Annotated in this window: 119 protein-coding genes and 2 tRNA genes (1 of these 121 only partly in view); 55 read left to right on the top strand and 66 right to left on the bottom strand. The window is 64.8% G+C overall.

Annotated features, from left to right (window positions below; genetic code table 11):
* The 3 genes from EWH12_RS06385 to rpoN form a co-directional block, all read left to right on the top strand.
* Positions 1-942: the 3' portion of a tetratricopeptide repeat-containing sulfotransferase family protein gene (locus tag EWH12_RS06385; RefSeq protein ID WP_242495966.1), read on the top strand. 864 nt of this gene lie to the left of the window's left edge; 942 of the gene's 1,806 nt are visible here — the last part of the coding sequence; its start codon lies beyond the left edge, outside the window; it ends in the stop codon at positions 940-942.
* 140 nt (positions 943-1,082) lie between these two features.
* Positions 1,083-1,865, top strand: a complete 783-nt coding sequence (gene lptB / locus EWH12_RS06380; RefSeq protein WP_066605921.1) for an LPS export ABC transporter ATP-binding protein — start codon at positions 1,083-1,085, stop codon at positions 1,863-1,865.
* A gap of 177 nt (positions 1,866-2,042) precedes the next feature.
* Positions 2,043-3,566 (top strand): RNA polymerase factor sigma-54, encoded by a 1,524-nt coding sequence (gene rpoN, locus EWH12_RS06375; protein WP_129926048.1) that lies wholly within the window; start codon positions 2,043-2,045, stop codon positions 3,564-3,566.
* 127 nt (positions 3,567-3,693) lie between these two features.
* Here the strand turns inward: rpoN and EWH12_RS06370 are convergent, their stop codons facing one another.
* The 6 genes from EWH12_RS06370 to EWH12_RS06345 form a co-directional block, all read right to left on the bottom strand.
* Positions 3,694-5,067: an ATP-binding protein gene (locus EWH12_RS06370; protein ID WP_129926047.1), complete on the bottom strand. Its 1,374-nt coding sequence runs from the start codon at positions 5,065-5,067 to the stop codon at positions 3,694-3,696.
* 10 nt (positions 5,068-5,077) lie between these two features.
* Entirely contained in the window at positions 5,078-5,797 is a 720-nt protein-coding gene (locus EWH12_RS06365) for a response regulator (RefSeq protein WP_066605937.1), read from the bottom strand.
* Positions 5,798-5,944: 147 nt separating this feature from the next.
* Positions 5,945-6,604, bottom strand: a complete 660-nt coding sequence (locus EWH12_RS06360; RefSeq protein ID WP_129926046.1) for a CREC-EF hand family protein — start codon at positions 6,602-6,604, stop codon at positions 5,945-5,947.
* A 199-nt stretch (positions 6,605-6,803) separates the two neighbouring features.
* A complete protein-coding gene (locus EWH12_RS06355; RefSeq protein ID WP_129926045.1) occupies positions 6,804-8,021 on the bottom strand; it encodes an argininosuccinate synthase in 1,218 nt (405 codons plus the stop codon).
* A gap of 147 nt (positions 8,022-8,168) precedes the next feature.
* Positions 8,169-9,116, bottom strand: coding sequence for a hypothetical protein (locus tag EWH12_RS06350; RefSeq protein ID WP_242495965.1), 948 nt, complete (start codon positions 9,114-9,116; stop codon positions 8,169-8,171).
* A 242-nt stretch (positions 9,117-9,358) separates the two neighbouring features.
* Positions 9,359-9,544 (bottom strand): DUF4169 family protein, encoded by a 186-nt coding sequence (locus EWH12_RS06345; protein WP_129926044.1) that lies wholly within the window; start codon positions 9,542-9,544, stop codon positions 9,359-9,361.
* Positions 9,545-9,678: 134 nt separating this feature from the next.
* Between EWH12_RS06345 and EWH12_RS06340 the strand changes: the two genes are divergently transcribed.
* The gene (locus EWH12_RS06340; RefSeq protein ID WP_066605948.1) at positions 9,679-10,674 is read left to right on the top strand and encodes a LacI family DNA-binding transcriptional regulator; all 996 of its coding nucleotides are present in this window, start codon (positions 9,679-9,681) and stop codon (positions 10,672-10,674) included.
* Between the two features lie 7 nt (positions 10,675-10,681).
* On the opposite strand, the gene EWH12_RS06335 is transcribed toward EWH12_RS06340, so the two are convergent.
* A tRNA-Gly gene (locus EWH12_RS06335) sits at positions 10,682-10,755 on the bottom strand.
* 110 nt (positions 10,756-10,865) lie between these two features.
* Between EWH12_RS06335 and EWH12_RS06330 the strand changes: the two genes are divergently transcribed.
* The 4 genes from EWH12_RS06330 to EWH12_RS06315 all read left to right on the top strand — a co-directional run bounded on the left by EWH12_RS06330 (position 10,866) and on the right by EWH12_RS06315 (position 16,337).
* Positions 10,866-11,822: a LysR family transcriptional regulator gene (locus EWH12_RS06330; RefSeq protein WP_066607402.1), complete on the top strand. Its 957-nt coding sequence runs from the start codon at positions 10,866-10,868 to the stop codon at positions 11,820-11,822.
* A gap of 109 nt (positions 11,823-11,931) precedes the next feature.
* The gene (locus EWH12_RS06325; protein WP_129926043.1) at positions 11,932-14,061 is read left to right on the top strand and encodes a TonB-dependent receptor; all 2,130 of its coding nucleotides are present in this window, start codon (positions 11,932-11,934) and stop codon (positions 14,059-14,061) included.
* A 146-nt stretch (positions 14,062-14,207) separates the two neighbouring features.
* Positions 14,208-15,323, top strand: a complete 1,116-nt coding sequence (locus tag EWH12_RS06320) for a DUF47 family protein (RefSeq protein ID WP_066606105.1) — start codon at positions 14,208-14,210, stop codon at positions 15,321-15,323.
* A 15-nt stretch (positions 15,324-15,338) separates the two neighbouring features.
* Positions 15,339-16,337, top strand: a complete 999-nt coding sequence (locus EWH12_RS06315; RefSeq protein ID WP_129926042.1) for an inorganic phosphate transporter — start codon at positions 15,339-15,341, stop codon at positions 16,335-16,337.
* Between the two features lie 76 nt (positions 16,338-16,413).
* On the opposite strand, the gene EWH12_RS22175 is transcribed toward EWH12_RS06315, so the two are convergent.
* A complete protein-coding gene (locus tag EWH12_RS22175) occupies positions 16,414-16,590 on the bottom strand; it encodes a hypothetical protein (protein ID WP_165363573.1) in 177 nt (58 codons plus the stop codon).
* Positions 16,591-16,728: 138 nt separating this feature from the next.
* Here EWH12_RS22175 and EWH12_RS06310 point away from each other — a divergent pair, with 138 nt between their 5' ends.
* Positions 16,729-18,138, top strand: coding sequence for a helix-turn-helix domain-containing protein (locus EWH12_RS06310; RefSeq protein WP_129926041.1), 1,410 nt, complete (start codon positions 16,729-16,731; stop codon positions 18,136-18,138).
* On the opposite strand, the gene EWH12_RS06305 is transcribed toward EWH12_RS06310, so the two are convergent.
* Positions 18,125-19,039 (bottom strand): LysR family transcriptional regulator, encoded by a 915-nt coding sequence (locus EWH12_RS06305; RefSeq protein WP_129926040.1) that lies wholly within the window; start codon positions 19,037-19,039, stop codon positions 18,125-18,127. The two genes, EWH12_RS06310 and EWH12_RS06305, sit on opposite strands and share 14 nt — an antisense overlap.
* A 223-nt stretch (positions 19,040-19,262) precedes the next feature.
* Here EWH12_RS06305 and EWH12_RS06300 point away from each other — a divergent pair, with 223 nt between their 5' ends.
* Both EWH12_RS06300 and EWH12_RS06295 read left to right on the top strand, forming a co-directional pair.
* Positions 19,263-19,499 (top strand): hypothetical protein, encoded by a 237-nt coding sequence (locus EWH12_RS06300; RefSeq protein WP_129926039.1) that lies wholly within the window; start codon positions 19,263-19,265, stop codon positions 19,497-19,499.
* 9 nt (positions 19,500-19,508) lie between these two features.
* The gene (locus EWH12_RS06295) at positions 19,509-20,393 is read left to right on the top strand and encodes a bestrophin family protein (RefSeq protein WP_129926038.1); all 885 of its coding nucleotides are present in this window, start codon (positions 19,509-19,511) and stop codon (positions 20,391-20,393) included.
* 9 nt (positions 20,394-20,402) lie between these two features.
* Here the strand turns inward: EWH12_RS06295 and EWH12_RS06290 are convergent, their stop codons facing one another.
* The 3 genes from EWH12_RS06290 to EWH12_RS06280 all read right to left on the bottom strand — a co-directional run bounded on the left by EWH12_RS06290 (position 20,403) and on the right by EWH12_RS06280 (position 23,130).
* A complete protein-coding gene (locus EWH12_RS06290) occupies positions 20,403-20,831 on the bottom strand; it encodes a protein tyrosine phosphatase family protein (protein ID WP_129926037.1) in 429 nt (142 codons plus the stop codon).
* A 61-nt stretch (positions 20,832-20,892) separates the two neighbouring features.
* Positions 20,893-22,665: a DNA helicase RecQ gene (recQ, locus tag EWH12_RS06285; RefSeq protein ID WP_129926036.1), complete on the bottom strand. Its 1,773-nt coding sequence runs from the start codon at positions 22,663-22,665 to the stop codon at positions 20,893-20,895.
* Positions 22,666-22,809: 144 nt separating this feature from the next.
* Complete coding sequence (locus tag EWH12_RS06280) at positions 22,810-23,130, bottom strand: hypothetical protein (RefSeq protein ID WP_066606133.1); 321 nt, start codon at positions 23,128-23,130, stop codon at positions 22,810-22,812.
* 37 nt (positions 23,131-23,167) lie between these two features.
* Here EWH12_RS06280 and EWH12_RS06275 point away from each other — a divergent pair, with 37 nt between their 5' ends.
* Positions 23,168-24,292 carry a serine hydrolase domain-containing protein gene (locus EWH12_RS06275; RefSeq protein ID WP_129926035.1) on the top strand — a complete coding sequence of 375 codons (1,125 nt, stop codon included), beginning with the start codon at positions 23,168-23,170 and terminating at the stop codon, positions 24,290-24,292.
* A gap of 69 nt (positions 24,293-24,361) precedes the next feature.
* Here the strand turns inward: EWH12_RS06275 and EWH12_RS06270 are convergent, their stop codons facing one another.
* The 7 genes from EWH12_RS06270 to EWH12_RS06240 all read right to left on the bottom strand — a co-directional run bounded on the left by EWH12_RS06270 (position 24,362) and on the right by EWH12_RS06240 (position 31,550).
* Positions 24,362-25,147, bottom strand: a complete 786-nt coding sequence (locus EWH12_RS06270) for a PhzF family phenazine biosynthesis protein (protein WP_066607408.1) — start codon at positions 25,145-25,147, stop codon at positions 24,362-24,364.
* 61 nt (positions 25,148-25,208) lie between these two features.
* Positions 25,209-26,993, bottom strand: coding sequence for an SLC13 family permease (locus EWH12_RS06265; RefSeq protein WP_066606136.1), 1,785 nt, complete (start codon positions 26,991-26,993; stop codon positions 25,209-25,211).
* Positions 26,994-27,312: 319 nt separating this feature from the next.
* Entirely contained in the window at positions 27,313-28,404 is a 1,092-nt protein-coding gene (gene aroC / locus EWH12_RS06260; protein WP_066606138.1) for a chorismate synthase, read from the bottom strand.
* The gene (locus EWH12_RS06255; protein ID WP_066606140.1) at positions 28,401-28,781 is read right to left on the bottom strand and encodes an endonuclease domain-containing protein; all 381 of its coding nucleotides are present in this window, start codon (positions 28,779-28,781) and stop codon (positions 28,401-28,403) included. Before EWH12_RS06255 ends, aroC begins: the two co-directional genes overlap by 4 nt.
* Before the next feature lie 70 nt (positions 28,782-28,851).
* Entirely contained in the window at positions 28,852-29,658 is an 807-nt protein-coding gene (gene fabI / locus EWH12_RS06250) for an enoyl-ACP reductase FabI (protein WP_066606147.1), read from the bottom strand.
* A complete protein-coding gene (locus tag EWH12_RS06245; RefSeq protein WP_066606150.1) occupies positions 29,655-30,620 on the bottom strand; it encodes a YihY/virulence factor BrkB family protein in 966 nt (321 codons plus the stop codon). Before EWH12_RS06245 ends, fabI begins: the two co-directional genes overlap by 4 nt.
* A 15-nt stretch (positions 30,621-30,635) precedes the next feature.
* The gene (locus EWH12_RS06240; protein WP_066607414.1) at positions 30,636-31,550 is read right to left on the bottom strand and encodes a DnaJ C-terminal domain-containing protein; all 915 of its coding nucleotides are present in this window, start codon (positions 31,548-31,550) and stop codon (positions 30,636-30,638) included.
* Positions 31,551-31,688: 138 nt separating this feature from the next.
* Here EWH12_RS06240 and pdxH point away from each other — a divergent pair, with 138 nt between their 5' ends.
* Together pdxH and EWH12_RS06230 are read left to right on the top strand one after the other, a co-directional pair.
* Entirely contained in the window at positions 31,689-32,264 is a 576-nt protein-coding gene (gene pdxH, locus EWH12_RS06235; protein WP_066606153.1) for a pyridoxamine 5'-phosphate oxidase, read from the top strand.
* Between the two features lie 156 nt (positions 32,265-32,420).
* Positions 32,421-33,752, top strand: a complete 1,332-nt coding sequence (locus EWH12_RS06230) for a dicarboxylate/amino acid:cation symporter (RefSeq protein WP_066606159.1) — start codon at positions 32,421-32,423, stop codon at positions 33,750-33,752.
* Positions 33,753-33,797: 45 nt separating this feature from the next.
* Here EWH12_RS06230 and EWH12_RS06225 read toward each other — a convergent pair whose 3' ends face one another.
* Complete coding sequence (locus tag EWH12_RS06225; protein WP_066606162.1) at positions 33,798-34,682, bottom strand: bestrophin family protein; 885 nt, start codon at positions 34,680-34,682, stop codon at positions 33,798-33,800.
* Between the two features lie 201 nt (positions 34,683-34,883).
* Here EWH12_RS06225 and EWH12_RS06220 point away from each other — a divergent pair, with 201 nt between their 5' ends.
* Together EWH12_RS06220 and EWH12_RS06215 are read left to right on the top strand one after the other, a co-directional pair.
* Complete coding sequence (locus tag EWH12_RS06220; protein ID WP_129926080.1) at positions 34,884-36,137, top strand: dicarboxylate/amino acid:cation symporter; 1,254 nt, start codon at positions 34,884-34,886, stop codon at positions 36,135-36,137.
* Positions 36,134-36,739 carry a Pr6Pr family membrane protein gene (locus EWH12_RS06215; RefSeq protein ID WP_129926034.1) on the top strand — a complete coding sequence of 202 codons (606 nt, stop codon included), beginning with the start codon at positions 36,134-36,136 and terminating at the stop codon, positions 36,737-36,739. Before EWH12_RS06220 ends, EWH12_RS06215 begins: the two co-directional genes overlap by 4 nt.
* On the opposite strand, the gene EWH12_RS06210 is transcribed toward EWH12_RS06215, so the two are convergent.
* The 6 genes from EWH12_RS06210 to EWH12_RS06185 all read right to left on the bottom strand — a co-directional run bounded on the left by EWH12_RS06210 (position 36,723) and on the right by EWH12_RS06185 (position 43,101).
* On the bottom strand, positions 36,723-37,292 hold the full coding sequence (locus EWH12_RS06210; protein WP_066606170.1) for an NADPH-dependent FMN reductase: 570 nt from the start codon (positions 37,290-37,292) through the stop codon (positions 36,723-36,725). The two genes, EWH12_RS06215 and EWH12_RS06210, sit on opposite strands and share 17 nt — an antisense overlap.
* 152 nt (positions 37,293-37,444) lie before the next feature.
* Positions 37,445-37,627: a hypothetical protein gene (locus EWH12_RS06205; RefSeq protein WP_066606172.1), complete on the bottom strand. Its 183-nt coding sequence runs from the start codon at positions 37,625-37,627 to the stop codon at positions 37,445-37,447.
* Positions 37,628-37,632: 5 nt separating this feature from the next.
* On the bottom strand, positions 37,633-38,922 hold the full coding sequence (locus tag EWH12_RS06200) for an adenylosuccinate synthase (protein ID WP_066606179.1): 1,290 nt from the start codon (positions 38,920-38,922) through the stop codon (positions 37,633-37,635).
* Between the two features lie 135 nt (positions 38,923-39,057).
* Positions 39,058-40,191 (bottom strand): ATP phosphoribosyltransferase regulatory subunit, encoded by a 1,134-nt coding sequence (locus tag EWH12_RS06195; protein WP_207212365.1) that lies wholly within the window; start codon positions 40,189-40,191, stop codon positions 39,058-39,060.
* A gap of 39 nt (positions 40,192-40,230) precedes the next feature.
* Positions 40,231-41,811 (bottom strand): phosphoglycerate dehydrogenase, encoded by a 1,581-nt coding sequence (gene serA / locus EWH12_RS06190; protein ID WP_066606185.1) that lies wholly within the window; start codon positions 41,809-41,811, stop codon positions 40,231-40,233.
* 126 nt (positions 41,812-41,937) lie between these two features.
* Complete coding sequence (locus EWH12_RS06185) at positions 41,938-43,101, bottom strand: phosphoserine transaminase (protein ID WP_066606188.1); 1,164 nt, start codon at positions 43,099-43,101, stop codon at positions 41,938-41,940.
* 158 nt (positions 43,102-43,259) lie between these two features.
* Between EWH12_RS06185 and EWH12_RS06180 the strand changes: the two genes are divergently transcribed.
* The 8 genes from EWH12_RS06180 to EWH12_RS06145 all read left to right on the top strand — a co-directional run bounded on the left by EWH12_RS06180 (position 43,260) and on the right by EWH12_RS06145 (position 50,826).
* Positions 43,260-43,946 (top strand): extensin family protein, encoded by a 687-nt coding sequence (locus EWH12_RS06180; RefSeq protein WP_129926033.1) that lies wholly within the window; start codon positions 43,260-43,262, stop codon positions 43,944-43,946.
* Between the two features lie 84 nt (positions 43,947-44,030).
* On the top strand, positions 44,031-44,909 hold the full coding sequence (locus EWH12_RS06175) for an LOG family protein (RefSeq protein ID WP_129926032.1): 879 nt from the start codon (positions 44,031-44,033) through the stop codon (positions 44,907-44,909).
* Between the two features lie 197 nt (positions 44,910-45,106).
* Entirely contained in the window at positions 45,107-45,778 is a 672-nt protein-coding gene (locus EWH12_RS06170; RefSeq protein WP_066606201.1) for a pyrimidine 5'-nucleotidase, read from the top strand.
* A complete protein-coding gene (dapD, locus tag EWH12_RS06165) occupies positions 45,775-46,614 on the top strand; it encodes a 2,3,4,5-tetrahydropyridine-2,6-dicarboxylate N-succinyltransferase (protein ID WP_066606204.1) in 840 nt (279 codons plus the stop codon). Before EWH12_RS06170 ends, dapD begins: the two co-directional genes overlap by 4 nt.
* A gap of 149 nt (positions 46,615-46,763) precedes the next feature.
* Positions 46,764-48,008, top strand: a complete 1,245-nt coding sequence (locus EWH12_RS06160; protein WP_129926031.1) for a glycosyl transferase — start codon at positions 46,764-46,766, stop codon at positions 48,006-48,008.
* Positions 48,001-49,146 (top strand): glycosyltransferase family 4 protein, encoded by a 1,146-nt coding sequence (locus EWH12_RS06155; protein WP_129926030.1) that lies wholly within the window; start codon positions 48,001-48,003, stop codon positions 49,144-49,146. The genes EWH12_RS06160 and EWH12_RS06155 overlap by 8 nt, the downstream gene beginning before the upstream one ends.
* On the top strand, positions 49,146-50,138 hold the full coding sequence (locus EWH12_RS06150; protein ID WP_129926029.1) for a sulfotransferase: 993 nt from the start codon (positions 49,146-49,148) through the stop codon (positions 50,136-50,138). The genes EWH12_RS06155 and EWH12_RS06150 overlap by 1 nt, the downstream gene beginning before the upstream one ends.
* Entirely contained in the window at positions 50,101-50,826 is a 726-nt protein-coding gene (locus EWH12_RS06145) for a winged helix-turn-helix domain-containing protein (protein WP_242495964.1), read from the top strand. Before EWH12_RS06150 ends, EWH12_RS06145 begins: the two co-directional genes overlap by 38 nt.
* Before the next feature lie 3 nt (positions 50,827-50,829).
* Here EWH12_RS06145 and EWH12_RS06140 read toward each other — a convergent pair whose 3' ends face one another.
* The 13 genes from EWH12_RS06140 to EWH12_RS06080 all read right to left on the bottom strand — a co-directional run bounded on the left by EWH12_RS06140 (position 50,830) and on the right by EWH12_RS06080 (position 64,716).
* Positions 50,830-51,819 (bottom strand): DUF2891 domain-containing protein, encoded by a 990-nt coding sequence (locus EWH12_RS06140; protein WP_066606208.1) that lies wholly within the window; start codon positions 51,817-51,819, stop codon positions 50,830-50,832.
* Positions 51,816-52,751: a DUF979 domain-containing protein gene (locus EWH12_RS06135; protein WP_129926028.1), complete on the bottom strand. Its 936-nt coding sequence runs from the start codon at positions 52,749-52,751 to the stop codon at positions 51,816-51,818. Before EWH12_RS06135 ends, EWH12_RS06140 begins: the two co-directional genes overlap by 4 nt.
* Positions 52,748-53,425, bottom strand: a complete 678-nt coding sequence (locus EWH12_RS06130) for a DUF969 domain-containing protein (RefSeq protein ID WP_129926027.1) — start codon at positions 53,423-53,425, stop codon at positions 52,748-52,750. The genes EWH12_RS06135 and EWH12_RS06130 overlap by 4 nt, the downstream gene beginning before the upstream one ends.
* An 18-nt stretch (positions 53,426-53,443) precedes the next feature.
* Complete coding sequence (locus EWH12_RS06125) at positions 53,444-54,022, bottom strand: PAS domain-containing protein (protein ID WP_207212364.1); 579 nt, start codon at positions 54,020-54,022, stop codon at positions 53,444-53,446.
* Positions 54,023-54,128: 106 nt separating this feature from the next.
* Positions 54,129-54,722, bottom strand: a complete 594-nt coding sequence (locus EWH12_RS06120; protein ID WP_066606217.1) for a nitroreductase family protein — start codon at positions 54,720-54,722, stop codon at positions 54,129-54,131.
* A 79-nt stretch (positions 54,723-54,801) separates the two neighbouring features.
* Positions 54,802-54,987, bottom strand: coding sequence for a hypothetical protein (locus tag EWH12_RS06115; protein WP_129926026.1), 186 nt, complete (start codon positions 54,985-54,987; stop codon positions 54,802-54,804).
* A 273-nt stretch (positions 54,988-55,260) separates the two neighbouring features.
* Positions 55,261-55,488, bottom strand: a complete 228-nt coding sequence (locus tag EWH12_RS06110) for a hypothetical protein (protein WP_207212363.1) — start codon at positions 55,486-55,488, stop codon at positions 55,261-55,263.
* A gap of 310 nt (positions 55,489-55,798) precedes the next feature.
* Positions 55,799-56,431 (bottom strand): hypothetical protein, encoded by a 633-nt coding sequence (locus tag EWH12_RS06105; protein ID WP_129926024.1) that lies wholly within the window; start codon positions 56,429-56,431, stop codon positions 55,799-55,801.
* Entirely contained in the window at positions 56,428-59,565 is a 3,138-nt protein-coding gene (locus EWH12_RS06100) for a type I restriction endonuclease subunit R (protein WP_129926023.1), read from the bottom strand. The genes EWH12_RS06105 and EWH12_RS06100 overlap by 4 nt, the downstream gene beginning before the upstream one ends.
* The gene (locus EWH12_RS06095) at positions 59,562-61,388 is read right to left on the bottom strand and encodes a DUF262 domain-containing protein (RefSeq protein WP_129926022.1); all 1,827 of its coding nucleotides are present in this window, start codon (positions 61,386-61,388) and stop codon (positions 59,562-59,564) included. Before EWH12_RS06095 ends, EWH12_RS06100 begins: the two co-directional genes overlap by 4 nt.
* Entirely contained in the window at positions 61,385-62,701 is a 1,317-nt protein-coding gene (locus tag EWH12_RS06090; protein ID WP_129926021.1) for a restriction endonuclease subunit S domain-containing protein, read from the bottom strand. The genes EWH12_RS06095 and EWH12_RS06090 overlap by 4 nt, the downstream gene beginning before the upstream one ends.
* Positions 62,694-64,556, bottom strand: a complete 1,863-nt coding sequence (locus EWH12_RS06085) for a class I SAM-dependent DNA methyltransferase (protein ID WP_129926020.1) — start codon at positions 64,554-64,556, stop codon at positions 62,694-62,696. Before EWH12_RS06085 ends, EWH12_RS06090 begins: the two co-directional genes overlap by 8 nt.
* Positions 64,549-64,716, bottom strand: coding sequence for a type II toxin-antitoxin system Phd/YefM family antitoxin (locus tag EWH12_RS06080; protein ID WP_081659755.1), 168 nt, complete (start codon positions 64,714-64,716; stop codon positions 64,549-64,551). The genes EWH12_RS06085 and EWH12_RS06080 overlap by 8 nt, the downstream gene beginning before the upstream one ends.
* Before the next feature lie 66 nt (positions 64,717-64,782).
* Here EWH12_RS06080 and EWH12_RS06075 point away from each other — a divergent pair, with 66 nt between their 5' ends.
* Complete coding sequence (locus EWH12_RS06075; protein ID WP_129926019.1) at positions 64,783-65,727, top strand: DUF4357 domain-containing protein; 945 nt, start codon at positions 64,783-64,785, stop codon at positions 65,725-65,727.
* Here EWH12_RS06075 and EWH12_RS06070 read toward each other — a convergent pair.
* From EWH12_RS06070 to EWH12_RS06025, 10 genes are all read right to left on the bottom strand, one after another.
* Positions 65,724-65,918 carry a hypothetical protein gene (locus tag EWH12_RS06070; protein ID WP_129926018.1) on the bottom strand — a complete coding sequence of 65 codons (195 nt, stop codon included), beginning with the start codon at positions 65,916-65,918 and terminating at the stop codon, positions 65,724-65,726. The genes EWH12_RS06075 and EWH12_RS06070 overlap by 4 nt on opposite strands.
* Before the next feature lie 65 nt (positions 65,919-65,983).
* Positions 65,984-66,520, bottom strand: a complete 537-nt coding sequence (locus tag EWH12_RS06065) for a TIGR02594 family protein (RefSeq protein WP_129926017.1) — start codon at positions 66,518-66,520, stop codon at positions 65,984-65,986.
* Positions 66,521-66,537: 17 nt separating this feature from the next.
* Positions 66,538-66,762 carry a DUF5320 domain-containing protein gene (locus EWH12_RS06060; protein ID WP_129926016.1) on the bottom strand — a complete coding sequence of 75 codons (225 nt, stop codon included), beginning with the start codon at positions 66,760-66,762 and terminating at the stop codon, positions 66,538-66,540.
* Positions 66,762-66,962, bottom strand: coding sequence for a hypothetical protein (locus tag EWH12_RS06055; RefSeq protein WP_129926015.1), 201 nt, complete (start codon positions 66,960-66,962; stop codon positions 66,762-66,764). Before EWH12_RS06055 ends, EWH12_RS06060 begins: the two co-directional genes overlap by 1 nt.
* Before the next feature lie 385 nt (positions 66,963-67,347).
* Entirely contained in the window at positions 67,348-67,674 is a 327-nt protein-coding gene (locus tag EWH12_RS06050; protein ID WP_129926014.1) for a phage head closure protein, read from the bottom strand.
* Positions 67,671-68,216 carry a head-tail connector protein gene (locus tag EWH12_RS06045; protein ID WP_129926013.1) on the bottom strand — a complete coding sequence of 182 codons (546 nt, stop codon included), beginning with the start codon at positions 68,214-68,216 and terminating at the stop codon, positions 67,671-67,673. Before EWH12_RS06045 ends, EWH12_RS06050 begins: the two co-directional genes overlap by 4 nt.
* The gene (locus tag EWH12_RS06040; protein WP_129926012.1) at positions 68,213-68,413 is read right to left on the bottom strand and encodes a hypothetical protein; all 201 of its coding nucleotides are present in this window, start codon (positions 68,411-68,413) and stop codon (positions 68,213-68,215) included. Before EWH12_RS06040 ends, EWH12_RS06045 begins: the two co-directional genes overlap by 4 nt.
* 73 nt (positions 68,414-68,486) lie before the next feature.
* Positions 68,487-69,737 carry a phage major capsid protein gene (locus tag EWH12_RS06035; protein ID WP_129926011.1) on the bottom strand — a complete coding sequence of 417 codons (1,251 nt, stop codon included), beginning with the start codon at positions 69,735-69,737 and terminating at the stop codon, positions 68,487-68,489.
* Between the two features lie 66 nt (positions 69,738-69,803).
* Complete coding sequence (locus EWH12_RS06030) at positions 69,804-70,400, bottom strand: HK97 family phage prohead protease (RefSeq protein WP_129926010.1); 597 nt, start codon at positions 70,398-70,400, stop codon at positions 69,804-69,806.
* The gene (locus EWH12_RS06025) at positions 70,397-71,074 is read right to left on the bottom strand and encodes a phage portal protein (RefSeq protein ID WP_277986012.1); all 678 of its coding nucleotides are present in this window, start codon (positions 71,072-71,074) and stop codon (positions 70,397-70,399) included. Before EWH12_RS06025 ends, EWH12_RS06030 begins: the two co-directional genes overlap by 4 nt.
* 23 nt (positions 71,075-71,097) lie before the next feature.
* Here EWH12_RS06025 and EWH12_RS06020 point away from each other — a divergent pair, with 23 nt between their 5' ends.
* From EWH12_RS06020 to EWH12_RS06005, 4 genes are all read left to right on the top strand, one after another.
* The gene (locus EWH12_RS06020; protein WP_129926008.1) at positions 71,098-72,138 is read left to right on the top strand and encodes a hypothetical protein; all 1,041 of its coding nucleotides are present in this window, start codon (positions 71,098-71,100) and stop codon (positions 72,136-72,138) included.
* A complete protein-coding gene (locus EWH12_RS06015) occupies positions 72,139-73,047 on the top strand; it encodes an OmpA family protein (RefSeq protein ID WP_129926007.1) in 909 nt (302 codons plus the stop codon).
* 4 nt (positions 73,048-73,051) lie between these two features.
* A complete protein-coding gene (locus EWH12_RS06010; RefSeq protein ID WP_129926006.1) occupies positions 73,052-73,591 on the top strand; it encodes a hypothetical protein in 540 nt (179 codons plus the stop codon).
* A gap of 122 nt (positions 73,592-73,713) precedes the next feature.
* A complete protein-coding gene (locus tag EWH12_RS06005) occupies positions 73,714-74,217 on the top strand; it encodes a thermonuclease family protein (RefSeq protein WP_242495963.1) in 504 nt (167 codons plus the stop codon).
* 57 nt (positions 74,218-74,274) lie between these two features.
* On the opposite strand, the gene EWH12_RS06000 is transcribed toward EWH12_RS06005, so the two are convergent.
* Both EWH12_RS06000 and EWH12_RS05995 read right to left on the bottom strand, forming a co-directional pair.
* A complete protein-coding gene (locus EWH12_RS06000; RefSeq protein ID WP_129926005.1) occupies positions 74,275-74,898 on the bottom strand; it encodes a plasmid pRiA4b ORF-3 family protein in 624 nt (207 codons plus the stop codon).
* 316 nt (positions 74,899-75,214) lie between these two features.
* Positions 75,215-75,304 (bottom strand) — tRNA-Ser (locus EWH12_RS05995).
* Between the two features lie 123 nt (positions 75,305-75,427).
* Here EWH12_RS05995 and hspQ point away from each other — a divergent pair.
* The 5 genes from hspQ (at position 75,428) to EWH12_RS05970 (ending at position 80,301) form a co-directional block, all read left to right on the top strand.
* Positions 75,428-75,799 carry a heat shock protein HspQ gene (gene hspQ, locus EWH12_RS05990; protein ID WP_066606248.1) on the top strand — a complete coding sequence of 124 codons (372 nt, stop codon included), beginning with the start codon at positions 75,428-75,430 and terminating at the stop codon, positions 75,797-75,799.
* Positions 75,756-76,535, top strand: a complete 780-nt coding sequence (locus EWH12_RS05985) for a GDSL-type esterase/lipase family protein (protein WP_129926004.1) — start codon at positions 75,756-75,758, stop codon at positions 76,533-76,535. The genes hspQ and EWH12_RS05985 overlap by 44 nt, the downstream gene beginning before the upstream one ends.
* 120 nt (positions 76,536-76,655) lie before the next feature.
* Entirely contained in the window at positions 76,656-78,596 is a 1,941-nt protein-coding gene (locus tag EWH12_RS05980) for an OPT family oligopeptide transporter (RefSeq protein ID WP_129926075.1), read from the top strand.
* Between the two features lie 102 nt (positions 78,597-78,698).
* Positions 78,699-78,857, top strand: coding sequence for a DUF3606 domain-containing protein (locus EWH12_RS05975; RefSeq protein ID WP_129926074.1), 159 nt, complete (start codon positions 78,699-78,701; stop codon positions 78,855-78,857).
* A gap of 352 nt (positions 78,858-79,209) precedes the next feature.
* Positions 79,210-80,301 (top strand): phytase, encoded by a 1,092-nt coding sequence (locus EWH12_RS05970; RefSeq protein WP_242495962.1) that lies wholly within the window; start codon positions 79,210-79,212, stop codon positions 80,299-80,301.
* 49 nt (positions 80,302-80,350) lie between these two features.
* Here EWH12_RS05970 and EWH12_RS05965 read toward each other — a convergent pair whose 3' ends face one another.
* Together EWH12_RS05965 and queF are read right to left on the bottom strand one after the other, a co-directional pair.
* Complete coding sequence (locus EWH12_RS05965; RefSeq protein WP_129926003.1) at positions 80,351-83,005, bottom strand: M1 family metallopeptidase; 2,655 nt, start codon at positions 83,003-83,005, stop codon at positions 80,351-80,353.
* Between the two features lie 178 nt (positions 83,006-83,183).
* Positions 83,184-83,645, bottom strand: coding sequence for a preQ(1) synthase (gene queF / locus EWH12_RS05960; protein WP_066606263.1), 462 nt, complete (start codon positions 83,643-83,645; stop codon positions 83,184-83,186).
* An 88-nt stretch (positions 83,646-83,733) separates the two neighbouring features.
* Here queF and EWH12_RS05955 point away from each other — a divergent pair, with 88 nt between their 5' ends.
* From EWH12_RS05955 to EWH12_RS05920, 8 genes are all read left to right on the top strand, one after another.
* Entirely contained in the window at positions 83,734-85,029 is a 1,296-nt protein-coding gene (locus EWH12_RS05955) for a hypothetical protein (RefSeq protein WP_242495961.1), read from the top strand.
* Between the two features lie 72 nt (positions 85,030-85,101).
* On the top strand, positions 85,102-85,947 hold the full coding sequence (locus EWH12_RS05950; protein ID WP_129926002.1) for a sulfurtransferase: 846 nt from the start codon (positions 85,102-85,104) through the stop codon (positions 85,945-85,947).
* Positions 85,944-87,173, top strand: a complete 1,230-nt coding sequence (gene metC, locus EWH12_RS05945; RefSeq protein ID WP_129926001.1) for a cystathionine beta-lyase — start codon at positions 85,944-85,946, stop codon at positions 87,171-87,173. Before EWH12_RS05950 ends, metC begins: the two co-directional genes overlap by 4 nt.
* Before the next feature lie 15 nt (positions 87,174-87,188).
* On the top strand, positions 87,189-88,448 hold the full coding sequence (locus EWH12_RS05940; protein ID WP_066607422.1) for a mechanosensitive ion channel family protein: 1,260 nt from the start codon (positions 87,189-87,191) through the stop codon (positions 88,446-88,448).
* Positions 88,449-88,530: 82 nt separating this feature from the next.
* Positions 88,531-89,052: a sterol desaturase family protein gene (locus EWH12_RS05935; protein WP_129926000.1), complete on the top strand. Its 522-nt coding sequence runs from the start codon at positions 88,531-88,533 to the stop codon at positions 89,050-89,052.
* A 54-nt stretch (positions 89,053-89,106) separates the two neighbouring features.
* A complete protein-coding gene (locus EWH12_RS05930) occupies positions 89,107-89,460 on the top strand; it encodes a GIY-YIG nuclease family protein (protein ID WP_066606270.1) in 354 nt (117 codons plus the stop codon).
* A gap of 520 nt (positions 89,461-89,980) precedes the next feature.
* On the top strand, positions 89,981-90,847 hold the full coding sequence (gene lgt / locus EWH12_RS05925; RefSeq protein WP_066606319.1) for a prolipoprotein diacylglyceryl transferase: 867 nt from the start codon (positions 89,981-89,983) through the stop codon (positions 90,845-90,847).
* A complete protein-coding gene (locus tag EWH12_RS05920) occupies positions 90,837-91,913 on the top strand; it encodes a class I SAM-dependent methyltransferase (protein ID WP_066606321.1) in 1,077 nt (358 codons plus the stop codon). Before lgt ends, EWH12_RS05920 begins: the two co-directional genes overlap by 11 nt.
* On the opposite strand, the gene gmk is transcribed toward EWH12_RS05920, so the two are convergent.
* Positions 91,910-92,575, bottom strand: coding sequence for a guanylate kinase (gene gmk / locus EWH12_RS05915; protein ID WP_066606324.1), 666 nt, complete (start codon positions 92,573-92,575; stop codon positions 91,910-91,912). The two genes, EWH12_RS05920 and gmk, sit on opposite strands and share 4 nt — an antisense overlap.
* A gap of 54 nt (positions 92,576-92,629) precedes the next feature.
* Between gmk and EWH12_RS05910 the strand changes: the two genes are divergently transcribed.
* Positions 92,630-93,199, top strand: a complete 570-nt coding sequence (locus tag EWH12_RS05910) for a DUF2585 domain-containing protein (protein WP_129925999.1) — start codon at positions 92,630-92,632, stop codon at positions 93,197-93,199.
* Here EWH12_RS05910 and EWH12_RS05905 read toward each other — a convergent pair.
* The 3 genes from EWH12_RS05905 to EWH12_RS05895 form a co-directional block, all read right to left on the bottom strand.
* Entirely contained in the window at positions 93,196-93,540 is a 345-nt protein-coding gene (locus EWH12_RS05905) for a hypothetical protein (protein WP_066606329.1), read from the bottom strand. The genes EWH12_RS05910 and EWH12_RS05905 overlap by 4 nt on opposite strands.
* A gap of 49 nt (positions 93,541-93,589) precedes the next feature.
* Positions 93,590-94,975 (bottom strand): class II fumarate hydratase, encoded by a 1,386-nt coding sequence (gene fumC / locus EWH12_RS05900; protein WP_129925998.1) that lies wholly within the window; start codon positions 94,973-94,975, stop codon positions 93,590-93,592.
* 105 nt (positions 94,976-95,080) lie between these two features.
* Positions 95,081-95,557 (bottom strand): SspB family protein, encoded by a 477-nt coding sequence (locus tag EWH12_RS05895; protein ID WP_066606334.1) that lies wholly within the window; start codon positions 95,555-95,557, stop codon positions 95,081-95,083.
* 109 nt (positions 95,558-95,666) lie between these two features.
* On the opposite strand from EWH12_RS05895, the gene hisB reads away from it, so the two are divergent.
* The 8 genes from hisB (at position 95,667) to EWH12_RS05855 (ending at position 100,245) form a co-directional block, all read left to right on the top strand.
* Positions 95,667-96,254, top strand: a complete 588-nt coding sequence (gene hisB / locus EWH12_RS05890; protein WP_066606338.1) for an imidazoleglycerol-phosphate dehydratase HisB — start codon at positions 95,667-95,669, stop codon at positions 96,252-96,254.
* Between the two features lie 23 nt (positions 96,255-96,277).
* Positions 96,278-96,568 (top strand): YciI family protein, encoded by a 291-nt coding sequence (locus EWH12_RS05885; protein ID WP_066606340.1) that lies wholly within the window; start codon positions 96,278-96,280, stop codon positions 96,566-96,568.
* Complete coding sequence (hisH, locus tag EWH12_RS05880; RefSeq protein ID WP_066606343.1) at positions 96,565-97,176, top strand: imidazole glycerol phosphate synthase subunit HisH; 612 nt, start codon at positions 96,565-96,567, stop codon at positions 97,174-97,176. Before EWH12_RS05885 ends, hisH begins: the two co-directional genes overlap by 4 nt.
* Positions 97,177-97,272: 96 nt before the next feature.
* Entirely contained in the window at positions 97,273-98,010 is a 738-nt protein-coding gene (gene hisA / locus EWH12_RS05875; RefSeq protein ID WP_066606346.1) for a 1-(5-phosphoribosyl)-5-[(5-phosphoribosylamino)methylideneamino]imidazole-4-carboxamide isomerase, read from the top strand.
* Positions 98,011-98,047: 37 nt separating this feature from the next.
* Complete coding sequence (hisF, locus tag EWH12_RS05870) at positions 98,048-98,812, top strand: imidazole glycerol phosphate synthase subunit HisF (protein ID WP_129925997.1); 765 nt, start codon at positions 98,048-98,050, stop codon at positions 98,810-98,812.
* 160 nt (positions 98,813-98,972) lie between these two features.
* Positions 98,973-99,236 carry a PEP-CTERM sorting domain-containing protein gene (locus EWH12_RS05865; RefSeq protein ID WP_129925996.1) on the top strand — a complete coding sequence of 88 codons (264 nt, stop codon included), beginning with the start codon at positions 98,973-98,975 and terminating at the stop codon, positions 99,234-99,236.
* 39 nt (positions 99,237-99,275) lie between these two features.
* Positions 99,276-99,596 (top strand): phosphoribosyl-ATP diphosphatase, encoded by a 321-nt coding sequence (locus tag EWH12_RS05860; RefSeq protein WP_066607425.1) that lies wholly within the window; start codon positions 99,276-99,278, stop codon positions 99,594-99,596.
* Positions 99,597-99,669: 73 nt separating this feature from the next.
* Positions 99,670-100,245 carry a hypothetical protein gene (locus EWH12_RS05855; protein ID WP_207212362.1) on the top strand — a complete coding sequence of 192 codons (576 nt, stop codon included), beginning with the start codon at positions 99,670-99,672 and terminating at the stop codon, positions 100,243-100,245.
* Here EWH12_RS05855 and EWH12_RS05850 read toward each other — a convergent pair.
* Positions 100,242-101,138 carry a histone deacetylase family protein gene (locus EWH12_RS05850; protein ID WP_129925995.1) on the bottom strand — a complete coding sequence of 299 codons (897 nt, stop codon included), beginning with the start codon at positions 101,136-101,138 and terminating at the stop codon, positions 100,242-100,244. The genes EWH12_RS05855 and EWH12_RS05850 overlap by 4 nt on opposite strands.
* A 56-nt stretch (positions 101,139-101,194) precedes the next feature.
* On the opposite strand from EWH12_RS05850, the gene EWH12_RS05845 reads away from it, so the two are divergent.
* From EWH12_RS05845 to EWH12_RS05835, 3 genes are read left to right on the top strand one after another with little or no spacing between them, the layout of a single operon-like run.
* Complete coding sequence (locus EWH12_RS05845) at positions 101,195-102,643, top strand: L,D-transpeptidase family protein (protein ID WP_129925994.1); 1,449 nt, start codon at positions 101,195-101,197, stop codon at positions 102,641-102,643.
* 4 nt (positions 102,644-102,647) lie between these two features.
* Positions 102,648-102,962 carry a hypothetical protein gene (locus tag EWH12_RS05840; protein WP_066606358.1) on the top strand — a complete coding sequence of 105 codons (315 nt, stop codon included), beginning with the start codon at positions 102,648-102,650 and terminating at the stop codon, positions 102,960-102,962.
* Positions 102,963-103,014: 52 nt separating this feature from the next.
* Positions 103,015-103,701, top strand: coding sequence for a murein L,D-transpeptidase catalytic domain family protein (locus EWH12_RS05835; protein WP_066606359.1), 687 nt, complete (start codon positions 103,015-103,017; stop codon positions 103,699-103,701).
* 77 nt (positions 103,702-103,778) lie between these two features.
* Here EWH12_RS05835 and EWH12_RS05830 read toward each other — a convergent pair whose 3' ends face one another.
* The 8 genes from EWH12_RS05830 to EWH12_RS05795 form a co-directional block, all read right to left on the bottom strand.
* Positions 103,779-104,612, bottom strand: coding sequence for a hypothetical protein (locus EWH12_RS05830; RefSeq protein ID WP_129925993.1), 834 nt, complete (start codon positions 104,610-104,612; stop codon positions 103,779-103,781).
* Positions 104,613-104,712: 100 nt separating this feature from the next.
* A complete protein-coding gene (locus EWH12_RS05825) occupies positions 104,713-105,408 on the bottom strand; it encodes an ATP12 family chaperone protein (RefSeq protein WP_129925992.1) in 696 nt (231 codons plus the stop codon).
* Positions 105,405-105,668 (bottom strand): hypothetical protein, encoded by a 264-nt coding sequence (locus EWH12_RS05820; protein WP_066606363.1) that lies wholly within the window; start codon positions 105,666-105,668, stop codon positions 105,405-105,407. Before EWH12_RS05820 ends, EWH12_RS05825 begins: the two co-directional genes overlap by 4 nt.
* Complete coding sequence (locus EWH12_RS05815; RefSeq protein WP_066606370.1) at positions 105,665-106,324, bottom strand: HAD-IA family hydrolase; 660 nt, start codon at positions 106,322-106,324, stop codon at positions 105,665-105,667. The genes EWH12_RS05820 and EWH12_RS05815 overlap by 4 nt, the downstream gene beginning before the upstream one ends.
* Complete coding sequence (locus EWH12_RS05810) at positions 106,321-106,938, bottom strand: FMN-binding negative transcriptional regulator (protein ID WP_129925991.1); 618 nt, start codon at positions 106,936-106,938, stop codon at positions 106,321-106,323. The genes EWH12_RS05815 and EWH12_RS05810 overlap by 4 nt, the downstream gene beginning before the upstream one ends.
* A complete protein-coding gene (locus tag EWH12_RS05805) occupies positions 106,935-108,392 on the bottom strand; it encodes an RluA family pseudouridine synthase (RefSeq protein WP_066606374.1) in 1,458 nt (485 codons plus the stop codon). The genes EWH12_RS05810 and EWH12_RS05805 overlap by 4 nt, the downstream gene beginning before the upstream one ends.
* Entirely contained in the window at positions 108,389-108,775 is a 387-nt protein-coding gene (gene crcB, locus EWH12_RS05800; protein ID WP_066606377.1) for a fluoride efflux transporter CrcB, read from the bottom strand. The genes EWH12_RS05805 and crcB overlap by 4 nt, the downstream gene beginning before the upstream one ends.
* A 44-nt stretch (positions 108,776-108,819) precedes the next feature.
* Complete coding sequence (locus EWH12_RS05795; RefSeq protein WP_207212366.1) at positions 108,820-109,776, bottom strand: DMT family transporter; 957 nt, start codon at positions 109,774-109,776, stop codon at positions 108,820-108,822.
* A gap of 106 nt (positions 109,777-109,882) precedes the next feature.
* Between EWH12_RS05795 and EWH12_RS05790 the strand changes: the two genes are divergently transcribed.
* A complete protein-coding gene (locus tag EWH12_RS05790; RefSeq protein WP_066606381.1) occupies positions 109,883-110,356 on the top strand; it encodes an Lrp/AsnC family transcriptional regulator in 474 nt (157 codons plus the stop codon).
* Positions 110,357-110,547: the final 191 nt, after the last annotated feature.

Below are 110,547 nucleotides of genomic sequence, written 5' to 3'. Positions count from 1 at the left end.
TCGCTGGGCAAGGCGCTGGAGGATGCAGGCGAGGACGAAGCCGCCTTTGGCCATTATGACCAGGGCAATCGCCTGCGCCGCACGATGATCCGCCACGACGCGACCGAATTTTCCGCCGAGGTCGCCGCCGCGCGCGCCTGCTTCACCAGCGTCTTCCTCGCCGACCGGGGCGCAGGCGGCTGCGCGACGTCCGACCCGATCTTCATCGTCGGCCTGCCGCGCGCGGGATCGACGCTGGTCGAACAGATCCTGTCCAGCCACAGCAGGATCGAAGGCACGATGGAGCTGCCGGAGATGATGATGATCGCCAGCCGCCTCCAGTCGCGCGTGGACGATGGCGAATTTCCCGATTTCGCCGCGATGATCGCCTCCCTCACTCCCGCCGACCGGCTCCGACTAGGCGAGGAATATATCGACCGCACCCGCGTCCATCGCCAGACCGACCGGCCGCACTTCATCGACAAGATGCCCAATAATTGGCAGCATGTCGGCCTGATCCGGCTAATCCTGCCCAACGCCCGTATCATCGACGCACGCCGACATCCCATGGCCTGCGGCTTTTCAGGCTGGAAACAGCATTTCGCCCGAGGCCAGGCGTTTAGCTACGACCTGACCGACATTGGCCTCTATTATCGCGACTATGTCGCCCTGATGGCCGCGTTCGATGCCGCCGCGCCCGGCCGAGTCCACCGCGTCCTCTACGAACAGATGGTCGCCGACACCCCCGGCGAGGTCGCGCGCCTGCTCGCCCACCTGAACCTGCCGTTCGAAGACGCCTGCCTCGCCTTCTGGATCAACAAGCGCGCGGTGCGGACCGCCAGCAGCGAACAGGTGCGCCAGCCGATCTTCACCGACGGGATCGACCATTGGAAACGCTTCACCCCCTGGCTGGGGCCGTTGGAACAGGCATTGGGACCGGCCCTGCTCGACTGGGATCGCTGACCCCGCCCGCCGTCCGGCCGGCGCGCATCAGCGCATTTTCCCCTTGCCCCGGCGGCAATCCCATGCACAAAGCTTGCCAACCGCCTTATGCGTTCCGAAATTCAAGGGGTGCTTAGTCAAACGGCTGCAAGGATAGACGCATGGACGACGTGATGACCCCGGAACGGACGGCGCAACGCCCGCAAATCCCGCAGGAAGTGAGCGACGGCCTGTCAGTCATTTCGATCGCCAAAAGCTATGACAAGCGCGTCGTCCTGTCCGACGTATCGCTGACCGTGGGCAAGGGGGAGGTCGTCGGCCTGCTCGGCCCCAACGGCGCGGGCAAGACGACCTGCTTCTATTCGGTCATGGGCCTGGTCCGTCCCGATCATGGCCGCATCGTGCTGGACGGGCAGGACATCACCAACCTGCCCATGTATCGCCGCGCCATCCTGGGGCTGGGCTATCTGCCGCAGGAAACGTCGATCTTCCGGGGCATGACCGTCGCGCAGAATATCAGTGCGGTGCTGGAGCAGGCCGAGCCGGACAAGGCCGCCCGCGCCGCCCGGCTGGAGCAGTTGCTCAGCGAGTTCGGCCTTGTGCGCCTCCGCGATTCGGCCGCGATGGCGCTGTCGGGCGGCGAACGCCGCCGCTGCGAAATCGCCCGCGCGCTGGCGGCCAACCCGTCGATCGTGCTGCTGGACGAGCCGTTCGCGGGCATCGATCCGCTCTCCATCGCCGACATTCGCGATCTGGTGAAGGATTTGAAGACCCGCGGCATCGGCGTCCTCATCACCGACCATAATGTGCGCGAGACGCTGGAAATCGTCGATCGCGCCTGCATCATCTATGACGGCCAGGTGTTGTTCGCGGGCAATCCCACCGAACTGGTCGCCAATGCCGACGTCCGCCGCCTCTATCTGGGCGAGAATTTCCAGCTTTGATATGATGCGGGGGCGCGCTCTTCTCACGCCGCACCGGCTCGCACCCCCACCCTGTCGCCCGACGTCATTAGCCTATGGGCGGCCGGGTGGGGGTTCAAACGAGTCATGCGCCTCGTTTGAAGGCCGGCGCGGCTCCATAACGCGCTCTTTCGCGCGTTATGGCGAAAGAGCGCGATAATGGCGATCGGGCCACGCCTCGACATTCGTCAGAGCCAATCGCTCGTCATGACGCCCCAGCTTCAGCAGGCGATCAAGCTGCTGGCGCTGTCCAATCTGGAAATCGAAGCGTTCGTCGCGGGCGAGCTGGAAAAAAACCCGCTGCTCGAACAATCGAGCGGCGACGACGCTCCGCCCGCGCCCGACGGCATCGACCGGACGATCGACGCCCCCACCCTGTCCGCCGAAACCGGCGCGAGCGACGATTTGATCGCGCAGGGGCTGGGCGGCGCGGACAGCCCGCTCGACGTCGATCATGGCGCGGACAGCTTCATCGACGACGGCCCCGGCGACCGGATGGCCGACGCCCATGGCGCGGGCGGCGGCGGCATGGACGCGCTGTCGGGCAGCTATGCCGAGGATGCGCCCGACTTCGACAGTTTCGCCGCGCCCGACATCGGCTTGCAGGAACATCTGATGGGGCAGGCCCGCGCCGCGTGCACGAACATGGACCTGTTCATCGCCACCCAGTTGATCGGCCAGATCAGCGAGGCGGGCTATCTGGAGGCGAATCTGCTTGCAACAGCCCATGGTCTTGGCGTGCCCCTCTTCGATGTCGAACGGGTGCTGGGCGTCATTCAAACATTCGATCCCACCGGCGTCGGCGCGCGCTCGTTGGCCGAATGTCTCGCGCTCCAGGCGAAGGAAGCCGACCGCCACGATCCCTGCATGGCGCGGCTGCTCGCCAATCTCGACCTGCTGGCGAAGGGGGCATTGCCCCAGTTGCGCCGCATCTGCGGCGTGGACGAAGAGGATATGGCCGACATGATCGCCGAACTGCGCGGTTACGATCCCAAACCCGGCCTGCGCTTCGCCAATGACCGCGCCGCCCCGGTCACCCCCGATCTGTTCGTGCGACCGACCAGGGGCGGCTGGGCGATCGAGATCAACAGCGCCACCCTGCCCCGCCTGCTCATCAACCGCAGCTATTATGTCGAATTGGCCGCCGGGCCGCAGGACAAGAGCGCCAAGGCCTGGCTGGCCGACTGCCTCGCCAGCGCCAACTGGCTGGTCAAGGCGCTGGACCAGCGGCAAAAGACGATCATCAAGGTCGCGAGCGAGATCGTGCGCAGCCAGGAGGCCTTTTTCCAGCAGGGCGTCGCGCATCTCAAGCCGTTGACCCTGCGCGCGGTGGCCGACACGATCGGGATGCACGAAAGCACCGTCAGCCGCGTGACCTCCAACAAATATCTCGCCTGCCCGCGCGGGCTGTATGAACTCAAATATTTCTTCACCAGCGGCGTGTCGTCATCGGGCGGCGATGGCGGCTCCGTCTCGGCCGAAGCGGTCAAGAGCCACATCAAGGCGCTGATCGGCGCCGAAGACCCACAGGCGATCCTGTCCGACGACACGCTGGTCGACCTGCTCCGCGCCAAGGGCATGGACATAGCGCGACGCACTGTCGCCAAATATCGCGAGGCGCTGGGCATCGGCTCATCGGTGCAAAGGCGGCGGCAGAAGGCATTGAAGGGGAAAGCGGCCTGAGGGGGCAGGCGCCGTTGGCTGCCGGCAGAGCAACGATAGTGAGAATGGCCGGCTTTGGGTGGGTAGCAACCATTCCCCTCCCGCCAGCGGGAGGGGAACATGTCCGATCATGGTCGTTAGGCGACCTTTAACCCGGCAACACCAAACTCGCTTCCAGTCCACCTTCCGGCCGGTTCGCCAGACGCAATTCGCCCTGATGTTCGGCCATGATCGCGCGGACCAGCGCCAGGCCCAAGCCAGACCCGCCTGTTTCGCGGTTGCGGGAGCCTTCCAGCCGGGTGAAGGGTTCCAGCATCTCTTCCATCCGGTCCTCTCCGATGCCCGGCCCTTCGTCGGCGACTGCGATGCGGATGGCGCCGTTTTCATGCAGCACCGACACATGGGCGCGGTCGCCATAGACGATAGCGTTTTCGATGAGGTTGCGCAGCGCGCGACGAATCTGCTGGGGGTGGACGAAGGCGACGGCGCGATCGCAGTCGGCCAAATCGACCGGCGATCCCAGTTCGATGAAATCCTCCACTACCGCATCGGCCAGCGCGGCGAGATCGACCTTCTGCGCGGCCTGGGTGCTGCGGCCCGCGCGGGCGAGGGAGAGTATATCCTCCAGCATCCGGTTCATTTCTTCGATCGTTTCGGACATGCGCGCGCGCTCTGCGTCGTCCTCGACCGATTCGGTGCGGACGCGCAGCGAGGCGAGCGGTGTGCGCAGGTCATGGCCGATCGCGCCCAGCATTCGGTCCTTTTCGTCTAGCATAGCGATGATCCGCGCGCGCATGGCGTTGAACGCCATGGTAAGGTCGCGGACATCGCCCGGCCCGCGTTCGTCCACCGCGTCGGCCGCGCCGGTGCGGGCGAATTGCTGAGCGGAGCCGGTGAGTTGCTTCAGGGGCCGGGCGAGGCGGCTGCCGACCCAGAGCAGCGGCAGCAGGACGATGACATAGAGGATAAGCGTCTGACCAACCAGCCAGCCGCCAAAACGCTTTGGCCGGTCGGCACCGGAGCGCGCCTGCGCCACCACCCATTTGCCCGGTTCATATTCCGCCGCCAGGGTCAGCAGGCCGATGCTGTGATCGTGCGGCCCATCTCCATTGGCGCGCATACGGATACGTTCCCAGCGCCGGACCGGCATGACTTCGCTCGACTGCACGGCGCGGACGCTCAGGATGCGCAGGCCGACATCTTCGAACATCGCCGTCGCACGCCGTTCGACATCCGGGCGTGCTTGCCCGGTCAGTTCGGGCGCGCCGGTGACGAAGCGCGCGCGCATACGGCCGCGTTGCCGATCCCCTTCCCGTTCCCGCTCCACGCGGCGGTCGGCCCGATTGTCGAGCGCATCGATGACGCGATAGACGGCGGGCGCGGTCTGGCCGGTCAGTTCGAGCCGCTGCCGTTCGCGCAGCAGCAGGCCGAAATTGATCGCCTGCGCCACGAACAATGCGATCGCGACGAGCGCGATGATCTGGCCGACCAGGCTTTGCGGCCACAGGCGAAGCTTTTTCATGCGGGCCGCTTCACAGTTTGCGGACTTCAGCGGACAGGGTGTAGCCGCCGCCCCACACGGTCTTGATGAGCGTGGGGTTTTTGGGGTCCGGTTCGATCTTCTTGCGCAGGCGGCTGATCTGGTTGTCGATCGCCCGGTCGAAGGCATTGGCTTCGCGGCCCTGAGTGATGTCGAGCAACTGGTCGCGGCTCAGCACAGAATTGGGGCGCGTGGCGAAAGCGAGCATCAGATTATATTCGGCGGTCGAGAGCGGCAGCGATACGCCTTCGCTATCGACCAGCGTGCGTTCCTGCGTTTTGAGCAGCCAGCCGGCGAAGCTGTAATTGGCCCCGTCGGGCGCGGTGACGCGCTGGCCGCCGGTTGCGACGCGGCGAAAGATCACCTTGATCCGGGCGACCAGTTCGCGCGGTGAAAAGGGTTTGAGCACATAATCATCCGCGCCCATTTCCAGCCCGACGATGCGGTCCGTTTCCTCGGTCCGGGCTGTCAGCAGAATGACAGGAATTTCGCTCGTCTCACGGATATGGCGACACAGCGACAGGCCGTCCTCGCCCGGCATCATGATGTCGAGGATCACCATGTCGATCGCATTGGCGTTCAAGCGCAGCCGCGCTTCGGACGCGCTTTCGACGGCGGTGACGCGAAAGCCGTTGCGGCCCAGATATTGAGCCAGCGGTTCGCGGATCGAACGCTCGTCATCGACGAGCAGGAGATGGGGTCGGTCGCTCATGCTGCCTGTGTGTCATGGCTGGAGAAAGGTTGGAAGGGCGAAGGCAAAGGGGGGCAAGCCTTCGCCCTTCCAGGACGGTGGCGCCTGAGCGGAGTCAGGGGAGGAACCCCGCGTCCTGCGCCACCCGATGGGTCGATCAGCGTATGATCAGTTTTGGGGCGCAGCCGGCGGACCCTTGCGGTCCTTCCATTCCGCCCGCATCATTTGGCGCGCCGCCTTCATTTCGTCGGCGGTGACGAAACCGTCCTTGTTCGCGTCCGCCTTGTCGAACATGGCGATCGGGCGGGCCATGAATTCGGCCTTGGTCATCGCGCCGTCCTTGTTCGCGTCGCCGAAGCCGCCGCCCGGACCGCCATGGCCCATCATACCGCCACGACGATGGCCACCGCGGCCGCCCCAGCCCCGTCCGTCACGCCCACCCGGCTTGCCGGCCTCGGCGCGGCGTTCCTGACGTTTGTCGGCACGGGCTTCATGCGCGGCGGTGAATTCCGCCTTGCTGATTTGGCCGTTCTTGTCGGCGTCGAGCGCGGCGAAGCGGGCGTCCTGCCGCTGCTGACGCATCGCGTCGCGATCCTTCTGGGTGATTTGGCCGTCCTTATCGACGTCCATCTTGGCGAAGCGGGCTTCCAGGCCGGCGGTCAATTCCGCCTTGCTGATCTTGCCGTCCTTGTTGGTGTCGGCCATGGCCATCATGCCGCCACGGTGGCCGCCTTGAGCGCCCGGCTGGGCATAAGCGAGGTGGGTCGCCGCGAGGCCGCCGACGAACAACGAACCGACCGCGACGGTGGTGAAGAATTTGCGAAGCATGTCTGTCTTCCTTTTCGTGTGTCTCACGAACGGCTGATCGCCGTCCTTGAAAACGCTTATGAAAGGAAGTTGTCCCGCAGATATGTCATGCAACGGGGGCAAATGTCGCAATTTGTATCCCGTTATCCGATGACCCCGCCCTCAATCATCCCGCGATGAGCGCGCGGGTGCGGATTGCTAACCCTCTGACTTCCCTTGATTAACAATCGCGGCGTCCCAGCAGGCGCAAGCGAAGCGCATTGAGTTTGATGAAGCCCGCCGCGTCGCACTGGTCGTAGGCGCCCGCATCGTCTTCGAAGGTCACGACCTTTTCGCTGTAGAGCGAGTAAGGCGACTTGCGGCCGACGACGGACACACTGCCCTTGTACAGCTTCAGGCGGACGGTGCCGGCCACCTTTTCCTGGCTGTAATCGATCGCGGCCTGGAGCATTTCGCGCTCCGGCGAGAACCAGAAGCCGTTATAGATCAGCTCGGCATATTTGGGGGCCAGCTCATCCTTCAGATGCGCGGCGCCCCGGTCGAGCGTCAGTTGCTCGATGCCGCGATGGGCGAGGTGATAGATGGTGCCACCCGGCGTTTCATACATGCCGCGCGACTTCATGCCGACAAAGCGGTTCTCGACCAGATCGAGGCGACCGATGCCATGCTTGCGGCCATATTCGTTCAGCGTTTCGAGCAGGGTCGCGGGCGACATGCCGACGCCATTGATCGCCACGCCATCGCCACGCTCGAAATCGATGGTGATATATTCGGGCGCGTCGGGCGCATCTTCCGGGTTCACCGTGCGCGAATAGACATAGTCCGGGGTTTCTTCCCACGGATCTTCCAGAACCTTACCTTCCGACGAAGTGTGCAGCATGTTTGCGTCGGTCGAGAAGGGGCTTTCGCCACGCTTGTCGCGCGGAATCGGGATCTGATGCTTTTCGGCGAATTCGATCAGCTTGGTGCGGCTGGTCAGATCCCATTCGCGCCAGGGGGCGATCACCTTGATGTCGGGGGCGAGGCCATAATAGCCCAGTTCGAAGCGGACCTGGTCATTGCCCTTGCCGGTCGCGCCATGCGACACGGCGTCGGCGCCCAGCTGCTTGGCGATCTCGATCTGGCGCTTGGCGATCAGCGGACGGGCGATCGAGGTGCCGAGCAGGTAGAGGCCTTCATAGAGCGCGTTGGAGCGCATCATCGGGAAGACATAGTCCTTCACGAACTCCTCGCGCAGGTCGTCGATGAAGATATGCTCTTCCTTGACACCCATCAGGCGGGCCTTGGCGCGGGCGGGTTCCAGCTCCTCGCCCTGCCCCAGATCGGCGGTGAAGGTCACCACTTCGCACTGATAGGTCTGTTGCAGCCATTTCAGGATCACGCTGGTGTCGAGACCACCGGAAAAGGCAAGGACGATACGGTTGATCTTGTCGGACATGTGCGGGCGAGCCTTCTGTAAAATGGCGCGGGAATGACCGGCGCGCCGGTAACAGGCGGGGGCCCAAAGCGCAACCGATGCGGCCCATGAAAAAGGGACGGAAAGCCGGTTGGCCTTCCGTCCCATGGGATGAGCTGTTGCGCGCCGTTAGCTGGTGCGCGGCTTCAGGAAGCCCGATGGCTTACGATCGTTGCCAAAGCGATAGACGGTCTGGCTTCGGTCGAGCGCCGCAGCGGGCACCTGTTCCGCATGGATCGTCTGCGGCGCGGGCGCAGCGATCGCGGCGGCTTCGCGCTGAGCAATCAGATGCTGGGCGCGGCGCAGGCGCTTCGTCCGGGTGAGGAACGGATTGTCCGCACTGGGCGCGGCAGCGACCATGGCTTCGAGCGTCGCATCCTGCGTGCGCGCCGCAGCCGACGCCGGGCGGGGTGCGATCGGGGCGCTCGCCGCCATGGCAGGGGCCGGTGTGACGGCAATCGGCGCAGGCGCGTAGGTGACCGGCTCGACGCGGGCATCGACGGCATTCTCGTCAGGACGACGACGGCGCATCAGCGCAGCGCCACCCAGGCCCAGCAGCAGCAGCGCGCCGCCGCCCAGTGCCCAGAGCATCGCCTGATCGGTGCGTGCGGGCGATTGGGCGACCGGAGCGGGCGCGGCCTCCTGCATCGGCGTAACGGCCGGGGTCGATTGTGCCGGCGCCGCCGTTTCCGCGGGTGCGGCTGCGATCGGCGTCACAGTGGCGGGACGCGGCGCAGGGCGTTGGGCGACGGGATCAGCCGTGCGTGCGGTGGTCCGGGCGATGGGTTGAGCGGGCGTCGAACGCGGCTTGGCGGCCTGGACCGCAGCCTGTTCCGCTTCCGCAGCGGCGGTCGCGGCGGCGATGCGCTCCTCCAGCGGCGGGGTAGCCTGCACCACCGGCTGGCCGGGCGTGAATTCGGGGGTCGGCGTGGCGGCCGGCGCGGTCATCGGGGCGGCCATGGGCGCCGGGGCGGCCATGGGCGCAGGCGCGGCCGTAACCGGGGCAGGCGTGGCGGGCGCAACGGTCGGGGCGACCGGCGGCGCGGCGGTCTGGGCCAGCAGCGGAGTTGCAGTCAAAGCCAGAACAGCGGCAATCGCGGCCCTGGCGGGGCGGTTTGTGCGAATATTTCCAGTCATAGCAGAGGACCAACGGCCGACCGCGCGATTCAACGCAGCCAGTGGATCAGAATCGCGACGAATTGTGACAGTTCGCAGTCAGGATGAACGAGATGAATAGGCGTTCATCTCAATATGAACGGCTCATTTACAGAATAATCCGCACATCGCACCAATAATAACTATAGATATGGTGCGACGCCCTAGCCTTCTTCGGACTCGCGTCTTGCGCCATCCAGCAGGGCGGCGCGGCGCTGCTCTTCCTGCGTATCCGCCAGGCGCTGTTCCTTGGTCCGGCCGAAGCGTGCGCGGTTCTCCTGCGCGGCTTGCGCCTTGTCCGTGCGCGCCTTCACCTTGCGCGCCTGCCGCAGATTGACGATGTTGGTCATGATCGGTCTTCCCGTCGCTCTTGTGCCGCGACCCGATCATAAACTTGCGACGGCCGACTTGCCAATCGCCATCCGCTGTCGCCATGGTCGACGCTTCCCGTTCCAGTCGTTCCGCTCCAACATTGCGAAGATCCATGACCAGCATCCACGACGTCGCCGCTCTCGCCCAGGTATCGATCAAAACGGTGTCGCGCGTCGTCAACAAGGCGCCCAATGTCAGTCCAGAATTGCAGGCGCGGGTAGACGCCGCGATCAGGCAATTGGGCTATCGCCCCAACCAGTCGGCGCGTCGGCTGGCGGGGGGCAAGTCCTTCATGATCGCCTTCCTCTACAACAACCCCGCGCCCGGCTATGTCAGCCGCATCCAGATCGGCGCGGCCTGGCGATGCCGCGAACTGGGCTATCATCTGGTGGTGGAGCCGATCTCGCCGGGTGGCGAGGAACGGTTCGAGGTGCTCGACCGGCTGGTGGCGGCGCTGCGCCCGGACGGCGTGCTGCTGGTGCCGCCGCTGTCGGACGATGAAGGGCTGCTGGCCCGGCTGGCGGACATGAAGCTGCCCTATGCGCGCATCGCCGGGTCGGTGGTCGCGGCGAGCTTCACCATCCATACGCCGGAACGCGCCGCAGGGCGCATGGTCGCCGATCATCTGATCGCGCTCGGCCATCGCCGCATCGGCGTCATCACTCCGCCCCCGACCCACCGCGCGGCGCTGCGCCGGGTCGAGGGGTTTTGCGACGGGTTGGGGGGGGCGGACATCCCGGTCGACGATGCGCTGTTCGTGCAGGGCCAGTTCGATTTCGCGTCCGGCATCGAGGCGGGTGAGGCGTTGCTGGCGCTGCCCCAGCCGCCCAGCGCCATATTCGCCACCAATGACGAGATGGCGCTGGGCGTGCTGACGCTGGCGCATCGTATCGGGCTGCGCGTGCCGGAGGATCTGTCGGTGACCGGGTTCGACGACACCAGCGCCAGCCTGACATCCTGGCCGCCGCTGACCACCGTGCGCCAACCGCTGGAGGAGATGGGCCGGTCCGTCATCGACGCGCTCGCCAACGGCCCGGTCGATGCACCGGAATTCCTGTTCACGCTGGTCGAAAGGGGCAGTTCGGGACCGCCGTCGCCGGGCCGCTGAAACAGCGTGGAGCGGGTAGCGGGGATCGAACCCGCATCACAAGCTTGGAAGGCTAGTGCTCTACCATTGAGCTATACCCGCCCGGCAGGCGGTCGCCCTGCCATCATCAGGTGGCGCTCGTCAACAGTCCATTGCATGACGTTGCGAAGATCGCCCTTAACCCCCTGCGATATTTCCTCTATCACCAGGCGATGGACAGCCCTTCCCTGCGCCAATTGGACATATTCGCGCAGATGGTGGCGGCGGGCGGCGTCGCGCGCTGCGCCGATGCGCTGGGCGTCGGGGTGGAGCAGGTGCTGCGCGACCTGGCGTCGCTGGAGATGCGGCTGGGCTATCGCCTGTTCGAGGATCTGAATGGCGAAGCGCGGCTGACGCCGGCGGGGCGCAAAACGGCGCAAGCGATGACGCTGCTGAGCGAAGATCGGCCCGCGCCAGTGGAAAAGCCGGCGGCGGCCCCCGCACCCATCCCGCCATCGCTGCTCCAACCGGCCGCGCCCTTTATCCCGTCACCGGCTGTGCCGGATGGTCCGCCCCGCCAGGTCATCACCTTGGCCGCGCCGCCGCCCGTCTTCGGCCATTTTCAGGATGCGCTGGCCGCGTTCGAGGCGGCGAACGAGGATATCGCGATCACGCTGGACCTGCACGTCCACACCGCGCAGGACGCAGCGGTGGCGCTGGCCGATCGGCGGGCGGACATCGCCTATTTCTACGCGCTGGAGGAGCCGGCCGACCTCAAGTCCCGCTATGGCTGGTCGGAGCCGCTCAACCTCTATGCCGATAGCGGCCATCCCCTGGCACGGGCCGACAGCGTGAGCCGCGCCGACCTGTCCATGACGCCGATGCTGTCGCTGGAAACGCGCAGCGGGATGCGCGACATCATCGATGCGGCGTTGGCCAAGGGCCGGGTGCGCAACGTGATGCCGCTGCTGGAAAGCGACAATATGTTCGAGATCATCGCCGCATTGCGCGATGGCGCGGGCTGTTTCGCAGCGTTCGGGACATTGGCCCGCGACCTGGGCCGGATGAGCGGGATCAAGCGGCTGGCGCTGGACATTCCCCTGCCCGCGGTCGAGATTCGCCAGGCTATAGCGCCGCGCGCGGCGGAAAAGCCCGCGGTCGAGGCGTTGGCGGAATTTCTCTTCCTCTAATCAAGCGTAATAATGTCGCGTCGCAGCAAAAATGCGGCGAGACGATCTTGATATGATGTATCATCCTAGATACAGGATCACATAGACCAGAACCAAAGGGTTGATCCTCATGTCCCGCTTTCCGATGCTGCGCGCAGGCTGCGCCGTTACCGCGCTGTGCCTTGCCATGCCCGCTCTTGCCCAGACCACGCCGACCCCGGACGCAGGCGACGCCAGCGACCAAGGGGCCTATCATGACGCGCAGGCCAATATCGTTGTCACCGCGATCATTCCGCGCAAGCAGGGCGACATTTTGTCGGGCACGTCGGTCATCACCGGGCAGAAGCTGACGCGCGAACTGCGCTCCACCATCGGCGAGACGCTGGCGCGCCAGCCGGGCGTGTCGGCCACCTCCTTCGGCCCCAATGCGTCGCGCCCGGTGCTGCGCGGCTTTCAGGGGGAGCGGGTGCGCATCCTGACCGACGGCATCGGCAGTTTCGACGTGTCCAACACCTCGGTCGACCATGCCGTGGCGATCAACCCGCTGACCGCCGACCGGATCGAAGTGCTGCGCGGCCCCGCGGCGCTGCTCTACGGATCGTCGGCGATCGGCGGCGTGGTCAATGTGATCGACAGCCGCATCCCGCGGCGCGTGCCCGACGAGCCGGTCCATATCGACGCGATCGGCACCTATGGCAGCGCGTCGAACGAGCGCACCGGATCGGGCGAAATCGAAGTCCCTCTAAGCGACAAGTTCGTCGTCCATTTCGACGGCAGCTATACAAAGACCGGCAATCTCGACACGGGCAGCTATATCCTGACCCCGGCGCTGCGCGCGCAGGCCGCGGCGAGCGGCGATCCGGAGATCGAAGGGCTGTCGACCCTGCGCGGCAAGCTACCCAACAGCGCGGCCGAGACATGGGAGGTCGCGGGCGGCGCGGCGCTGATCACCGATGGCGGCAATCTGGGCTTTTCGGTCGCGCATACCGACAATTTCTATGGCGTGCCGGTGCGGTATGCGACGGAAGCGGGCGGCGAGGCGGAGCAGGTACGCCTGCACATGAAGCAGGACCGTGTCGATATGCGCGCGGAATTGCCGGTAAATGGCAGCCTGCTGGAATCGATCCGGTTCCGCGCGGGTTTCGCCGATTACCAGCATCAGGAGATCGAGGATACGGGCGAGGTCGGCACGACCTTCTACAATCAGTCGATGGAATCGCGGCTGGAACTGGTCCAGGCCAAGCGCGGCGGATGGGACGGCGCAGTCGGCGCGCAATTTTTCACCCGCAAATTCTATGTCATGGGCGAAGAGAAATTCCTGCCGCGCAACCAGACGGACCAGTTGGGCATTTTCACGCTGCAATCGATCGACCTGGGATCGACGCGGGTCGAGGTCGGCGGGCGCTTTGAACATACCGACGTCAGCGCGGACGCGGATGAGACTTTGTTCAACCCCTCCTATGACCGCAGCTTCGACACCGTGTCCGGGTCGATCGGCGCGAGCCATGAACTCGCGCCGGGCTGGCGGCTGGGCCTGAACCTGTCGCGTACCGAGCGCGCGCCGTCGGCCGAAGAGCTGTTCGCGCGCGGTAATCATGCCGGCACGCAGGCGTTCGAAGTGGGCAATCCCAATTTCGGCAAGGAAAAAAGCTGGGGCGTCGAAGGCACGCTGCGCGGCCAGGGCGAGGGCTACACCATAGCCCTGTCCGCCTATCACAACTGGTTCAGCGGCTATATCTACGACGCGCTGGTCGACGACAGCGCCTGCATGGCGGTGAATGGCGGCGCGGCACTGGAATTCCCCTGCTATCAATATAATCAGGCGGACGCCCGCTATCTGGGCTTCGAGGCGGAAACCACAGTTAAACTGGCGCAGGTCGGCGGCTATGCGATCAATCTGGACGGCGTGGCCGACTATGTCCGCGCCACGATCAAGGGCAATGGCCCAGCGCCACGTATTCCCCCGCTGCGCCTGCTGGCCGGGCTGGAAGCGCAGGGCGACCGGCTGAGCCTGCACGGCGAGGTGGAGCATAGTTTCGCCCAGAACCGCACCGCTGTTCGCGAAACCGACACGGACGGTTTCACGCTGGTCAATGCGTCGGTGTCTTGGAAGCCGCTGAAGGGCAATGACCGCACCACGCTGATGCTGTCGGCGAACAATATCTTCGATGTCGAAGCGCGCCGCGCGGCGAGTTTCCTCAAAGATTATGCGCCGCTGCCCGGCCGTGACATCCGCGTGACCGCGCGCCTGTCTATCTGACCCACCAATCGGCCCAATTGCATCGGCCCCTGCGCATGTCGCGCCGGGGCCGATTGCGAAATGTGACAATATCGTTACAAGGCGCGCATGGAACGCGCGGTGGGCAAAAGTATTGAGCAGGGCATGACCCCAAGGAGGGTCGGCTGATGCGCCAGATCGCCGCCTTGCCCTATAGCACCGCCGCCGACGGATCGATGCAAATCCTGCTGATCACATCGCGCGAGACGCGACGCTGGGTGATCCCCAAGGGCAATCGCATCAAGGGGCTGGCCGGGCACCGCGCCGCCGAACTGGAAGCCTATGAAGAAGCCGGCATCCACGGCATCGCCTGCCCCGCGCCGCTGGGCCGCTACAGCTATGACAAGCGCAAGCGCAAGGGCGGGTCGCGCGAGGCCACGGTCGAGGTTTTTCCGCTTGCGGTCACCGGCCACCTGACGCAATGGCCCGAACAGGGCCAAAGGGAGCTGCGCTGGTTCCCCGTCGCCGAAGCCGCAAAAGCGGTCGACGAACCCGACCTGCAATCGATCATCGCGGCCTTCCGCGAACCGCCCGCCGATCCGGGCTGGTTCCTGCGGCTGCTGCTGGCGATCCGCGACAGACAGAATGAAAGGACTGGAATGCTCCGCTGGTTTCACGCGCTGATGCCCAAGCAGGGGCGGTTCTTCGAACAATTCGAGGATCATGCCGCCACCCTGGTGTTTGGCGCCGACGCGCTGGCCAAGCTGTTGAAGGGCGGCCCCGACATGGCGGCGCATATCAAGGAAATTTCCGACCGCGAGCATGAGGCGGACGACATCATCCGCGACGTGCTGCAGGATGTCCGCCGCATCTTCGTCACCCCGTTCGACCGCAGCGCCATCACCGGCCTGATCGGCGTGATGGACGACGCGATCGACCAGATGAACCAGACCGCAAAGGCGATCGCGCTGTATGAGGTCAAGACCTTCGCGCCGCAGATGCAGGATATGAGCGCGCTGATCGTGGAATGCGCGCGCATCACCGCGGAGGCGATGCCGCTGCTGCGCTCGCTCAACCTGAATTCCACGCGGTTGCACGATTTGACCGAGCGGCTGGTGAAGCTGGAGGGTCATGCCGACATATTGCACGAAGCCGGGCTGAAGGCGCTGTTTCAACAAGCCCAGGCGGGCAACACTATGGACTTCATCGTCGGCAACGAGATTTACAGCCATCTGGAAAAAGTGACCGACCGGTTCGAGGATGTCGCCAACGAGATTTCCGGCCTGGTCATAGACCACGCCTGATCACGCAACAGTTTCATGGACCCCATCGCCCTCCCCCTGCTGATCGCGCTGATCGGTGTCGCCCTGCTGTTCGATTTCCTGAACGGCCTGCACGACGCCGCTAACTCGATCGCGACCATCGTATCGACCCGCGTATTGAAGCCGCAATATGCGGTCGCCTGGGCCGCCTTCTTCAACTTCATCGCCTTCCTCTTCTTCGGGCTGCATGTGGCCGAAACGGTGGGCAAGGGGATCGTGGCCGCCAGCATCATCGACCCGCAGGTCATTTTCGGCGCGTTGATGGGGGCGATCGCCTGGAACCTCATCACCTGGGGGCTGGGCATCCCGTCCTCGTCCAGCCATGCGCTGATCGGCGGGCTGCTGGGCGCGGGCACCGCCAAGGCGGGGCTGGGCGCGGTGGTGTGGAGCGGGGTGTTCAAGACCAGCGCGGCGATCGTGATCTCGCCCGCAGTCGGGCTGTTCCTGGCGCTGATGCTGGTCCTGCTCATAAGCTGGATCTTCCGCAGGTTCACGCCGCAGGGCGCGGATAGCGTGTTCCGCAAGCTGCAACTCGTCTCCGCCTCGCTCTATTCGCTGGGACATGGCGGCAATGACGCGCAGAAGACGATGGGGATCATCGCCGTCCTGCTCTATTCGCAGGGGATGCTGACCGGCGGTTTCCATGTCCCGCTGTGGGTGGTGCTGAGCTGCCAGGCGGCGATGGGCCTGGGCACTTTGTTGGGCGGGTGGAAGATCGTCCACACCATGGGATCGAAGATCACGCGCCTGACCCCGGCCCAGGGTTTCTGCGCGGAAACCGGCGGCGCGATCACTTTGTTCATGGCAACCCATCTGGGCATCCCGGTGTCGACCACCCACACCATCACCGGCGCGATCGTTGGCGTGGGCGCGTCGCGGCGGTTGTCGGCGGTGCGGTGGAACGTGGCGTCGAGCATCATCGTCGCTTGGGTCGTCACCCTGCCCGCCAGCGCGGCGATCGGGGCGCTATTCTACTGGCTCACCCGGTTTTTTTGACGAGGCGTGTTCAGTAGACAGGCAAAAGGGCGCGGGAATGATCCCGCGCCCTTTGTCGTTTCGCCGGTGCGGCTGGTTACGCGACCCGGCCGAGGCGATGGTATAGATTGGCATATTTGACCGATTCCGGCTGATCCTGAACCTCGCGCAGATAATGGGCGATGGCGGTGCGGATGAGGCCGAAATCCTCCTGGCTGAAAACGGCGCGCGAACGGGTCGGCTCGCGGGTCTGTTCGATCGTGTCGGTGGTCATATCCTGGTCCTTCGCGCTGCGCCCGTTGGGCTGATGAACACCGAGTTAGACAGTTGAATCGCATTTTATAAGGCCGATGAGTGGCCGCAAGTCATAAACTGATTTGGTCATATTGTCATTTTATGACATCATGACCAAATGGCAGAGATGACCGACCGCAAACTCTATCTTGGCCCCAAGCTGCGCGTGCTCCGCCGCGAATTGGGGCTGAACCAGACGCAAATGGCGGAGGAACTGGGCGTATCCCCCAGTTACCTCAACCATCTGGAACGCAACCAGCGCCCGCTGACCGCGCAGATGCTGCTGCGTCTGGCCAATACCTATGACATCGATATTCGCGATTTCACGACCCAGGCGCAGGAGGGCGGCCCCGGCGAACTGAATGAAATCCTGTCCGACGCGCTGGTGCGCGACATTGGCATCGCCCGTGACGAGGTGCTGGAGGTCGCGGAAAATTATCCCGGCGTCAGCGAGGCGATCGCCCGCTTCTATCGCGCGCTGAGTGACCTGCGGCGGATGCCGGGCGAGGCGCTGGCCCGCGGCGACAGAGCGTCCACACCGCTGGTCGCGCCGGTCGACTGGCTGCGCGAGATGATCGCGCGGGCGGGCAATCATTTCGCCGAGATCGATGCGGGAGCGGAGGCGATCGCCGTAGCCCTGCCTGACGATCCCAATTTACTGCAGGCGGAATTGCGTGCGCGGTTAAAGGATCGGCACGGCATGGCGTGCCTGGTAGTGCGTGGCGATGTGTTGGACGGGACATTGCGCCATTATGACATGCACCGGCGGCGGGTGATGCTGAACGAGCGACTGCCCATGTCAGGCCGCCTGTTCGCCATCGCCTATCATCTGTGCGCGCAGGAACTGGCGGACGCGATCGCCGCCCAGATCGCCCGCGCCGTGCCGCCGGATGAGGACAGCCGCCGCCTGGCCAGCATGGCGCTCACCAACTATGCCGCCGCGGCGCTCATCATGCCCTATGACCGTTTCCGGCAGGCGGCCGAGCAGAGCCGGCACGACCTGCCCCTGTTGCGCGACAGGTTCGGGGTGTCGACCGAGCAACTGGCGCATCGCCTGACCAGCCTCAATCGCACCGGCGCGCGGGGCATCCCCTTCTTCATGGCGAAGGTCGACCGGGCCGGGATCGTGTCCAAGCGGTTCGATGGCGAGGCCTGGCCCTTCGCCCGCTACGGCGGCACTTGCCCGCGCTGGGACGCGCATGGCGTACAGGAGGCGGATCGGGTCGCACCGCAGTTGATCGAGACGCTGGACGGCAAGCGCTTCCTGACGCTGGCGATCGGACTGTCGCCGGGGGCGGCGCGCGGCCGGTCGGTCATCGCGCTGGGGTGCGAGGCCAAACATGCGGGCCGGATCGCCCATGCCGACGGAATCGACGTGGACCGGGGCGAAGCGACCGGGATCGGCCCGACCTGTCCTTTGTGCGAACGCCGCGCCTGCCCCGACCGCGCGCTGCCGCCGGTCACGCGCGCGCTCGACCTGCACAGCTATGAGCGCACCGTGGCGCCCTTCCCGTTCAGGCGGGTGTAGCCCTGTCGGCGGCCGAAACGGGCCAGCCTTTCTTGAGGTGGCGGGACAGAAAGTCGAGGCAGGAGCGGACCTTGGCCATCTCGCCCTGGCCCGGCACATAGAGCGCGACGATCGAGGCGGCGGGCAGCGCGACATCCGGCAGCAATTGCTGCAACCGGCCCGCATCCAGATCATCCGCCACTTCCCAGAGCGACTTGATGACGATGCCTGCGCCGTCCAGCGCCCAGGCGCGCGCCATGTCGCCATCATTGGTGCTGAGGGTCACCCGTGGCCCATGGCCGCTGCCGACGACGGAGCGCCATAGCTCCTGCTGCGCCTCGCCCACCACGATATTGTCATGGACCGACAGGTCGCCGATGGCGCCAGGGTGCCCGCGCCGTTTGAGATAGGCGGGCGCGGCGCACAGCAGCCGCGGATTGTCGGTCAGCCGCTTCATGGTAAGGGCGGAATCGGGCGGCGGATCGAAACAGATGGCGATGTCATGGCCGGTTTCCACGATGTTGGTCGCCTGCGCGGCGGTTTCCAGATGGATCGCGACATCGGGGTGCAAGGCCGCATAATGGCGGAACAGCGGTGCGAGACGCATCCGCGCCGCGCCGATCGTCGTCACCACCCGCAGCAGCCCGGTCGCCTCCGTCGCGCGGCGCATGACGTCGGTTTCCACATCGTCGATCGCATTTAGCGCCCGCCCCGCCCGGTCGTAGAGCAGCGAGCCTTCCTCCGTCAGCGACAGGTGGCGGCTGTTGCGGCGGATCAGCATCACCCCCAGCCGCGCCTCCAGTTGCGACAGGCGGCGACTGGTCGCCGCGAGCGAGAGGCCCAGGCGACGCGCCGCTTCGGACAGCGTGCCGGATTCGGCGATCTTCACGAAGGATTCGATTTCGGCAAAACGATCGGGCATCGCATCAAGCTAGGGAAGCGATGCTGCAACGCAATAGATCGCCTATTGCAGAACCGTATGCTTTCATTGCTCCGTCTCTGGAAACCCGCATTTTTGTAAGGCTTTCTTGCTGGATTTCAGGCCGTGCAACATTGGCTTGCGCCTGACGCAGACGGTTGACCGCAGCTTTTGCAGCGCATCATTTTACAGGCGTTTCCCGCAATTCATCACGGAGTATCCGCCCATGTCGATGCTGAGCCCGCGCTACCCGAAGGCCGATCCGCCAATGGCCTGGAACGATATCGAAGCGCTGCCCATCTATGCCGCCATGCTGCTGGGGTTGATCTGCCTCGGCTTCGCGCTGGTCGACACCACGCCGACCATCCATTCCGCGACGCTGAAAGTGGTGGGCATCGTCGGCAGCCTGGCGCTGCGCCATGCCTGGCTAAAACTGGACGATGAGCGCGGCGACGCCCTGTAGAGACACGTCATGATCGTTGGACGCTCCCCCCGCATCCGCCAGAGTTTCGAGAAAGCCTGGAGCGCGCTGATCGCGCTGTTCTTCTGGGATCTGGCGGTCACCATCTTCTATTATATCTCGCCCTTCCGCGCGCCTGCTCTGCCGCTGACCATATTCGGCACGGCGCTGGCGCTGGTGCTGGGGTTCCGCGTCAACAGCGCCTATCAGCGCTGGTGGGAAGGCCGCATCCTGTGGGGCGCGATGGTCAACGTATCGCGCAGCTTCGCGCGCGTGGTGCTGGCCAATCTGCCCGACACGGCCGAAGGGCGGGCGATGGCGACGGTGCTGGTGAAGCGCCATGTCGCCTATGTCCATGCCCTGCGCCGCCAGTTGCGGCGGGAAGATCCCGCGCCCGACATGCGGCGGGTACTGGGGGACGATCCGCTGCCCGAACTGGATCGCCGCAATCCGGCCAATGGCATGTTGGACGGGTCCGACCGCCAGGTGATGGATGCGGTGCGGCGCGGCTGGATCGACACCATCCAGCAGAGCCGGATCGAGGCCCTGCTGGTGGACATGTCCAACGCGCAGGGCGGAATGGAGCGGATCAAGAACACCCCGCTGCCCGCGCAATATCGCGCCTTTCCCAAATATTTCACCCGCCTTTTCTGCATATTGTTGCCGGTCGGGCTGGTGGAGACGCTGGGGATGGCGACGCCGATCGGGTCGGCGGCGGCGGGCTTCATGTTCCTGGCGGTGTTGCAGATCGGCGACGATCTGGTCGATCCCTTCGGCAACGACGTGCACGACCTGCCGCTCACCAGCATCACCACCACGATCGAGGCCGACCTCAATCAGGCGATCGGCCTGCCTGCCCCGCCGCCGCTGGAGCCGGTCGACGGCGTACTGTGGTGACGCGCGCGATTATTGCGGCGCCAGGGCGTCCATGATCTGGCGGACGGGAGCGATGTCATAGCCCGCCGCCGCGGCCTGCGCCGCCAGCACGTCGCCATTGTCGCCGGCGCGGGCGCGGGTCAGCGCCCAGAGCAGCGTGCTGCGGGTGCCGGAGCGGCAATAGGCGAGCAGCTTGCCGTCTCCCGCCTGTTCCAGCGCCTGCGCCATGCCGTCGAGCTGCCACGGAGCGAAACCGCCATGGGCGACCGGCACGGCGAGATAGGCGATGCCCGCAGCCTTTGCCGCGGCCTCGATCTCAGCGCCGTTAACCTGGCCCGGCTCTTCGTCGTCGGGGCGGTTGTTGATGATGAGGGTGACGCCCTGCGCCTTGGCTTCGCCGACCTGATCGACGCTGATCTGCGGGGATACGAGAATGCGGTCGGTCAGCTTGCGGAACATGATATGCGTCTCCTTTGGGTGAGCCATGCGCGCTCAACTTGTCGCTTTCAAGAAATTTGGTTCAGAGATAGGGTCGGATCGCGCTGAGGAAGGCGTCGCCCCAAGCGTCGAGCTTCTTCTGGCCGATGCCGCTGATGCGACTCATCGCGCGGATGCTGGACGGGCGCTGTTCGGCCATTTCGCGCAGGGTCGAATCGTGGAAGATGACATAGGGCGGCACGCCCGCCTCCTGCGCCAGTTCGCGGCGGCAGGCGCGCAGCGCGTCGAACAGCGGATCGCCGACCGGATTGGCCTCCGCCCCATTGCGGGCGTTGCGCTTGCCGCGTTCGCGCTTGGGCGGCATCAGGATGCGCACCTCTTCCTCGCCGCGCAGGATCGGCCGGGCGTTGGGGCCAAGCATCAGCCCGCCATGCTCGGTCGTCTCCAGCGCGTCGCGGACCAGCAACGCGCGCGATACCGGGCGCAGCAGCGCGGTGTCGTCGCCTGCCACGATGCCATGCACCGAAATCTTGTCATGGCCCCGTTCGCGCACCTTGTCGTTCGCCGCGCCGGTCAGCACCGCTTCGATATGGCCCGCGCCAAAGCTCTGCCCGGTGCGATAGACGGCGGAGAGATATTTGCGCGCGATTTCGGTCGCGTCGACACTGGCCGGGGGCGTCAGGCAATTGTCGCAATTGCCGCAAGTGGCGGACGGGCTTTCACCGAAATGGCGCAGCAATATCGCGCGCCTACAGGTGGCGGTTTCGACCAAAGCGCCGAGCGCCGCGATGCGCGCGCGCTCGCCCTGCTGGCGGCTTTGTTCCAGTTCAGCGATGCGCATCCGGGCGCGGGCGAAATCCTCCGCCCCCCAGAAAAGATGCGCGACCGCCGGTTCGCCATCGCGGCCCGCGCGGCCCGATTCCTGATAATAGCCCTCGATCGACTTGGGCAGGCCGGCATGAGCGACGAAGCGCACGTCGGGCTTGTCGATGCCCATGCCGAAGGCGACGGTGGCGACCATCACCATGTCCTCGCTGGCGATGAAGGCGGCCTGATTGCGTGCGCGCACCGCCGGATCGAGGCCGGCATGATAGGCGCGGACGGCGCGGCCGCCCTTCCCCAGCGTTTCGGCCAGTTTTTCGGTCGCGGCGCGGGTCTGGGCATAGACGATGCCGGGACCGGGATTGGCGGCGACAAGATCGGCGAGCTGGCGCGTCAGGCCGTCGCGTGGATGGACGGCGTAGCGGATATTGGGCCGATCGAAGCCGGAGATGATGAGGCCGTCGCGCGGGATGCCGAGCTGGACGAGGATGTCTTCGCGCGTGTGCGCATCGGCGGTGGCGGTGAGGGCGAGGCGCGGGACATCGGGAAATTCGTCGAGCAGCGGGCGCAACAGACGATAGTCGGGGCGGAAATCATGGCCCCATTCGGAAACGCAATGGGCTTCGTCGATGGCGAAGAGCGCGACCTTGGCGGCACGGAGCAGGTTGCGGAACGGTTCCTGGCTGGCGCGTTCAGGGGCGACATAGAGCAGGTCGAGATCGCCGCCCCGCAGCCGGTCCTGCGTTTCGCGCCAGTCGGTGTCGACGCTGGTCAGGCTGGCGGCGCGAAGGCCCACGGCATTGGCGGCGCGCAACTGGTCATGCATCAGCGCGATCAGCGGCGAGACGACGACGCAACAGCCGTCGAGCGCGGCGGACGGAAGCTGGTAGCAGAGCGACTTGCCCGCGCCGGTCGGCATGATGGCGAGCGTCGGCTGGCCCGTCATGACGCGGCCCACTACCGCTTCTTGCACCCCGCGAAAGGCGGTGAAACCGAATATGTCGTGGAGAAGCGTGGGAATGTCGGGCCGCATGGGAGGGCCTTAGCGGGTGAGGGGTGGCGGGGCTAGGGGTTTGGACGGCGAAGATGGGTGGTTTACGGCCATGCCCCTCCCGCCAGCGGGAGGGGAAACAAGGTCCGCTCCTAGCCGATTTCCAGACCCTCAAAAACCTCCCCCTCACCCCACCGGATCGAGCAGACAGCCCCAGCCCGGCTTGAACCGCGCGGTGCGGCTGGCAAGCAAAGGCACGCTGGCTTCCACGGCGCGGCTGTCGGGCACATCGGTCAGGCGCACCAGTTCCATGCCCGGTTCCTTATCGTCCTCGCAACTGCCCATGGCGCGGCCTTCGACATAGCGGCAGGAACAGCCGATCCGCGCGCCATAGGCCGCGCCCAGGCGCGCGCGCGCGCTGAGCGTCGTCCATTGCCACGCGACGAGCGCGAGCAGCGCCAGAACGAGCAAGCCGCCCGATAACCACCATTTCCGACGAACCACCATGGCCCTTTTCGATTCCGTTGCGTAAGGGCGGCGGCTTATGCCGATCGATAGCCGAATCGTAAAGCGCCTTGGACTGGCGCTGGGCGCCGCGGGCGTCGTGGTCGCCGGGACGCTGGTCGTCCGCGCGGCCCCCGCCCCCGCGCCCGTCTATGCCGTGGCCCGCGACGCCGTCGTGGGCGCAGACGCGCTGCGCGCCGCGATCGACCCGTTGTTCGAGGATGAGGCGATGGGCGAAACGCGCGCGCTGCTGGTGATGCGCGACGGCCAGGTGATCGCGGAGCGCTACGCCGCCGGTTTTAGCCCCGACACCAAATTATTATCCTGGTCGATCGCCAAGAGCGTGACCGCGGTGCTGGTGGGGCTGATGGTGTCGGACGGGCGGCTGGCGCTCGATTCGCCGGTGCCGGTCGCGGCCTGGAGCCAGCCGGGCGATCCCCGCGGCAAGATCACCCTGCGCCAGTTGCTGCAAATGCGGTCGGGGCTGGACCATGTCGAGGATGGCGAGCCGATCACCAGCGGCGACACGGTGCGGATGCTGTTCACCCAGGGCGCGCAGGACATGCGCGCCTATGCCGAATCCAAGCCGATCGCCCATGCGCCGGGCGCGGTCTTTTCCTATTCGACCGGCAGCAGCGTCATTCTGTCGGACCTGATGACGCGGATGCTGACCAGCAGCGCCGATCCCGATATCCGGCGGCGGGCCATGCAGACGTTCATCGACGGGCGGCTGAAGGCGCCGGGCAAGCTGCCCAGCCTGACCCCCGAATATGATGCGGCGGGCACGATGATCGGCGGCAGCATCCTGCACATGACCGCGCGCGACTATGGCCGCTTTGGCGAATTGCTGCGCAACCACGGCCGATCGCCCAATGGGCATCAGATTTTACCGGAAAAATGGGTCGACTTCATGCGCACGCCATCGCCGCGCAATCCGGCCTATGGCGCGCATCTGTGGCTCAACCGGGACAGTAGCGAAAGCGCGCTGATGCCGGGCAGCGCGCCTGACAGCCTGTTCGGCTGCGTCGGCCATAATGGGCAATATATATTGATCTCCCCGTCGCAGCGGCTGACGGTGGTGCGGATCGGCATGTCGCCGGACAAAGACCAGCGCGCGGCGGTGCGCGGCGCCCTGGCGCAGTTGATGGGGCTGTTTCCGGGGTAGGAAGATGGTCCTAGCCCTATATCCGTTCGGGCTGAGCCTGTCGAAGCCCCGCCCCTGCTTTCATTTAGATTAGAGGAAAAACCGGCCCTCGATCACGGTGCGGCATCGGCCGGTCAGGATGACGCGATCGTTCGCCAGAGCGCAGCCCAGCCGCCCGCCCCGCGCCGACGCCTGATAGGCGCTGAGCTGCGCCTTCCCCAGCCGCGCCGCCCAGAAAGGGACGAGCAGGCTATGCGCCGATCCGGTGACGGGGTCTTCATCAACGCCGCCGCCCGGCACGAACACGCGACTGACGATATCGCTATCCTCGCCCGGCGCCGTCGCGATCAGCATGACGTCGCCATGGCGCTTGAGCGCGGCGAAATCCGGCGTCAGCGCGCGCACTACGGCGGCATCGGGGAAGAGGAAAAGGCTATAGCCGCCCTCGCGCCAATGCGCTTCGATGGGTTTGCCGCCAAGGCCTGCCGCCAGGTCCGGCAGCGCCTTGGCCGCCATGTCCCAGGCGGGGAGCGACAGCGTATAGCCATCGCCGTCGCGCGTCACGGTCAGGATGCCGGAATGGCGGGTGCGGAAACGGATCATGGCGTCGGCCATCAGCACATGGCCGCTCGCCAGCGTGGCGTGGCCGCACAGCTTCACTTCCACCGTGGGGGTGAACCAGCGCAGTGCGTAATCCGCCTCCGGATCATCCGGCGTCGGCACGGTGAAGGCGGTTTCGGAGAGGTTGTTCTCCGCCGCAATGGCCTGAAGCACAGCGTCGTCAAGCCAGGCGTCGAGCGGCATCACCGCGGCGGGATTGCCGGTGAAGGGCGCGTCGGCAAAGGCGTCGACCTGGGTGAAGGCTAGGCTGGTCATGGGCTGGTCCTTGTCATTTCCACCGTCATGGCGCGACGGAATGGTCAATAACAGGGCCAGTTCAGCCCAGAAGGACCAATGCGCTGCATACCGCCAGCCCGACGACGATGTTGATCGGCACGCCGATCCGCACGAAGTCGGCGAAGCGATAGTCGCCCGCGGCATAGACCAGCGCGTTGGTCTGATAGCCGATCGGCGTCGCGAAACAGGCCGAAGCGCCGATCATCAGCGCGATCACGAGCGGGCGCGCGTCCACGCCCAATTGATGCGCCAGCGCAATGGTGATCGGCGTCAGCAGCGCCGCCACCGCATTGTTGCTGAGCAGTTCGGACAGGATAAGCGACGCGAAATAGACGATGAAGATGAGGGTCCAGGCCGGCGCGACCTGCATCAGCGGCGTGATCCAGCCAACCATCAACGCGACGCTGCCCGCCTGCTCCAGCGCCAGCCCCACGGCCAGCATTGCGAAGATCAGGATCAGCGTGTCGCCGTCGATCGCGCCCCAGGCTTCCTCCGGGTCGATGCAGCGGGTGACCAAGATCAGGCCCACGGCGATCACCGCGGCCATGCCGATGCCGACCACATCGAAGGCGGACAGCAGCACCGCGCCCGCCATCGCGGCGATCGCGATCCACGCCTTGCGCGGGCGGAAGGCGCGGGTGCGGCTGATATCGACGCCGATCAGGTGCGGATTGTCCTTGAGCGAGCGCATCGCGTCGTCGCCGCCGGCCACCAGCAACCGGTCAGCGCCGCGAACCCGCGTTTCGGCCAAGTCCGGCCCCGGCAGGTGGCGCGCGCGATGGATGCCGATGATCCGCACGCGCAGCGCATGGAGGAAGGGGATGTCGCCCAGCCGCTCGCCGATCGACGGGTGACTGGGCGCGACCATCGCCTCGACCACGGTTCCGTCCTGCGCGCTGGTCCGCGAATCGGCGGCGACGCCCAGTTCGAACCGGCCCGATTCGCGCAACGTCATGATCGCCGCGCCATCCGCCCGCACGATCAGATGATCGCCGGACCGCAATTCCTCCGTCTCCAGCCCCTGCCGCCTGATGTCGCCGCTCCGCTTGAGGCCGAGCAATTGCACCGATCGCCCGAACAGGCCCAGCGCGCCGATCTCGCGCCCGATATCGTCGCTATCCTGCGGCACGACCAGTTCGGTCAGATAATCCTGGACCGCCGTGCCGCCATCCTCCCCCGCGATCGACGGGGGATCGCTGGGCAGCAGGAAGGACAGGCAGAGCAGCGCCACGATGCCCGCCGCCGCGCCCGCCGCGCCATACAGCGTAATGTCGAAAATCCCGAACCGGTCCATGCCCTGTTCGGCGGCGATGCCAGCGACGACCAGATTGGTGGAGGTGCCGACCAGGGTCAGACAGCCGCCCAGCACCGCGACGACGTTCATCGGGATCAACAATTTCTTGACCGGATAGCCGGTCGCCTGCGCCAGTTTGAACATGATCGGGATCAGCAGCACGACCACGGGCGTATTGTTGAGGAAGCCTGACAGCAGCAGCGCGCCCAGCCCGACTTCGGCCAGAGCGATGCGCGGATGGCGCTCCGCACGGGTCATGATGAGGTCGGCGACACGACCGATGACGCCGGTGCGGACCAGCGCACCCGACAGGACGAACATGGCCCCCACCGTCAGCGGCGCGCTGTTGGAAAAGACGGAAAACATCGCCTTTTCGTCCAGCATCCCGAATATGCCATAGGCGCAGGCGCCGACCACGGCGATAACCGTCGGCGAATAGCGTTCGCGCACGAAAGCGACGAACATGCAGGCGAGGATCAGCAGGCCGATTTCCGCGCGATAGACGCCCAGCAGCGCGTGGATGAAATGCATAAAACCCCCGTCGGATCGCGTGGTCGCGTATCCTTGCACGGGTGAAACGAAATGGGCCAGCCATGGTTGCATGGCTGGCCCGTGTCGCGGCGTTCAGGGGACGTTTTGACCGTCAATCCGCCTTTTTAATCTCAGCGTTTTTCGCGAAAAACGCTTTGACGCGCAATGACGCTCCCCAGGCTTACGCTCTGCCGCTCGCCCTCCCGCGGGCGATGAGTGTCACCTTATCGTAATGGAGGCGAGTCGTCTCGCATCGAATCGACATTGGGCGCGGGATCGGCGCGGTTCGGCGCATCGATAACGCCGAACGGTCCTAGGGTTATTCCGGTCGCTCGCCACATTGCGCGCGGTGCAGCAACTTCTGGTCGGCCAGCACCAGCGCCATCATCGCTTCGACCACCGGCACGCCGCGAATGCCGACGCAGGGGTCATGGCGGCCCTTGGTGATGATGTCGGCGGCAGCGCCTTCGCGCGTTACCGTTTCGACCGGGATCAGGATCGAACTGGTAGGCTTGAAGGCGACACGGACCTTGACCGGCTGGCCGGTGGCGATGCCGCCCGCGATGCCGCCCGCGTGGTTGGCGAGGAACACTGGCCCCTCACTGCCCCCATTCAAAGCCGGTCGCATCGGGTCCGCATTCTGCTCACCGCGCAGGCGGGCGGCGGCGAAACCGTCGCCGATCTCGACGCCCTTGACCGCATTGATGCTCATCATCGCGCTCGCCAATTCGCCGTCGAGCTTGGCGTAGAGCGGCGCGCCCCAGCCGGCCGGCACGCCGGACGCGATACATTCGACCACCGCGCCGAGCGAGGAGCCGTCCAGCCGCGCGTCATCGACCAGCTTTTCCCAGCGCTTGGCCGCTTCCGCATCAGGGCAGAAGAAGGGATTCTGGCCGATCTGCGCGGGATCGAAGTTCGCATAGTCGATCCCGTCGCCGCCGATTTCGCTGACATAGGCGAAGATATCGACTTCAGGGATCACCGCCCGCGCGACCGCGCCCGCTGCGACCCGGCTGGCCGTCTCGCGCGCCGAGGAGCGCCCGCCGCCGCGATAGTCGCGAAAACCATATTTGGCATCATAGGCATAGTCGGCATGGCCGGGGCGATAGGCCTTGGCGACGTCCGAATAATCCTTCGACCGCTGATCGGTATTCTCGATCATCAGGCTGATCGGCGTGCCGGTGGTCCGCCCTTCGAACACGCCAGACAGGATACGCACCTCATCCGCTTCGCGACGCTGGGTGGTGAATTTGGACGTGCCGGGCTTGCGCAGGTCAAGCCATGGCTGGATGTCGCTTTCGCTGAGCGGCAAACCCGGCGGGCACCCGTCCACGACCGCGCCGATGGCAGGACCATGGCTCTCGCCCCAGGTGGTGAAGCGGAACACGCGCCCGAAACTGTTGAAACTCATATTCTCCTCTCCCCTTGGGGGACAGGAAGAGGCCCGCTCGGCGCAGCCGAGTGGGAAGGTGAGGGGTCAAGGCGCACCGTCATCGATATTGTCTCCAAAACCCCTTCGATATTGCGCATGATATCCGCATTAGCGAAACGGATGGTCCGAAATCCCTCGCGCTGCAATATCCGGAATCGCTGCTGATCGGCTGCTTCCCTAGCGGCATGGTCATCGCCGTCAACTTCGATGACTAGCCGAAGATCGGCGGCATAGAAATCGGCGATGAAGCCTGCCAGCCAGACCTGTCGGCGAAACTTGATGCCGTCCAACTGTCGGTTGCGCAGCTTCGCCCCCTGCTTCAGGGATTCGGGTGTTTCAGGATCGGGCCGCTTCATATCCCCCTCACCCGCCCATCGCTTCGCGATGGGCCCCTCCCTCTCCCCCCAAGGGGAGAGGGGTTTGACCTTACTTATCCAGCGCGATGTCCGGCGCGTCTTCGGCCTTCATCCCGATGACGTTATAGCCCGCATCGACATGGTGGATTTCGCCGGTCACGCCCGACGCCAGATCGGACAACAGATACAGGCCCGCGCCGCCGACATCCTCGATCGTGACGTTGCGGCGCAGCGGCGAGTTCAACTCGTTCCATTTCAGGATATAGCGGAAATCGCCGATGCCGCTGGCCGCCAGCGTCTTGATCGGGCCGGCGGAAATGGCGTTGACGCGGATATTTTCCGGGCCGAGGTCCATCGCCAGATATTTGACGCTGGTTTCCAGCGCCGCCTTCGCCACGCCCATGACGTTATAATGGGGGATGACCTTTTCCGCGCCATAATAGCTCAGCGTCAAGATACTGCCGCCATTAGGCATCAAAGCGCGCGCGCGCTTCGTGACTGCCACAAAACTGTAAGCAGACACGTTCATGGTCAGCAGGAAATTCTCCAGGCTGGTGTCGACATAGAGGCCGCGCAGCTCGTTCTTGTCGGAAAAGCCGATCGCGTGGACCACGAAATCGATCGTGCCCCAGCGCGCTTCCAGCTCGGCGAACGCCGCATCCAGCTTGTCCATGTCGGTGACGTCGCAGTCGATCAGGAAATCGGAGCCGACCTGCTCCGCGAGCGGCCGCACCCGCTTGGCCAGCGCATCGCCCTGGTAGGAAAAGGCCAGTTCCGCGCCATGCGCGTGCAATTGCTGCGCAATGCCCCAGGCGAGCGACTTGTCGTTCGCCAGCCCCATGATGAGCCCGCGCTTTCCTGCCATCAAGCCGTTCATATCGTCGTTCCGTTCCCTTGGTCCTTCGCCGCCGCGTCCAGTTCCTCTTCGGGAAATTCCGCCAGCGCCGCATTTAATTCCGCGCCAATTACCACGCCAAGCCCGACGAGAAAGAAAAAAATGAGGGTGATCATGACACCCGCCAGACTGCCATAGGTCCGGCCATAGCCGCCCAGCAGCGACAGGGTGGGCGGCAACAGCAGCACCGTCCCATACCACCAGAGCGACGTCGCCACCGCGCCGGGCCATTTGGGGAAACGGCGCGGCTTGTAAGCGGTAGGCGTCAAGGCCGCGAACAGCGACCATAAGGCAAGGCAGGTTATCGCCATCGGCACCAGCTTCGCCGACGCGACCAGGCCGATGGCGTCGTCCGCCCAGGGCAGGATATTGTGGAGGAACTGGTCGAGGCCGGTGATCGCCACCTGCAACGAAAAAGCGAACATCAGCGCGAAGACGCTGACCAGCGTGATGCCGATCGCGCCCAGCCGATAGCGCCAGAAAGGCTTGGTGCTCTTGGTGCCATAGGCGCGGCGGAGAATGTCGCGGATCGTTTCTATGAGGCTGCCCACGGTCCACAGCCCGACCAGGCCGCCCAACCACAGCAGAGGACCGCTGCGCGCGGTCAGCACGTCGCTGATCGGCTGGCGCACCACATCGGCGACGCCGCGCGGCACGGTATAGAGAAAGGCGTTGACCGCCTGCACGCCGTCCTGCGTGCGGCCAAAGATGCTGGCCACAGCCGCCGCGACGATGAAAAAGGGAAACAGCGTCATCAGCGACAGATAGGCCAGATTGCCGGCATGGATGAAGCCGTCGCTATAGGTGCCGACCGCCACCCGCTTCATCACCTCGAACAGATGGGAGCCAGGCCGCACCCGGTCCATTTGCCGATGAAAATGCGCCCGCGCTTCATGCGTCACCTGGCGGCGGGATTCGGGCGACAGGGGCGATGGCATCGGCATATATGGACTAACGCATCATACGCCCATATGGGCGCGCACCGGCCGTTCGTCCTGCCAGCTTTCCACCAGCGCCTGGATCGCCGGGTCGTCGGCCGGCACGTCGATCTGGAGCGTGACCAACTGGTCGCCGCGCTGGCCGCTTTTGCCGGTAAAGCCCTTGCCGCGCAGCCGCAGCGTCTTGCCCGACGTCGCGCCAGCCGCCACGCCCAGCATCACCGGGCCGTCCACCGTCGGCGCCTTGACCTTCCCGCCCTTCACCGCCTCATCGAGCGTGATGGGCAGGTCCAGCAGCACATTGTCGCCGTCGCGGATGAAGAAGGGGTGCGGCTTCACCTCGATCGTGACGATCGCATCGCCCGCCCCGCCCGGCCCGGCCTGCCCCTTGCCCGACAGGCGCATCTGCGTCCCGCTTTCCACCCCAGCGGGCAGCTTCAGGTCGATGGTCTTGCCATCCTGCAAAGTGATCCGCTGCGGCGCGAGGGTCGCCGCGTCGGTGAACTGGACCGCCAGCCGATAGGCGACATTGGCGCCCTTTGGCGGTGGCGCCTGCCGCCCGAAACCGCCGCCACCGCCCGCACGACGCCCGGCGCCGCCGAACAGCCCTTCGAAAATATCGCCGAAATCCGCGCCGCCCTGATCGAAGCCGCCGCCCGGCTGGCCGCGAAAACCGCCGCCGCCCCCGCCGCCATAGCCAAAGGGCGCGGCCGGATTGCCGTCGCCGTCAATCTCCCCCCGGTCGAAACGGGCGCGCTTATCCTTGTCGGACAGCAGGTCATAGGCGTTGGTCACGGCGGAAAATTTGTCCGCCGCCCTGGGGTTATCCTTGTTCTTGTCGGGGTGCAGTTCCTTGGCGAGCTTGCGATAGGCGGATTTAATCTCCGCATCGGTCGCGCTGCGCGTCACACCCAAAAGGGAATAGGGATCGGCCATCATTCTACCTGTTGCACAAAAGCATCACTTCCCGACTATGTGGACGATGCCGCGCCCACATTCAAGCCGGGGATGGCGCAAGGGGCGACCGGACTTCCCCTTATCGACACTTTTGCTCCCCTCCCGTAAGAATGCGCCATGACCGATCCCTTCGCCCTGTTCGACGAGTGGTACGCGCAGGCGCGCGACACCGAAATCAACGATAGCAACGCCATGGCGCTGGCCACAGCCGATGCGCGCGGGCGGCCGTCCGTGCGCATGGTGCTGCTCAAGGGCCATGGTCCCGACGGCTTCGTCTTCTACACCAATTTCGAAGGACGCAAGGCGGGCGATCTGCTGGAAAATCCCCACGCCGCGCTGCTCTTCCACTGGAAATCGCTGCGCCGCCAGATTCGTGTCGAAGGGGCGGTAGGCCCTGTAGACGACGCCACCGCCGACGTCTATTTCGCGACCCGCAGCCGCGACAGCCAACTGGGCGCCTGGGCATCAGACCAGTCCCGCCCCCTGCCCGACCGGCAGACCTTCATGGACCGGTTCGAGGCGGCCAGCGCCCGGTTCGAGGGCGGCCCGGTGCCGCGCCCGCCGCATTGGTCGGGCTTCCGCCTCACCCCCGAACGGATCGAATATTGGCAGGATCGCGAACACCGGCTGCACGAACGCCGCCTGTTCGAACGGGTCGGCGATAGTTGGATCGAAGGACTGCTCTACCCCTGACCCGTATATCCAAGGGCGTGGAAAGGCGCGACTGCTTCGTCTTCCCTGATGCGACTGGACGCGCCGCGATTGCGGGTGGCCCATGCGCCTGTTAGGTGTCGGCCTGACAGACGTACAATAGGCGGGGGCTGCGCACGGGCAGCCTAAAGGGATTTGATGCGAAACAGACTGACAGTCTTCATCCTCATCGGCATGGTCCTGGGGGTGATCACGGGCTTCGTGGCCAATCTTTGGGTCGGCGGCGACGAAACGCTGGCAAAGGATGTGGCGGGCTATTTCCACCTTCTGGCTGACATATTCCTGCACCTGATCAAGATGATCATCGCGCCTCTGGTCTTTTCCACGCTGGTCGCGGGCATCGCCCATATGGGCGACAGCGCGGCGCTGGGGCGGATCGGCGGGCGGGCGCTCGCCTGGTTCATCATCGCCAGCCTGATTTCGCTGACGCTGGGCCTGATCTTCGTCAACTTCTTCGCACCGGGCGAGGGCCTCAACCTGGTCCGCTCCGGCGCGGATGCGGGCGTCAATACCGAAGCGCTCAACTTCCGCGACTTCATCCTCCATGTCTTCCCGACCTCCATGATCGGGGCGATGGCGGACAACCAGATCCTGCAGATCGTCGTCTTCTCGCTGTTCGTGGGCGTGGCGCTCACCGCCATCGGCGACAAGGGCAAGCCGATCGTCACCATGATCGAGGCGATGGTCGAACTGATGCTGCAAGTGACCGGCTATGTCATGCGCGTAGCCCCGTTCGCGGTGTTCGGCGCGCTGGCCTCGTCCGTCACGGTGCAGGGGCTGGGCGTGCTCAAAACCTATGGCGAACTGGTCGGCGAATTCTACATCGCGCTGTTCTGCTTGTGGCTGCTGCTGTTCGGCGCCGGATCGATTTTCCTCGGCAAGCGGATGTTCAAGCTGATCCGCTATGTCCGCGAACCGATCCTGATCGCCTTCTCCACCGCCTCGTCCGAAGCCGCCTATCCCAAGATGCTGGAGCAGCTCGACCGCTTCGGCATCCCGCGCCGTATCTACAGCTTCGTGCTGCCCCTGGGCTACAGCTTCAACCTCGACGGGTCGATGATGTATTCGACCTTCGCGACGATCTTCATCGCCCAGGCCTATGGCATCGACCTGCCGATCGCGACGCAGATCACCATCCTGCTCGTGCTGATGGTCACCAGCAAGGGCATCGCCGCGGTTCCGCGCGCCAGCCTCGTGGTGGTCGCCGCGACGCTGGGCCAGTTCGACCTGCCGGTCGAAGGCATCGCCTTCATCCTGGCGGTCGATCACTTCATGGACATGGGCCGCACCGCAACCAACGTGCTGGGCAACGCCATCGCCACGTCGGTCATCACCAAATGGGAAGGGATGCTGGAGGTCGAGGAGCCGATCGACGTGCCCCATCCCAAGGCGCCGGCGCATGGCGCCGCTCATGGCCGCGCGGGACTGGAACTCGCGTCCGACATGGTGGACGACCGGCACAAGGAGTAATCAAGGATAGCATGTGCTCCCGCGCAGGCGGGAACCGATCCTCCTTCACCATAGCACCCCGCGCACCGGCTTAGCCGGCTCTGGCGCGGGGTCGCCGATCGACTGGAGCAGGTCGATCTCGATTGTTCGGCACATCGCCGTCAAAGGCACGTCATGCACGGTATCGCCAAAGGGATCGGTCAGGTCATCGCCGATCCGCAGGACCGCGACGAACATCAGCCCCGCCACCGTGGAGCCGAGCGGCGTGGCCAAGCCCAGCGTTTCAACCAGGCCGATCGGCAGGAACAGACAGAAAAGATGCGTGAAGATGGTCGGTAGATAACGATACTGCACCGGCAGCGGCGTGTTTTTCAGGCGTTCCATTCCACCCTGCGCATTGGCGATGTCGATCAGCACCGCCTCCATCTGCGTTTGCTGGATCGTGTCGATCCACCCTTCGCGCCGGGCGATGTCGATCCGTCGCCCGGTGCTGTCGAGCAGGCCGTTGGCCGGGTTCGCGCGAGCCAGCGCCTTGCCCTTATCCTCTTCTCGCAGGAAGGTCGTGACGTCCGTGCCGATCGGCTGGCGGCGCAACTGGCAACGCAGCGCATTCACATAGGCGATCTGGCGCATCACGATCTCGCGCTTCAGGTCGCGCGCCTCCGGATCGGGCAGGAAATTGCGCGTGGCGCGCGCCAGGCTGCGCGACGCATTGATCATCGCGCCCCACAGAACCCGCCCTTCCCACCAGCGTTGATAGGCGCTGTTGGACCGGAAGCCCAGAAACAGCGCCAGCGCCGTACCAAAAATGGTGAGCGGCAGCGACGGCGCCTTGAAAGGCAGAACATAATAAGTGAGTGTCACGGCGCAATCCCATATGAACAGCGCGGTCAGCGGCTTCCAGACTTCGGACGCCATCCGGCGCATGCTGGGGACAGGATCGATGATCATGCAGGTCTCCGAAAATAATCGACTGCGGTAACGCCAGCGTCGCGGTAATGCTCCCTTGATGCCATAGCGAAACGAAATATCCCGGCCGACGCAACTCGTACCCCCGCGGCTCGTTGAACCGAGAAGCGAACGGAGAAGCCTGTGACCAGCGACGCGCCCGACAGCAGCGGCCAGACGGCGGCGCTCTCGCTTCAGTGGCAGATGCTGGCCGGCTTCCTGATCGGCCTGATCCTGGGCCTGGGCGTCTATATGACGGTGCCCGACGCGCGCTGGGTCGATGCCATCACCACCTATGTCACCGGGCCGATCGGGCAGGTTTTCCTACGACTGCTGTTCATGCTGGTCATCCCGCTGCTGGTGTCGGCGCTGATCGTGGGCATTGCCGAAATGGGCGAGATGCGATCGCTGCGGCGGATCGGCCTGCGCACGCTAATCTATACGCTGATCGTATCGGGCGTCGCCGTCGTCATCAGCCTGCTGCTGGTCAATCTGCTGCGGCCGGGCGGCGGAGTGGATCCCGCCCAGGCGCAGGCGATGCTGGCCGATGCGGGCGCGGGGGCCAAAGCGATTCTCGTCCGCAGCGGCGACACGCCGACGGGGATGCAGGCGCTGATCGCGATCATCCCCGACAACATTATCGGCGCGATGGCCGATAACGACATATTGGCGGTGATGGTCTTTGCGCTCTTCTTCGGCATTGGCCTCGTGCTGGTGCAGACCGAACAGTCGAAGATGTTGCTCAATGCGATGGAGGGGCTGTTCGACGTGACGATGCGGCTGATCGGCATCGTCATCCGCCTCGCCCCGATCGCCATCGCCTGCTTCATGTTCAATCTGGCTGCGCAGTTCGGCTGGGACTTGCTGATCCGCCTGTCCGCCTATGTCGGCGTCGTGCTGCTGGCATTGGCGATCCAGATGTTCGTCGTTTATCCGCTACTCATCGCCCTGCTTGCGCGCCGTTCCCCCCTCGCCTTCTTCGCGGCGGTGCAGGAGGCCAGCGTCATGGCCTTCGCCACCGCCTCCTCCAACGCCACCCTGCCCACCGCGATCCGCGTGGCGGAGGACAATCTGCGCCTGCCGCGCCGCATCGCCCGCTTCGTCCTCACCATCGGCGCGACCGCCAACCAGAATGGCACGGCGATGTTCGAAGGCATCACCGTCCTCTTCCTCGCCCAGTTTTTCGGCGTCGACCTCAGCCTGACGCAGCAGTTGATGGTGATGCTGGTGTGCATATTGGGCGGGGTCGGCACCGCGGGGGTGCCCGCGGGATCGTTGCCGGTGGTCGCGATGATCCTGGGCATGGTCGGCGTGCCGCCCGAAGGAATCGGGCTGGTGCTGGGGGTCGACCGTTTCCTCGACATGTGCCGCACCAGCCTGAACGTGACGGGCGACCTGGTGGCCGCAACCGTGATAGCAGCAGGCGAAGAGGATGGACGGGAGCGCATAGCGGCATGAGCAGGATCGGGGAAAGAGCGGGCGCCGGGATCGTGGCGCTGGTCGCGATCGCGGGCCTCGCGGTCCAGTTCGACGCCACCCTGGCGCAGACCGGGTCGGTTGGCGAAACGCTCTGGACGCTGATCCGCTTCTTCACCGTGCTGGCCAATATCCTGGTTGCAGGGACGCTGGCGGCGGTCGCGATCAGCGTGCGGGTTTCACCCCGGCTGGTCGGCGGGATGCTGCTGGCGATCCTGCTTGTCGGCATTGTCTATGGCCTGCTGCTGCGCGGCCTGCTGTCCCTGAGCGGTGGCGCGCTGTTGGCCGATACGCTGCTGCACAAGGTCACGCCCCTGATCACGCCGCTCTGGTGGATCGCCTTTGCGCGCAAGGGACGGCTTGGCTGGCGCGATCCCTGGGTCTGGGCAATTTTTCCCGCGCTCTATCTGCCCTACGCCCTGCTGCGCGGCATGATGGAGGGAAGCTATGCCTATCCCTTCATCAATGTCGCGAAGCTGGGCATCGGCCAGGTGGCGCTCAACGCCACGCTGATGGCGGCAGGCTTCGTCGCCGCGGGCTATGCGCTGGTGTGGATCGACCGGCGATTTAGCGCGCGGCCTTAGCCGCCTCCGCCCACCAGATGAGGTTGTTGGCGAACCCGGCAAAGCCGCGCTCCAGCGCCGCGCCACCCTCGCCCTGCGACTGGGCCTGTTCGTCCAGCGCCTGGCCAATCTGGCCGACGCTCAGCCGCTCCGGCACCACGGCCATGCCCATCGCCGCCAGCGTCACCGTCCAGTCGGCGTGGCTGTTGACCCCCGCGAAACGCCCCATCGAATAGCTGGCGATGGCGGCAGGACGGCGGTCGAACTCTTTGAGATAATGATCGACCAGATTTTTGAGGCCCGGCTGCATCCCGCGATTATATTCGCCCGCGACGAACACGAAGGCATCGGCGGCGGACAGACGATCCGACAGTTGCGCCATCGCGGCGGGCGCTTCCCCGGCGGGATAATCGCTGTAGCGCAGGTCCAGCATGGGCAGGTCGACCGCCTTGGCATCGACCAGTTCGGCTTTGTGGCCCAGCCCTTCAAACCCGCGAACCAGATAGTCGGCGAGCCGGATACCGAGCCGGCCACGGCGATAGGAGCCATAAAGGACGAGAATGTCGAGCGCCATGCGAAGCCTTCCCTGTTGGTAAGGCGTGGTCTTCGCATGGCTGTGTGGCGGGGTCCAGACAGTCAATGCTCCGGCGCAGGCCGGAGCCCAGTTCCGCCCTATCGCACGGAATCGACGGCAGGACCGCCCCCCTGCGCGGGAGCACCATGTATCTACCGCAGCTTGGCGATATTCACACTGTCTTCCTTGGCGCGCGCCTTGACCGATTCTTCGGTGCGGGTCAGCGCCTTGGCGATGGCTTTCAGGCCCATGCCCTTCTTCGCCAACATGTGCAGTTTCTGGATCTCGTCCTGGGTCCAGGCCTGCTTGTGACGCTCGAAGCGTTGTTCGGCCATCGCTCTTAATCCGCGAAGGGATCGCGCACGAGGATGGTGTCCTCGCGCTCAGGACTGGTCGAAACGAGCGTGACCGGGCAACCGATCAGTTCCTCGATCCGGCGGATATATTTGACCGCCTGCGCCGGGAGTTCGGCCCAACTGCGCGCGCCGGCGGTGGTGTCGTGCCAACCCTCGATCGTTTCATAGATCGGCTGCGCCTTCGCCTGGTCCTGCGCATGGGCGGGCAGATAGTCGAACCTCTGGTCGCCGATCTGATAGCCGACGCAGATCTTCAGTTCATCGAAGCCGTCCAGCACGTCCAGCTTGGTGAGCGCGACGCCGGTGACGCCCGACACCGCGATCGACTGGCGCACCAGCACCGCGTCGAACCAGCCGCAGCGGCGCTTACGGCCGGTGACGGTGCCGAATTCATGGCCGCGTTCGCCCAGCCGCTGGCCGGTTTCATCCTCCAATTCGGTCGGGAACGGGCCGGAACCCACGCGGGTGGTATAGGCCTTGACGATGCCCAGCACGAAGCCCGCCGCATTGGGGCCAAGCCCAGTGCCGCTCGCCGCCGTGCCCGCAACCGTATTGGACGAAGTGACGAACGGATAGGTGCCATGGTCGATGTCGAGCAAGGTGCCCTGCGCGCCTTCAAACAGGATGCGCTTGCCCGCCGCCTTCGCCTTGTTGAGCGTCAGCCAGACCGGCTTGACGAAGGGCAGGATGAAGGCCGCGATCTCTGTCAGTTCCGCCATCAGCGCGGCGCGGTCGATCGGCGCTTCGCCGAAACCGGCGCGCAGCGCGTCATGATGGGCGGTCAGCCGGTCGATCTGGAGGTCCAGGTCGTCCAGATGCGCCAGATCGCAGACGCGGATGGCGCGGCGGCCGACCTTGTCCTCATAAGCCGGGCCGATGCCGCGGCGGGTGGTGCCGATCTTGCCCGCGCCCGATGCGTCTTCGCGCAGGCCATCAAGGTCGCGGTGGAAGGGCAGGATCAGCGGGCAGGTTTCCGCGATCTGGAGATTGTCGGGCGTGATGGTGACGCCCTGCCCCTTCAGCTTCGCCACTTCATCGCGGAAATGCCAGGGGTCCAGCACCACGCCATTGCCGATGACCGACAGCGTGCCGCGCACGATGCCCGACGGCAGCAACGAGAGCTTATAGACCTTCTCGCCCACGACCAGCGTATGGCCGGCATTATGGCCGCCCTGGAAACGGGCGACGACGTCGGCGCGCTCCGACAGCCAGTCGACGATCTTGCCCTTGCCTTCGTCGCCCCACTGAGCGCCGATCACGGTTACATTTGCCACAGATACAGTCCTCCGCCCGCCGCGCGGACCGGCCATGCCCTTCGACGGGACTCGGCATGCCGGTGGGATCAAGCAGGCGCGTATGACGCCCTGTTTCGGGGCGCGCGTTAGCCGCGCTACCCCGGTCAAGTCAAGTCAATAGGCGCACGGCTCCGCGCCATCCAGCCAGTGCGAACAGCGCTGGGCCGCGCCATCTTCGTCGCCGGACAGCGCCGCGACGGTTTGCCAGCCCTCGGCGCGCAGCGCGTTCGCGCGGCCTGCGTCATGGCCCAGCGGCAGGAACAGGCGCCGGGGCGCTTCCCCGCCGAAACCCGCGTCGATCAGCGGGTCGGGATAGAGGGAGAAGCCCATAGCCGGTTCATCCGCGCCATCCGCTCGCGCGATGGCGTAGCTGCCGCCGCGACCGATCTCGCCAATGAAACCCTCGGCGAAGATGGAGAAGCCGAACCAGTTCTGAAATTCGAAACCGTGCCGTTCGGTCGGATCGAGTGTCAGGGTGATGTCCCAGCCGATCGGCTTGGCGATGGCGCGCAGACCCGCGATGCGGCTGTCGATCGCCCCGCCCAGTTGCGCGCTAAACGCTTCGAGCCGGTCCATCGCGGCATGGAAAGGGCCGGTCGCTTCGATCAGCGGCAGATAGGCGGCGGCAGCCGGGCTGATGGCGACCAATGCGCCCGCATCCTTGGCGTCCAGCCCGGCGCGGACCGCCTCTATCTCCTGCGCGCCGAGCGGCAGCGGGCCGGCGGCCAGCGCGTCGATCAGGTCGGGCAAGGTGAAGTCGATGGTGATGCCGGTCACGCCCGCGGCGGTCAGCGCCTCGATCGCGATATTCACGATCTCCACCGCGGCGGCCGTGCCGTCGCTGCCGATCAATTCAGCGCCGAGCTGCAATTTCTCGCGTTCGGGGCGCAACTGGCTGGCCTTCTGGCGGATGATCGGACCGGCATAGGAGAGGCGCAGCGGACGCGGCGCGGCGGCCATCCGCGTAGCGGCGATGCGGCCGACCTGCGCGGTCATGTCCGGGCGAAAGGCCAGGCTGCGCTGCGACACGGGATCGACCACGCGGACCAGGTCCTGCGCACGCATCGATTTGAGACGCTGGGTCAGCGTATCCTCAAACTCCGCAAGCGGCGGCATGACCCGTTCATAGCCATGGGTCGCCACCGTATCGAGCACACGGCGCGCCAGGCGCGCGGAGGCTTCGGCCTGGGGCGGCAGGCGATCGGATAGGCCTTCGGGCAAGAGGCTGGGCGGAATCACGGCAGGCACCTTTACTCCCTCTCCCCTGGGGGAGAGGGTCTTTAGAGTTTAAGCAAACCGCAGCAACTTGACCTGCTTCACGCCGGTCAGATTGCAGATTTCCCAGCGCAGCGGTTCGGTGACGGTGCCGTCGACCGACAACAGGAGAACGGCTTCACCGCCCTGGTTGCGCCGGCCCAGGTGGAAGGTGCCGATGTTGACATCCGATTCGCCCAGCTTGCTCCCCAGGCGACCGATGAAGCCCGGCGCGTCCTGGTTGACGATATAGAGCATCGTGCCGTCCAGATCGGCTTCCACCTTGATGCCGAACAGTTCGACCAGGCGTGGCGACGCATGGCCGAACAGCGTGCCGGCGACCGAACGCTCGCCATTTTCGGTGGTCACGGTAACGCGCACCAAAGTCTGGTAGTCGCCTTCGCGGTCGTGGCGCACTTCGCGCACGTCCAGCCCGCGTTCCTTGGCCAGGAAAGGCGCGTTGACCATGTTCACCGTGTCCGAATAGACGCGCATCAGGCCCGCCAGCACGGCGGCGGTGATCGGCTTCTGGTTCAGTTCGGCGGCATGGCCTTCGACTTCCACCGCAACGCCGGTGATCGCGTCGCCTTCCAGCTGGCCGACCAGGCTGCCCAGCTTTTCGGCGATCGCCATATAGGGCTTGAGCTTGGGGGCTTCTTCGGCGCTGAGCGAGGGGACGTTGAGCGCGTTGGTGATGCCGCCGTCGAGCAGATAGTCGGACAACTGGTCGGCGACCTGGAGCGCCACATTGACCTGCGCTTCGTCGGTCGACGCGCCCAGATGCGGGGTGCAGATGAAGTTGGGCGTGCCGAACAAAGGCGATTCCTTCGCCGGTTCCTGCACGAACACGTCGAGCGCGGCGCCCGCGACATGGCCCGAATCCATCGCCTCCTTGAGCGCGGCTTCATCGATCAGCCCGCCACGCGCGCAGTTGATGATGCGCACGCCCTTCTTGGTCTTGGCGAGGTTTTCCTTGCTCAGGATGTTGCGGGTCTGGTCGGTCAGCGGCGTGTGCAGGGTGATGAAGTCGGCTTTCGCCAGCAGCGTGTCGAGATCGGCCTTTTCCACGCCCATTTCGATGGCGCGTTCGGGCGTCAGGAACGGATCGAAGGCGACGACCTTCATCTTGAGGCCCAGTGCGCGGCTGGCGACGATCGACCCGATATTGCCCGCGCCGATCAGGCCCAGCGTCTTGCCGGTGACTTCCACGCCCATGAAGCCGTTCTTGGGCCACAGGCCCTGCTGCGTCTGGGCATTGGCCTCTGGCAACTGGCGGGCCAGTGCGAACATCAGCGCGATGGCGTGTTCGGCGGTGGTGATGGAGTTGCCGAACGGCGTGTTCATGACGATTACCCCCTTGGCCGAAGCATAGGGAATATCGACATTGTCGACGCCGATGCCGGCGCGGCCGATCACCTTCAGGTTGGTGGCGGCGTCGAGGATCGCCTTCGTCACCTTGGTCGAGGAGCGGATGGCCAGACCATCATAGTCGCCGATGATGGCGATCAGTTCTTCGGGCGTCTTGCCGGTGATTTCGTCGACTTCCACGCCGCGCTCACGGAAGATCGCGGCTGCGCGGGGGTCCATCTTGTCGGAAATAAGGACTTTGGGCATGTGTGTTTCCTTTGGAAATATATTCGTCATCCCCGCGAAGGCGGGGATCCATCTCTCGACGTTGCACCTATCGATAGGGCTGGAGATGGACTCCCGCCTTCGCGGGAATGACGACAGTTATGAGAGTTAAGCGGCAGCCTTGGTCTGGGCATAGGCCCAGTCGAGCCACGGCCCCAGCGCTTCGATATCCGCCGTTTCGACGGTCGCGCCGCACCAGATGCGCAGGCCGGCCGGGGCATCGCGATAACCGGCGATGTCAAAGGCGGCGCCTTCCTTTTCGAGGAGGGCGGCGAAGGCCTTGATGAAGGCTTCGTCGGCGCCTTCGACGGTCAGGCAGACGCTGGTCTTCGACCGCGACGCTTCGTCGACGGCGAGATGGCCGAGCCAGTCGCGCTCCGCGACGATCTTGCCCAGCGCGGCGGCATTGGCGTCGCTGCGCGCGATCAGGCCGGCCGAACCGCCCAGCGACTTGCCCCATTCCAGCGCGAAGATCGCATCTTCAACCGCCAGCATGGACGGCGTGTTGATGGTTTCGCCCTTGAACACGCCTTCGGCCAGCTTGCCCTTCGACACCAGGCGGAACACCTTGGGCAGCGGCCAGGCGGGGGTGTAGGTTTCGAGGCGTTCGACCGCGCGCGGGCCAAGGATCAGCACGCCATGGCCGCCTTCGCCGCCCAGCACCTTTTGCCAGGAGAAGGTGGCGACGTCGATCTTCGCCCAGTCGATGTCATAGGCGAACACCGCGCTGGTGGCGTCGGCAAAGGTCAGGCCCTCGCGATCGGCGGGAATGAAGTCCGCATTCGGCACGCGCACGCCCGACGTGGTGCCGTTCCAGGTGAACAGCACGTCGTTGCTGAAATCGACGGCGCTCAGATCGGGCAACTGGCCATAATCGGCGCGGATGACGGTCGGGTCCAGCTTCAACTGCTTGGCGGCGTCGGTCACCCAGCCTTCGCCGAAACTTTCCCACGCGATGGTGGTGACGGGGCGGGCGCCCAGCATCGTCCACATCGCCATTTCGAACGCGCCGGTGTCGGACCCCGGCACGATGCCGATGCGGTGGGTGTCGGGCAGGTTCAGCAGCTCGCGCATCAGGTCGATGCTGTAAGCGAGGCGAGTCTTGCCGATCTTGGCGCGATGCGAGCGGCCGAGCGAGTCGGTGGCCAGCTTGTCGGCGCTCCAGCCAGGCGGCTTGGCGCAGGGACCGGAAGAGAAAAAGGGGCGGGCCGGACGAGTTGCGGGCTTTGCGGCAGGCGCAAGGGTGGCGTCAACGGCAGTCATATCAGTCATGTAGCGTCTCCTTACAGAGAGCAGCGCGGCGTTGGGACCGCGTGGCCCGTCGGCGGCACTAGTCGCCGCGAAAAAAGAGTCAAGCCGTTTGTCGAAATGCGACGAACGGTGCGAGCGGTTAACTTTCGTAAAGATTCACGATGGTAAACACCTGATTCATGGAAGAGCGGGCGACAGAAACGGGATTTTTGCGCGGCGCGGCCCTGGCCGTGCTTTGCGCAATCATGCTGAACGCATGTGGCGGCGACCTGGTCCCGCGTGGCCGCGTAGCGAACATATCCAAGCCCCCGCCAGCCCGCGCCCCGGCGCAACCCGCGCTGGAAACGCGCCAATGTTTCGCCAAACTCCAATCGCAGGCGGTGGCTTTCACCCCCCTGCCCGACCGCAATTTCGGCGGCGGGTGCAGCGCGGTGAACAGTGTTAAATTGATCGACATAGGCGTGCCGACAACCGGCATCGGCGCGATGACGTGCAATCTGGCCGCCAATTTCGCCGCCTGGGCGCGCTATGGCGTGCAGCCGGCTGCGCGGGTGATCTTCGGCGCGGAGATCGAGAAGATCGAGACGTTCGGCACCTATAATTGCCGCCCGATCGCGGGCAGCGGCAAATTGTCCGAACATGCGCACAGCAATGCGATCGACGTGTCCGCCTTCATCCTGAGCGATGGCCGGCGCATCAGCATCCAGAAGGACTGGAACGGCGACCGGCAGACCCGCCAGTTCCTGACGCTCGTCCACGCCAGCGCCTGCAAGCGGTTCAACACCGTCCTCAGTCCCGACTACAATGCTGCGCATCACGACCATTTCCATTTCGACATGGGCGGGCGTGGGGGGTTCTGCCGTTAGAATAACAGCACCGTGGCTGCCCCGCGCCTTTATTGGAACGATGCAGACTTGGATTTGTCGCGGACGCGCACTAAGTTGGCGCCAATGACGAAAAAAGACATTGAAGAACGTAAATTCCGCCCAGCCCGCGAAGAGGCCAATGACGCGAAGAAGCAGGTCGGCACCCCCCAGACGCAGAGCGCTGCCTATAGACTCGCCTTTCAGGACAGCGAATTTCTGCTGCGCGAAGACCTGCGCCCGGTCCGTTTCCAGCTGGAATTATTGAAGCCCCAATTGCTGATGGACGAGGCGCAGATCGAATCGACCTTCGTCTTCTACGGCTCGGCACGCATCCCCGAACCCGATCAGGCGCAGGCGCGGATCGACGCCGCCACGACCCCGGAGCAGAAGCGGATCGCGGAAAATCTGGGCGCCAAGGCCCGCTATTATGAAGAAGCGCGCAAACTCGCCCGGATCGCCGCCCAATATCCGGTCAATGCGGAAGGATGCCGCCACTTCGTCGTCTGTTCGGGCGGCGGCCCATCGATCATGGAAGCCGCCAATCGCGGCGCGCAGGATGTCGGCCAGACCACGATCGGCATGAACATCGTCCTGCCGCATGAACAGGCGCCCAACCGCTTCGTGACGCCGGAGCTGAGCTTCCAATTCCACTATTTCGCGCTGCGCAAGATGCATTTCCTGTTGCGCGCCCGCGCGCTCGCAGTCTTCCCCGGCGGCTTCGGCACGTTCGACGAGATGTTCGAACTGCTGACCCTGATCCAGACCGGCAAGATGAAGCCGATCCCCATCTTGCTGTTCGGCAAGGATTTCTGGAACCGGGTGGTGGATTTCGAGGCGCTGGCGGACGAAGGCGTGATTGCGCACAGCGACCTCAACCTGCTGACTTGGGTCGAAACGGCGGAGGACGCCTGGACTGCGGTGCAGGCTTTCTATGAGGACAGTGAATCGTTGGCCTGCGGCTGAAACCCTCTCCCCTGAGAGGGGAGCGAGACTTGGCGGCTTTGCCGCCTAGTCGCAGCCGGAGAGGGGCCGCGTACCCCTCCTTCCCCTCTTCCAACTCCGCCTGACCGGCGGCGCCGGCAAAGCTCCATATCCTTCTTCCCTGCGGTTAGAAGGGTTAGTGGCTTGCCCTCCGCCGCTTGCCGCTTTAGGGCGCGGCCATGCGCGCAGATATGGCCCATATCGACAGCTGGATCTTCGATCTGGACAATACGCTCTACCCGGCGAAAGCGGACCTGTTCGCGCTGATCGACGTGAAGATGGGCGAGTTTATCCAGGGGTTGCTCGGCTGCGACCCGGTCGAGGCGCGGGCGGTCCAGAAACGCTATTTTATCGATCATGGCACCACCCTGTCCGGGCTGATGCGCCATCATGGCATCGAACCGCGCGAATTTCTCGACTATGTCCATGACATTTCGATGGATCGGCTGGCGGTCGATCCTGCGCTCAACGCCCGGATCGCCGCGCTTCCGGGCCGCCGCCTGATCTTCACCAATGGCGACGCCGCCTATGCCGCGCGCGTGCTCGACAAGCTCGGCTTGGCGCAAGCGTTCGAATTGATCCACGACATCCACGCCTGCCAATATGTGCCCAAGCCTGACCCCGCGGGCTATGCGGACCTGTGCCGCATCCATGCGGTCGATCCCACCCGCGCCGCCTTTTTCGAAGACATGGCCCGCAACCTGCGGCCCGCCAAGGCGATCGGCATGACCACCATCTGGGTCAATAATGGCTCGGAAGCGGGCAATCACGACCATCATCCCGACTTCATCGATTATGAAACCAACCATCTGACGCCATTTCTGGCCGCCATCCTTGGGGAGCATCCATGAGCCAAGACCTGCAAGCCACCATCGACGCCGCGTGGGAAGACCGCGCCAATGTCAGCCTGACCACGCAGGGCGCCATCCGCGACGCCGTCAATGCAGCGCTGGCCCTGCTCGACAGCGGCAAGGGCCGCGTCGCCGAACCCACCGCCGATGGCTGGCAGGTCAACCAGTGGCTCAAAAAGGCGGTACTGCTCTCCTTCCGCCTGAACGACAACGCCCTGATCGACAACGGCCCCGGCGGCGGTTTCTGGTGGGACAAGGTGCCCAGCAAGTTCGCCGGCTGGGGCGAGGCGGAGTTCCGCGCAGCCGGTTTCCGCGCGGTCCCCGGCGCCTTCGCCCGCGCCGGCGCGCATATCGCGAAGAACGCGATCCTGATGCCCAGCTTCGTCAATATCGGCGCGTTCGTCGATGAAGGCACGATGGTCGACGCCTGGGTGACGGTCGGCAGCTGCGCCCAGATCGGCAAGAATGTCCATCTGTCGGGCGGCGTCGGCATCGGCGGCGTGCTGGAACCGCTCCAGGCCGATCCTGTGATCATCGAGGATGACTGCTTCATCGGCGCGCGATCCGAAGTGGTCGAAGGCGTGCGTATCGGCAAGGGGTCGGTCCTGTCGATGGGCGTGTTCATCGGCCAGTCGACCAAGATCATCGACCGCGCCACCGGGGAGGTCTTCATGGGCGAAGTGCCGCCCTATTCGGTGATCGTCCCCGGCTCGCTCCCCGGCAAGCCGTTGCCCGACGGCACGCCCGGCCCCAGCCTCTATTGCGCCGTGATCGTCAAGCGCGTGGATGCCCAGACGCGGTCCAAGACCGGCATCAACGAGTTGCTGCGCCACTAAATCCTGGCGGCCGGGCGGCGTTCATGACGTTGCCCGGCCGTGACGTCGCGCGAATGTTGCAAGCCGTCCACGCCCTGACGCACGCTGAAATTCCTCCGCGATAAAAGTCCGCCATCCCTCCATTCGGGTCTGATCGAATGGAGTTTATCATGGGACGCGACTGGTTCGACCGGAGCGATGCTGCGGCGTTGGCCCCGCCACAACGGCTGTGCTTCTTCTTCAACGCGCAAATCCACCAGCTTTTCCACGCCCTGCCGGTCGCGATCGAACTGTCGCGCGATCCGGCCTTCACCGTGGACGTCATGGCCGCGACCGACGATCATCTGGCGCTGGCGCGCGACATCGCCGCCACCCGCGGGGCCGGGCCGATCCGCTTCCTGCGTTGCGGCGGGCGCTGGCTGGACGCGCTCGCTGGCCTGACCGGCGGCACGATCCCGCCCAAGCTGCCCGCCTTGCTCGCCGCGCGGCGGCGCCTGGCGCATTATGACGCGATCGTCCTGCCCGAACGCACATCATTGCTGCTCAAGCGGCTGGGCCTGTCGCGCACCCGCTTCATCCACACCTGCCATGGCGCAGGCGACCGGGCGGTCGGCTATGACCGGCGCATCGCCCGGTTCGACTTCGTCCTGCTGGCCGGCGAAAAGCAGCGGCGGCGGATGCTGGACGAAGGGCTGATCCGCGAAGGCCATTACGCCATCACCGGCTACAGCAAGTTCGACCTGACCGGTCCCAAAAGCGACCGCCAGCGCCTGTTCGCGCAGGACCGGCCGGTCATTCTCTACAATCCGCATTTCTCGCCCCGCCTCTCCTCCTGGCCGGCCATGGGGGAGGATGTCATCCGCCAGTTCGTGCAGGACGACCGGTTCAACCTGATCGTCGCGCCGCACATCCGCCTGTTCGACAATCGGCGACGCCGCGCCGCGATGGAGCGCCGCCTCGCCGACCTCGCGCGCCTGCCCCATGTCCATATCGACCTGGGCAGCCGGGCCAGCATCGACATGCGCTATGTCCATATGGCCTCGCTCTATCTGGGCGACGTCTCCAGCCAGATCTACGAATATCTCGCCCGCCCACGCCCCTGCCTGTTCCTGAACGGCCATCGCGCGGATTGGCAGGAGGACCGCAGCTATGGCCATTGGCGTTACGGTCCGGTGCTGGAGTCGGCGCAGGGCATCGCCGATGCGGCGGCCGACGCCATCGCCAGCCACACCGCCTATGCGGAGGCGCAGCGGCAAGGCGTCGCCCGCACGTTCGACGCGCTTGGCGACGCTCTTGGCGACGCCGCCAGCGTCCGCGCGGCGCGGGCGCTGACCCATTATCTCGCGCGCAGCCAGTCGGTGGCGCGCCCCGCCCTGGATGGCCTCCCCCGGCTGGAGCGGGCCGCCCATGTCTGACTCACCTGCATCACTCTGGATCGTCGCCCGCGTCTACGCACCCGATGAGGGCGGCGTGCAGACCTATGCGCGCGAAGTCGCCCGCGCCTATGCCGCGCAGGGACGCCGCGTCACCATCTTCGCCAAATCCTCCGCCGGCCCACGCCGGGTGCGACAGGACGGGATCGATCTGATCGACGTCGGCGTGGCGGCCATGCTGGCGGTCTATGCCCGGCTGTTCCGAGCGATGCTCGGCGCCTGGATCGGCGGCGATCGCCCTGCCCTGATCCATGCCTGCACCTGGCGCGCGGCGCTGCCCGCCCTCCTCTTCCCGCGTCCGCTGGTCGTCACCGTCCATGGCCGGGAGGTCGGGCGGCCGCGCGGCGTCGCGCTGCTGCTGTTGCGGCTGGTGCTGCATCGCGCGCGGCGGATCGTCGCGGTCAGCGACGTGACGCGCACGCTGTTGCTGGGTCGCCTGCCCCATCTGGCGGCCCGCACCATCACCGTCTGGAACGGCGTGGTCATGCCGGCCGATCGCGCGCCCACCGCCTTTGCGCGGGGCGCGGGCGGCGCGCAATTGCTCACCGTCTGCCGCCTCGTCGCGCGCAAGAATATCGCCGCCGCCGTGCGGGCGGTCGCCGGCTGTGTTCAGGACGGCGCGCATCTGCGCCATGTCATCATCGGCCGCGGCGTCGATACGGTGCGGGTGCGCGAGACGATCCGCCATTGCGGCCTCGACGGCGTGGTCACCATGGCCGGCTATGTATCGACCGCCGACCTGGCCGACGCCTATGCGGCGGCCGACATCTTCCTTCACCCCCAGATCGCGATGGAGGACGGCGCGGAAATCGAGGGCTTCGGCCTGTCGGTGGCCGACGCCATGGCGCAGGGGCTGGCGTGCATCGTCGGCCGCGATGGCGGCCCGGCCGAATTCGTCCGCGACGGCGTGACCGGCCTCGTCGTCGATGGCCAGTCGATCGACGCGATCCGCACCGCGCTCGACCGGCTGGTCGCCGACCCGGCCTTGTGCCGCCGGATCGGCGACAGAGCGCGCGCCTGGGCGGCGGACAGCCTGTCCTGGGACCGGCATTGCCGCCTTTGCCTGGGCCAAGGCGATGCGGATGTGGTCATGTCTGCAACCCTGGCGAAAGCCGCCTGATGGCTGCGATCGTCCATATCGGCTATCACAAGACCGGCACGACCTGGTTCCAGGACAGCTTCTACCCGGCCATCCGCAACCGTCGCTACATCCCGCGCGCCACCGTGCGCGCCGCCTTCCTCGACGTCGGCGCGCTGCATTTCGATCCGGCGGCGGCGCGGCGGCGGCTGGGCGACGCGCCTGACGATATGATCTTGTGCGAGGAAAATCTGACCGGCGGGCTGCATAATGGCGGCCTGGCCGGCAACCTCAGCAAGGATGTCGCCGATCGCATCCGCCGCACCCTGCCCGATGCGCAGATCGTCATCTTCGTGCGCGATCCGCTGTCGGCGATCGTGTCGGCCTGGCTGCAATATGTGAAGGGCGGCGGCACCTTCGGCCTCAAACGCTATCTGTTCGGCCGCGATTCGCTCAGCCCGGTGGCGCCCGAACGCGACGAGGCGCCGGGCTTCCGCCTCGACCATTTCGACACGATCCGCCTGATCGCCCATTATGACGCGCTGTTCGGGCCGGACCGCGTCCATGTCTTTCGCTATGAGGATTTCCGCGCCGATCCGCGCGGCTTCGCCGCCGCCTATGCCGCGCGCTTCGGGCTGGACGTGGACCTTGCCCATATCGACTGGCGCGCGCGCAACCCTTCGCTCAGCCGCCCGCTGCTCTGGCTGGCGCGGGCGATGAACCTGTTCACCCGCCGCGCCGTCGCCGACAAAAGCTGGCTGATCGACATTCCCGGCTGGTACGGCGTCAGTCGCCGCCTGCTGCGCCGCGCCAATGCGTCCGGCCGGTTCGGCCGTCCGCTGGCGACGCACGACCTGCTGGACGCTGCGCTGGGCGACCGGCTGCGCGCCCATTTCGCACCGGGCGAGCAATTGCTGGCGGCGCGACTGCAATGGCAACTGCGCGTGGACAATCAGGACGGGACGGTTTTGCGCTGGCGGCAGCGTCCTTGCGGGCATGACGATCTCGCACAGTCGCCTTCTCATCGTCGATAACGACAGCGCCCAGCTCGCCCAGTTGGCCGATAATTTCGCCAACTACGGCCTGATCGTGGTAGGCGTGGAAACCCCGTTGCAGATGCGCGCGGCGCTGGCGCGGCATGATTATGCGCTGGTGGTGCTCGACCCCGCCATCGCCCCGGAACAGGGGGCGGCGCTGCTGCACGAACTGGCGATCGAGCGCCGCCTGCCGGTGATCGTCCATAGCGCCGCCTGCGGCGAAGCGGACCGGATCGCCGCGCTGGAGCTGGGCGCGGAGGATTGCCTGTGCAAACCCGCCAACCCGCGCGAACTGCTGGCCCGCATCCGCGCCGCGCTACGCGGCCGGATGGCGCCGGGCGCGCCCCTGAACGCCGCCGCTACCGCACGCAGCTTCGCCTCGTTCGACGGCTGGCGCGTGGACATGACCACCGGCCAGCTATTCGATCCGAAAGGAACGGCCGTGTCCCTCTCGGACGGCGAATTTCAGCTATTGCGCGTCTTTGTCGAACATCCGCGCCAGGTGCTGGACCGCAGCCGCCTGCTCGACCGCGTCCATGGCGCGACCGCCGACCATTATGACCGGTCGATCGATGTCCAGCTCTGCCGCCTGCGCCGCAAACTGTCCGCCTGCGGCCTGAAAGGCCCGGTCATCCGCACCATCCGCAACGAAGGCTATATGTTCGTCCATGCCGTGACGAACTGACCCCTATTCCAGCGCCAGCAGGGCGAAGGTGGCGAGCCAATGTTCGCCCATATAATCGCCCGCGACATGGGGCAGGCTGGCGGCGACATGCACCCGCGTGGCGTCCTGCGCCAACAGGGCCACCGCATCGTCCGGCCCCAGCGCGGCGGCGATCGCCCGCCAGCACCAGGCGCGGCTGAGGTTCAGACCGTCGAGATGCGCGATCTTGCCGTCGCTGCGGTCTGACACGGTGGCGGGCGTGAACAAAGTGGCCGGTTCGCCCTGCGCCAGGTCGGGCAGGAAGCCGTGGAACCAGTCGGCAAAGGCCGGGCGGTCCAGCAACCGGCTCATCAGCAACGCCTCGCACAGCGCGGGCGAGAGAAATTCGTCACCGCCCGGCTCCCACGCCTGGCATCCCCGGTCCCGCCCGAACCAGCCCAGCGCCTTGTCGCGGATCAGCGAGACCAGCGCCGGATCGCGCGTCTCCGCCCAGTCCAGCGTCAGCGTCAGCGCGAAGGCGATGTTGAAATGGGTGCCGACCCGCAGCGGATAGGTCAGCTTGGGCAGGAAAGCATGGAAACGCGCGGCAAAAGCCCCCGCCAGCGGCGCGAAGGCTTCCGCCCAGGGCGCGTCATGCCGCGCCAGTTCATCGTGCAGCGCCAGCGCCCAGGCCCAGCCATAGGGCCGCTCGAACCCGGCGCTCAGCGGCCGGTGCAGAAAGGCCAGCTCCCCCGCAACCTTGTCCCGCACCAGCATCGCGTCGGCCCGCGCCCGGATCGCGCCGGCCTGCGCCATGCCGGGGAACAGGCGCATCAAACGCACCACCTGCCACCAGCCATGGACGCAGCTGTGCCAGTCGAAACTGCCATGGAAGATCGGGTGATGCTCTTCTGGCGGCCGCGCATCCTCCGGCCCGGCCATCACCAGGTCCATCTTGTAGGGGTAGCGCCGCCCCAGATGCGACAGGGTCAAAGTCGCGAAACGATCGGCGATGTCGGGCGTCAGAAGCGTCATGGGAAAGCCAGCCAGTAGATGAGCGCGATGTTGACGATCAGCAGCGGGACGGCGGTGCCGACCTGCCGCTTGATGACGCCATGCTTGTCCTTCAGTTCCAGCAGGGCGGCCGGGACCAGGTTGAAATTGGCCGCCATCGGCGTCAACAGGGTGCCGCAAAAGCCCGCCAGCATCCCGATCGCGCACACGATCGCCGGATCGCCATGATAGGTGCGGATCAACAGCGGAATACCGATCGCTGCGGTCATCACCGGGAAGGCGGCGAAGGCGTTGCCCATGACCATGGTGAACAACGCCATGCCCAGCCCGTAAGCGATCACCGCGCCGAGCAGGCTGCCCTGCGGGATCGCCTGTTGCACGATGCTGCCCACGACATCACCGACCCCCGCCAGCGCAAACACCGCGCCCAGGCTGGCCAGCATCTGCGGCAGGATCGCGGCCCAGCCGACACAGTCCATCAGCCGCCGCCCCTGCTGCAACGGCACCAGTGGCCCGGCCCGCAGCCACAGGCACCCCGCCGTCATCGCGATCAATACGCCCAGCGCCAGCGCAATCAGCGTCGCCTGTTTCGTATCGAACCACCCCGGCGCGGCCTTGAACAGGAAGGTGCCGACCAGCGCCGTCACCGGGATGATGAGCGCGATGGCGAACAACCGGTTGCCGAAGCGATCAGCCCGCGCCTGCCGCACCTCCGGCGGCACCACGCCATCGCCCCGGCCAAGCCCCAGTGCGCCCAGCGCGACCAGGCCCAGCACCAGCACGCCATTGCCCAGGTCGCCCAGCGCGTCGCCCGCCCACATGGATGTCGCGAGCAACGCCCAGAAGGCGGCCGTGGTCCAGCGGCGCGGGTTCCCCCGGTCGGCCAAGCCCAGCAGCGCAAAGGCGGCGAACACCGCGCCCGCCAACGCATAGACCCAGTCCAGCGTGATCATGGCGCGCGCTCCGCCCGGATGCGCGCCAGCCGCTTGTCGAGCCGCCACAGGCGAAAGCCGTGGATCAGCAGCGCGGCGATCGCCGTCGGGATCGCCCAGACCGAGAGCTGGAGCGGCTCCAGGCCGATGCCATATTGCTCCAGCAGCCCCTTGATCAGCAGGATCGATCCGATCGCCAGGAAAATATCCTCGCCAAAGAACAGGCCGACATTGTCGGTCGCCGCGGCCCAGGCCTTAATCTTCTCGCGCTCATCCTCCCGCAGTTGACCCGCCTGGGTTTCCGCCGCCGCCTCGGCGATCGGCGCAACCAGCGGGCGCACCGTCTGCGGATGTCCGGCGACGGAGGTCAGCCCGACCGCGGCCAGCATCTGCCGCAGGATCAGGTAGAAGGTCAGGAAGCGCCCGACCGTCGCCCCGCGCATCTTCGCGATCAAGCCGCGCGCCCGCTCCTGCAATCCATGCGCCTCCAGCAGGCCGACGACCGGCAGCACGATCCAGATGATGCTGACATAGCGCGCCTCGTTGAACGCCTTGCCGAACGCCGCCAGTATCGCCAGCGGATCAAGACCCGCGGCCAGACCCGTGACGATCGCCGACGCCAGGATCACCAGCAGCGGATGGAAACGCAGCAGAAAGCCGGCCACGATGATCGCAATGCCCAGCAACACCATCAGCGATGCGCCCGCGCCATCCTACAGCCCCGCCTCGATCGCCAGCCTTATGCCCTCCGCCGCGGTGCGCACGTTCAGCGCGCGCAGCATCGCGGCCCGGTGCATCTTCACCGTGCGTTCGGTCAGGCCCAGATCATAGGCGATCTGCTTGTTCAGGCGCCCTTGCGCCATGCCGACCAGCACCGCGCGCTGGCGCTGGGTCAGCGTGCCGATCAGCGCGATGGCGTCGTCCGCGCGCTGACTCGCCGCCGCTTCGACCGCCATCTGCGATCCCAGAAAATAGTTAAGCGTCCCGTCCGCGCCGAAAATCGGCGCGATCATCAGCGCATTGCGAAAAGGGGTGCCGTCCTTGCGATAATTGAGCAGTTCGATCAGCGCCGGTCGGTTGTCGCGGATAGCGGCGCGGATCATGTCGGTGCTCGCACCGTCCGTGTCCGCCCCCCGCAGAAAGCGACAATTGCGGCCGACAATTTCGTCGCGGGCATAGCCCGTCAGCGCCATGAAGGCGTCGTTGCAGTCGACGATCGGATTGTCGGGCAATCGTGGATTCGTCACGACGGCGGGGACGGCGCTTTCGGCGATCATTGCGGACAGGGACATGGACGACAGGCACTCATGGGACAAAGGCGCGCCGCCGATGCGACGCCCTTCGCCATCGTGCCTCAAATACCCCACTCACCGCAAGGCGAGCGAGCGATATCCTATGTCAGCCCGCGAAATTGCCTGAATGGGCGAACGCCTCGATCGGTTTGCGGTCGCTGGGCTCCTCGCGCGCCTGCAACGCTTCGGGCAGCACCGCCTTGTCGCCCTGCCGGCCGATCGCGACCGCCGCCTCGATGCGGAAACGCTCCGGCACCGCCAGTTCGGCGCGCGCCTTGTCGAAATCGACGCCGGTCATGCCATGGGTGTGATAGCCCAGCCGCGTCGCCTGCAACGCCAGCAGCGCCCAGGCCGCGCCCGCATCGAAACTATGGCTGTGCGAGGGTTTATAATCCTCCGACCCCGGCGCCGCCATCAGCGTGTCGGACAGAATGAAGACGATTGCGCCGGCATTTTGCACCCAGGCCTGGTTGAAGGGCAGCAGCAAGCGCAGGAAGCGCGACCAGTCGGCGCTGTCGCGATGAGCATAGAGGAAGCGCCAGGGCTGATAGTTGAACGCCGACGGCGCCCAGCGGGCCGCATCAAAGATGGTGTCGAGATCGTCCTGCGCAATTGCGGAGGAATCGAACGCGCGCGGCGACCAGCGCTCCAGAAACAGGCTGTCGACGGCGCGGGTTACGGCGCGGGGGTTGGTGGCCATGCTAACTCCTGGGAAAGGGGAGAAAAGGAATGAGACGCCGATCTAGGCCGTCTTTCGCGATCGCGAAATGATCGATCCGTCAATTCACCGTTTCGCGCAAAGGCACAGCATTGTCGTCCAGACCGGACAATGGGAACAGCGCGTCGGCGTGCCCCTCGATCAGCACGACCAACGGTTCGCGCAACAGGGCCTGCGCCAGACGCGCGCGCCAGCGCCCGAACATATTGTCGGCCATCTGGCCATCCTGCTCCCGCCTGTCCTGCATAACTGCTCCGCGCCGACCCATGCGTCTTATCTATCGATCTTATAGAGAAGCGTCCTGCAAGCAATGCTCAGGCGTGCGACAGAAAATTTTGAGCGTCGCGCGACCGCCGCCTGCGCGACCTGGCGTCGCAATGCCTGTCTGCCGTCCCTTTTTGGTTAGGTCGAACGGCTTTCTACTGTTTTTCCGGCCGGTCATAGATGGATGTCAGTTCCGGCATGGCGCGTTTGAGCCCCGCGTCGATCGCTTCGATCAATATTTCACCCGCGCCCATGGTCAGCGCATCCTCGAAATCGGCGCTGATCGCGACGAAGACGGCGTCGGGCGCGGTGTGGAAGGTTTGACAGGATTGACCGCCATGATTTCCGGCCGACGCTCGATCGCGCGCCACATCTGTTCGATCAAGGCCGGGTCGACGCTCTCTCCGATCAGCAGGCCCTTGGCTTCGCGGGCCAGCATGACGGCGACGAAGGCCAGCGCCAGGCCAGAGCGAAATGCGCCCATCGCCCGGCCCATGCGCCATGCCGCAGCAGGGACAGGCAAGGATAGCAGTCGGGGACAGGTGATACGCGCCCGAACGCCATCGGGCGCGGTCGCCCGCGGACATCGCTCCATACCGGCGTCGCATGACGCCGCACGACGCCAGAGCGCAATCAGGACGACAGCTTGCAATCTCATGATTTCGGGGAGAAAATTTGGCGGTGGGTGAGAGCCTGCGGACAAACTCTCTCATCGCATCCCTGCGCTTACCATCGAAAATTGGCGAAATCCCGCACGGGATAAACATGCATTTCGTCTGTATTACACGTCGCTACTAAAGCCATTCGGCCAAAGGGTTCTGAGGCATGTCCGGAATAGGAAACCCTTCAGGTCGTCTCCCATGATCCGCCCGGAAACGCGCCAACCCGCTGGCCCAGTTGTAGGAAACTTGCAGAAGGCGTGCAGCTGTCGGGCGCAGGCATTCCGGTGTTAAAATGTCGATCTGCTCAAAATCCATTCGCTGGATGAATTTCAAAATATCCCCATGACAAACGTCATGTCGGAGTTGAACGATAGCCACATTATCTTTCGTCTCGATCTGCGAAAGCAAATCCTCGCCGTCTGAAAATTTGAGAAGCTCGACAGGCAAACCGGCATCGCGCGCTTTTCTCAGCATAGTATTGCTGAGCAACCGGTATGGAGACAATGCCAGTTTACCGCCGTAATCGGGGTCCAGCTGGGCCATCGTGACTCGCAGGCTTGCCTCGATTCCGTTTAGGAGGGATGAAACTCCAGGAATATAAAGCTCCGCCTCGAGAGCTTGCTGCCCCTGGGTGAAAAACCAGTGAAATGCAGGGTTCATCAGGGCTGACACAAAATAGACTCTGCGCTCAGCTTCAGCTTGCCTTTCGGCAAGCCACACTGCGGGGTCTACATCCTCGAGATAATCATCGGCGGGGCGCATCATGCCACCTCCCGAAGCAAAACCTCAGCCTGGGCAAGCACCGTCTGCACGGCTTCATCGGCAAGATCGGGCGGGTAACCAAACCGTTTTAATATCCGCTTCACCAGAACCCGCATCCGGGCACGGGCGCTTTCCCGGTGATGCCAATCGACGGTGACGTTCTGGCGGAGCTGTTCCAACAGCTCGTGAGCAATCAGCCGCAGCTGTTCGCTGCCCATGGCCTCCACGGCACTCTCATTTTCGGCAAGCGCATCATAGAAAGCGATTTCTTCTGGCGAGAGCCCTTGGTCCTCGCCGCGCTGTCGCGCCGCCTTCATGTCCTTCGCAAGCGCGATCAGCTCGTTGATCATCTCAACAGCCGACAAAGCGCCCGCGTGGTAGCGGGCCACAGCATCTTCCAGACGCCTGGAGAATGCCCGGCTTTCCACAACGTTAGTCCGCATCCGGCTGGTGATCTCACCTGCCAGAAGCTTTTTCAGGGCTTCCAAGGCGAGGTTCTTTTTCTCCATTCCCTGAATTTCGAGCAGGAACTCCTCTGAAAGAATGGAGATATCTGGGGAATCGATGCCCGCCACCTTGAGGATGTCGACAATTTCAGCTGATGCCACTGCGCGGTCGATTAGCTGCTGGACCGCCAGCGTCTTGTCAGCCTGGCTGAGCTTGCCGGTGGCGGTGCTCTTGGAGATGGCGGCACGGACTGCCTGGAAGAACCCGATCTCGTCGCGGATCTCTCGAGCCTCATCGCTAGCGGATGCCAGCGCATAGGCCTTGGTCAGTTCCAAGACGAGATCGAGGTAGCGTCGGTGCGCCTTCTTCTTGTCCTCCGGGGACTGGGCTTTGCCAGCTTCGACCTCAGCCCATTTCAGGACCCAGTCAATAGCACCAGCAAGACACTTCAGCCGCTCCATCGGCGCGCCGTGGATCCCGGGATTGTAGTCGAAGCCGTGGAATATCCCGCTGACGATCTCGTACCGCTCCAGCAGGACGGCAATGGCCTCGGCCTCATTGATGCCGGTCTTTTCCTGATCGGAGTCGGTGTATTCGCTGAGCGCCTTCTTCAGGTTCTGGGCGATGCCGATGTAGTCGACGATCAGACCGCCGGGCTTGTCGCGAAACACCCGGTTCACACGCGCGATCGCCTGCATCAGGCCATGGCCGCGCATCGGCTTGTCAATGTACATGGTGTTCATGCAGGGCGCATCGAAGCCGGTCAGCCACATGTCGCGCACCAGCACCAGGCGAAGAGGGTCTTTCGGGTCACGGGCCCGCTTCGCCAGCCCGTCGCGGCGGCGCTTGTTGCCGATGTGCTGTTGCCACTCGAGCGGGTCTGACGCTGCCCCCGTCATGACAATCTTAATCACGCCGGCCGCATCGTCGTCGGAATGCCAGCCTGGACGTAGCGCCACCATCTCGTTGTAGAGGTCCACGCAAATCCGGCGGCTCATGCAGACAGCCATGGCCTTGTACTCTGTGCCGTCAGTGCGCGCCTCGAGGTGCGTCACCATGTCGGCGGCGATCTGCTTCAGGCGCTTTTTCGAGCCGACCAGAGATTCAACCGTTGACCATTTGGCCTTTGCCTTCTCTGCCTCGGTGAGGGTGTCATCCTCGACCAAAGCCTCGATCTCGGCGTCGATCAACGGCTTTTCGTCCTCGTCGAGTTCGATACGCGCGAGCCGGCTTTCGTAGTAGATCGGCACCGTCGCACCATCTTCCACGGCGCGGCTGATGTCGTAGATGTCGATATACTGACCGAAGATCGCCGGTGTGTTGACGTCGGCCGCTTCGATTGGGGTGCCGGTAAAGCCGATGAACGATGCGTTCGGCATGGCTTGGCGGATATAGTGGGCATAGCCATAGCGCCGTGCACCTGTTTTCGCGTCCAGCTTGGCATCGAAACCATACTGGCTGCGGTGGGCTTCGTCGGCCATGACGATCACGTTCCGGCGATCCGTCAGCATCGGGAAGCTTTCCTCACCGCGCTCGGGCGAGAACTTCTGCACGGTGGTAAAGATGACGCCGCCAGAGGTGCGTGCCAGCAGGCGTTGCAGGTCTTCGCGGCTCTCGGCCTGCTCGGGATTCTGTCTGAGCAGATCCTTACATAGGCTGAAGGTGGAGGCGAGCTGGTCGTCCAGATCGTTGCGATCGGTCAACACCACAATGGTGGGGTTTTCAAGCTCAGGTGACTTGACCGCCAAACCTGCGAAGAACGCCATCAGGAAGCTCTTGCCCGAGCCTTGAGTGTGCCAAATAACGCCGATCTTGCGGTCGCCGTCCGGGCCGCTCGCGTCGACGGCCTCACGGATGGCTTTGCGGGCGCCATGGAACTGGTGATAGCCGGCGACGATTTTGAATGGTCCTGCACCTGCATCGCCAAACACAATGAAATCGCGGATCAGGGCAAGGATGTTCTCGCGGGTAAAAACGCCGCGCAGCAGAGTTTCCAGTTCTGGCTGGCCGCGATGGGCGAAGTCTTCGCCGGTCACCGTGCGCCAGGGCATAAAGCGTTCCTGATCGGCCGTCAGCGAGCCTATGCGGGCTTCAATGCCGTCAGATGTCACCAGTACCGCATTAGTGCGGAACAGGCTGGGGATCTGGGCAAGATAGGTCTGCAACTGATGAAAGGCGTCAACGATGGTGGCGTTCTCTGCCGCCGCGTTCTTCAGTTCGAGCACCGCCAGCGGCAAGCCATTAATGAACAGGATAACATCGGGCCGCCGGTTCTGGCTTCCTTCCACCACGGTAAACTGGTTGACCGCTAGCCAGTCGTTGGCCTCAACCTTATCCAGATCGAGCAGCCAGACCTTGTCGCCGACGATGCGCCCGTCCGTATTGCGGTATTCCACCGGCACGCCATCAGTCAGTAGGCGGTGAATACGGCGGTTCTCCTCGATCAGCGAGCCAGTCTCGCTCGTCAGCAGCCGGCGGATGGCCTCCGTTCGTGCTGCTTCGGGCAGAGTTGGGTTGAGACCGGCCACAGCCTTTTCGAGGCGGGGCAGCAGGATGACATCGGAAAATGCCTGCCGTTCAGCCGCCACACCGTCCGGCGCTATGACCGTCCCATGCAAGTAGTTCCAGCCCAGATCCTGCAGGATCTCGATGCTGGCCTGTTCGACCACATCCTCTGAGAAACTGGTCATGCAGGAACGACCTCTTCAACCACCGGAACGTCCCAGACGCGGCATGCGAGCCTGGTCAGGAAAAGCTGACGCGCTTCCACATCCTTCACGGTCCAGTTGGGCCAGCATTCCAGCGCCTGCACCGTCCTGGTGATCTGATCTGCGACCCCGACAAGCTGGGCCTGCGTGTCAGCCTGGCAGCGGGTCAGAAGGAACTTGGACTGGCCGTAGCCCTTGATCTTTTCAGAGTATCGGGTGTTCGAGATGGAACGATTGATCGACTTCTCGATCAGCAGAAGGTTGCCCAGGCTCTGGATCACTTCCTGATCTTGCGCGCGATCACCGAACTCCTGCTGCGCATCGGCATCCGCATTATCGGCCAAGATGTGCTCGATGTCGTTGCCGCCAGAGGTATAGTCCATCAGGCGGTCGCGAGAATCGCTGGAGCCGTAGGCCTGCAGATCGACATATTGGGTGATCTTGGCGATCAGGTAACGCAGCCGGAACTGCCGTAGATCATTTGCCCGTAGCTCCTTCAGGGCGCGGAAGAAGCTGCGCGCCAGTTCCGCGCGTTCCTTGACGAAGACATCCTCAATAAAGGCATCGAAATTGTCCGGGCTGACGGTCCGGAGCCTGTGGGCTGCATCCACCAGCTTGCGCTCGTAATCCTTGCCCGGCGTTCCCGTGATCAGCCAGACGAACATGATCCTCTCGATTTCCGCGGCCAGCCGCGAAAACAGCGGGGCCGGAAGGTGGCGCCCGGCCAACAGCAACATGAAGTGCTGCTTGATCGACTGCCCCCCCAGCAGGCGCGTATTCTCGATCCCGGGCTCCGGGCTGCCCGCCGCATTTTTGCCCTTTGCAAAGTGGGCATAGGCCTTTGCCGCGGCCTGCAGGCGCTTAGCGAAGGCCAGTGGCTCGGTGGTGTGACCGGTCAGGCCGGGGTTCTTCTGGAACCAGTCATAGATCGCATCTTCACGCAGGCGATTATCGAGATCGAACGTCGCCAGCAGATAATAGCGCAGGAAACGAAGCGGCTTTTCGCCGACCGCATAGATTTCATCGGTCAGCGATTTCCAGACGCTTTTGAGCTCGGCAAACTCATGCCCCTTGGCGTTCATGAACAAGAGGTTCTTCAGCAGGTCCATGGCATCAAGCCCGGCCCCGCGATCGTTAATTGTCTCGAAGATCTTCAGCGCCTTGGTGATCGTCGGCGTTTCTATCCGGATCACCTTCACCTTGTTTGTGAGATAGCCATAGAAGCGTAGCAGCGCGGCCCTGTCGGTTCCGAACGTGGTCGTCAGAAACTCCCGGATCGTGTCATAGGCGCCGCCCAGATTGCGGATTGACCGGGAGCCATCCCGTACCGTCTGCGCGGCGTTGCCCTGCGCATATTCGGCCAGCACCCCTCCGGCATCGTCATACTGGACTTCCAGCCGGAAGCGGTGGGTAGTCACACCCTGCCAGTCGGTGGAACTGGCCGCAATCTGGCTGGAGAGATCATCCGGTAGATTGCCGCCAAGCTCCTGCAGGGCATCGCGGATGGCGCATAACGTGAGATAGGATGTGGTGGTGCGCTGCTGCCCGTCGATCAGCTCGAACACCTGATCCTGCCCGGCGCACACCACGATAGTGCCAATGAAATATTCTGGCGCGAAATGCTGGGTCGCCCCTTCATATTCGGTATGGATATCGGCAAGGAATTGGTTGACCTGATCGCCGCCGTCACCCTTGGGATCGCTTTCGCCCCAGACATATTCGCGCTGATAATCGGGCACGCGATAAAAGTCCTGAAATAGGCGTTTCAGCGTCATGTCCTGGGAAACGATGCTCTGCTCGGTCATGCGGCAATCTCCAGCGTTGCATCGCCCACGCGCACTTCGCCTGACATCAGGCGGGGCAGCAGGTAGTCGCGGGTTTCAGCGAGGGTGCGGTTTTCCGCTCGTAGAGCCAAAAGGCGCTTCACCATCGGCTCGGTTATTTCATCGAACGCGCCAAACGCGCTGCCGTCACCAACGACCAGTTTGGTCTGAAGCAATGCTGGTGGTGAAATCCGCTGATGGCTCTTTGACGTGCCAGTTACCATCCCCTCCAGAATCTGGCGGACGGTCGGGTCCCGGAACATAAAATAGAGAAGCCCTCGGCTGCAGCCTGACTTGGGCTTGAAAACCAGGAATTCGGTAGATGCTATCTGCGGAAAGCCAGCCTCGTCATTGGGGATCCAAACCCGAGGAATTTCAGGATTCAGCTTTGACAGCATGACCGAACCGGAGGGAACGGGGACTTTGTTGCTTTTAATGGTGGCGCCCAGATCCATTGCCGGCCCATGCCCAGAGTCATGCGCAGGTAGGCTGTAGTGCTCAAAGACTGTGTCGGGTAAAGCTTGCGGATTGATGGACCCCTTAGTCTGATTAGCGACGTCAGACAGAGCCAACAACTGCCACCCCATGGGCAAGTCATCCACATCCAGCGCATCTGGGAACAGCGCCGCCAGTTCGGTCGCGCGGGTGGGGTCAGGGGTCAGGCCGCCCATGATCGCGACCGGGTCTGTCGCGCCGGCCATCTTGCGGCGGACGGGGCCGAAATCGACGAACCAGTCGCGGAAGATTGCCTGCGCCATCGCCTCCATCGTCTCGTTCATCCGCCGGTTGAGTTCGATTTTGCTGCCTAGAGAACCGAGAAGTATATTCACTTCCCGCATGTCTGCTGCGGGTAATAGAGGAACCGGAAATTCACGAAGGGCACCTAGTGAAATATATGCCTGAGTTGTTCCAGCCAACCGCTCATGTAGCAGAGCCTTGGCTTCTTCAGAACGAAGCCAATTGAACAGCCATCGTCCCTCTAGTTCCCCGCCAGTCTTAAAAAGGCCGATGTTCTTTATTGCATAATTTGGCTCGTCTATAACGAGACATACGTCCCCGACGGTTCCAATCATCGTGATCAGAACATCCCATTGATCCACCTTACTTCTTTTGTTAATTTCATTGAATTCGTTCTCTGAAATCAGATAGGCAGACGATGTATCGACACGGCCGCCTACGATGTGCTTCGATGTTATTAGCAATCGCCCATTGGGCGAAGGCTTCGGTGACGAATGAGTACCGTCACGGACCGACTGGCAAAACTTGCTTGCTTTTGTCCAAACCCTTTCAGCCATCGCTAGACACCCGGCTAAAGCTATGAAGAATCGAAGATGTCAGTTTATTGGCAGCCTCAAACTGATCACTTAGCGTTGCCCGAAGCGTGCTAAAGCGCTCCTCGAAGCTTACGCCATCATCCTCCGCATCCGCCGCACCCACATAGCGCCCAGGCGTCAGAACGTGTCCGTGGCCGCGCACCTCGTCGAGTGTCGCCGAACGGCAGAAGCCCGGCTCGTTAGCATAGGGTTCCAGGCCCGCCGCCACGACCACTTCCGGCTTGCTGCGCCAGCGGTGGTAGGTGTCCGCGATCAAGGCGATGTCATCATCCGAGAACTCCCGCCGAGTGCGATCCACCAGATGGCCCAACTTGCGCGCGTCGATGAACAGGATTTCGCCGCGCCGGTCGCGAAGGCCGTTGGCGCTCTTGTCGCGCGCCAGGAACCACAGGCAGGCCGGGATCTGGGTGGAATAGAACAGCTGGCCCGGCAGGGCGACCATGCAGTCCACATGGTCTGCCTCGATCAGGGCCTTGCGGATCTCGCCCTCGCCAGACTGCTGCGACGACATAGAGCCGTTAGCGAGAACCACGCCGGCTGTGCCGCGCGGTGCTAGATGGTGGATGATATGCTGCAACCACGCAAAGTTGGCGTTGCCCTGCGGCGGCGTTCCGTGGGTCCAGCGTGCGTCGCTTTCCAACTGCGGCTGCCACCAGTCGGAAATGTTGAACGGCGGGTTGGCCATGATGAAGTCGAACTTTGTCTGCGCGAACTCGTCGCGCAGGAAACTGCCTTCGTTGTTCCAGCGGATATCGGCATCGATCCCGCGCACCGCCAAGTTCATCCGACACAGCCGCCAGGTGGTGTGGTTGCGCTCCTGGCCATAGATGGCAATATCGGATCGGCGACCCTGATGGCTCTCGATGAACCGTTCCGACTGCACGAACATGCCGCCTGATCCGCAGCAGGGATCGTAAACCCGGCCCTGGGTAGGCTCGAGCATCTCGACAATGGTCTGCACGACCGAACGGGGCGTGTAGAACTCGCCGCCGCGACGGCCTTCGGCGCCTGCGAACTGCGAGATGAAATACTCATAAGCCCGGCCCAGCCGGTCGCGCGCCTGCCCATGATCGCCACGCATGTCGACATTGGAGAACAGATCGATCAGCTCGCCCAGCATGGTCTTGTCCAGCTGGGGCCGGGAATAGTTCTTGGGCAGAACGTCCTTCAGGACCTTGATGTTGGCTTGCTCAATCGCCTCCATAGCGTTGTCAATCAGACCGCCGATGTCGCCCTTCTTCTCGCGTCCGGTGGTGACATCGACAAAGGTGATTTCCGGCCGCTTGGCATTGGCCTGAAGGTGGCCCCAGCGTGCTTCGGGCGGCACCCAGAACACATTGGCAGCGAGATACTCTTCCGGATCTTCCGGATCGGCATAATCCTCAGCCTCCAACCGGGCGTGCTGCGCCTCGAAGGCTTCGGAGATGTATTTTAGAAAGATCAGCCCCAGCGCGACATGCTTGTATTCTGACGGCTCAAGGTTGCCGCGCAGCTTGTCCGCTGCCTTGAACAGGTCCGCCTCGAAACCAAGGTCGCCGCCGGTGTTGCCGCTTGCCTTCGCAGCTTTGGCCTTTTGAGGCTTGGGCGCGGAGGCAGGGCGTTCCTGAACTTCACCAGTTCCACTGGATGCCAGCAGGACCGAACCTCCACGGCCACGGCCGGTCAGGATTGCGCCGGACCCAACCAGCGCATTCTTTACGGCAGCATAGGCTTCCTCGTCCCATTGCAGCGTCTCGCGCAGGCGCACATTGCCGGCAGAGCCGCCAAGCTGCGTCAACGCCTCCAGAAACCTGTCCTTGTCCGCCTGATCAACCATTCTGCCCCGCTTCGATCGCTTTCAAACGCTCATATTCTTCAACCGCCAGAACCACGACAACTGCTCGACCATGCTTCTCGACAGTAACAGGCTCCGCCCGCGCTATGTCGATTAGCTTACCGAAGTGATACTTCGCTTCTTTGGCTGATATTGTTTGCATGGTTTGACGCCCGCTATCGATCTGCTACTTTTGGCCAAAGTGGCCACAAATGCAAAGCGATTTTCCATGCGCCCCCGCTCCATCAACATCTTCCTGCTCGATGGCGACCCCGATGGGATCCGCGTTGCCCAGATCTCCATGTCCACGATCCAGGCGATCGCGTTCCGTAAACTGCAAATGAAGCAGGTGCGGGCGACATTTCCTGAATTAGCTCGACCGGGCGTCTATCTCCTGCTGGGCTTCGATGAGGCGCAGCCAGATAGGCTGATGGCCTATATCGGTGAATCCGAGGGCGTGGCCAATCGGCTGCAATACCATGCCGGCAACGACAAAGGCTTGGATAGCAAGCCGTTCTGGACTGAGACCATTGTCCTGGTCAGCAAGGACGAGAACCTCACCAAATCCCATGCCCGCTATGTTGAAGCCAGGCTTATCGCTGACGCGGGGCAGAACCCACGTTGGACGCTGCTAAACTCCCAGAAGGCAAGCGAGGTCGGCAAGCTCCCGCTGCCGGACCGGGCAGCCATGGAAGAGTTCATCGACCAAACAAAGACGCTGGTTGGGGCTCTCGGCTGTGATCTATTCAAGGTCGTCTCGGGCGATTTGACCAACGGAAACAAGCTGGAAATCCCAGTTTCGGCGACCGCTCCACAGGTTGTTTTCAACTTCCGCGGCCAGGGCTTCGCCGCTCAGATGTCGATCACGGCCAGTAGCGAGTTCGTGGTAAAGAAGGGATCCGTTGCCCGGATCAAAACGACAAACACGATCCCCAAGGGGACTGTCGCCTTGCGCTCCGATCTGCTGGCCAAGGGCATTCTGGTGGAACAGAGTGACGGCCTTCTGTTCACCTCGGACTACATCTTTTCGTCGGTTTCGGCCGCCGCCGCTACCGTGACCGGAGCCGCAGCAAACGGCCGAATTCTGTGGCGATTGCCGGATGGCAGAACCTATGCGGAATGGGAGGAGGCTGAAAACAGCACCCCTCCGCTAGATCCAGAACCAGAGTTCTAGCCAATCCGCGCTTTCGCAGTCTTCCGGAACACCGCGCTGCCGATACCGGTTAGCGCCAGAACGACGGTCAGCACGTCGGCCTGGGTCAGCCCCTCGGGCAGAATTCCGAGCGCTGCGGCCACACCCCACAGGCTGCCGATGACGCCGGTCCAGATGGCCTTGGACGCCCACCAGGGTTTCAGTTCTTCCATGTCGTTTCTCCATACAAAAGCCCGCAGGAATGGCGGGCGAACGGGTTGGTGATGATGACGACCGGTCAGGCCTCGTTGGTGGACAGCACACCGTTGGCCGCGAGCTGGACCGGCTTCGCGCTCGCAGGTGCTTTGCGGTAGGCGGGCCGCCGAATGGCAATGCAGCGGTCCCGGGCGATCCGGGTGATGGTCACGCCGTCGGACTGGTTGCCGCCCAGGACATGGTAGGCGCCGTAATCCTCGCCAACATAGAGCCCGACATGGCCGGAACCCTGCGCGCGGCGGAACACCAGGATATCGCCCAGCTGGGCCCTCTCTGCCGGTTTCCCGAACTTCGCCCAGTTGCGCGCCCAGAGAGGACCCTCGACGACCGGCTTGCCCGCGCGTTTGGCAACCACCGCCATGAACAGCCCGCACCATGGAATAGCGTCGTCATTGTAGGACTTGGCGAGGCCCGTCTCCTTCGCCCACCCGAGGATCACCGGATTGTCAGCGGGCCCGGCCACCTCGAAGGTGCCGTAGAGCTTGCGGGCCTCATCCAGCATCCGGGGCAGCGGGCGCAGGTCATCGATCCAGCCATAGGCCGGTGGCAGCGGTTTCATGGATATCTCCCGGGAGGTTAGCGGCCGGACAGGCCTTTTACGGTGGCGTAGAGAACTGCGAGCGCGGTCGCGAAGGTCGACAGCCACTTCACGAACCGGACCATGCCAGTCGCGGTGTTCCAGGCTTCGAGGAGGTCCTTCAGTTCCTTGCGGACGGCCTTAAGGTCCTCCTGCATGGCCTCGAGATCCGCCCGGATCAGGGCAATCTCCACCGCCGGATCGCGATCAGGATTGGGGGCCATCAGCGCAGCCTCCCGATGATGGCGATGTCGCCCGGGGCTGCATCGAGGGAATGCCCGGCCGGCAGACCGAAGTCCGTCTGCCGCTGCCGGGCGCCAGTCGCGTAATGGACGAACAGCGCCGCGCGATCGAGCACGGCCGGCCCGGTCACCACCTCGAAGTGGTACTGCACACCGGGCGTCCGCCGGAACTTCTGCACCACGCAGCACAGCGTGAAATCATCGTGGAAACGCCGCGTGAATTCCCCGGCCGGCAGGTAAGCTCACTTGTATCGCTCGCGCAAGGCTTGGCGTCCGGACACCCACTCGCGAGGACTAGCGGCAGTTGCGATCACGAGAGCGGTATGCTTCGGACTGCTACGCTGATCGGTCCGCAAAATGCTCTACTGAGTACGCATTGGCCTTCAGATCGGAAGCTGTTCGCGGCCCAAAGCCAATCAGCCACATCACACCATAAATTCCACAGCCTATCCGCGCCTCCGTCCGAATATTGTGCCTGCACTGCCGGTGAGTTCAGCGCCAACGTCGGCACATCGGCTGGTGCGAACGTGTTCTCACTCAACAGGCTCTACAGCTATCTTCGAGAGCCTACGCCGCCGCGCGAATGGCGGTCACCTCGACACCCTCGTTGAGCCCCAGCGGCACAACCGAAGTGATATTCCAAAGCCCGCCAGCGAAGCTGATGCGATCCTCCACACTAAGCGCCAGCGTCTCGCTATTAGCCAGGACCCGAAAGGTCGCCGGCTGGGAAGCGGAGAGCTGCGCCGCCTCCCGTCGCTCGGCGCCGGTTCCCCAGATCACACCGCCCCAGAGAACGGCATAATCGGTCCAGCTCGTAATCTCGCCGCCATAATCATCGATGATCACGGTCCTGCGCTGAAACACGATCTTACGGTTTCGCGGCCCGGCTTTCACGAGACACTCCTGCGGTGGTTACACAGCAAGCTGTCGAGAATGGTCCAGTCCCCAGCTTTCGCATGCTCGCGCCGGTCGAAGCTGTCAGCGATGAACAGTAGCATGGCGTGGAGCACATCGTCGGGTGGCGCGACGCCGACCGATGCAGTAAGCGCGATCCGCGACCCGAGCTGGATTGCCGGCCATGCTTGGCTCGGCTTCAGGACGATCCCCGGTTCGAGATTGTCCGAGCGCAGCTCATAGACGGAGGTGGGCAACGTCTGGGTGCTACCAGCTGGATCCACATATTCGATTGACGTCACGGAATTTACGGGCGCAAATGGCAACCGCGCCAGGTCACTAAAGCTGTCGCAGTGCGCCACCACCGTCCGCTCTGCGAATGCCACACCGCAATAGGCTTCGGCATGCGACCGCGCCGAGGCGATGTAGAGGTCGAGTGTGTCATCCTCGTCGGTGCCGATCACGCGGCACTGGAGCTTCGCCTGGGCGAGGCTGACCGGCTCGACTGCAGGCGCCACGGGGACGACCGGGTGCCAGCTCATGGCGCCGCTTTCTTCCTCGTTGACGCACGCCGCTCGGGAGCCGGCTTCACCGCACGCTCCACCTTCACTTCGGCGACCGGCACGGCAAAGCCCGCTTCGATCAGACGCACGGCCTCGTCCTGCGGGAACTCGCGCTCGTCGCCTGGAGCGAGGGCGTAATGCGGGCCAGCGAGGCCCATGGTCATCCTGATTTTCATGGAAGCAGGCTCCTTTCGGGAATGGCGCGCACGTTCAGGTAAAGGGCGGACCCGAAAGTACGCCTTTCCCAAATCACGCCTGGATGAGGTGCTTGATGGCGGCAGTGTCGCCCAGCTCGCCATCGAAGCGGATCAGGCCCGCGATGCCCATGTCAGGCCAGAAGCGCTCGCGCAGAACACCGATGACGGGAGCGCCGACCTTGCGGACGAAGTACTTGCCGAAGTCGCCGAACAGGACCGACTTCTGCCCCAGCGCCACGTCCGCCATCGCTTGGTTGATGTGGTAGCGGTAGCCCAGCAGCGTGCCCGGAGTGCCCTGCTGGATGTTGCCCATCTGCCAGAGATAGTTGCCGTTCCCGTCCTTCAGTTTGCGGATCACCGAAAGCGTGGTGTCGTTGAACATGAACGCAACCTTCGGGCTGATGCGATAGGCCGGATCGACCGAGTGGATGAGGTCGATCAGCTCATCCCCGGTAATCGCGGCCGCCGCTGCCGCTGTCTTGCCCAGCGTCGATGCCGTGACGACGCCGTGCGGGGCGGACACGCCGGTGCCGACCGTCAGCTGCGTGTTGGCAATGCGCCCCAGACGTTCGCCGAGAAGCCCGCCCAGCAGGGTTTCCATATTGAAGATGGAGTCCTGATCGAGCTCCCAGCTCCAGCGGATGAACTCAGTGTCGAACGCGTAGGCATCGAGGCTCTTCTGCCCGAAGGTCGCGTCCTTGCCGCCATCATCGGTAATCGGAGCCGCTTCCGTGTGCGCTTCGGCCGTTACCGCCGTGTCGTCCAGAGTCGGCACCTTGATCGGATTGCCGCTCGGAGTGACCATGTCGGTCGCGACGCCGGGATCGTACATCGGACCCCAGGCCTTCATTGCCTTGACGATCTGGTCCGCCAGTTCGGTCGGCACGGTAAAGCCGCCTGCGGTGGTCGTGCCGGCAGTCTGCGCGCGGAACTCGGCGCGTCCCTGATTTAGGACCGCGCGCTCTTCCGCCGAGAGCTCGTCGGACATGCCGCACAGGACCTTGGCGAAGACGGTGCGATATTCGGCTTTCTCGCCACCATCCGGGCTGCGCGCCTCGGTATCGCCCGGGATCGGACGCAGCCGGGCGCGGGTTTCCTCGGCCCGCTGTTCGAGCCGGGCGAGATGTTCCTCGCGGGTGATCTGTTTTTCGAGCCGATCATACTCCGCCATCGCTGTATCGTGCTGGCTCTCCAGCTCGGCGGCACGGGCTTCATCGGTGGCGGCGCTGATCTGGTCGAGACGCTCGCGCGCTTCGGAAACGATCTGCTCCTGACGCTCACGCAGGTCTTTCAATCGGGACACGGGTATTCCTTCCAATAAAAAAGCCCGCGCGAGGGCGGGCCGTTCGATTGGGCTTGGGGCTTGGCCTCAAGCTTTACTCACCAGTCTGCGGGTTCGCAGGTCGATGGAAACCTTGCGGGCGAGCACGCGGTTGGCGGCTGCCCGGAAGTTGTGCCGGCGCTTCTCCCGCCGCGCGGATTCAAGCGAGCGCAGCGCAATGGACGTATCGTCATAAGCCGGGAAGGCGACGGCACTGACCTCGCGCAGGTCCACAGCTAGAATCGTGCGGGTCGGCATATCGCCGGTCTCGTCCCACTCCTGGTGTGTGACGACAAAACCGAACGACATGCCGGAGATGTCGCCGCGGGCGATCAGCGTCGCAAGGTCGCGCCCGTCCTGAGTGTCGGGCAGATCAATCTCGACCGCGAGACCGACATCATCCTCGGCGAGCCGCAACGTGCCTGCCGTCGTGCGGCCGATCACCCGGCCGCTATCGTGATCGATTAACGCCCGCACGTCGCCGCTGATCGTGTCGCTGAAGGCGCCCGGCGCAACGATCTCGCGGAACTGGCCGGCAATATCGGCGGCAGCGCCGAACACGGCCGCGTAGCCGGCAACGGTGCGATGCTCGTCCTGCTCGCGCACATCGAGCGGCCGGACCAGCGCGCGTCGTTCCATTGTCATGCTGTATCTCCGTTCGGTGCCGCAGCGCCGTTCGCGCCGTTCGTGGTCACACTGCTCCCCAGCGGCACGGTCGCGCCCTGAATGTAGAGCTGATCGCCTTTCGGGCGTGGTGGCCGGTTCTCCAGCGCCCGGGCTTCATCGGGCGTGAGGATGGCGTTCTGGATCCCTTGAGCGAGTCCCGCCATGCGGGCGGCAAAGTCGCCACGCATAAGCCCATCCAGATTGTGCTCGACGTAGCGGGCACCGCCGCGCGGGCCGAACAGCTTGAGGTTCAATTCCTCCTCGAAGGCCTTCGCCCACTGCGCGATCAGATGTTTGACGAGGTGCAGATCCTGCTGCTCGGTGTTCGAAAACGTGCCGTGAGTGAGATCCTGCAGGAAAACCGGCGGCAGATTGTAGATCCGGGCGATCTCCTCGATCTGGAACCGGCGCGCCTCGGTCATCTGGCCCTTGGCCGGATCGAACCCGACCTGCTTCAACTCATGACCGGGAGGCATCGGGAACACCGGCTTGCGACTCGCCTTGGCCGCCTCGATCGCGCGGTGAATGTCGCCCATCGCCCGCTTCATCGCCTCCGGCCCTTGCGGAAGCGGGCCTGACAACGCGAGCGGGGGTACGCCGCCACCAGCAAAGAAGTCGCCGGCATAGTTGCCCATCGCCAGCGCGAGTGCGATCGCCTTGGACGGGCACGGGCCGCGTGCGGGCTGATCAGGCTGGCGACAACTGCTACTATCTGGGGCTGATCTACACGCTGGCGAGCCTGTCCTATGCCATCGGCACCTTCGATCCCAACGACACCGCCTCGACGATCGTCCAGGGCTTCGGTATTGCACTCGCGACGACCATCTTCGGCCTGATCCTGCGGGTATTCTTCAGCCAAGGGCGGCCGGACCTGGAGAACGTGGAGGAGCAGGCGCGGCTCGAGCTTACCGATGCGTCGACGCGTCTGAAGACGGAGCTGCGCGAAGCGGCTCGCCAGATGAAGGACTTCACGGTTGGCCTGCAGCAGTCGCTCACCGAGACTCACCAAGCTGCCAACCAGAGCATGGAAGCGTTCACCAAGGCATCGGTAGATGGCCTGAGCAGCGTGGTCGAAATGGCCAATGAGGCCATCCGCGGAGAAGCGAACGACTTCGCCGCCCGCTCTAAGAAATATGAAGTCGCCTTCGGAAAACTGCTGAGCAAGCTCGAAAGCCACTCGGACAGTCTGGACGCGATCGGAATGGCGCACGACAAATTGCGCGAAGCTGCCGAACTCGCTCAGGGTGCAGTAGCGACGTCGAACGCGTATCTGTTGGACCTCTCCGGAGCGGCACGTGACGCCAGCACAGCTATCGACAGCGTCCGCACGACCAGCGCTGCCACAAGCGAATCCGCGGAACGGATGCGAACGGCCGTAGGCGAACTGGAGACCGGCGTGCGCTCGGTGATCAGCGAGACCGAGAAACAGCTGGCCCTGCTCCGCAGCGGGCCCGGGGAGGCCGTGGACGCGGCCTTGGTTGCGCTAGGAGATGCCTCGCGAGCGCTAAACGATGAGCTGACGAAGCTCGCATCCACGCACGGACAACTCAGCACCGACCTGAGCGAGCAGAGCAAGATGGCGCTCGCATCGGCCCAACGTCACGCCGAAGCGCTCGAGAAGGAGCTCGCCAGGTCAAGGGAGGCCACCACCCAGGTGCACGGTTCGCTGGTCCACATGACCGACGCGTTGGCCCGCCAGGTCGAAGGACGCGCCTAAGTGTCGCAGTACGATATCCGTCAGGACAAGCCGTATCGGCGAGGCCTCGTTCTCGGCATGACCATGGCCGAGATCATGATCTTACTAATCTTCGTGCTGCTGATGGCCCTGGCCGCAGCACTGGCAACCCGCGAGCGGAAGCTCCAAGCCTTTGCCGACGGCACCGCCAGCCGGCTCGTCGAGGCGATGCAAGAGGCCTATCCCAACGCATCGACACCGGATGAATACTACAAGGAACTGGTGCGGGCCATCGAGGCGCGACAACAGATCGAGAAGGTCGGCGAAACGGCCGCGCAGGACAGTCTTCTTGAAGATGCCAAGCTGGGCCGCGACGCTCGCCAGGCGGCCCAGAAAGCCGGTGCCAAGGATCCCGCCAGGTACGTCGAAGAGGCCATAGACAAGGCGAGGAAGGGCAAGAAGGGGGAGTGGCCCCCCTTCTTCAGCCTGAGCGAAGCGGGCGGCTACTACTTCGAGAGCGGCAAGGCGACGCTTCGGCCCGATTTCGAGCGCAAGCTCCGCTCCTCCGTTATCCCGGCGCTGCGCAAGAACATCGAGGATTATGGAGTCGATGTCGTCGAAGTAATCGGGCACACCGATGAAGTGCCGATGGTGGGTACCAGCAATCTCGACGCGACGCTGATCAAGGCCTCGGCAAACCAACTTCCGACGGAGGCTTTGCGATCTACCGATAATGCGGGACTGGCCATTGCGCGCGCGGTCGCGGTGGTCAAAATCCTGCGAGCCGATCCGCGTCTGCGCGAGGTCACGATCCTCCCGCTTTCGGGGGCGCAGATGATCGTCCCTGTCGACCAGGTGGCAGACGGTACGGCTACCAAGAGCGATCAACTGCGCCGGCGCATCGAGATTCGCCTGCGCCGATCGACGGAGCAAGCCACTGCAGCCAACTGAGGCCTTGGAGCGGATCGAACATAACCTAGCCCGCATGCGCAGGGCATTGGCAGCGCATGCTCAACGCACGGCCCGGGCGCCAATTCCTGATCGGGAGGTGCCATCACCAGCGACTCAAGGATCCACCCTCGTCCCCGATCTTGCTCCCTTTCACCTGCCCCCGACGTCCGATGTGCTCGCCATTCCGACTGGCGATTTGTTGGTCACAACATGCGAGGTCTCCAACTCGATCGATGAAACCAGTGAGCCTGCACCTGAGGGAGTCGAAACAGCTGCACCGGTTCTGCACACACCAAATGAGATGGCTCTGGAGATGGAGTGGGCATCCAACGGGGCCCAACTGGGATCCTCCGGGACGCGGGCAACGGCCGAGCAGCTGCCGCCCGAGCAGCTTTCGTCACCAATTGATCTGACGGAGATCGCTGCTGTTACGGTCGAGACCGAACAGTCGTCGTCGATCAAAAGCGACGTCTGCACGGAGGCGGATTTCGCACCGAAACTCTCGTTCTGGGCCAAGATGAAGCGGATGGTCATGAGGCGATGAGATCGACACATCGAAGAAAAAGGCCTTCGAGGTTCAATCCACGCCTCGATCCGCGCATTCGCAGGCAAGACCCAAATCCGAAGCGGTTGATTACACGCGGAGGCATCGCAGGGCTGGCCATTGTGACGGCCCTTTTCATCTCGGGCATGGTGCTCGCTTACTGGTCGCGAACCGGCAATCCGGTCGCCAGCGCAGAGCAGGCGAAGTCAGCGGAGATGCCGCAACTCTCGCCCGCCAATGCGGTGCAACCCCGCCCTACTGGCGGTACAAGCAACATGGTCTCCGAGACGTTCTCGCACTGCGGTCTCGTTCGGCGCACGTGCGTGGTCGATGGCGATACATTCTGGCTCCATGGCCAGAAGATTCGGATGGCCGATATTGACACGCCGGAAGTGAGCCAGCCGCAATGTGCTGCCGAGAAGGCGCTCGGTAACCGGGCCACCGACCGGCTTATCGTTCTCCTCAACCAGGGGCCGTTCGAGATGACCCCGATCAGAGATCGGGACGAAGACCAATACGGGCGCAAACTTCGGGTCATTGTACGTGCGGGCCGGTCGCTCGGCGACCAGCTGGTTGCCGAGGGTCTCGCGCGCACCTGGACAGGGCGACGGGAACCTTGGTGCTAAACTGCCCCGCGCGATCGAGGACAAGCGTATCCATCCAGTGAAGTCCGCTCCGCGTGATCAATCATTCGCAGGCTTGATGATGCGCTTGGCGGCCGCGTTGCGACGGGCAGCAATACGGCCAAGCGCAACCTCGATCGGGAACACGTCCAGTTCTTCGGGGTCATAGCCATCGAGCCATTCTGCGACGTCCGCATGGCCTGGGTGCTTGGGGTCGACCCGTGCTTCAAGCATCTCGTAGAAACCGGGGATGCCGCCACAGTCCTCTGGCGGGCAGTCGCGCTCGCCGGCAATTAAGCGGGGATAGCCAGTTCCGGGCGCGCCTGCCCGGACGTCGCTGACAACGAGGCTGTGCTCCCAGCTGTCGCCAAAATCGTAGATGTAGTCGATCCGGGTGGTGTCGCCTGTCAGCACATCACGCAAGCGAACCCTATCTGCCACCTTCCGGGGCGCGGTACCAAAGTCCTCGTCCATCGGCAGGCCGTAGGTCTTCCCGTCGATCACCATCTCCCAGAGGTGATAATCGCACCAGCCCATCGAGACCTGAACAATATCGTGCAGCACCTTCAGGGTGATGGACGTAGGCACTTCAACCACGCGCCAGATCAGCGGATCGGAGCCCATAAGCTCGATGCGCAGAGTGGCGATTTCAGTGAAGCTGTCGATAGCTCTGCGGGTCGTCATGCCGGGATCCATAGCAGACTGCGTGGCTTTTGGCTGCTGCCGCGAGCAAATACCACCAGTTGCATTCCCGCTTGCCTGCCGAGATTGGGCGCAAAAGGTTTGGTTGAACGAAAGCCAGAAAACCTTGGATTTACGTCGTTTCTGGAGACCGAACCTTTTCCGACGAGGTTCGGGTGAAAAGAGACAAAAGCCGGTCAGAGACCGATTTCGGCGATTTCGGCAGTCTCTGAGGTTCGGTCGCCACTGGCAAAACCGCGCGGAACCTGGGGATTTTCTGGCCTCGCGAGGCCCACCTCATTGATTCGCATTGAGATGTTGGCGGAGAGGGTGGGATTCGAACCCACGGTACCCTCTCGGGCACGCCGCATTTCGAGTGCGGTGCATTCGACCACTCTGCCACCTCTCCGCAGAAGGTCCAGCCTGCGCCGTCCCGGTCGAGGGGCGGCCATTAGCGAATGAAATCATACTTGCCAAGCGGCCTTTCCGGTATTTTTCTTGTGTCCGCGCAGCAGCATCCTAAATTGGGGGGATGAAAGACACGATTCAGATTTTCGGCGCCGGCGTCATCGCCCCGCCGATCGTCCATGCCCGCTTCAATATCGGCGATGTCGTCAAGCATCGCCTGTTCGGCTTTCGCGGCGTCGTGTTCGATATCGATCCGGTCTTCGCCAATAGCGAGGAATGGTATGAGGCGATTCCCGAAACCGCGCGGCCCGACAAGGACCAGCCCTTCTATCATCTGCTCGCCGAAAATGGCGAATCCAGCTATGTCGCCTATGTCAGCCAGCAAAATCTGGTCACCGACGACAGCGACGAGCCGGTCGATCATCCCGCCATCACCGGCATGTTCGGCCCCTATGCGGACGGCAAATATCGCCTGCGCCCGCTCCACCGCCATTAAGGGCGCGGGCCTGCGCCGGACGGCGCTGCCGACATTGCTCGCCTGCGCGCTGGCGGTCCCCGCCATCGCCGCGCCGCCGCCTGCTCGCCCTGCCCCCGTTCCCAATGCCGACCCGACCTTCCCCTTCTCCAACGAGGTGGAGGCTTTCGCCAAAGCCAACAGCGCCAGTACGCCTGTGCGCGACGCCACCCTGTTTCTGGGCAGTTCCAGCATCCGGCTGTGGGACATAGCGGGCAGCTTCGCCGATATCGACACCGTCAATCGCGGCTTCGGCGGCGCGACCACCGCCCATGTCCTCCATTATTACAGGCGGCTGCTGCCGCCTGTCCCGCCCCGCTCGGTGGTCGTTTATGTGGGGGAGAACGACTTGGCCGCCGGTGCGACGCCGGATGCCGTGTCGCGCGACATCCTCGCTCTGCTCAAGCGGCTGCGCGCGGATTATCCGCGCGCAGCCATCGCCTGGCTCTCGCTCAAGCCCAGCCCGATCCGCTGGACGCTCTGGCCAAAGATGGCGCAGGTCAACGCCGCCATCGCCGCGCGCGCCAAGCGCGACGGCTTCTCCTATATCGACGTCGGCGCCGTGCTGCTGGCGCGCGATGGCCTGCCCGACGCCTCGCTCTTCCGCCCCGACGGACTGCACATGAACGCGCGCGGCTATCAGCGCTGGACAGGGCTGGTGGACGACTGGCTCGACCATGCCGCCCCCACGACCGGCGCGCGTCCAAACGCATCCTGATCGCACTTTCTGATTGATCCACAGCCAAGCAACATTATTACCAGCCACTATATAAGCGCCAAGCCAAGGGGACGACGGGTGACAATGGAAGCCAAGGGCCGGGGAGCGCCAACCGGCGCGATGGCCGAACTGACGCTGCGCGGGGTCATTCTCGGCGCGCTCATCACCCTCATCTTCACCGCGGCAAATGTGTATCTCGGCCTCAAAATCGGCCTGACCTTCGCTACCTCCATCCCCGCGGCCGTCATCTCCATGGCGGTGCTGCGGCTGTTTTCGACCGGCACGATCCTGGAAAACAACATCGTCCAGACGATCGCGTCCGCCGCGGGCACCCTCTCGGCGATCATCTTCGTGCTGCCGGGCCTGGTCATCATCGGCTGGTGGCAGGGCTTTCCCTACTGGCTGTCGGCCTGCACCATCGCGCTGGGCGGCATATTGGGCGTCATGTATTCGGTGCCGCTGCGCCGCGCGCTCGTCACCGGTTCCGACCTCCCCTATCCCGAAGGCGTCGCCGCCGCCGAAGTGCTGAAGGTCGGCGCGGGTTCGCGCGAGGGGCTGGAGGAAAACCGCCGCGGCCTCGCCGCGATCGTCGCCAGCGCGATCGCCGCCGCCAGCTTCTCGATCATCGCCAAGACGAAAATCCTGGCCGAAGAAGCCGCCACCTTCTTCAAATTCGGCGCGGGCGCGACGTCGGTTTCCACCAGCTTTTCGATGGCGCTGATCGGCGTCGGCCATCTCGTCGGCTTCTCGGTCGGCGTCGCCATGTTCATCGGCCTGCTCATCAGTTGGGTAGGCATCGTGCCATATCTCACCACCCCCGTCCCCGCCGGCGCTGACCTGGCGGATCTGGTCGGCACTACCTTCCGCACGAAGGCGCGTTTCATCGGCGCGGGCACGATCGGCGTCGCCGCGATCTGGACCCTGCTCAAGATCCTCGGCCCGATCGTCAGCGGCATCCGCTCCGCGCTGGTCGCCAACGCCGCGCGCCGGTCGGGCAATGGCGCGATGCTGGAATTGACCGAGCGCGACCTGCCCATCTCCATCGTCGGCGGCACGATCCTCGCCGCGCTCGTCCCCATCGGCTTCCTGCTCTGGATCTTCGCCCAGGGTGGCCCGATCGCCGACAATCCGGTGCCGATCATCGGCCTGACGCTGGCCTATGTGCTGGTCGCGGGCATCATCATCGCGTCGGTCTGCGGCTATATGGCGGGCCTGATCGGCGCGTCGAACAGCCCGATTTCGGGCGTCGGCATCCTCGCCGTGCTGGGCGCGTCGCTGATGCTGGCCGCCATCTACGGATCGGGCGGCGGCGACCCGCAGCAGACGCAGGCACTGATCGCCTATGCCCTGTTCACCACCGCGATCGTGTTCGGCATCGCGACCATCTCCAACGACAATCTGCAAGACCTCAAGACCGGCCAGTTGGTCGGCGCGACTCCGTGGAAGCAGCAGATCGCGCTGATCCTGGGCGTATTGTTCGGCGCGCTGGTGATTCCGCCGGTCCTCGACCTGCTCAACAGCGCCTTCGGTTTCGCCGGCGCGCCCGGCGCCGGGCCGAACGCGCTGCCCGCGCCGCAGGCGGCGCTCATCTCCGCGCTGGCCAAGGGCGTGCTGGGCGGCGATCTCGACTGGGGGCTGATCGGCATCGGCGCGGGGATCGGCGCGGTCGTGGTGCTGGTCGATGAACTGCTGGGCCGGGCGGGCAAGCTGCGCCTGCCCCCGCTCGCGGTCGGCATGGGCATCTACCTGCCGATGGCGCTGACCCTGCTGATCCCCGTCGGCGCGGTGATCGGACATTTCTACAACCGCTGGTCGCTGCGCCAGGCGAACCCGGAATTCGCCGAACGCATGGGCGTGCTGATGGCCACCGGCTTCATCGTCGGCGAAAGCCTGTTCGGCGTCGCCTTCGCCGGCATCGTCGCCAGCACCGACAGCGATGCGCCTCTGGCGCTGGTGGCGGAAAATCATCTGGCCGTGCCGCTCGCGATCCTGATCTTCGCCGGGGTTATCGCCGCGCTCTACGCCAAGCTCAAAAATTGGGCCAGCAGCCCGCTCAGCTAAGCCTTCCCCGGTCACCTGTCCCAAAGGGAAGCGGAAAAGCGCCGCCATTTATGCGTTTGTATCTGTCCTATGAGACAGGCACCAAAGATCAGCGACCCGGACATGGAAGCAGACCGCGTCACATTGGATAATGAAGCGGCGATCCTCTACTGGACCTCCCGCTTCGACGTATCGCCGGAAGAATTGGCGGAAGCGGTCGATGTCGTGGGCGACAGCGTCGATGCTGTCGCCGCCCATCTCAATACGGGTCGCCGGCAATGAAATGGCGCTGCGGCTGCTACATCGCTTAAAACCAGTATTTGGAGCGTCGTGCAGGAAAGCAGGGACCGATTTTTGCTTAAAACGATGCGATAACCAGAACTTAAAGCACGCGCCCTGTATCATTGAATGCAGCTTGCTCTGGCGCAATTCATCCGGCGCAACCGGGTCAACCGCGCCATGGTCGCAATTCTTTGCATCCGCTGTTTCCAAATAGTTTAATTGACCCGCGATACCGTTCTGTAGCATTCCACCGCCACATGGAAACAGGACTTCTGATAAAATGATCCGAAAAAGAAGAGCGTCATTTCATGCTCCGATATCTGACCCCATCATCAACCACGAAAAGGCTTCCATGACCGGATCGTGCAATATATATTATAGTTCGATGATTGCCTGTTTCGCTTTTATTACATTGTCCGCTTGCGCCACCGCCGAAGTGGAAATTCCGGTCGCCGTTCGCATCGCCAATGCGACCCCCGCCGTGTCGGTTACGGCGCGCGGCGAAACCACCCCGGTCGGCACCGCGAACGCCGACGCGGCAGACGATCCGGCGATCTGGCGCAACGCCGCCAACCCGGCGCAAAGCCTGATCGTGGGCACCGACAAGAAAGCCGGCCTCTATGTCTATGGCCTCGACGGCAAGACCCGCGCCTTTCTGGACGCCGGCCGGGTCAACAATGTCGATCTGAAGGACGGCGTGGCGATCGGCGGAGCGCCCGGCATCCTGGTGGCCGCCAGCGACCGCAACGACATCGCCCATGCGAAGATCGCGCTCTTTCGCCTCGACCCCGCCACCGCGACACTGACCGCGCTGGGCAAGGTCGATGGCGGCGCGGGCGAAGCCTATGGCGTCTGCCTTGGCCGGGACGCGGGCATCCTGTCCGCCTTCATCGTGCTGAAGGACGGCACGATCAACCAGGTCGCGATCGACGCCAACAGCGCGACGCCCAGCGGCAAGATCGTCCGCACTATGAAGCTCGGCACCCAGTCGGAAGGCTGCGCCGTCGATGACCGCACCGGCACCCTCTATGTGGCGGAGGAGGATGTCGGCCTCTGGCGCTTCGACGCGCGCGCCGCCGGATCGACCATGCCGACCAAGATCGCAGCGGCCGATGACAAGAACCTGGTCATGGATGCCGAAGGCCTCGCCATCGCGCCCGTGGGCGACAAGGACGGCTATGTCCTCGTCTCCAGCCAGGGCGACAATGCCTATGTCGTCTACAAGCTGAGCGACGACTCCTATGTCGGCCGCTTCCGCGTGGTCGACGGGGTCGTTGGCGGGTCGGAGGAAACCGACGGCATCGAACTGATGCTGGGCGATTTCGGCCCTGCCTATCCGGGCGGCCTGTTCATTGCGCAGGACGGCCATAATGCGGCGGCGGCCCAGAATTTCAAACTGGTCGCCTGGGACGACATCGCCAAGGCGCTGGGGTTGCCGCAGTAACCGGCTGGAATAAGGGCGGCCCTTTTTTTCGAGCCGCCCTTTTTATTTCCTACCTCTTGCCCGCGAACCAGGCGGTCAGCGGCGCCTGCAACCGGCTCCGCGTCTCGATCCGCGTCTTGATCGCGGAGATGGCGCGATCCACCACCTTGCGCGATTCGGGCGTCAGATATTGGGTGGCATAGGCGTCCAGCTTGGTCGCCATCGCCGGATCGGCCGACCCGCCGCCGAGGCGCGCCAGCGCCTGGCTCCGCGCCGACACGTCGATCAGCGCCTCATATTGCGCGCGGTGCGCCAGCACATAATCGACCGCCAGCATCGGATGCTCGGAACCCACAGCGCTGATGATCGCCGCGCTCGTGGTCTTGCCCGGCTCATCGGTCATGGCGAGGTCGAGCGCCTGCGCCGCCAGCTTTTCGTCCTTCGCGCCGCCCAGCAGCGCATAGGTGCTGCTCTTTTCCAGGTCGGTCGCCGCGCCCTTGGCCATCGCGCGCAGCTTGTCCCAGGTCGCCTGATCGGCATTTTTGGCGATGATCGAGAGCCATGTGTTGCGCAGCGGCCCATCGAGCAGCGCCGGTTGGGCGAAGCGGCGATTGGCTTCCGCCACCACGGCCTTGTCGCCCATGTCGCCCAGCGTCGCCACTAGCGCCTGGCGCAGCACCGGCGCCTGCGCCGCCTCGCCCGGCTTGGCGTCATAGCCGATCCCCGCCAGCACCGGCCCCAGCTTGGCCGAACCATAGGCGGCGACGCGCGCCTGCGCCGCCTTGTCGCTTTCCAGCATCGCATGGGCACTGGCGATATACTCCGGCACCTCCGCCAGCACGGCGGGGCTGGCGGTGGCGGGCACGGCGTCCACCAGGTCCATCGCCAGCCCGATCGGCTGATAGCCGCCCAGCCCCAGTTGGAAATTGTCCGCAAGCAAGCCGGTCTGGTCGATGCTGGCCAGCTTGGTGAAATCCTTCGCCAGCGCCTTCACATTGGCCGCCGGATAGAGCGAGCGATAATAGCCCGTCTGCCCCGCATTGACGACATAGGCGCCGCAGCCCGGCAGCGTTACCGTGCCCTTGCCCTGCAAAATCAGACGCTGCGCTTCGCCGCCGATGGTCTGCGCCTTGACCGGCACGTTCCAGCGCAGCGGCGTCTTGCTCTTCTGGTCGCGGCTAAATTCGCCCTGGCTCAGCGTCAGGACGGTCGATCCACCCTTGCAGACCGCGCTGTCGACGGTGACCAGCGGGATGCCCGGCTGCGACGTAAAGTCATGCGCGATCGAAACCAGCCCCGTGGCGCCCGCGCCCTCGACCGATTTCCACAGGTCGTCGGTCACGGTGTTTCCGTAGGCATGCGCCTTCATATAGGCTTGGATGCCCGCCTTCCATGCGTCCTCGCCGGCATAGCCTTCCAGCATGGTGATGACCGCCTCACCCTTCTGATAGGTGATGGCGTCGAACGCCTGGTTCACCTGATCGACGGTGGTGATCTTCTGCACAACGGCATGGGTGGTGGCGAGCGAATCGAGGCTCATCGCCGCCTCGCGCCCGTCCACGCGGGTCAGCAGCATTTCCCAGTCGGGTTGCAGCTTGTCGGTCACCTTGGTCGCCATCCAGCTGGCGAACCCCTCATTCAGCCACAGATCGTCCCACCAGGCCATGGTGACGAGGTCGCCGAACCACTGATGCGCCATTTCATGCGCGACCGTTTCGTAGATGCGACGCTTGGTCGCTTCCGACGTGAAGCGCGGATCGACCAGCAAGGCGCGCTCGAAGGTGAAGATCGCCCCCCAATTCTCCATCGCGCTGAAAAACTGGCTCTGGCCGGGGCCAGCGACATTATCCAGCTTGGGCAGCGGATAGGGCGTACCGAAATAATCGTTGAAATAGGGCAGGATGCTGGCCGACGCATCGAGAGCCAGTTGCGCCTTGCCGGTATTGCCTTTGCCGACGATCACGCCGACTTCGGTATTGCCCGCCATCTTGGTCGCCCGGTCCAGTTCGCCCAGCCCGAAGAACAGCAGGTAGGAGGACATTTTGGGGCTGGTGCCGAACGTCACCAGCTTCTTGCCGCCGCCCAGATCCTTAGTCGCCTTGACCGGCATGTTGCCGACCGCCAGTTGGTCGGCGGGAACGACCGCGGACAGGTCGAACGTCGCCTTATAGCTCGGCTCGTCCCAGCTCGGCACGAAGCGGCGTGCGTCGGGCGCTTCGAACTGGGTGAAGAGCGCGCGCTTCGCCGCGCCGGCATTGTCGGTATAGTCGAGCGCGAACAGGCCGTTCGCTTGTTGGTTGATGATGCCGGCATAAACGATGTCGAGCTTGTAGCTGCCCGGCTGGATCGGTTTGCCGAAATCCAGGCTGACGGTCTGCGCGTCCGCGTCGATCCGGGCGGCGCCCTTGATCGCCTTGCCCTTTGCCGGCGTCAGCATCACGGACGAAACGGTCAGGTCGGCGGCGTTCAGCACCAGCGCCGGCAGCGCGGTCGCGACGCTGACATCGATCGTCACCTTGCCGCTGAATTTCAGGTTCGCCGCATCGGGCGTCACTTGAATCGCATAATGGCTGGGCGCCGCGCCGCGCGGCAATTGCGTGGTGATCCCGGCGGCGGGGCCGGTGGGCGTGGAACCGGGCGTTGGCGCGCTTTGCGCCAGGGCGGGGGCCGCAATGGCGATGGGCGCAGCCGCGATCAGCAGCGGCAGGATGGTCTTGAGGGGCATAGGATGAAGACTCCGACACGTCTTGGGAGCGCATGAAATCATGTCTCACGCGCAATAAACGCGGGATCGGCCGTTTCGCTGCATCGGTCAAGCGATGGCGTACGGCCGGCATGTCGTTGGTCGAACCCTGTTGTCCGTTGGTCAAACAGGGCCGACCCGCCCCATCTCCGTTCGGGATTTACCCCCGCCCTCTATATCCCGGCACATCCTGCGCCGGCAGCCACAGGCCCGCTGGCGGCTCGCCCGATTGCCAGAAGACGTCGATCGGGATGCCGCCGCGCGGATACCAGTATCCGCCGATGCGCAACCAGACAGGGTCCATTTCGGCGAACAACCGCTCGCCAATGCCCACGGTGCAATCCTCGTGAAACGCCGCATGGTTGCGGAACGCGCCCAGGAACAGCTTGAGCGATTTCGATTCGACGATCGTCGCGCCCGGCGCATAATCGATCACCAGATGGGCGAAATCGGGCTGCCCGGTCACCGGGCAGAGCGAGGTGAATTCGGGCGCGGTGAAGCGCACCAGATAGGGTTTGCCGGGGCGCGGATTGGGCACATAATCCAGCACGGCCGCTTCCGGGCTGGCGGGAAGGGCGCTGCTCTGCCCCAGATGCAGGGGCGCGGTGGGAAGGTCAGTCATGCCCGGCCATCTACGCGATTGCACGCCTGATGTCATCGGCCTGCATTGTTCACTTGCGGTTCAGCCATTCTTATGCCTTGGCAGGACCATGGGGTCTTACATTCGTCCGTCGTCTTTCGCCGTGCTGCTGCTGGCATTTACTGCGCTGTCCGCCGCGCCCGTCCATGCCCAGCAAGCATCGGAAACCGCCCCCGGCTTCCAACTGCCGCCCGCCAACACGACGCCCGCGCCCAATCCCAACCGGCAGGGTCCGGAACTCAACGTCTATCGCGATCCCGTCACGCCCAGCGTTACGCCCCCGGTCGTAGCACCCACGGTGACGCTGCCGCCCGTCACGGTGCAGCCGACGCCGCAGCCCAGCCGCCCGCGCCCTGCCCCACCTGCGACGCCGTCGGAAACGCCCCTCACGCCGCGTCCCACCGATCGCGCGACGCTGCCGCCCGCGCAGCCGACGCGCCAGCCCGAAGCCGCACCCGCCGCCGCCACGCCGGCGCAGCCCGCGCCCGACGACGCCCCGGCCAACGCCAGCGCCCCGGTCGCGCCAACGCTCCAGCCACCTCCCGCGCCCGCGACCAATGCCACGGACAGTCCGGAACCGGCCGCCGCGCCCGCCCCGACGGCGGAAGACGCCAGTCCCCTGTCCCTGCCCTGGATCATCGGCGGCCTGCTCGCCCTGGCCGTGCTGGCCGCCGCCTTTATGCTACGCCGCCGCCGTCCGACCGCGGAACCGCTCGCCGAACCGGCTGCGGAACCCTTAGCCGATCCAGTCGCCCCGCCCGCCGCGCCACCACCGCCTGCCGACACCGTGCGACTCACCCCCGCCGCCCCCGCCACCGCGCGCGCGCCCACGTCCGCCCCGGCCGAGCGTCCCTGGCTCGACATGGACATGACCGTGTCGCAGGCGCGCTATTCGCTGATGGGCGTCACGATCAGCTACAGCCTGATCCTGCACAATCGCGGCGACCGCCCGGCGCAGGACGTGCTGGTGCGCGGCATATTGGGCAATGGCGGCGCGCAGCAGCAGGCCCTGCTCAACGGCTTCTTCACCGGCGACGATGGCCTGCCACTGCATAGCGCCGTATCAATCGCATCGGGCGAAACGCTACAGCTTGCGGGCGAGCTGCGCCTGTCGCCCGACCAGATCGTGCCGGTGACGATGGGCCAGCGCAGCCTGCTGATCCCGCTGGCCGCCTTCGACGCCGCCTATCGCTGGGGGCCGCAGGATGGCGATCCGGTCGAACAGGGCCGCACCGCCCGCGCCTTCATCGTCGGGCAGGAGCAGGAGCCGCCGGCCGAGCGCCTCGCCCCGCTCCGCCTGGACCAGGGCCCGCGCCAATATCGCCGCCCCGCCGCCCGCGCCGCGGCGGAACTTACGCCGGCCTGATAGGCGCAACGCCCTTTAATCCCTTGCCGTCCCGCTCTAAGACAGGCGCGAACAAGGGCCGAAGGATGCCGCATGACCATTTTCCTGTCCACCGCAGACCTCGCTGCCCAGCTTGGCCAGCCCGACCTCGTCATCCTCGACGCCAGCCTGTTCCTGCCCGGCACCCCGCGCGACCCGCGCGCCGAATATGAAGCCGCCCATATCCCCGGCGCGGTCTTTCTCGACCTGCCGACGCTCAACGATCCCGCGGACCCGACCCCCGGCATGTTGCCCTCCGACGATCTCATGACGCAGCGTGTCCAGGCGCTGGGAATCTATCCCGACAGCCGCATCGTCGTTTATGACAACAGCCCCACCCACAGCGCCGCGCGCGGCTGGTGGATGATGCGCCTTTACGGCCTGGGCGCATCCGCAGCGATCCTCGACGGCGGCCTGCCCAAATGGCTGGCGGAGGGCCGCCCGACGCAGAGCGGCGCGGCAACGCCCGCCCCCGGCACCGCCATCGCCCGTCGCGCAGCCGGCCAGGTCCGCACCAAGGCGGACCTGATCGCCAATGTCGCGAGCGGCGCGGAACAGGTGCTCGACGCGCGCGGCGCGGGCCGCTTCACGGGCGCAGAGGCCGAACCGCGCCCCGGCATGGCGTCGGGCCACATCCCCGGATCGCGCAACCTCCCCTCCTCCGCGCTGTTCAATCCGGACAACAGCATGAAGGCGGGCGACGAACTGCGCGCGCTGTTCGAGGGCGCGGGCATCGACCCGGCCGCTCCGGTCATCACAACCTGCGGCAGCGGCGTCACCGCCGCGATCCTGCTCGCGGGCCTCGAAACGCTCGGCAACGACGCCGTCACCCTCTATGACGGGAGCTGGTCGGAATGGGGCTTCGACCCGGTCACGCCCAAGGCGACGGGCGCAGCATGAGCGAAGACGCTTCCGGCAAGGATGGGCGCAGGCCCCTCACCAAACTCGCGCAAGCCGGCCGCAAGCCCGAATGGACCGGGATGCCCGGCCAGCCCGGCGCGATCGTCAGCCCGCCTGTCTGGCGCGCCTCGACCATCCTCTATGACAATGTCGCCCATCTGCGCAAAGCCGCGGGCAGCAGCACCCACGAACGGCTTTTCTACGGGCGCAAGGGCACGCCGACCGCCTGGTCCCTTGCCGACGCGCTCACCGAAATGGAGCCGGGCGCGGAAGGCACGATGCTCTACCCGTCGGGCGTCGCGGCGATCGCCTGCGCGCTGATGGCCGTCCTCAAGCCCGGCGACCGGCTGCTGATGGTGGACAGCGCCTATGACCCGACCCGCAATTTCTGCACGCAATTGCTGGATAATTACGGTATCGAAACGATCTATTATGATCCCACAGCCGTCTCACTTGATGTCTATCTTGAAGGCGGCCCGATCCGTGCCCTCTTCCTCGAAAGCCCCGGCAGCCTGACCTTCGAGGTGCAGGATATCCCTGCGCTGACCGCCTGGGCGAAGACGAACGGCGTCGTCACCCTGCTCGACAATAGCTGGGCGACGCCGCTCTATTTCCCGGCGCTCAGCCATGGCGTCGATATCTCCATCCTCGCCTGCACCAAATATATCGTCGGCCATAGCGACGTGATGATGGGCTCCGTCACCGCCACCCCCGACTGGTTCGCCAAAATCCGCCAGACCGCCTATGTCTTCGGCCAGATGGTCAGCCCCGACGACGCCTGGCTGGCCAGCCGCGGCCTGCGCACGCTGGGGCTGCGGCTGCAACAGCATCAGGACAGCGCGCTCGCCATCGCCCGCTGGCTCAGCGCCCAGGCGGACGTCGCTCGCGTCCTCCACCCGGCGCTCCCCGACTGCCCCGGCCACGCGCTGTGGCAACGGGATTTCAGCGGTTCGACCGGCCTCTTCACCGTCATCCTGAACGGCGGCGACGATGCGGCTCGCGCCGCCCTGATCGACGGCCTCGCCCATTTCGGCATCGGCTATAGCTGGGGCGGCTTCGAAAGCCTGGCCCTGCCCGTCGATCCCGCCCGCTACCGCAGCGCCACACGATGGAGCGCGCAAGGTCCGGCGATCCGCCTCCATATCGGCCTGGAAGACCCGGCCGACCTGATCGCGGACCTCGACGCCGGCCTCGACCGCTTCCGGGCGATACGGGACGCCGGCTAGAAAATGACCCCGCCGATGACCCCTGGCGCCACCCATTTGCTGGCGCTCTTGCCCGGCGACCCGGACATCGTCCACCCGATGGTCGCGCTGCTGCTCGCCATTGTGCTTTATGCCGCCGCCTGGGCCATCGGCCGCGCCCTCGCCCCGCGCCTGCGCCATCGCCTGCCGCCGCTGGGCGACGCGCTGGCCGGCCATGTCCGCGCCATCCTGCGCCACGGCGTCGCCGCCTTGCTGCTGGCGCTGGCGCTCATCCTCTGGCCGACCGGCTCTATCGCCCATCTCGTCGTCGGCGCCATGCTGGGCGGCGCAGTGGCGCTGCTCGCCACCCATATATTGCGCGGCCTCGCCATCCCGCGCTGGGCGGTCGCCCCACTCGCGCTCATCCTCTTCATCCTGATCGTGTCGGGCAGCAGCGGCGGCATCGCCCCGGTGGGCGAAATGCTCGACCGGATCGGCGTCACCCTGGGCAAGCGGCGCATCACCCTGCTCGGCCTGCTCTCGATCGCCGCCACCTGCGTCGCGCTATTCGCCGCGGTGCGCCTGGCCAACCGGGTGATCGGCCGCTCGATCCAGAAGACCGACGGCTTCGATCCGACGCAAAAGCTGCTGGCGCAGAAACTCGCCGCCATCACCGTGGTCGTCGCCGCCTTCTTCATCGGCGTCGACTTGCTGGGCATCGACCTTACCGCCTTCGCGGTATTCTCCGGCGCGCTGGGTCTTGCCATCGGTTTCGGCCTGCAAAAAACCTTCGGCAACCTCATCGCCGGCATCATCCTGCTGATGGACCGATCGATCAAGCCGGGCGACGTCATCGTCGTGGGCGACAGTTTCGGCTGGGTGAACAAGATCGGCGTCCGCGCCGTCTCCGTCATTACCCGCGACGGCAAGGAACATCTGATTCCCAACGAGAATCTGATGACGCAGGAGGTGGAGAACTGGTCCTATTCCGACCGCAACGTCCGCGTCCGCATCCCTATCGGCATTGCCTTCGACTCCGATCTGCAACTCGCCCAGCAACTCATGCTCCAGGCCGCGCAGGACAGCCCCCGCGTATTGCGCAATCCCAAGCCCAATGTCTGGCTCACCGGCTTTGGCGAAAGCCGGGTCGAGCATGACATTTTGGTGTGGATCAGCGATCCCGAAGGCGGCGTGGGCAATGTGAAGTCGGACGTATTGGGCCGCGTCTGGCAGTTGTTTCGCGACAATGATATCGCCATTCCCTACCCGCAGCGCGTCATCCACCACGCCCCGGACACGCCATCCAGCCCGCCTTAGGACCGACTGGCCATAACGCAATTTGTCCATAGGAATGATAGGAGGGTCGCCTCGTCCCGCCACAGCGCCTATATGCGTCAGCATGTCGCCCATCGCCCTCTGCCTCATCTTCCTCGCCACGCTCACCGCGATGGAGGGCTTTGCCTATGTCATGCACCGCTGGGTGATGCACGGCCCCGGCTGGTTCCTCCACGCCAGCCACCACCGCCCGCGTACCGGCTTTTGGGAAGCGAACGACCTCTATTTCGTGATCTTCGCCCTGCCCTCCATCCTGCTGCTGCTCGGTGGCGTGCAATGGGGCTGGGGCAGTTGGGCGACCGCGGTCGGCGCGGGCATCGCCGCCTATGGCGCCATCTATCTGGGCTTTCACGACATCATCGTGCATCAGCGGGTGAAGCACCGCTATGTCGCCCGCTCCCGCTACATGAAGCGCATCGTCCAGGCCCACCGCCTGCACCATGCCGTCGAAACGAAACATGGTACGGTCAGCTTCGGCTTCCTGATCGCTCCACATCCGACCGCGCTGAAACAAGCATTGGCACAGCACGGCCGCCAGGGCGTGCGCGCGGCGAAGGGGCTGGAGGATGCGGGCGCGAGGGACTGATTTGGGTGCAGAGGGGAATGGCGGATTTACGGGCGCAAATGCCGTAGAGCGAGCATAAAATTCACCGTCACCCCAGCGAAGGCTGGGGTCTCAGGCGGCGGTGCGCTACGGTGGGACATGGCACGGGGCGGCTACACCTACATCATGACCAACAAGCCGAGGGGCGTTCTTTATATCGGCGTCACAGCCGACATCGCTGCGCGCGCCGAACAACATCGAAACGGCACTGGATCGGCTTTTTGCAAGACATACGGGCTGACCCGCCTGGTTCTGGTCGAGCCACATGATGACATCACGCTCGCTATCGCCCGCGAGAAAGCACTCAAAGCCTGGAAGCGGGAATGGAAAATCCGGCTTGTGGAAGAGAGCAATCCAGGTTGGCGCGATATGTCAGACGTTATTTTCTGACCGCCTGAGACCCCAGCCTTCGCTGGGGTGACGATAAGTGGAATGGCCGCTTCCAAGTAATGACGCCCGCATATTTTGAAAACCGCAAATGGTCGCCTATGGCCATCACTCACCCCGTCAGCGGACAGGCATCCAGTCCGTTTTCGCTCCCCCACGCCACAGTCTTTCCTATTCCGCCATTCTCTGGTTTACCCTCACCGATGGACCAGCCACTCCCCAGGCCTGCCAACCGCTGGCCCATCGCACCCATGGCGCAAAGATGGCGCGAACCCGGCGCGTCGGTGTGGCGTCGATGTGACCCAATCCTGACCCCGAACTTCCCCACCTGTAGCCTCGCGATAGCGTCGCAGGCGCGTCGGCGGCGCTTTTCGCGCAAATCACCCGACAACGGTGTGAACTTCGGCCGTGGCGCGCAATCGGACCCTGCGCGACGCGCCGACATCACCAAATCCTCGTCCCCCCTTCATCTTGGCCGCCGCTTGTTCTATGCCCGCAATCCAATTCCCAAGGGGACGTTGTTTTGATCCTGGACCTTGCCGCCGCCGCTTCGGGCGCCATTCGCTTTGAAGATCTGGGGCTGGACCCCGTCGCCCTCAATCTGGGCTTCTTCACGCTCAAATGGTACAGCCTCGCCTATCTGTCGGGCATCCTGATCGGCTATTGGTATCTGCTCAAACTGGTCGCCCAGCCCGGTTCGCCGATGGGCCGCCGCCATGCCGACGACATGATCTTCTATGCGACGCTGGGCATCATCATCGGCGGGCGGCTCGCCTATGTGATCTTCTACCAGCCCGAAATCCTCGCCCACCCGCTCGATATCTTCAAGCTGTGGAATGGCGGCATGTCCTTCCATGGCGGCGCGGTCGGCGTGTCGCTCGGCATCCTCTACATGGCGTGGAAGGAAAAGCTGAGCTGGCTGCGCATCCATGATTATGTCGCCTGCGTCGTGCCTTTCGGCCTGTTCTTCGGCCGACTCGCCAATTTCGTGAACGGCGAATTGTGGGGCAAGGAAACCGACGTGCCCTGGGGTATGATCTTCCCCACCGGCGGCGATCTGCCGCGCCATCCCAGCCAGTTGTACGAAGCCGCGCTCGAAGGCGTCGTCCTCTTCCTCATCCTCGCCTTCGCCTTCTGGAAGACACGCGCGCGCTACAAGCCGGGCATGTTGGTCGGCCTCTTCCTGCTGGGCTATGGCTGCTTCCGCTTCGGCGTGGAATATGTCCGCGAAGCCGACGCCCAGTTGATGGAGTTCGCCGCGCGCACCGGCCTGCACATGGGTCAGTGGCTGTGCGTGCCGATGATCCTGGGCGGCCTCTATCTGATCGTCACCGCCGGCCGCCGCCGCGTCCGGGTGGAACCGATCGCCGGGATGAACAGTGTCGCCTAAACCCTTGGCCGATCTGCCGTTGGCCGATCGGCTGGCGCGGCAGATCGCTTCAGGCGGGCCGATCTCGGTCGCGCACTATATAGCGGAGGCGAACCAGCATTATTACGCCACCCGCGATCCGCTAGGCGCGGACGGCGATTTCACCACAGCGCCGGAAATCAGCCAGATGTTCGGCGAGCTGGTCGGCCTGGCGCTGGCCGACGTCTGGATGCGATCGGGCCGCCGCCCCGAAGCCGTCTATGCCGAGCTGGGGCCGGGCCGCGGCACCCTGGCGGCCGACGCGCTGCGGGCGATGGAACGCGCCGCGCTCGCCCCCAAAGTGCATCTGGTCGAAACCAGCCCGGCGCTGCGCGGCCGCCAACTGGCCCTGCTACCCCATGCCGTCCACCATGACAGCATCGACAGCCTGCCCGACACCGGCCCGCTGCTGGTCGTCGCCAATGAATTTTTCGACGCTCTGCCCGTCCGCCAGTGCATCCGCGTCGGGGACGAATGGCGTGAGCGCGTCGTCGTCAGCCGGGAGGCGGAGGGCCGCTTCCTGCCCGTCCCCGGCTATCGTCGTATCGAATCGGGCCTGCCGCCGCTCGCCGTGGAAGCCCCAGAAGGCGCGATCCTCGAATCGCCGATCGTGGGCGCCGGCATCGCCTATGCGCTGGCCCACCGCATCGCCAAGCAGGGCGGCGCCGTCATCATCATCGACTATGGCCATGAAGGCCCGGCGCTGGGCGACACCCTCCAGGCGGTGAAGGGACACCAGTTCGCCGATCCTTTCACCGATCCGGGCGAAGTGGACCTGACCACCCATGTCGATTTCACCGTGCTGGGCAATATGGCGCGCCAGGCGGGCCTGCGTGTCCATGGCCCGGTCGGCCAGGGCGATTATCTGCGCCAGCTCGGCATCGACGCCCGCGCCGACCAGCTCGCCCGCACCGCCCCCACCCGCGCCGCGGAGATAGGCGCCGCCCGCCACCGCCTGACCGACGAAGCCGAAATGGGCAGCTTGTTCAAGGCGATGACCTGGACTCATCCCGACTGGGCGGACCCGGCCGGGTTTGATCGGGTTTAATCGTCCTGGTGGTAACGGCCCAGCTTGCGGATGAAGCCGATCAGGCCGGTCTGTCGGCTGCGCTTCATCCGTTCGGCGTGCAGGATCGTCTGGACCCGTGCAAAGCAGTCCTCGGCATCGACATTGCACAGCACATAATCATAGCCGTCCCAATGCGCGATCTCGCCCGCGGCGCGCGCCATGCGACCCTCGATCACCGCCTCGCTGTCGGTCGCCCGCCCGCGCAGGCGACGCTCCAGCTCCTCCATGGACGGCGGCAGGATGAAGATGCGGACGACGTCGCCGCCGGCAATCTGGTGCAATTGCTGCGCACCCTGCCAGTCGATGTCGAACAATACGTCCTGGCCAGCCTTCAACATCGCCTCGACCGGGCCACGTGGCGTGCCGTAACGCTGGCCGAACACATGCGCCCATTCCAGAAACTCATGGTCGCTCGTCATCCGGCGGAACTCTTGCAGATCGACGAAATGATAATCCTTGCCCTCGATCTCCCCCGGCCGCATCGGCCGCGTGGTCGCCGATACCGACATGGACAGGTCCGGTTCGGCCGCCAGCAGTTTGCGCGCAATGGTGGATTTGCCCGCGCCGGAGGGGGAGGAAAGGACGAAAAGAACGCCCCGCCGCTTGAAATCGGGAGTCTCTGAAGGAAGGGTGTCGGCCATGGCCGCTAGTGACGCCTGAAACGCGATTTTGCAAGAGGGGGCTGGGGAGAGACGATGCGACGCACACAAAGGATCAACCGGCGCGGCCTCATCGCCGCCGCCCTGATCGCACTGGCCGCTTGCGTCATCCTGTTCCTGATGCGCCGCCCCCCCATCTGCACCTGCGGCTATGTCGAATTGTGGCACGGCGCGCTCGACAGCGGCAACAGCCAGCATATCGCCGACTGGTACAGCCTCAGCCATGTGATCCACGGCTTCCTGTTCTACGCGGGCGCACACCTGTTGCTGAAACGCCGGCCGATCGGGCCTCGGCTGGCGCTGGCCGTGCTGATCGAATCGGCATGGGAGATATTGGAAAATTCGCCGATCATCATCGACCGCTATCGCGCCACGACGATCGCGCTCGGCTATTCCGGCGACACCATCCTGAATTCGATGAGCGATATCGGCATGATGACGCTGGGCTTCCTGTTCGCTGCCCGCGCGCCAACTTGGGTGACGGTCATGCTCGCGATCGTGCTGGAATTGCTGGCGCTGGCGGTGATCCGCGACAATCTGACGCTCAACATCCTGATGCTGACCTGGCCCATCGACGCGGTGCGCGAATGGCAGGCGGCGCTTTAGGCCTTGGCCTTGCGCGCGCTTTCGATCGGAATAGGCTCGCCGCTCTTGTCGGGCAGCAGTTTGAGGTTCTTTTTACGCTCCGCCTCGCGCTTGGCCTCATACAGCTTGCCCGCCATATAGGCGCCTGTCACGAACAGCGCGCCGGCGGGGTAGCGCATGATGATGCGCTTGGCGCCTGCGCCCGCGATCAGGCCGAACACGCCCTTCTTGCCCGTCGCCGCCGCGACCCGCGCAGCGACCACCGTGGCACCGACCCGCGCCGCTTTTCGCAGCAGGCCCGCCTTTTTGGGCGGACGGATCGTCACCAACGGGGCGGAGGGGGTGAGGGCTTTTTTCTTCATACAGGGTTAATGTACCGGATGCCCGCCGGTTCCGCCATGTTGATCTGGATCAGACCATATTTTCCGGCCGCACCAGCCGGTCGAAGGTCGTCTCGTCCACCAACCCCAGTTCCAGCCCTGCCTCTTTCAGCGTCTGCCCCGTCTTATGGGCGTGCTTGGCGATGGCGGCGGCATTGTCATAGCCGATCTCCGGGGCCAGCGCGGTCACCAGCATCAACGACCGATCGACCAGCTCGGCGATCCGCGCTTCATTCGCGACCAAACCCTCGACGCAGCGCTCTGCGAAACTCTCCATGCCGACGCTCAGCAGATGGATGGAGCGCAACACATTAGCGCCGATCAGCGGCATGAACACGTTGAGTTCGAAATGGCCCTGCATCCCGCCGATCGTCACGGCCTGCGCATTGCCGATCACCTGTGCCGCGACCATGGTCAGCGATTCGCACTGGGTCGGGTTGACCTTGCCGGGCATGATCGAACTGCCCGGCTCATTCGCGGGCAGGTCCAGTTCGCCCAGACCCGATCGCGGCCCCGATCCCAGGAAGCGGATGTCGTTGGCGATCTTCGTCAGCGACACCGCCAGCGTGCTCAAGGCGCCCGCAAAGAAGACCAGCCCATCCTTGGCGGCGAGCTGCTCGAACTTGTTGGGCGCGCTTTCGAACGGGGCGCCCGCGATATCGCTGATCGCCGCGACCATATCCTCGGCCCAGCCTTGGGGCGCGTTGAGGCCGGTGCCGACGGCCGTGCCGCCGATCGCCAGCTTGCGGATATTGCCGTTGAGCGCCCCCTCGATCCGCGCGCGGCCGCTGACCAGTTGCGCGGCATAGCCGGAAAATTCCTGGCCCAGCATCAGGGGCGTCGCATCCTGCGTATGGGTGCGGCCGATCTTGACGATATGGCTCCAGGCCTGCGCCTTGGCGGTCAGCGCCGCCGTTAGCTTTTCGAGCGCGGGGATCAGCCGGTCGCGCGTCGCCATCACGGTTGCGACATGCAGCGCGGTCGGAAAGCTGTCGTTGGACGACTGGCTCATATTCACATGGTCGTTGGGATGGACCGGGCTCTTGCCGCCGCGCGTGCCCGCCAGTTGCTCATTAGCGAAACCCGCGATCACCTCGTTCACGTTCATGTTGGTCTGGGTGCCCGACCCGGTCTGCCAGATGACGAGCGGAAACTGATCGTCCAGCGCCCCCGACACGATCTGCTGCGCCGCATCCTCGATCGCGGCGACGAGGCTGGCGTCCAGCCCATGCGTCCCGTTCACCCGCGCCGCCGCCTGCTTCACGATCGCCTGCGCATGGACGATGCCGAGCGGCATCCGTTCGGTGTCACCGAAAGGGAAGTTCTCGATGCTCCGCTGCGTCTGTGCCCCCCAATAGGCGTCGGCAGGCACCTCTATGGCGCCAATGCTGTCGGTCTCGGTACGGGTATCGGACATGCGGATAGTCTCCTTTTGAGAAAGAATCTCAAGAGACTGTCATGTAAGGCAGGGCTGCAAAATTCCAATGACCGACGGCGCGACATGCCCCGCCGACGGACAGCTCTACTTCTTCTTCCCGAAGTCCACCGTCACCACGTTGGAGCCATCTTCGGCCGTCACCTGCGGGCCGTCATTTTCCGCCTCCTCGTGCGGCTGCGGCAATTCGTCCGCCGCGACCTGGAACTGGAGCGCGAAATTGACGGCCGGATCGACGAAGGCGGTGATCGCGCTGAAGGGAATGTTGAGATGAGCCGCAACCTGGTTGAAGGTCAGGCTGACTTCGAAATGATGGTCGCTGACCTTCAAGTCCCAATATTTATTCTGGAGGACGATGGTCATCTCATCCGGGAAGCGCTCCACCAGATGCTTGGGGATATCGACGCCCGGCGCGTTCGTCTTGAAGGTGATGTAGAAATGATGCGCGCCCGGCAGGCCGCCGGACTGCTGCACCTCGCCCAGCACCCGGCCGACGACCGCGCGCAGGGCCTCCTGCACGATTTCGTCATAGGGAATCAGGCTGTCGGGCAGATCTTCGCTCATGGCGCAATGTCCTAACGGCCCGAAACATGCGGTCAACCCCCGCAGGCGGATTGCACGCCCAGATTGCATGGCAGATTGCATGACGGGCGCTACGCGCTATAGGGCGGCCATGCGCACGGCCGAGATTCACCGCAACACGGCGGAAACCCAGATCGACGTCACCGTCAACCTCGACGGTACTGGCCTCTATACGGTGTCGACGGGCATCGGCTTCCTCGACCATATGATCGAGCAGTTGTCGCGCCATTCGCTGATCGACATGACCGTCAAGACGGTCGGCGACCTGCATATCGACCAGCATCATACGACCGAGGATACCGCGATCGCGATCGGCGAGGCGCTGGGGAAGGCGCTGGGCGACAAGCGCGGGATCAGCCGCTACGGATCGGTCTATTCGCCGATGGACGAGACGCTGAGCCGCGTTGCGCTCGACATTTCGGGTCGCCCCTGGCTGGTGTGCAAGCTGCCCTTCACCGTCACCAAGGTCGGCGAATGGGACACGGAGATGGTGGAGCATTTCTTCCACAGCTTCGCCCAGGCAGCCGGCATCACGCTGCATATCGAGCTGCTCTATGGCAGCAACAACCATCATATCGTCGAAAGCGCGTTCAAGGGTCTGGCCCGCGCGCTGCGCCAGGCGGTGGAGATCGACCCGCGCAAGGCGGACGCGATTCCCTCGACCAAGGGCATGTTGTAACAGCGCAACGAAAGGCCGGACCCATGTTCATCATATCGCTGACCTACACGGCTCCGGCCGATATTCTGGACGGCCATCTGGCGGATCATCGGGCCTGGCTGGACCGCGGCATTGCCGATGGCTGGCTGCTTCTGGCCGGCCGCCGTGAGCCGCGAACCGGCGGTATATTGCTGGCCCGTGGCGATCGCGCGGCGATCGAGGCGAAGGCCGCGACCGATCCTTTCGTCGTCAACGGCGCCGCTACGGCTGAGGTGATCGCATTCAACCCGGTGCGCGCGGCGGCGGGCGTCACTCTGGAGAGCCTGCTCGCATGATCGCCCTGATCGACTATGGCGCGGGCAATCTCCATTCGGTCCATAATGCTCTGCGCAAGGCCGGCGCGCACGATGTCGCCATCACCGCCGACGCCGATGTCGTGGCCAGGGCCGATCGCATCGTCCTGCCGGGCGTGGGCGCCTTCCGCGCCTGCCGCGATGCGCTGGTCGCGATCCCCGGCATGGTCGACGCCATGAACGAGGCGGTGAACGGGCGCGGCGCGCCGTTCCTGGGCGTATGCGTGGGCATGCAATTGCTGGCCGATGCGGGCGAGGAGTTCGGCCGACATGAGGGGCTGGGCTGGATTCCCGGCACCGTCCGTCTGATCGAACCAGCCGACGCCGCCGTGAAGGTGCCGCATATGGGCTGGAACGATGTGGTGCTGAACGGCGCGCCGCCGCTCATCGAGGCCGGCGAGGCCTATTTCCTGCACAGCTATCATTATGAGGCCGCCGATCCCGCCCATGTCGCCGCGACGACCGACCATGGCGGGCCTCTCGTCGCCGCAGTCGCGCGCGACACCATCATCGGCTGCCAGTTCCACCCCGAAAAAAGCCAGCGTTACGGGCTGGCCTTTATGGCGCGGTTTCTGGATTGGAAGCCGTGATATAATGCAACATCCGTTCGGTTCGAGCCTGTCGAGAACCCTCGCGCAACAGGTTCTCGACAAGCTCGAACCGACCGGAATTTTGGAAGTCGCATAATGTCCCTGATCGTCTTTCCCGCCATCGACCTGAAGAACGGCCAGGTCGTCCGCCTCGCCGAGGGGGATATGGACCGCGCCACCGTCTATGGCGACGATCCCGCCGCGCAGGCGCTGCTGTTCGCGCAAGCGGGCGCGCAGCATCTCCATGTCGTGGACCTCGACGGCAGCTTCGCCGGCCATGCCGTCAATGCGCAGGCGGTCGAGAAGATCGTCGAAGCCTTTCCCGGCCATGTCCAGTTGGGCGGCGGCATCCGTAATCGCGAAGCGGTGGAGCGCTGGTTCGACCTCGGCGTCTCGCGCATCGTGATCGGTACCGCAGCGCTCAAAGACCCCGCCTTCGTCAAGGCGGCGGCGCGCGACTTTCCCGGTGGCATCGTCGTCGCGGTCGATGCGCGCGACGGCTTCGTCGCGACCGACGGCTGGGCGGAAAAGAGCGATATGGAAGTGATCGACCTGGCCCGTCGGTTCGAGGATGCCGGCGTCGCATCGCTGCTCTTCACCGATGTCGGCCGCGACGGGATGCTCAAGGGCTGCAATATTGACGCGACCGTCGATCTCGCCCGCGCCACCGACATTCCGGTGATCGCCAGCGGCGGCGTGGCGGGGATCGCGGACATCCGCATCCTCAGCCTCCATGCCGACGAAGGGATCGAAGGCGTCATCACCGGCCGCGCCCTCTATGACGGGCGGCTGGACCTCAAGACCGCGTTGGCGGTCGCCAAGGCGGCGGCGTGAGTAACGTGACATCCCACGGGCATTGGAAACCAGTCGCATGACCGTCCGCACCCGCGTCATCCCCTGCCTCGACGTCGCCAATGGGCGCGTGGTCAAGGGCGTCAATTTCGTCGATCTGAAGGATGCCGGCGATCCGGTCGAGCAGGCGAAGCTTTATGACGCGGCCGGGGCGGACGAACTCTGCTTCCTCGACATCACCGCCACCCATGAAGCGCGCGGCACCATCCTCGACGTGGTGCGCCGCACCGCCGAAGTCTGCTTCATGCCCGTCACCGTGGGCGGCGGGGTGCGAACGCCGGATGATGCGCGCGCGCTGCTGCTGGCGGGCGCGGACAAGGTCGCGGTCAACAGCGCGGCGGTCGCCCGCCCCGAACTGGTGGCCGACATCGCCGACCGCTTCGGTAGCCAGTGCATCGTCGGGTCCGTCGATGCGCGTAAAGTGAGCGAAGGCCGGTGGGAAATCTTCACCCATGGCGGTCGCCAGCCGACCGGCATCGACGCATTGGAACACGCCCTGCGCCTGGCGGACCTGGGGGCGGGCGAACTGCTCGTCACCTCGATGGATGGAGATGGCACCAAGGGGGGCTACGACCTGGCGCTGACCCGCGCCATCGCCGACGCGGTATCGATTCCGGTGATCGCCAGCGGCGGGGTCGGCACGCTCGACCATCTGGTCGAGGGTGTGGTGCAGGGCCATGCCAGCGCGGTGCTGGCCGCGTCCATTTTCCATTTCGGCCAACATACGATCGCTGAGGCCCATCACGCGCTCGCGGCGGCGGGCGTGCCGGTACGGTCGGCGTGAAGCGTCGATCCACTTTACAGCAACCATGTTTTCGCAATCGCCGTTAACTATGGCGCACCGCTGAAATGCCGAGATTTCTGCTGCATGGCATGAACTCTGCTTAACCATCTCCGGGTCGCGTTCCACCATCACAGGTTTGACGCAAACGGGGTGATTTGACATGAAAATTCCTAAGATGCTTCTGATGGCCGGCGCTGCCGGCCTCATGAGCGCTGCCGTACCAGCGCCCGCCAATGCCAGCTTCTGGTGCTGGTTCGGCAAGTGCGGCGGCTCGTCCACCGGCGGCGGCACGGGCGGCTCCACCGGCGGCTCGTCGGGCGGCACGCCCACGCCGGTGCCGGAACCGGAACAGATGGCGCTGTTCGGCATGGGCGCGGCCGTATTGGCCGGCCGAATGTTCCTTGCTGGCCGCAAGCGTAAATAAGTGATTGACGGGTCGCGCGCGAAAAGCTTGATGCAGCCCATGCGCGCGACCCTTCATACTTTGGAACAGACCATCCGCCAACGACGGAACGCCGACCCGTCGGCCTCCTATGTCGCCAAGCTGACCACCAAAGGCCGCGCCAAAATCGCGCAGAAGGTCGGCGAGGAAGCGGTCGAAACGGTCATTGCCGCGATGGCGGACGATCGCGCGGGCGTGATCGGCGAAAGCGCCGACCTGCTGTTCCACCTGATGATGCTGCTGGCCGATCTCGACATACCGCTCGACGCGGTGATGGACGAACTGGATCGGCGCGAAGGCCTGTCGGGCATCGCCGAAAAGGCCGCGCGACCCAAGGACTGACCGCCAGGACGGGAAAGATGTTGCCCGCCCTGCGTTGATGCGTCAGCTTCATATCGGAAAAGGGGGATGCATTATGGTTCGCGCTCTGATCGGCGGCCTGTTGGGGGGCCTTTCCATGTTCATCACTGGCTTCATCTTCTGGGGCACGCCCTTGTCGGCGCTGGCGCTCAGCCGTACAGACGAACAGGCCAGCGCCAATTTGCAGGCCGCAATGGCGCAGGCGCTGACCCCCACCGGCACCGGCGTCTATGTGATCCCCGATCCTGCGACGGCGCAGGGCACCATCCTTTACGGCAAGGGGCCAGTCGCGCAGATCTTTTACAATGAAGGCGGCTTCCCGGTGATGGACAGCGGCGCGCTTATCGGCGGCTTGATCCTGTCGCTGGTCGTCGGCGTGGTGATCGCTCTGGCGCTGCGTTTTGTGACGACCGGCTTTGCGGACCGGGCGCGTGCGACCATCCTCTTTGCGCTGGGCGCCGTGCTATGGCTGCATATCGGCCAGGCGGTGTTCAATCATGCGCCCTGGGGCTATATTCTCTACCTCGCCTTCAGCGATTTCATGGCGCTGGCGCTCGCCGGCCTGATCGCGGCCAAGCTGATGGAGACGAACACCGAGGCGGCCGTGGCCGATCCCGGCGCCTTCCACTAAGCCGCTTCTTCAGCCAGACGGATCATGCAGGCGGCGTGGCGGCGGGCGATCGCCATCCGGTCCTCGCCATAGCCGCCGCCCATGGTACTGGCGAGCGGCACGCCGCGCGCGCGCGCCTGCCGCATCACGAAGCGGTCACGCGCTTCCAGCCCGGCGTCGCTCAGCGCCAACCGGCCCAGCCGATCCTCCCCGTGCGGATCGACACCGGCCTGATAGAGGATAAGGTCAGGCGCGAAATCGTCCAGCACGCGCGGCAGCACATCCGTCAGCACCATAAGATAGGCGTCATCGCCAGTTCCGTCCTCCAGCCCGATGTCGAGCGTCGATCGCGCCTTCCTGACGGGGAAATTCTTTTCCGCATGGATCGACAGGGTGAAAATGTCGCCCCGCCCCGCCAGCAGCGACGCGGTGCCGTCCCCCTGATGCACGTCGAGGTCGAGGATCAGGATGCGCGCCGCATCCCCCTCCGCAATCAGCCGGTTGGCGGCGATCGCCAGATCATTGAACACGCAATAGCCAGCCCCGGTATCGCGCAGCGCATGATGACTGCCCCCCGCGGCGTTGGCGGCATAGCCATGCACCATCGCCAGCTTCGCCGCCGCCCAGGTGCCGCCCGGCGACAGCATCGACCGGCGCATCACCCGTTCCGTCACCGCAAAGCCGATCCGCCGCGTCTTTTCGGGCGGGACCGTCAGGGTCATGACTTCCGCCACATAGGCCGGGTCATGCACCGCCTCGATCCAGGCGCGCGGCATCGACACAGGTTCAACCGTTTGGAAATTCACGCCACTTTCGCGCAGCGCATCCATCACCAGGCCATATTTGTCGAAACGAAAGCGGCCGCCATCTGTTGCAGGGGAGACATAGGCAGGATGGTGAACAACGTGCAGCATGATCTTTTCCGCTATCGCGATTTGAACCGTGACGGCTTTGCGCTATCTGGTCCAGCATGAACCGTCCCAACCTGATCCGTATCCCGCTGCTGGCGCTGCTTGGCGTAGCGTCTTCCCCCGCCGTCGCGCAAACCCCGCCGCCCATCGTCGCGCCCACGCTGCCTGCGCCGACCGTCCAGCCCATCCCGGTTCCGCCGCCGCCCGTGCCGATCCCGGCGCTGTCGCCAGCGCAGGAGGCCTGGGCCAATGACTGGCTGAGGACCGGCGCCGCGCAGGGTCTGATGGCGCGGCAGAAGGCAAGCGGCCCGCTGAGCGGCGACGCGCTGGTCAACGCCCTGCTCGACCGCGCCAAGGCGCTGAACACCGGCCGGGTCGATACGGCCGATTTCCTTCAGGTCTGGGCGCTCCGCCCGGCCGCCTTCGATCCGCGTCCCGGCCTTGCCAAGGCAGTCGGTGAAGATCGGCTGGCGCAGTGGTCCGCCAGTCTCACCCCGCCCTGGTCGGGCTATGACACGCTGCGCAAGGGCCTCGCCCGATATGAGGTGATCCGCGACAAGGGCGGCTGGCCGACGCTGACCGCCTCCACCCCGCCCGACGTGGTGCGCGCCCGCATCGCGCTGGAAGACCCGGCCGTCACGCCGAACGAAAAACTGGTCGACGTGATCCAGCGCGCCCAGCGCCGCTATGGCCTGGAACCCACCGGCACGCTCGGCGCACGCACGCTGGAAGCGCTCAACGTCGGGGTGGACGATCGAATCGCCGCGATCATGGCGAATATGGAGCGCTGGCGCTGGATGCCGCGCAGCCTGCCGGTCAACCGCGTGCAGGTGAACATCGCCGCCGCCGTGCTGACCGTGTTCGAAGGCGACCAGCCAGTCAGTTCGATGCGGGCCGTCACCGGCAGCCCGACCAACCAGACGCCGATGCTGACCTCCAGCATCCATTCGATCGTGGTCAATCCGCCCTGGAACGTGCCGATGTCGATCGCCAAGCGGGAACTCTTCCCCAAGGGGCGAGCCACGCTCGCGCGGCAGGGCTACAAGATCGTCAAGACGCCCGAAGGGGGCGAACGCATCGTCCAGCCGGCGGGGCCGAACAGCGCGCTGGGCCGCTTGAAGTTCGACTTCAACAATCCCTTCGCCGTCTATCTGCACGACACGCCCTCACGCGGGAAATTCTCCAGCTACGACCGGCTCGCCAGCCATGGCTGCATCCGCCTGGAAAAGCCGGTGGCGCTGGCCGAACTGATGGTCGCTGCCGATCCCGATCTGAACGGCCAGATCCAGACGCTGATCGACGAAGGCAAGACCCAGCGCGTGTCCCTGCCCAGTCAGGTTGCTGTCTATCTGCTCTACTGGACGGCCTTCGCCAACAATGAAGGCACGGTCAGCTTCCGCGCCGATCCCTATGGCTGGGACAAGCTGCTCGCGCAGAAGATCGAGGCATCCAGCCGCCGCGTCGATCCCACGGCAGCCCCCTCTCCCGCAATCGCATCGAAGGATTGATCCCATGCGCACATTCGTACTCGCCGCCCTTGCCGGCGCCCTCCTCCTCTCCGCCTGCGGCAAGAAGGAAGAAGAAGCCCCGACCGTCACCAACAATCTGGTCGAGCCGCCGGTCGAAAATGTGATTGTGGAGGAACCCGAAGCGCCACTGCCCGAACCGCAGAATGACGTTGACGCGACTCCGGCTGCGCCGCCGCCCTCGGTGTCGGAACTGCAGCAGATTCAGGATGATGCCGAGGCGTCCGGCATGACGTCGCGCCTGCCCGAAGGCGGCGAACAGAGCCAGCCTGCGGATGAAGCGAGCAAAACGGGCGAGTAAACTCATGCGCCCCGGTCTTGGACCGGGGCGTCCGCTTTGCTATAGGACGGTCATGGATCGCCGCAATTTTACGAAGTTCGCTTTAAGCGGACTCGCCTTTTCGTTTTTGTCGGACAGCATCGGTCGCGCCGCTCTGTCCTCGACAGGGCCTGAACCGATCAGCCCCGCTGCGGTTCCGCCAGCGCCCACCGTACCTGCAACCCCGCGCACGGTGGCGCAAAAGCCCTATTCCGCGCTGCTGGAACGCGCCAGGGCGGCGCTCGATCGTCATGCCAACGCCTTCGCGTTGCGCGATCGACTGGCGATCGTGGATTTCGACGCCCCATCGAAAAATCCGCGGATGCATATCGTCGATTTGATCGGCGGACAGACCAGCAGCTATCTGGTGTCGCACGGTCGCGGATCGGACCCCGAACATTCCGGCTGGCTGCATAGTTTTTCGAACGAATTTAATTCGCTCGCCAGCTCGTCCGGCGCATTCAAGACGGGCGAGATGTATTTCGGCCAACATGGCCGGTCGATGCGCCTGCTGGGCCTCGACCCGCAGAATAATAACGCCGAACCGCGCGCCATCGTTATCCATGGCGCGGACTATGTAAGCGAGGATCATGTTGCCGCCTGGGGCAAATGCGGCCGTTCCGAAGGCTGTTTCGCTGTCGCCCCCCATCTGGTGCCGCAGGTGCTAGGCATGTTGGGACCGGGCCGGATGCTCTACGCGGACAAGATCGGTAACGGTTGACGGGTCTGCTTGCGCGCGGCGCACGAAAAAGGCCGAAGCATCGCCCCGGCCCTTCCGTCGCGTCATACGACCAACACTTATTGTGCAGGAGCCGGCGCCGCAGGTCCCGTCATCGTTTCGATCGAGGGCTTGTTCATCGCGTCGATGGTGCCGTCGGCCATCATCGCCTTGCCCATGCTGATCGCTTCTTCACGCAGCCCTTCTTCCGTGGAGGTCTGGCTGGCGCCGATGAGCGCGGACAGCAGCACATTCTTGCTCACCGCGTCAGTCGGCTGCTCCGTCACCGACTTGCGCGCCAGGGCCAGCGCTTCTTCATAATAGGGGTCGGCCCCGGCGCGGTCATGGTCGCGTAATTCCTTATTGCCCATCTGGATGAGGATGCCGGCCAAAATGTTGCGGCTCGCGGCGTCGGCGGGCTTGGTTTCCACCACCTTGCGCCAGTGGGGCAGCGATTCGCCGTAGAGCGCCATCACCTTGTCCATCTGGCCCAGCACGCCATAGGCGGCAGCGTCGGCATAGAGCGCATTGGCGAGGAAATTGACATTGTCGATCTTCGCAGGATCGGCCTCCACCGCAGTGCGGATCGCGGGGATCGCGGCATCATATTTGGCCACCGCCCCGGCATTATCACCCTTTTGCTGCGCCGCCTGCCCCGCGGTGAAGTCGGTCACGGCCTTGTTGAAGGCGGCGATTTCGGCGGGGGTCATTTCACGCGCGACGGGAGCGGCCTGAGCGGCGGGCGCTGCTGCGCCCTCGGTTGCAGGGGCGGTGTCGGCCGGGGGCGCGGCATCCGCTGCCGGGGGCGTCGTTTCGGCCGGCGCCTGCTGCGCCAGTGCGGGAGCGGCCAGGGCCAGCGGCGCGGACAGCGTCAAAAGAGCGGTCAAAGCGGTGTTGCGGAACGTTGAGGCCAACGTCTGGGTCTCCTTGATCGTTGAAACAGGTTGTCGGATGGACGCAATGCGCCCTCGCCATCCATAGAATGAACGAATACGTGCTTGGGTTCCTACCGCCTTATTTGCGGCTCATCGCGCAAAAGGCTCCGGCCATGGAAAAATCAGCGGTGCGCCGTGCGCCAGCTGAGGCGGCCAGCGCGTCTTCGCCCCATAGTTCGACCTGCCATGCCTCATCGATTTCGGCGGCCTGCCACACCCGATCAAGGTCATGCCCGCCCTCTACGATCGACAATCCGCAGACCAGCGATCCACTGAGCGACACCAAAGTTGACAGTCCGACCAGCGTGAAGGCGTCGCAGGCGGCTACCGCCGCGCCCAGCCGGGCGAGCGTTTCAGGCGGCTGCGGCACCGGGATGATCCCTTGCGTCACCGCAAAGGTCACGTCATAGCGCGCCCGCGCCCAGTCGAGCAGCGGCTCCCACGCGGCCGCCTGCCGCGCGACCAGCGCTTCCGGCCCATCGGCGCGATAGCAGAGCAGGTCGGTTTGCGCATATTGCGCGATCCCTTCGGCGAACGCCGCAGGCTTTGGCGCGACATGGTCTATCGCCGCATTGGCAAGGCCGGTCATCGGCATGAGGGCGGGGTCGACCGTCTCGCCCTGCGCGCGCCATTCCTGCGCGACCGCATCGGCCAGCGCGGGCGTGGGCAGCGCCAACGGCGCGCGCGCGGGGGTGCGGACCGCGCGGCCGTCCAGCTGGATCGCGAAGCCGCCATCGTCGGCCACGACGGTCACATCCTTGTAGAAACGCTTCATTGCGGCGGCTTCTGACGGAACAGCGCCAGCAACAGGCGCGGCACGACGATGAACTGGAACAGGCCAGTGACGACCATGATCGCGCCGAACGCCTTGGCGCTGTCACCCTGCACCCAGGAAAAGCGCTGCATGATGGCCACGAAGCCGAACATGACGATAAAGGCGCCCGACAGGCGGAACAGGCCAATGGCGAAATGGCGCTGGCGGGCGATCGAATCGGCGTTGGTCTTGGGCGGTGTCTCTGGAGGAAGATCGGTCATGGCGCGCCGATATGACCGCGTAATTCCGCGCTGTCCATCGCCACCGCATGGGCGCCCGCTGCGACCAGTTCCCCCGGCAGGTGATAGCCCCATGCCACGCCGATGCTGCGCACGCCTGCGGCCAGCCCCATGGCGATGTCGAAACTGGTGTCGCCGATCATCACCGTGGTTTCCGGCTCTGCCCCCGCCTCCGCCATCGCGGTCATCAGCATCGAGGGATGCGGCTTGGACGGGTGGCGATCGGCGGTCTGCAGCGTCACGAACCGGTCGATGATACCGTGATGGGCGAGGCACAGGTTGAGGCCGCGGTCCGACTTGCCGGTCGCCACCCCCAGCAGCCATCCCGCCGCGTCAAGCTCCGCCACCAGATCGGCGATGCCGGGATAGAGCGGTTCCTGCACCCCCTGCTCGCGCCGCATCGCCTGGAACGCCAGCTTGTAGCGATCGGCCAGATGATCGTGGAAATCCGCCTCCGCATCGGGCAGCAGCCGCGCCATCGCGACCGGCAGCGACAGGCCCACCGCCGACAGGATCGCCAGCCGTTCGGGCGGCGGCAGTTGCACATCCTCGAAGGCGCGGGTCATGGCGGTGCAGATGCTGTGCTGGCTGTCGACCAGCGTGCCGTCGCAATCGAAGACGACCAGGCGATTGCTCATGCCGCGTCCCCTTCGCCCAGAGTCGCCCGCATCAGCGCCGCCAGCGCCGCATTGCCACCGGCGTCTAGCGCATCGGCCACGCCGATCCGCGCCGCCTCCGGCTTGTCCTGCCCCAGCTTGGCGGTGCCGTGCAGCGATTCCACCTGCATGGCGAACCCGACCAGCCCCGCCAACAGCCGATCGAACTGGCCTGCGCCCATCTTGTCGCGGGTCCAGACCGGCTTGGGCGCCAGCCGCCGCTCCTGTTCATCGCTCAGCGCATCGATCTGCGCGATCGTCGCCGCCCGATCCAGCCGCGCCATGGTCCCGCGCAGCTCGACCGACTGGTAATTCCAGGTTGGCACCTTGTCGGGCAGGCCATACCAGTCCGGGCTGACATAGCCATGCGGCCCGGCGACGACGATCAGTGCGTCCGCTCCATCCAGATGCCGCACGATCGGATTGGCGCGATGGATGTGCAGGCCGATCCGCCGATCGTCCAGCCAGACGACAGGCAGATGCACCACATGCATCCTGTCGGGCGCAGCGACGCAGAGCAGGCCAAAACCCGACTGTCCCACGAAATCCCGGATCGCCGCCTCATCCGTCCAGCGATAGGGCGCCCCCGGCGTCATTCGCCGCGGCCGCCACCCCGCGACCGGCGCTCGCCCTTGCGATCCTTGCGCACCTGCTTGGCATGCTGGCGCGCGAACTTCTTTTCGTCCTCGCGGGTCGGGGTCCGGTCGATCTCGTCGTCCAGCGGCATGTCGCCCAAGGAGAGGTCGAAGCCCAGATCCTCCAGGCTGTTGGCGAAATGGGTCGGCAGGTCCGCCATCACGTCCACCCGCCCGCCATCGGGATGATCCACGCGGATGCGCCGCGCATGGAGGTGCATCTTGCGGCTGATGCTGCCGGTCAGGAAGCTATCCTTGCCGCCATATTTGCCGTCGCCCACGATCGGGTGGCCGATCGCCGCCAGATGGACGCGCAACTGGTGCGTTCGGCCGGTATAGGGTTGCAGCTCGACCCAGGCGGCGCGGTTGCCGGCCCGTTCGATCACGCGATAGCGCGTGCGGGCGGGCATCCCCTCTTCCTCGTCCACATGCATCTTCTCGCCGCCGGTGCCTGGCTGCTTGGCGAGCGGCAGTTCGATCATGCCGTCATTGATCGACGGCACGCCGATCACCAGCGCCCAATAGACCTTGCGCGCGGTGCGGCTGGAAAAGGCTTTGGCGAAATGCGCGGCCGACCGGCTGGTCCGCGCCAGCAGCAGCGCGCCCGACGTGTCCTTGTCCAGCCGGTGGACCAGCTTGGGGCGCGATTCGGAATCGAACAGCAGCGCGTCGAGCAGCTTGTCGACATGCTCGTCGGTCTTGGTCCCGCCCTGCGTGGCCAGCCCCGGCGGCTTGTTGATGACGATGGCCTGCGCATCGCGATGGATCACCATCTCCTGCGCATAGGCGATCTCGTCGGGCGTCAGGTCGATGACGCGGACGCGCTTCGCCTTTTCGGGCATATCGGGCCGCGCTTCGGCGGGGGGGACGCGGATCGTCTGCCCCTCTACGATACGGTCGCCCGGCGCGGCGCGCGCGCCATCGACCCGCAACTGGCCGGTGCGCGACCAGCGCGACACGATATTGAAGCCGACATCGGGCAGATGCCGCTGGAACCAGCGGTCGAGGCGGATGCCGTCATCGTCGGCGGCCACGCGGAACTGGCGGACGTCTAGCGACACGCCCTTGGCGGCGCTACTCTTGGCGGCGGCGGGCTTGGCGGCGGCCGGTGCGGCCTTGGCTGCGGCGGGCGCAGCAGCTTTCGCACGGGGCTTGAACGGCGGCTTGCCGCCGTCCCCCTTGCGCGCACTTGCCGCCTTCGCGCCCCCACGGGCGCGGCCGGGCGCGCCGGGTTTGCCGTCGGCGGATTTCCGGTCGAACTTGCGGTCAGCGGGCTTTTTATCACCCGGCTTCTTGTCGCCGAAGCGCTTGTCCGACGGCTTGCCGCTGGCGGAACGGCCCGCAGGCTTGCCGTCGCGCGGCCCCTTGCCGCCGGTCGCGCCCGCGCCGGGCCTGGCGGGAGGACGCCCCTTCATGCCACGACACTCCGCATCACGGCCAGGCCCACGCCCAGCGCCACGACTGCGCCGATCACAGACGCCAGCGCATAGCCGCTCGCCAGCAGGATATCGCCGCGCTGGATCATCAGCATGGTTTCCAGGCTGAACGCGGAAAAGGTGGTGAAGCCGCCCAGCACGCCCACGCCCAGCAACAGCCGGATCGGTTCGCCCGACACGCTCCCCCCGCGCGCCAGCCATCCGGCGAGCAGCCCCATGGCGAAACCGCCGATCAGATTGGCGGCGAAAGTGCCCCAGGGCCAGGCCGTACCGGGCGCCATCTGCCCGGCGAAGCGCCCCAATTGATAGCGCAAGGCGGCGCCCACGGCGCCCCCGCCCATCACAAGAAACATATTGGTCATGCAAAGCGCCCTATAGCGAATCCCTCAAAGGGGAAAGCGCGCAATCAGGCGGTTGTGACAAGCCCTGCCACCGGCCGCCGATGCGCCGCGATGCAACTGACGACACTCAGCACCACCAGCAGGAACGCTGCGCTCTCCAGCCCGGTCGGCCAGCGCGCTTCCCACGCAAAGCCGTAGAGCAAAGCAAAGGCGGTTTCGAACAGGATCATCTGCCCCACCATGGTCAGCGGCAACAACCGGCTCGCCCGGTTCCACAACGCATTGCCGACGATCGAAGCCAGCAGCGCGACAGCGACCGAGACAGTAGTAAACTGCGTCCAGGCCGCGGCATCATGCCGCCCCAGGCCCAGCCACAACACGACCGGCAGGAACAGCAGCGCCTGGCACCCGGTCGCCAGCCCGATCAGCAGGTTCCAGTCCTGCGCCGGCATGTCGTCCTGCCGCCGCAGCCAGTGATTATTGCCGATGGCGAAGGCGGTCCAGGAGATCAGCGCCCCGACCGCGCAGGCGAAGCCCAGCAGCCGCGTCGCCACCGGCCCCGGTCCGGGCATCACCACCGCCTGCCAGCCGATGCACAGCGCGCCCGCGACGCACAGCAGCAGCGAGGGCGCGAGCTGGCGCAAAGGCACCGCGCCCGCCTGCCGGCTACCGACGATCGTCACCGCCACCGGCAGGAAACCGACCACCAGCGATGTCATGGCGACGCCGCCCATCTGCACCGCGCTCACCAGCAGCACATAGTAAAAGAGGTTGCCGGCCAGCGCGAGCCAGGCCAGCGCCCACAATAGGCGCGGCGTCATCCGCGCGGCCAGCATCCGCCAGCGCGGCGCGACCAGGATCAGCGAGAGCGCGCCAAAGGCCAGATAGCGACCGACCGCCTGCTGCAACGGGGTGAAGCCGCGCACCACTTCGGGCGCCAGGAACACCAGCCCCCATAGAGCGCCCGCGCCCACGCCGCACGCGATGCCCGCCAGCATCGCCCCGCCTGATCCCTTTGTCATCATCGTCCATCTTTCCGTCCGACCCCGTATCGGCTGCGAACATTATCATCATGACAGCGGGGAAAATGCTCTTGATTAGCCCCAGAAATGCAACAATTACTCGCTTATGCCCGATATTCGCCTTCCCGACCCGTTCGACCGCGCGATCCTGCGAATCATCCAGCAGGATAATCGCACGCCGCAGCGCGCCATCGCGCAGGCGGTGAACCTGTCCACCGCAGCGGTCCAGCGCCGCATCGCCGCCATGGAAAAGGACGGCATCATCGCCCGCAACGCCGCGATCGTCGATCCCGACGCGGTAAGCCTGGACATCACCGCGATCGTGGAGGTCCATCTGACTGACGAACGCTCCGCCACGGTCGATCGCGCCAAGGCCTTGTTCCGCGCCGACCCGGCGGTGCAGCAATGCTATTATGTAACGGGCGGCTGCAGCTTCATCCTGCTGATCGTGTCACCGGACATGCGTCATTACGACGCGACCACCCGGCGCCTGCTGTCGGACACGGACTATATTGCCAGCTTCCACAGCTTTCTCGCGCTTGATCGGGTAAAGGCGGGTATGGAGTTGGTGATTCCGTGATGGTGGGAGGCTGGACCTCCCATTCCTGCGCATGGCGCGCCAGATATATGCCTTCGATCATATAGGTCGTGTCCCAGGAGGTGGTGTAGGAACCGTCAATCCACGGCAGGATCGGGATCGGGTTCGGGTCAGGCAGCCAGAGCTGGCAGGCTGACAATGGGGTTATGGCTCACCGCGCCGATTGTTTCCAG

Origin of the sequence: Sphingobium cupriresistens (assembly GCF_004152865.1) — a bacterium.
Lineage (GTDB): Bacteria > Pseudomonadota > Alphaproteobacteria > Sphingomonadales > Sphingomonadaceae > Sphingobium > Sphingobium cupriresistens.
Note: the sequence above shows the minus strand (reverse complement) of the source record. Positions and strands in the feature narration are given on the sequence as shown.

What these genes read in the sequence shown, in the direction of transcription:
- queF (WP_066606263.1), bottom strand. Translation starts at nt 83,645, where the DNA reads ATGACTGACCTTCCCACCGCGCCCCTGCATCTGGGGCAGAGCAGCGCC.
- EWH12_RS06360 (WP_129926046.1), bottom strand. Translation starts at nt 6,604, where the DNA reads ATGCTTCGCAAATTCTTCACCACCGTCGCGGTCGGTTCGTTGTTCGTC.
- EWH12_RS05815 (WP_066606370.1), bottom strand. Translation starts at nt 106,324, where the DNA reads ATGAGCAATCGCCTGGTCGTCTTCGATTGCGACGGCACGCTGGTCGAC.
- EWH12_RS06075 (WP_129926019.1), top strand. Translation starts at nt 64,783, where the DNA reads ATGCGCCCCCGCTCCATCAACATCTTCCTGCTCGATGGCGACCCCGAT.
- EWH12_RS05980 (WP_129926075.1), top strand. Translation starts at nt 76,656, where the DNA reads ATGGCCGAACTGACGCTGCGCGGGGTCATTCTCGGCGCGCTCATCACC.
- EWH12_RS06155 (WP_129926030.1), top strand. Translation starts at nt 48,001, where the DNA reads ATGTCTGACTCACCTGCATCACTCTGGATCGTCGCCCGCGTCTACGCA.
- EWH12_RS06370 (WP_129926047.1), bottom strand. Translation starts at nt 5,067, where the DNA reads ATGAAAAAGCTTCGCCTGTGGCCGCAAAGCCTGGTCGGCCAGATCATC.
- serA (WP_066606185.1), bottom strand. Translation starts at nt 41,811, where the DNA reads ATGCCCAAAGTCCTTATTTCCGACAAGATGGACCCCCGCGCAGCCGCG.
- EWH12_RS06225 (WP_066606162.1), bottom strand. Translation starts at nt 34,682, where the DNA reads ATGATCATCGATCCTGTCCCCAGCATGCGCCGGATGGCGTCCGAAGTC.
- EWH12_RS06185 (WP_066606188.1), bottom strand. Translation starts at nt 43,101, where the DNA reads ATGACTGATATGACTGCCGTTGACGCCACCCTTGCGCCTGCCGCAAAG.
- EWH12_RS06180 (WP_129926033.1), top strand. Translation starts at nt 43,260, where the DNA reads ATGGAAGAGCGGGCGACAGAAACGGGATTTTTGCGCGGCGCGGCCCTG.
- EWH12_RS06105 (WP_129926024.1), bottom strand. Translation starts at nt 56,431, where the DNA reads ATGATGCGCCCCGCCGATGATTATCTCGAGGATGTAGACCCCGCAGTG.
- EWH12_RS05805 (WP_066606374.1), bottom strand. Translation starts at nt 108,392, where the DNA reads ATGAAGGGGCGTCCTCCCGCCAGGCCCGGCGCGGGCGCGACCGGCGGC.
- recQ (WP_129926036.1), bottom strand. Translation starts at nt 22,665, where the DNA reads ATGCGGCCCGACATTCCCACGCTTCTCCACGACATATTCGGTTTCACC.
- EWH12_RS06000 (WP_129926005.1), bottom strand. Translation starts at nt 74,898, where the DNA reads ATGACGACCCGCAGAGCTATCGACAGCTTCACTGAAATCGCCACTCTG.
- EWH12_RS05985 (WP_129926004.1), top strand. Translation starts at nt 75,756, where the DNA reads ATGCGGACGGCAAATATCGCCTGCGCCCGCTCCACCGCCATTAAGGGC.
- EWH12_RS06270 (WP_066607408.1), bottom strand. Translation starts at nt 25,147, where the DNA reads ATGACCAGCCTAGCCTTCACCCAGGTCGACGCCTTTGCCGACGCGCCC.
- gmk (WP_066606324.1), bottom strand. Translation starts at nt 92,575, where the DNA reads ATGGCCGACACCCTTCCTTCAGAGACTCCCGATTTCAAGCGGCGGGGC.
- EWH12_RS06340 (WP_066605948.1), top strand. Translation starts at nt 9,679, where the DNA reads ATGACCAGCATCCACGACGTCGCCGCTCTCGCCCAGGTATCGATCAAA.
- EWH12_RS05950 (WP_129926002.1), top strand. Translation starts at nt 85,102, where the DNA reads ATGACCATTTTCCTGTCCACCGCAGACCTCGCTGCCCAGCTTGGCCAG.
- EWH12_RS05940 (WP_066607422.1), top strand. Translation starts at nt 87,189, where the DNA reads ATGACCCCTGGCGCCACCCATTTGCTGGCGCTCTTGCCCGGCGACCCG.
- lptB (WP_066605921.1), top strand. Translation starts at nt 1,083, where the DNA reads ATGGACGACGTGATGACCCCGGAACGGACGGCGCAACGCCCGCAAATC.
- EWH12_RS06215 (WP_129926034.1), top strand. Translation starts at nt 36,134, where the DNA reads ATGAGCAGGATCGGGGAAAGAGCGGGCGCCGGGATCGTGGCGCTGGTC.
- EWH12_RS06280 (WP_066606133.1), bottom strand. Translation starts at nt 23,130, where the DNA reads ATGGTGGTTCGTCGGAAATGGTGGTTATCGGGCGGCTTGCTCGTTCTG.
- crcB (WP_066606377.1), bottom strand. Translation starts at nt 108,775, where the DNA reads ATGACCAATATGTTTCTTGTGATGGGCGGGGGCGCCGTGGGCGCCGCC.
- EWH12_RS06275 (WP_129926035.1), top strand. Translation starts at nt 23,168, where the DNA reads ATGCCGATCGATAGCCGAATCGTAAAGCGCCTTGGACTGGCGCTGGGC.
- EWH12_RS06210 (WP_066606170.1), bottom strand. Translation starts at nt 37,292, where the DNA reads ATGGCGCTCGACATTCTCGTCCTTTATGGCTCCTATCGCCGTGGCCGG.
- EWH12_RS06295 (WP_129926038.1), top strand. Translation starts at nt 19,509, where the DNA reads ATGATCGTTGGACGCTCCCCCCGCATCCGCCAGAGTTTCGAGAAAGCC.
- EWH12_RS06255 (WP_066606140.1), bottom strand. Translation starts at nt 28,781, where the DNA reads ATGAAGCGGCCCGATCCTGAAACACCCGAATCCCTGAAGCAGGGGGCG.
- EWH12_RS05865 (WP_129925996.1), top strand. Translation starts at nt 98,973, where the DNA reads ATGAAAATTCCTAAGATGCTTCTGATGGCCGGCGCTGCCGGCCTCATG.
- EWH12_RS06175 (WP_129926032.1), top strand. Translation starts at nt 44,031, where the DNA reads ATGACGAAAAAAGACATTGAAGAACGTAAATTCCGCCCAGCCCGCGAA.
- EWH12_RS05795 (WP_207212366.1), bottom strand. Translation starts at nt 109,776, where the DNA reads ATGACAAAGGGATCAGGCGGGGCGATGCTGGCGGGCATCGCGTGCGGC.
- metC (WP_129926001.1), top strand. Translation starts at nt 85,944, where the DNA reads ATGAGCGAAGACGCTTCCGGCAAGGATGGGCGCAGGCCCCTCACCAAA.
- EWH12_RS06045 (WP_129926013.1), bottom strand. Translation starts at nt 68,216, where the DNA reads ATGAGCTGGCACCCGGTCGTCCCCGTGGCGCCTGCAGTCGAGCCGGTC.
- EWH12_RS06060 (WP_129926016.1), bottom strand. Translation starts at nt 66,762, where the DNA reads ATGGCCCCCAATCCTGATCGCGATCCGGCGGTGGAGATTGCCCTGATC.
- EWH12_RS06150 (WP_129926029.1), top strand. Translation starts at nt 49,146, where the DNA reads ATGGCTGCGATCGTCCATATCGGCTATCACAAGACCGGCACGACCTGG.
- hisB (WP_066606338.1), top strand. Translation starts at nt 95,667, where the DNA reads ATGCGCACGGCCGAGATTCACCGCAACACGGCGGAAACCCAGATCGAC.
- EWH12_RS06245 (WP_066606150.1), bottom strand. Translation starts at nt 30,620, where the DNA reads ATGCCGATGCCATCGCCCCTGTCGCCCGAATCCCGCCGCCAGGTGACG.
- hisF (WP_129925997.1), top strand. Translation starts at nt 98,048, where the DNA reads ATGACCGTCCGCACCCGCGTCATCCCCTGCCTCGACGTCGCCAATGGG.
- EWH12_RS05935 (WP_129926000.1), top strand. Translation starts at nt 88,531, where the DNA reads ATGTCGCCCATCGCCCTCTGCCTCATCTTCCTCGCCACGCTCACCGCG.
- hspQ (WP_066606248.1), top strand. Translation starts at nt 75,428, where the DNA reads ATGAAAGACACGATTCAGATTTTCGGCGCCGGCGTCATCGCCCCGCCG.
- EWH12_RS05825 (WP_129925992.1), bottom strand. Translation starts at nt 105,408, where the DNA reads ATGAAGCGTTTCTACAAGGATGTGACCGTCGTGGCCGACGATGGCGGC.
- aroC (WP_066606138.1), bottom strand. Translation starts at nt 28,404, where the DNA reads ATGAGTTTCAACAGTTTCGGGCGCGTGTTCCGCTTCACCACCTGGGGC.
- EWH12_RS06080 (WP_081659755.1), bottom strand. Translation starts at nt 64,716, where the DNA reads ATGCAAACAATATCAGCCAAAGAAGCGAAGTATCACTTCGGTAAGCTA.
- EWH12_RS06220 (WP_129926080.1), top strand. Translation starts at nt 34,884, where the DNA reads ATGCTGGCCGGCTTCCTGATCGGCCTGATCCTGGGCCTGGGCGTCTAT.
- hisH (WP_066606343.1), top strand. Translation starts at nt 96,565, where the DNA reads ATGATCGCCCTGATCGACTATGGCGCGGGCAATCTCCATTCGGTCCAT.
- EWH12_RS06230 (WP_066606159.1), top strand. Translation starts at nt 32,421, where the DNA reads ATGCGAAACAGACTGACAGTCTTCATCCTCATCGGCATGGTCCTGGGG.
- EWH12_RS05955 (WP_242495961.1), top strand. Translation starts at nt 83,734, where the DNA reads ATGGGGTCTTACATTCGTCCGTCGTCTTTCGCCGTGCTGCTGCTGGCA.
- EWH12_RS05835 (WP_066606359.1), top strand. Translation starts at nt 103,015, where the DNA reads ATGGATCGCCGCAATTTTACGAAGTTCGCTTTAAGCGGACTCGCCTTT.
- EWH12_RS06030 (WP_129926010.1), bottom strand. Translation starts at nt 70,400, where the DNA reads ATGACAATGGAACGACGCGCGCTGGTCCGGCCGCTCGATGTGCGCGAG.
- EWH12_RS06065 (WP_129926017.1), bottom strand. Translation starts at nt 66,520, where the DNA reads ATGAAACCGCTGCCACCGGCCTATGGCTGGATCGATGACCTGCGCCCG.
- EWH12_RS06345 (WP_129926044.1), bottom strand. Translation starts at nt 9,544, where the DNA reads ATGACCAACATCGTCAATCTGCGGCAGGCGCGCAAGGTGAAGGCGCGC.
- EWH12_RS06355 (WP_129926045.1), bottom strand. Translation starts at nt 8,021, where the DNA reads ATGTCCGACAAGATCAACCGTATCGTCCTTGCCTTTTCCGGTGGTCTC.
- EWH12_RS05860 (WP_066607425.1), top strand. Translation starts at nt 99,276, where the DNA reads ATGCGCGCGACCCTTCATACTTTGGAACAGACCATCCGCCAACGACGG.
- EWH12_RS05810 (WP_129925991.1), bottom strand. Translation starts at nt 106,938, where the DNA reads ATGACGCCGGGGGCGCCCTATCGCTGGACGGATGAGGCGGCGATCCGG.
- EWH12_RS06170 (WP_066606201.1), top strand. Translation starts at nt 45,107, where the DNA reads ATGCGCGCAGATATGGCCCATATCGACAGCTGGATCTTCGATCTGGAC.
- EWH12_RS06090 (WP_129926021.1), bottom strand. Translation starts at nt 62,701, where the DNA reads ATGGCTGAAAGGGTTTGGACAAAAGCAAGCAAGTTTTGCCAGTCGGTC.
- EWH12_RS05885 (WP_066606340.1), top strand. Translation starts at nt 96,278, where the DNA reads ATGTTCATCATATCGCTGACCTACACGGCTCCGGCCGATATTCTGGAC.
- rpoN (WP_129926048.1), top strand. Translation starts at nt 2,043, where the DNA reads ATGGCGATCGGGCCACGCCTCGACATTCGTCAGAGCCAATCGCTCGTC.
- EWH12_RS05965 (WP_129926003.1), bottom strand. Translation starts at nt 83,005, where the DNA reads ATGCCCCTCAAGACCATCCTGCCGCTGCTGATCGCGGCTGCGCCCATC.
- hisA (WP_066606346.1), top strand. Translation starts at nt 97,273, where the DNA reads ATGTCCCTGATCGTCTTTCCCGCCATCGACCTGAAGAACGGCCAGGTC.
- EWH12_RS06125 (WP_207212364.1), bottom strand. Translation starts at nt 54,022, where the DNA reads ATGTCCCTGTCCGCAATGATCGCCGAAAGCGCCGTCCCCGCCGTCGTG.
- EWH12_RS05790 (WP_066606381.1), top strand. Translation starts at nt 109,883, where the DNA reads ATGCCCGATATTCGCCTTCCCGACCCGTTCGACCGCGCGATCCTGCGA.
- EWH12_RS06040 (WP_129926012.1), bottom strand. Translation starts at nt 68,413, where the DNA reads ATGAAAATCAGGATGACCATGGGCCTCGCTGGCCCGCATTACGCCCTC.
- EWH12_RS06320 (WP_066606105.1), top strand. Translation starts at nt 14,208, where the DNA reads ATGCGCCAGATCGCCGCCTTGCCCTATAGCACCGCCGCCGACGGATCG.
- EWH12_RS06265 (WP_066606136.1), bottom strand. Translation starts at nt 26,993, where the DNA reads ATGCATTTCATCCACGCGCTGCTGGGCGTCTATCGCGCGGAAATCGGC.
- EWH12_RS06120 (WP_066606217.1), bottom strand. Translation starts at nt 54,722, where the DNA reads ATGGCCACCAACCCCCGCGCCGTAACCCGCGCCGTCGACAGCCTGTTT.
- EWH12_RS06310 (WP_129926041.1), top strand. Translation starts at nt 16,729, where the DNA reads ATGGCAGAGATGACCGACCGCAAACTCTATCTTGGCCCCAAGCTGCGC.
- EWH12_RS06145 (WP_242495964.1), top strand. Translation starts at nt 50,101, where the DNA reads ATGACGATCTCGCACAGTCGCCTTCTCATCGTCGATAACGACAGCGCC.
- fabI (WP_066606147.1), bottom strand. Translation starts at nt 29,658, where the DNA reads ATGAACGGCTTGATGGCAGGAAAGCGCGGGCTCATCATGGGGCTGGCG.
- EWH12_RS06100 (WP_129926023.1), bottom strand. Translation starts at nt 59,565, where the DNA reads ATGACCAGTTTCTCAGAGGATGTGGTCGAACAGGCCAGCATCGAGATC.
- EWH12_RS06095 (WP_129926022.1), bottom strand. Translation starts at nt 61,388, where the DNA reads ATGACCGAGCAGAGCATCGTTTCCCAGGACATGACGCTGAAACGCCTA.
- EWH12_RS05970 (WP_242495962.1), top strand. Translation starts at nt 79,210, where the DNA reads ATGACCGGATCGTGCAATATATATTATAGTTCGATGATTGCCTGTTTC.
- EWH12_RS05855 (WP_207212362.1), top strand. Translation starts at nt 99,670, where the DNA reads ATGGTTCGCGCTCTGATCGGCGGCCTGTTGGGGGGCCTTTCCATGTTC.
- EWH12_RS05975 (WP_129926074.1), top strand. Translation starts at nt 78,699, where the DNA reads ATGGAAGCAGACCGCGTCACATTGGATAATGAAGCGGCGATCCTCTAC.
- EWH12_RS05840 (WP_066606358.1), top strand. Translation starts at nt 102,648, where the DNA reads ATGCGCACATTCGTACTCGCCGCCCTTGCCGGCGCCCTCCTCCTCTCC.
- EWH12_RS06325 (WP_129926043.1), top strand. Translation starts at nt 11,932, where the DNA reads ATGTCCCGCTTTCCGATGCTGCGCGCAGGCTGCGCCGTTACCGCGCTG.
- EWH12_RS05895 (WP_066606334.1), bottom strand. Translation starts at nt 95,557, where the DNA reads ATGAGCGAAGATCTGCCCGACAGCCTGATTCCCTATGACGAAATCGTG.
- EWH12_RS06110 (WP_207212363.1), bottom strand. Translation starts at nt 55,488, where the DNA reads ATGGGCGCATTTCGCTCTGGCCTGGCGCTGGCCTTCGTCGCCGTCATG.
- EWH12_RS06205 (WP_066606172.1), bottom strand. Translation starts at nt 37,627, where the DNA reads ATGGCCGAACAACGCTTCGAGCGTCACAAGCAGGCCTGGACCCAGGAC.
- EWH12_RS06300 (WP_129926039.1), top strand. Translation starts at nt 19,263, where the DNA reads ATGTCGATGCTGAGCCCGCGCTACCCGAAGGCCGATCCGCCAATGGCC.
- EWH12_RS06330 (WP_066607402.1), top strand. Translation starts at nt 10,866, where the DNA reads ATGGACAGCCCTTCCCTGCGCCAATTGGACATATTCGCGCAGATGGTG.
- EWH12_RS06135 (WP_129926028.1), bottom strand. Translation starts at nt 52,751, where the DNA reads ATGATCACGCTGGACTGGGTCTATGCGTTGGCGGGCGCGGTGTTCGCC.
- EWH12_RS05905 (WP_066606329.1), bottom strand. Translation starts at nt 93,540, where the DNA reads ATGAAGAAAAAAGCCCTCACCCCCTCCGCCCCGTTGGTGACGATCCGT.
- EWH12_RS06115 (WP_129926026.1), bottom strand. Translation starts at nt 54,987, where the DNA reads ATGCAGGACAGGCGGGAGCAGGATGGCCAGATGGCCGACAATATGTTC.
- fumC (WP_129925998.1), bottom strand. Translation starts at nt 94,975, where the DNA reads ATGTCCGATACCCGTACCGAGACCGACAGCATTGGCGCCATAGAGGTG.
- EWH12_RS06365 (WP_066605937.1), bottom strand. Translation starts at nt 5,797, where the DNA reads ATGAGCGACCGACCCCATCTCCTGCTCGTCGATGACGAGCGTTCGATC.
- EWH12_RS06315 (WP_129926042.1), top strand. Translation starts at nt 15,339, where the DNA reads ATGGACCCCATCGCCCTCCCCCTGCTGATCGCGCTGATCGGTGTCGCC.
- EWH12_RS05850 (WP_129925995.1), bottom strand. Translation starts at nt 101,138, where the DNA reads ATGCTGCACGTTGTTCACCATCCTGCCTATGTCTCCCCTGCAACAGAT.
- EWH12_RS06290 (WP_129926037.1), bottom strand. Translation starts at nt 20,831, where the DNA reads ATGTTCCGCAAGCTGACCGACCGCATTCTCGTATCCCCGCAGATCAGC.
- EWH12_RS05910 (WP_129925999.1), top strand. Translation starts at nt 92,630, where the DNA reads ATGCGACGCACACAAAGGATCAACCGGCGCGGCCTCATCGCCGCCGCC.
- EWH12_RS05845 (WP_129925994.1), top strand. Translation starts at nt 101,195, where the DNA reads ATGAACCGTCCCAACCTGATCCGTATCCCGCTGCTGGCGCTGCTTGGC.
- EWH12_RS22175 (WP_165363573.1), bottom strand. Translation starts at nt 16,590, where the DNA reads ATGACCACCGACACGATCGAACAGACCCGCGAGCCGACCCGTTCGCGC.
- EWH12_RS06070 (WP_129926018.1), bottom strand. Translation starts at nt 65,918, where the DNA reads ATGGAAGAACTGAAACCCTGGTGGGCGTCCAAGGCCATCTGGACCGGC.
- EWH12_RS05820 (WP_066606363.1), bottom strand. Translation starts at nt 105,668, where the DNA reads ATGACCGATCTTCCTCCAGAGACACCGCCCAAGACCAACGCCGATTCG.
- pdxH (WP_066606153.1), top strand. Translation starts at nt 31,689, where the DNA reads ATGACCGATCCCTTCGCCCTGTTCGACGAGTGGTACGCGCAGGCGCGC.
- EWH12_RS06160 (WP_129926031.1), top strand. Translation starts at nt 46,764, where the DNA reads ATGGGACGCGACTGGTTCGACCGGAGCGATGCTGCGGCGTTGGCCCCG.
- EWH12_RS06240 (WP_066607414.1), bottom strand. Translation starts at nt 31,550, where the DNA reads ATGGCCGATCCCTATTCCCTTTTGGGTGTGACGCGCAGCGCGACCGAT.
- EWH12_RS06140 (WP_066606208.1), bottom strand. Translation starts at nt 51,819, where the DNA reads ATGACGCTTCTGACGCCCGACATCGCCGATCGTTTCGCGACTTTGACC.
- EWH12_RS06085 (WP_129926020.1), bottom strand. Translation starts at nt 64,556, where the DNA reads ATGGTTGATCAGGCGGACAAGGACAGGTTTCTGGAGGCGTTGACGCAG.
- dapD (WP_066606204.1), top strand. Translation starts at nt 45,775, where the DNA reads ATGAGCCAAGACCTGCAAGCCACCATCGACGCCGCGTGGGAAGACCGC.
- EWH12_RS06305 (WP_129926040.1), bottom strand. Translation starts at nt 19,039, where the DNA reads ATGCCCGATCGTTTTGCCGAAATCGAATCCTTCGTGAAGATCGCCGAA.